The sequence below is a fragment of the Streptomyces sp. DSM 15324 genome (genome assembly GCF_001514285.1).
GTDB lineage: Bacteria > Actinomycetota > Actinomycetes > Streptomycetales > Streptomycetaceae > Streptomyces.
Genome location: NZ_KQ949025.1, coordinates 291,399 through 402,791 on the forward strand (window position 1 = coordinate 291,399; position 111,393 = coordinate 402,791).

General features: G+C 71.6%; 107 protein-coding genes and 4 pseudogenes (2 of these 111 running past the window's edge). 45 read left to right on the plus strand and 66 right to left on the minus strand.

All coding sequences use genetic code 11. From position 1 onward, the window contains the following. Window positions 1-1,460: the 3' portion of a fumarate hydratase gene (locus tag AQJ58_RS11605; protein ID WP_067248454.1), read on the plus strand. It extends 211 nt beyond the left edge of the window; only the last 1,460 of its 1,671 coding nucleotides appear in the window; its start codon lies off the left edge, out of view; the stop codon is at window positions 1,458-1,460. Window positions 1,461-1,534: 74 nt separating this feature from the next. Here AQJ58_RS11605 and AQJ58_RS11610 read toward each other — a convergent pair whose 3' ends face one another. Further along, complete coding sequence (locus tag AQJ58_RS11610) at window positions 1,535-2,845, minus strand: WD40 repeat domain-containing protein (RefSeq protein WP_159056234.1); 1,311 nt, start codon at window positions 2,843-2,845, stop codon at window positions 1,535-1,537. Window positions 2,846-3,294: 449 nt separating this feature from the next. Between AQJ58_RS11610 and AQJ58_RS11615 the strand changes: the two genes are divergently transcribed. From AQJ58_RS11615 to AQJ58_RS11630, 4 genes are all read left to right on the plus strand, one after another. Further along, window positions 3,295-3,522: a hypothetical protein gene (locus tag AQJ58_RS11615; protein ID WP_067248461.1), complete on the plus strand. Its 228-nt coding sequence runs from the start codon at window positions 3,295-3,297 to the stop codon at window positions 3,520-3,522. Window positions 3,523-3,621: 99 nt separating this feature from the next. Beyond that, a complete protein-coding gene (locus AQJ58_RS11620) occupies window positions 3,622-5,007 on the plus strand; it encodes a class II fumarate hydratase (protein ID WP_067248463.1) in 1,386 nt (461 codons plus the stop codon). A gap of 72 nt (window positions 5,008-5,079) precedes the next feature. Beyond that, on the plus strand, window positions 5,080-5,772 hold the full coding sequence (locus AQJ58_RS11625) for a cytidylyl-2-hydroxypropylphosphonate hydrolase (protein ID WP_067248465.1): 693 nt from the start codon (window positions 5,080-5,082) through the stop codon (window positions 5,770-5,772). 325 nt (window positions 5,773-6,097) lie between these two features. Further along, window positions 6,098-8,200 carry an ATP-binding SpoIIE family protein phosphatase gene (locus tag AQJ58_RS11630; RefSeq protein WP_067248468.1) on the plus strand — a complete coding sequence of 701 codons (2,103 nt, stop codon included), beginning with the start codon at window positions 6,098-6,100 and terminating at the stop codon, window positions 8,198-8,200. 54 nt (window positions 8,201-8,254) lie between these two features. On the opposite strand, the gene AQJ58_RS11635 is transcribed toward AQJ58_RS11630, so the two are convergent. Further along, the gene (locus AQJ58_RS11635; protein WP_067248470.1) at window positions 8,255-10,744 is read right to left on the minus strand and encodes a transglycosylase domain-containing protein; all 2,490 of its coding nucleotides are present in this window, start codon (window positions 10,742-10,744) and stop codon (window positions 8,255-8,257) included. Window positions 10,745-11,032: 288 nt separating this feature from the next. Between AQJ58_RS11635 and AQJ58_RS11640 the strand changes: the two genes are divergently transcribed. The 5 genes from AQJ58_RS11640 (at window position 11,033) to AQJ58_RS11660 (ending at window position 15,945) form a co-directional block, all read left to right on the plus strand. Further along, a complete protein-coding gene (locus AQJ58_RS11640) occupies window positions 11,033-11,977 on the plus strand; it encodes an SPFH domain-containing protein (RefSeq protein WP_067248472.1) in 945 nt (314 codons plus the stop codon). Next, window positions 11,974-12,228, plus strand: a complete 255-nt coding sequence (locus tag AQJ58_RS11645) for a type II toxin-antitoxin system antitoxin (RefSeq protein WP_067248475.1) — start codon at window positions 11,974-11,976, stop codon at window positions 12,226-12,228. The genes AQJ58_RS11640 and AQJ58_RS11645 overlap by 4 nt, the downstream gene beginning before the upstream one ends. Window positions 12,229-12,401: 173 nt before the next feature. After that, window positions 12,402-12,926, plus strand: coding sequence for a PadR family transcriptional regulator (locus AQJ58_RS11650; protein WP_055633843.1), 525 nt, complete (start codon window positions 12,402-12,404; stop codon window positions 12,924-12,926). After that, window positions 12,923-13,612: an ABC transporter ATP-binding protein gene (locus AQJ58_RS11655; protein WP_067248476.1), complete on the plus strand. Its 690-nt coding sequence runs from the start codon at window positions 12,923-12,925 to the stop codon at window positions 13,610-13,612. Before AQJ58_RS11650 ends, AQJ58_RS11655 begins: the two co-directional genes overlap by 4 nt. After that, window positions 13,609-15,945, plus strand: coding sequence for an FtsX-like permease family protein (locus tag AQJ58_RS11660; protein WP_067248479.1), 2,337 nt, complete (start codon window positions 13,609-13,611; stop codon window positions 15,943-15,945). The genes AQJ58_RS11655 and AQJ58_RS11660 overlap by 4 nt, the downstream gene beginning before the upstream one ends. 45 nt (window positions 15,946-15,990) lie before the next feature. Here AQJ58_RS11660 and AQJ58_RS11665 read toward each other — a convergent pair whose 3' ends face one another. The 3 genes from AQJ58_RS11665 to AQJ58_RS11675 all read right to left on the minus strand — a co-directional run bounded on the left by AQJ58_RS11665 (window position 15,991) and on the right by AQJ58_RS11675 (window position 17,840). Beyond that, window positions 15,991-16,419: a hypothetical protein gene (locus AQJ58_RS11665; protein WP_067248480.1), complete on the minus strand. Its 429-nt coding sequence runs from the start codon at window positions 16,417-16,419 to the stop codon at window positions 15,991-15,993. Window positions 16,420-16,423: 4 nt separating this feature from the next. Further along, window positions 16,424-16,810 carry a roadblock/LC7 domain-containing protein gene (locus tag AQJ58_RS11670; protein WP_067248484.1) on the minus strand — a complete coding sequence of 129 codons (387 nt, stop codon included), beginning with the start codon at window positions 16,808-16,810 and terminating at the stop codon, window positions 16,424-16,426. A gap of 106 nt (window positions 16,811-16,916) precedes the next feature. Next, window positions 16,917-17,840 carry a MarR family transcriptional regulator gene (locus AQJ58_RS11675; RefSeq protein ID WP_067248486.1) on the minus strand — a complete coding sequence of 308 codons (924 nt, stop codon included), beginning with the start codon at window positions 17,838-17,840 and terminating at the stop codon, window positions 16,917-16,919. A gap of 186 nt (window positions 17,841-18,026) precedes the next feature. On the opposite strand from AQJ58_RS11675, the gene AQJ58_RS11680 reads away from it, so the two are divergent. Then, entirely contained in the window at window positions 18,027-18,560 is a 534-nt protein-coding gene (locus AQJ58_RS11680) for an alkylhydroperoxidase, AhpD family (RefSeq protein WP_067248489.1), read from the plus strand. Window positions 18,561-18,615: 55 nt separating this feature from the next. Here AQJ58_RS11680 and AQJ58_RS11685 read toward each other — a convergent pair whose 3' ends face one another. The 7 genes from AQJ58_RS11685 to AQJ58_RS11720 all read right to left on the minus strand — a co-directional run bounded on the left by AQJ58_RS11685 (window position 18,616) and on the right by AQJ58_RS11720 (window position 26,992). After that, window positions 18,616-19,998, minus strand: a complete 1,383-nt coding sequence (locus AQJ58_RS11685) for an AI-2E family transporter (protein WP_067248496.1) — start codon at window positions 19,996-19,998, stop codon at window positions 18,616-18,618. Between the two features lie 122 nt (window positions 19,999-20,120). Further along, window positions 20,121-20,849: an aggregation-promoting factor C-terminal-like domain-containing protein gene (locus AQJ58_RS11690; protein ID WP_067248499.1), complete on the minus strand. Its 729-nt coding sequence runs from the start codon at window positions 20,847-20,849 to the stop codon at window positions 20,121-20,123. A 64-nt stretch (window positions 20,850-20,913) separates the two neighbouring features. Then, on the minus strand, window positions 20,914-21,591 hold the full coding sequence (locus AQJ58_RS11695; protein ID WP_067248502.1) for an aggregation-promoting factor C-terminal-like domain-containing protein: 678 nt from the start codon (window positions 21,589-21,591) through the stop codon (window positions 20,914-20,916). 420 nt (window positions 21,592-22,011) lie between these two features. Further along, window positions 22,012-23,337, minus strand: a complete 1,326-nt coding sequence (locus tag AQJ58_RS11700) for an RNA 5'-3' helicase PhoH2 (protein ID WP_067248504.1) — start codon at window positions 23,335-23,337, stop codon at window positions 22,012-22,014. Window positions 23,338-23,630: 293 nt separating this feature from the next. Beyond that, the gene (locus tag AQJ58_RS11705; RefSeq protein ID WP_067248507.1) at window positions 23,631-24,404 is read right to left on the minus strand and encodes an isoprenyl transferase; all 774 of its coding nucleotides are present in this window, start codon (window positions 24,402-24,404) and stop codon (window positions 23,631-23,633) included. A 1,110-nt stretch (window positions 24,405-25,514) separates the two neighbouring features. Further along, window positions 25,515-26,360: a methyltransferase domain-containing protein gene (locus AQJ58_RS11715; protein WP_067248511.1), complete on the minus strand. Its 846-nt coding sequence runs from the start codon at window positions 26,358-26,360 to the stop codon at window positions 25,515-25,517. A gap of 50 nt (window positions 26,361-26,410) precedes the next feature. Next, window positions 26,411-26,992, minus strand: a complete 582-nt coding sequence (locus AQJ58_RS11720; protein WP_067248514.1) for a dihydrofolate reductase family protein — start codon at window positions 26,990-26,992, stop codon at window positions 26,411-26,413. A 73-nt stretch (window positions 26,993-27,065) separates the two neighbouring features. Between AQJ58_RS11720 and AQJ58_RS11725 the strand changes: the two genes are divergently transcribed. Then, on the plus strand, window positions 27,066-27,452 hold the full coding sequence (locus AQJ58_RS11725; RefSeq protein ID WP_067248517.1) for a DUF192 domain-containing protein: 387 nt from the start codon (window positions 27,066-27,068) through the stop codon (window positions 27,450-27,452). Here AQJ58_RS11725 and AQJ58_RS11730 read toward each other — a convergent pair. The 14 genes and pseudogenes from AQJ58_RS11730 to AQJ58_RS11790 all read right to left on the minus strand — a co-directional run bounded on the left by AQJ58_RS11730 (window position 27,427) and on the right by AQJ58_RS11790 (window position 38,422). Then, complete coding sequence (locus tag AQJ58_RS11730) at window positions 27,427-28,044, minus strand: OmpA family protein (RefSeq protein WP_067248520.1); 618 nt, start codon at window positions 28,042-28,044, stop codon at window positions 27,427-27,429. The genes AQJ58_RS11725 and AQJ58_RS11730 overlap by 26 nt on opposite strands. 8 nt (window positions 28,045-28,052) lie before the next feature. After that, complete coding sequence (locus AQJ58_RS11735; protein WP_067248522.1) at window positions 28,053-28,640, minus strand: hypothetical protein; 588 nt, start codon at window positions 28,638-28,640, stop codon at window positions 28,053-28,055. Window positions 28,641-28,656: 16 nt separating this feature from the next. Then, window positions 28,657-29,259: a pilus assembly protein TadG-related protein gene (locus tag AQJ58_RS11740; protein ID WP_067249656.1), complete on the minus strand. Its 603-nt coding sequence runs from the start codon at window positions 29,257-29,259 to the stop codon at window positions 28,657-28,659. Then, window positions 29,256-29,471: a Flp family type IVb pilin gene (locus AQJ58_RS11745; protein ID WP_067249653.1), complete on the minus strand. Its 216-nt coding sequence runs from the start codon at window positions 29,469-29,471 to the stop codon at window positions 29,256-29,258. The genes AQJ58_RS11740 and AQJ58_RS11745 overlap by 4 nt, the downstream gene beginning before the upstream one ends. Window positions 29,472-29,535: 64 nt before the next feature. Then, window positions 29,536-30,237: pseudogene (locus tag AQJ58_RS40645) on the minus strand (response regulator transcription factor); the annotation flags it as partial. Beyond that, on the minus strand, window positions 30,210-31,538 hold the full coding sequence (locus tag AQJ58_RS11750; RefSeq protein WP_079078869.1) for a sensor histidine kinase: 1,329 nt from the start codon (window positions 31,536-31,538) through the stop codon (window positions 30,210-30,212). The gene AQJ58_RS11750 and the pseudogene AQJ58_RS40645, both read right to left, overlap by 28 nt. Window positions 31,539-31,548: 10 nt before the next feature. Next, the gene (locus AQJ58_RS11755; protein ID WP_107122023.1) at window positions 31,549-32,436 is read right to left on the minus strand and encodes a DUF5936 domain-containing protein; all 888 of its coding nucleotides are present in this window, start codon (window positions 32,434-32,436) and stop codon (window positions 31,549-31,551) included. Between the two features lie 16 nt (window positions 32,437-32,452). After that, window positions 32,453-33,397, minus strand: coding sequence for a type II secretion system F family protein (locus AQJ58_RS11760; protein WP_067248525.1), 945 nt, complete (start codon window positions 33,395-33,397; stop codon window positions 32,453-32,455). 5 nt (window positions 33,398-33,402) lie between these two features. Continuing rightward, on the minus strand, window positions 33,403-34,740 hold the full coding sequence (locus tag AQJ58_RS11765) for a TadA family conjugal transfer-associated ATPase (RefSeq protein WP_067248528.1): 1,338 nt from the start codon (window positions 34,738-34,740) through the stop codon (window positions 33,403-33,405). Between the two features lie 17 nt (window positions 34,741-34,757). Beyond that, window positions 34,758-35,114 (minus strand): TadE/TadG family type IV pilus assembly protein, encoded by a 357-nt coding sequence (locus AQJ58_RS11770; RefSeq protein ID WP_067248531.1) that lies wholly within the window; start codon window positions 35,112-35,114, stop codon window positions 34,758-34,760. 1 nt (window position 35,115) lies between these two features. Beyond that, on the minus strand, window positions 35,116-35,502 hold the full coding sequence (locus tag AQJ58_RS11775; protein ID WP_067248533.1) for a TadE/TadG family type IV pilus assembly protein: 387 nt from the start codon (window positions 35,500-35,502) through the stop codon (window positions 35,116-35,118). Between the two features lie 5 nt (window positions 35,503-35,507). After that, window positions 35,508-36,761 (minus strand): CpaE/TadZ family protein, encoded by a 1,254-nt coding sequence (locus AQJ58_RS11780; protein ID WP_067248536.1) that lies wholly within the window; start codon window positions 36,759-36,761, stop codon window positions 35,508-35,510. Between the two features lie 13 nt (window positions 36,762-36,774). Next, window positions 36,775-37,482 carry a Flp pilus assembly protein CpaB gene (cpaB, locus tag AQJ58_RS11785; protein WP_067248538.1) on the minus strand — a complete coding sequence of 236 codons (708 nt, stop codon included), beginning with the start codon at window positions 37,480-37,482 and terminating at the stop codon, window positions 36,775-36,777. 73 nt (window positions 37,483-37,555) lie between these two features. Continuing rightward, complete coding sequence (locus AQJ58_RS11790) at window positions 37,556-38,422, minus strand: hypothetical protein (RefSeq protein WP_079078870.1); 867 nt, start codon at window positions 38,420-38,422, stop codon at window positions 37,556-37,558. A gap of 205 nt (window positions 38,423-38,627) precedes the next feature. Here AQJ58_RS11790 and AQJ58_RS40650 point away from each other — a divergent pair. Then, window positions 38,628-38,825: pseudogene (locus AQJ58_RS40650) on the plus strand (chitinase); the annotation flags it as partial. Between the two features lie 33 nt (window positions 38,826-38,858). On the opposite strand, the gene AQJ58_RS11795 reads toward AQJ58_RS40650, so the two are convergent. From AQJ58_RS11795 to AQJ58_RS11810, 4 genes are all read right to left on the minus strand, one after another. Next, window positions 38,859-39,542: a response regulator gene (locus AQJ58_RS11795; protein WP_067248544.1), complete on the minus strand. Its 684-nt coding sequence runs from the start codon at window positions 39,540-39,542 to the stop codon at window positions 38,859-38,861. Further along, the gene (locus AQJ58_RS44355) at window positions 39,539-39,715 is read right to left on the minus strand and encodes a hypothetical protein (protein ID WP_234360023.1); all 177 of its coding nucleotides are present in this window, start codon (window positions 39,713-39,715) and stop codon (window positions 39,539-39,541) included. Before AQJ58_RS44355 ends, AQJ58_RS11795 begins: the two co-directional genes overlap by 4 nt. Window positions 39,716-40,029: 314 nt before the next feature. Continuing rightward, a complete protein-coding gene (locus AQJ58_RS11805) occupies window positions 40,030-40,347 on the minus strand; it encodes a hypothetical protein (protein WP_067248551.1) in 318 nt (105 codons plus the stop codon). A gap of 50 nt (window positions 40,348-40,397) precedes the next feature. Beyond that, entirely contained in the window at window positions 40,398-40,778 is a 381-nt protein-coding gene (locus tag AQJ58_RS11810; RefSeq protein WP_067248553.1) for a hypothetical protein, read from the minus strand. Window positions 40,779-40,934: 156 nt separating this feature from the next. On the opposite strand from AQJ58_RS11810, the gene AQJ58_RS11815 reads away from it, so the two are divergent. After that, window positions 40,935-41,444 carry a SigE family RNA polymerase sigma factor gene (locus tag AQJ58_RS11815; RefSeq protein ID WP_067248556.1) on the plus strand — a complete coding sequence of 170 codons (510 nt, stop codon included), beginning with the start codon at window positions 40,935-40,937 and terminating at the stop codon, window positions 41,442-41,444. Window positions 41,445-41,612: 168 nt separating this feature from the next. Further along, entirely contained in the window at window positions 41,613-42,878 is a 1,266-nt protein-coding gene (locus tag AQJ58_RS11820; RefSeq protein ID WP_067248558.1) for a hypothetical protein, read from the plus strand. A 42-nt stretch (window positions 42,879-42,920) separates the two neighbouring features. Here AQJ58_RS11820 and AQJ58_RS11825 read toward each other — a convergent pair whose 3' ends face one another. From AQJ58_RS11825 to AQJ58_RS11835, 3 genes are all read right to left on the minus strand, one after another. Further along, window positions 42,921-43,370 carry an ATP-binding protein gene (locus AQJ58_RS11825; protein ID WP_324613753.1) on the minus strand — a complete coding sequence of 150 codons (450 nt, stop codon included), beginning with the start codon at window positions 43,368-43,370 and terminating at the stop codon, window positions 42,921-42,923. An 83-nt stretch (window positions 43,371-43,453) separates the two neighbouring features. Then, on the minus strand, window positions 43,454-44,317 hold the full coding sequence (locus AQJ58_RS11830) for an MEDS domain-containing protein (protein ID WP_234360024.1): 864 nt from the start codon (window positions 44,315-44,317) through the stop codon (window positions 43,454-43,456). Window positions 44,318-44,474: 157 nt separating this feature from the next. Continuing rightward, window positions 44,475-46,928, minus strand: coding sequence for an ATP-binding protein (locus tag AQJ58_RS11835; RefSeq protein ID WP_067248564.1), 2,454 nt, complete (start codon window positions 46,926-46,928; stop codon window positions 44,475-44,477). A gap of 298 nt (window positions 46,929-47,226) precedes the next feature. On the opposite strand from AQJ58_RS11835, the gene AQJ58_RS11840 reads away from it, so the two are divergent. Beyond that, window positions 47,227-48,597, plus strand: a complete 1,371-nt coding sequence (locus AQJ58_RS11840) for a M14 family metallopeptidase (protein WP_067248566.1) — start codon at window positions 47,227-47,229, stop codon at window positions 48,595-48,597. On the opposite strand, the gene AQJ58_RS11845 is transcribed toward AQJ58_RS11840, so the two are convergent. The 4 genes and pseudogenes from AQJ58_RS11845 to AQJ58_RS11855 form a co-directional block, all read right to left on the minus strand. After that, complete coding sequence (locus AQJ58_RS11845) at window positions 48,594-49,142, minus strand: hypothetical protein (protein ID WP_067248569.1); 549 nt, start codon at window positions 49,140-49,142, stop codon at window positions 48,594-48,596. The genes AQJ58_RS11840 and AQJ58_RS11845 overlap by 4 nt on opposite strands. Before the next feature lie 113 nt (window positions 49,143-49,255). Beyond that, window positions 49,256-49,369, minus strand: a pseudogene (locus AQJ58_RS40660) (RidA family protein); the annotation flags it as partial. Continuing rightward, entirely contained in the window at window positions 49,369-50,130 is a 762-nt protein-coding gene (locus AQJ58_RS11850) for an IclR family transcriptional regulator (RefSeq protein ID WP_067248571.1), read from the minus strand. The pseudogene AQJ58_RS40660 and the gene AQJ58_RS11850, both read right to left, overlap by 1 nt. Then, window positions 50,127-51,134: a sugar kinase gene (locus AQJ58_RS11855; RefSeq protein ID WP_234360048.1), complete on the minus strand. Its 1,008-nt coding sequence runs from the start codon at window positions 51,132-51,134 to the stop codon at window positions 50,127-50,129. Before AQJ58_RS11855 ends, AQJ58_RS11850 begins: the two co-directional genes overlap by 4 nt. Before the next feature lie 197 nt (window positions 51,135-51,331). Between AQJ58_RS11855 and AQJ58_RS11860 the strand changes: the two genes are divergently transcribed. Then, window positions 51,332-52,636 (plus strand): amino acid deaminase, encoded by a 1,305-nt coding sequence (locus tag AQJ58_RS11860; RefSeq protein ID WP_199844570.1) that lies wholly within the window; start codon window positions 51,332-51,334, stop codon window positions 52,634-52,636. Window positions 52,637-52,671: 35 nt separating this feature from the next. After that, a complete protein-coding gene (locus AQJ58_RS11865; protein ID WP_067248575.1) occupies window positions 52,672-54,282 on the plus strand; it encodes an N-acyl-D-amino-acid deacylase family protein in 1,611 nt (536 codons plus the stop codon). A 70-nt stretch (window positions 54,283-54,352) separates the two neighbouring features. Here the strand turns inward: AQJ58_RS11865 and AQJ58_RS11870 are convergent, their stop codons facing one another. Next, the gene (locus tag AQJ58_RS11870) at window positions 54,353-55,216 is read right to left on the minus strand and encodes a S1 family peptidase (RefSeq protein ID WP_067248578.1); all 864 of its coding nucleotides are present in this window, start codon (window positions 55,214-55,216) and stop codon (window positions 54,353-54,355) included. 201 nt (window positions 55,217-55,417) lie between these two features. Here AQJ58_RS11870 and AQJ58_RS11875 point away from each other — a divergent pair, with 201 nt between their 5' ends. Then, window positions 55,418-56,362, plus strand: a complete 945-nt coding sequence (locus AQJ58_RS11875; protein ID WP_067248580.1) for an alpha/beta hydrolase family protein — start codon at window positions 55,418-55,420, stop codon at window positions 56,360-56,362. A gap of 288 nt (window positions 56,363-56,650) precedes the next feature. On the opposite strand, the gene AQJ58_RS11880 is transcribed toward AQJ58_RS11875, so the two are convergent. Then, window positions 56,651-57,304, minus strand: coding sequence for a hypothetical protein (locus tag AQJ58_RS11880; protein WP_067248583.1), 654 nt, complete (start codon window positions 57,302-57,304; stop codon window positions 56,651-56,653). A gap of 125 nt (window positions 57,305-57,429) precedes the next feature. On the opposite strand from AQJ58_RS11880, the gene AQJ58_RS11885 reads away from it, so the two are divergent. The 4 genes from AQJ58_RS11885 to AQJ58_RS11900 all read left to right on the plus strand — a co-directional run bounded on the left by AQJ58_RS11885 (window position 57,430) and on the right by AQJ58_RS11900 (window position 61,291). After that, entirely contained in the window at window positions 57,430-58,641 is a 1,212-nt protein-coding gene (locus AQJ58_RS11885; protein WP_067248586.1) for a pyridoxal phosphate-dependent aminotransferase, read from the plus strand. Window positions 58,642-58,753: 112 nt separating this feature from the next. Next, window positions 58,754-59,194, plus strand: a complete 441-nt coding sequence (locus AQJ58_RS11890; protein ID WP_067248588.1) for an SCO4983 family protein — start codon at window positions 58,754-58,756, stop codon at window positions 59,192-59,194. A 250-nt stretch (window positions 59,195-59,444) separates the two neighbouring features. Next, entirely contained in the window at window positions 59,445-60,065 is a 621-nt protein-coding gene (locus AQJ58_RS11895) for a tetratricopeptide repeat protein (RefSeq protein ID WP_159056235.1), read from the plus strand. Then, on the plus strand, window positions 60,062-61,291 hold the full coding sequence (locus AQJ58_RS11900; protein WP_067248594.1) for a glycosyltransferase 87 family protein: 1,230 nt from the start codon (window positions 60,062-60,064) through the stop codon (window positions 61,289-61,291). Before AQJ58_RS11895 ends, AQJ58_RS11900 begins: the two co-directional genes overlap by 4 nt. Here AQJ58_RS11900 and AQJ58_RS11905 read toward each other — a convergent pair. After that, complete coding sequence (locus AQJ58_RS11905; protein ID WP_067249668.1) at window positions 61,257-62,210, minus strand: glycosyltransferase family 2 protein; 954 nt, start codon at window positions 62,208-62,210, stop codon at window positions 61,257-61,259. The genes AQJ58_RS11900 and AQJ58_RS11905 overlap by 35 nt on opposite strands. Window positions 62,211-62,352: 142 nt before the next feature. On the opposite strand from AQJ58_RS11905, the gene AQJ58_RS11910 reads away from it, so the two are divergent. After that, window positions 62,353-62,781 carry a GtrA family protein gene (locus AQJ58_RS11910; RefSeq protein WP_234360025.1) on the plus strand — a complete coding sequence of 143 codons (429 nt, stop codon included), beginning with the start codon at window positions 62,353-62,355 and terminating at the stop codon, window positions 62,779-62,781. 180 nt (window positions 62,782-62,961) lie between these two features. Here AQJ58_RS11910 and AQJ58_RS11915 read toward each other — a convergent pair whose 3' ends face one another. Then, window positions 62,962-64,785, minus strand: a complete 1,824-nt coding sequence (locus AQJ58_RS11915) for a phosphoenolpyruvate carboxykinase (GTP) (RefSeq protein ID WP_067248600.1) — start codon at window positions 64,783-64,785, stop codon at window positions 62,962-62,964. A gap of 337 nt (window positions 64,786-65,122) precedes the next feature. Between AQJ58_RS11915 and trhA the strand changes: the two genes are divergently transcribed. The 4 genes from trhA to AQJ58_RS11935 all read left to right on the plus strand — a co-directional run bounded on the left by trhA (window position 65,123) and on the right by AQJ58_RS11935 (window position 68,918). Continuing rightward, a complete protein-coding gene (gene trhA / locus AQJ58_RS11920) occupies window positions 65,123-65,836 on the plus strand; it encodes a PAQR family membrane homeostasis protein TrhA (protein WP_067248603.1) in 714 nt (237 codons plus the stop codon). Window positions 65,837-65,952: 116 nt separating this feature from the next. Next, window positions 65,953-67,512, plus strand: a complete 1,560-nt coding sequence (locus tag AQJ58_RS11925) for a DHA2 family efflux MFS transporter permease subunit (RefSeq protein ID WP_067248607.1) — start codon at window positions 65,953-65,955, stop codon at window positions 67,510-67,512. A gap of 2 nt (window positions 67,513-67,514) precedes the next feature. Then, on the plus strand, window positions 67,515-68,153 hold the full coding sequence (locus tag AQJ58_RS11930; RefSeq protein WP_067248609.1) for a TetR/AcrR family transcriptional regulator: 639 nt from the start codon (window positions 67,515-67,517) through the stop codon (window positions 68,151-68,153). 33 nt (window positions 68,154-68,186) lie between these two features. Next, window positions 68,187-68,918 (plus strand): Mut7-C RNAse domain-containing protein, encoded by a 732-nt coding sequence (locus AQJ58_RS11935; protein ID WP_067248612.1) that lies wholly within the window; start codon window positions 68,187-68,189, stop codon window positions 68,916-68,918. Between the two features lie 63 nt (window positions 68,919-68,981). Here AQJ58_RS11935 and AQJ58_RS11940 read toward each other — a convergent pair whose 3' ends face one another. Beyond that, a complete protein-coding gene (locus AQJ58_RS11940) occupies window positions 68,982-71,015 on the minus strand; it encodes a thioredoxin domain-containing protein (protein WP_067249671.1) in 2,034 nt (677 codons plus the stop codon). 155 nt (window positions 71,016-71,170) lie between these two features. Here AQJ58_RS11940 and AQJ58_RS11945 point away from each other — a divergent pair, with 155 nt between their 5' ends. Beyond that, a complete protein-coding gene (locus tag AQJ58_RS11945; protein ID WP_067248615.1) occupies window positions 71,171-74,389 on the plus strand; it encodes a tetratricopeptide repeat protein in 3,219 nt (1,072 codons plus the stop codon). Between the two features lie 706 nt (window positions 74,390-75,095). Here AQJ58_RS11945 and AQJ58_RS11950 read toward each other — a convergent pair. Together AQJ58_RS11950 and mca are read right to left on the minus strand one after the other, a co-directional pair. Beyond that, window positions 75,096-75,347, minus strand: a complete 252-nt coding sequence (locus AQJ58_RS11950; RefSeq protein ID WP_079078877.1) for a hypothetical protein — start codon at window positions 75,345-75,347, stop codon at window positions 75,096-75,098. Then, window positions 75,340-76,200 carry a mycothiol conjugate amidase Mca gene (gene mca / locus AQJ58_RS11955; protein WP_067248618.1) on the minus strand — a complete coding sequence of 287 codons (861 nt, stop codon included), beginning with the start codon at window positions 76,198-76,200 and terminating at the stop codon, window positions 75,340-75,342. The genes AQJ58_RS11950 and mca overlap by 8 nt, the downstream gene beginning before the upstream one ends. Window positions 76,201-76,335: 135 nt before the next feature. Between mca and AQJ58_RS11960 the strand changes: the two genes are divergently transcribed. Both AQJ58_RS11960 and greA read left to right on the plus strand, forming a co-directional pair. Then, window positions 76,336-76,737: a DUF4307 domain-containing protein gene (locus AQJ58_RS11960; protein WP_067248621.1), complete on the plus strand. Its 402-nt coding sequence runs from the start codon at window positions 76,336-76,338 to the stop codon at window positions 76,735-76,737. A 177-nt stretch (window positions 76,738-76,914) separates the two neighbouring features. Further along, the gene (greA, locus tag AQJ58_RS11965) at window positions 76,915-77,415 is read left to right on the plus strand and encodes a transcription elongation factor GreA (RefSeq protein WP_067248623.1); all 501 of its coding nucleotides are present in this window, start codon (window positions 76,915-76,917) and stop codon (window positions 77,413-77,415) included. Window positions 77,416-77,499: 84 nt separating this feature from the next. On the opposite strand, the gene AQJ58_RS11970 is transcribed toward greA, so the two are convergent. The 3 genes from AQJ58_RS11970 to ilvA form a co-directional block, all read right to left on the minus strand. Continuing rightward, a complete protein-coding gene (locus AQJ58_RS11970; protein ID WP_067249674.1) occupies window positions 77,500-78,297 on the minus strand; it encodes an ABC transporter permease in 798 nt (265 codons plus the stop codon). A 142-nt stretch (window positions 78,298-78,439) separates the two neighbouring features. Continuing rightward, entirely contained in the window at window positions 78,440-79,402 is a 963-nt protein-coding gene (locus AQJ58_RS11975; RefSeq protein WP_067248626.1) for an ATP-binding cassette domain-containing protein, read from the minus strand. A gap of 148 nt (window positions 79,403-79,550) precedes the next feature. Further along, window positions 79,551-80,780: a threonine ammonia-lyase gene (gene ilvA / locus AQJ58_RS11980; protein ID WP_067248630.1), complete on the minus strand. Its 1,230-nt coding sequence runs from the start codon at window positions 80,778-80,780 to the stop codon at window positions 79,551-79,553. 167 nt (window positions 80,781-80,947) lie between these two features. Between ilvA and AQJ58_RS11985 the strand changes: the two genes are divergently transcribed. From AQJ58_RS11985 to AQJ58_RS11995, 3 genes are all read left to right on the plus strand, one after another. After that, on the plus strand, window positions 80,948-81,457 hold the full coding sequence (locus tag AQJ58_RS11985; RefSeq protein WP_067248632.1) for a MarR family winged helix-turn-helix transcriptional regulator: 510 nt from the start codon (window positions 80,948-80,950) through the stop codon (window positions 81,455-81,457). Window positions 81,458-81,644: 187 nt separating this feature from the next. Further along, complete coding sequence (locus tag AQJ58_RS11990) at window positions 81,645-82,154, plus strand: SigE family RNA polymerase sigma factor (protein ID WP_067248635.1); 510 nt, start codon at window positions 81,645-81,647, stop codon at window positions 82,152-82,154. Further along, window positions 82,151-82,399 (plus strand): hypothetical protein, encoded by a 249-nt coding sequence (locus tag AQJ58_RS11995; protein ID WP_067248636.1) that lies wholly within the window; start codon window positions 82,151-82,153, stop codon window positions 82,397-82,399. The genes AQJ58_RS11990 and AQJ58_RS11995 overlap by 4 nt, the downstream gene beginning before the upstream one ends. A 57-nt stretch (window positions 82,400-82,456) precedes the next feature. Here the strand turns inward: AQJ58_RS11995 and AQJ58_RS12000 are convergent, their stop codons facing one another. Next, window positions 82,457-83,611 (minus strand): cystathionine gamma-synthase, encoded by a 1,155-nt coding sequence (locus tag AQJ58_RS12000; protein ID WP_067248639.1) that lies wholly within the window; start codon window positions 83,609-83,611, stop codon window positions 82,457-82,459. 156 nt (window positions 83,612-83,767) lie between these two features. Here AQJ58_RS12000 and AQJ58_RS12005 point away from each other — a divergent pair, with 156 nt between their 5' ends. After that, on the plus strand, window positions 83,768-84,886 hold the full coding sequence (locus tag AQJ58_RS12005) for a hypothetical protein (RefSeq protein WP_067248641.1): 1,119 nt from the start codon (window positions 83,768-83,770) through the stop codon (window positions 84,884-84,886). Window positions 84,887-85,074: 188 nt separating this feature from the next. Continuing rightward, window positions 85,075-85,461, plus strand: coding sequence for an Imm32 family immunity protein (locus AQJ58_RS12010; protein ID WP_067248644.1), 387 nt, complete (start codon window positions 85,075-85,077; stop codon window positions 85,459-85,461). A gap of 192 nt (window positions 85,462-85,653) precedes the next feature. On the opposite strand, the gene AQJ58_RS12015 is transcribed toward AQJ58_RS12010, so the two are convergent. From AQJ58_RS12015 to AQJ58_RS12030, 4 genes are all read right to left on the minus strand, one after another. Beyond that, the gene (locus AQJ58_RS12015) at window positions 85,654-86,247 is read right to left on the minus strand and encodes a DUF4291 domain-containing protein (protein WP_067248646.1); all 594 of its coding nucleotides are present in this window, start codon (window positions 86,245-86,247) and stop codon (window positions 85,654-85,656) included. A 242-nt stretch (window positions 86,248-86,489) separates the two neighbouring features. Further along, on the minus strand, window positions 86,490-87,317 hold the full coding sequence (locus tag AQJ58_RS12020) for a DUF6585 family protein (RefSeq protein WP_067248648.1): 828 nt from the start codon (window positions 87,315-87,317) through the stop codon (window positions 86,490-86,492). A gap of 166 nt (window positions 87,318-87,483) precedes the next feature. Then, a complete protein-coding gene (locus AQJ58_RS12025; RefSeq protein ID WP_159056236.1) occupies window positions 87,484-88,185 on the minus strand; it encodes a hypothetical protein in 702 nt (233 codons plus the stop codon). A 134-nt stretch (window positions 88,186-88,319) separates the two neighbouring features. Then, complete coding sequence (locus tag AQJ58_RS12030) at window positions 88,320-90,380, minus strand: restriction endonuclease (protein WP_199844571.1); 2,061 nt, start codon at window positions 90,378-90,380, stop codon at window positions 88,320-88,322. Window positions 90,381-90,656: 276 nt separating this feature from the next. Between AQJ58_RS12030 and AQJ58_RS12035 the strand changes: the two genes are divergently transcribed. After that, on the plus strand, window positions 90,657-91,784 hold the full coding sequence (locus AQJ58_RS12035; RefSeq protein ID WP_234360026.1) for an HAD family hydrolase: 1,128 nt from the start codon (window positions 90,657-90,659) through the stop codon (window positions 91,782-91,784). An 87-nt stretch (window positions 91,785-91,871) separates the two neighbouring features. Here AQJ58_RS12035 and msrA read toward each other — a convergent pair whose 3' ends face one another. Together msrA and AQJ58_RS12045 are read right to left on the minus strand one after the other, a co-directional pair. Next, complete coding sequence (gene msrA, locus AQJ58_RS12040; protein ID WP_067248655.1) at window positions 91,872-92,393, minus strand: peptide-methionine (S)-S-oxide reductase MsrA; 522 nt, start codon at window positions 92,391-92,393, stop codon at window positions 91,872-91,874. A gap of 402 nt (window positions 92,394-92,795) precedes the next feature. Next, entirely contained in the window at window positions 92,796-93,836 is a 1,041-nt protein-coding gene (locus tag AQJ58_RS12045) for an NAD(P)-dependent alcohol dehydrogenase (RefSeq protein ID WP_067248657.1), read from the minus strand. A gap of 172 nt (window positions 93,837-94,008) precedes the next feature. Between AQJ58_RS12045 and AQJ58_RS12050 the strand changes: the two genes are divergently transcribed. Beyond that, window positions 94,009-94,911 (plus strand): helix-turn-helix domain-containing protein, encoded by a 903-nt coding sequence (locus AQJ58_RS12050; protein ID WP_067248660.1) that lies wholly within the window; start codon window positions 94,009-94,011, stop codon window positions 94,909-94,911. 8 nt (window positions 94,912-94,919) lie between these two features. On the opposite strand, the pseudogene AQJ58_RS12055 reads toward AQJ58_RS12050, so the two are convergent. From AQJ58_RS12055 to AQJ58_RS12065, 3 genes and pseudogenes are all read right to left on the minus strand, one after another. Then, window positions 94,920-95,249: pseudogene (locus AQJ58_RS12055) on the minus strand (putative quinol monooxygenase); the annotation flags it as partial. A 21-nt stretch (window positions 95,250-95,270) separates the two neighbouring features. Next, the gene (locus AQJ58_RS12060; RefSeq protein WP_067248663.1) at window positions 95,271-95,474 is read right to left on the minus strand and encodes a DUF397 domain-containing protein; all 204 of its coding nucleotides are present in this window, start codon (window positions 95,472-95,474) and stop codon (window positions 95,271-95,273) included. Then, complete coding sequence (locus AQJ58_RS12065; protein ID WP_234360027.1) at window positions 95,446-96,309, minus strand: helix-turn-helix domain-containing protein; 864 nt, start codon at window positions 96,307-96,309, stop codon at window positions 95,446-95,448. Before AQJ58_RS12065 ends, AQJ58_RS12060 begins: the two co-directional genes overlap by 29 nt. A 107-nt stretch (window positions 96,310-96,416) precedes the next feature. Between AQJ58_RS12065 and AQJ58_RS12070 the strand changes: the two genes are divergently transcribed. Together AQJ58_RS12070 and AQJ58_RS12075 are read left to right on the plus strand one after the other, a co-directional pair. Next, window positions 96,417-96,620 (plus strand): hypothetical protein, encoded by a 204-nt coding sequence (locus tag AQJ58_RS12070; protein ID WP_067248666.1) that lies wholly within the window; start codon window positions 96,417-96,419, stop codon window positions 96,618-96,620. Further along, a complete protein-coding gene (locus AQJ58_RS12075; RefSeq protein ID WP_067248669.1) occupies window positions 96,617-97,012 on the plus strand; it encodes an ATP-binding protein in 396 nt (131 codons plus the stop codon). Before AQJ58_RS12070 ends, AQJ58_RS12075 begins: the two co-directional genes overlap by 4 nt. Here the strand turns inward: AQJ58_RS12075 and AQJ58_RS12080 are convergent. From AQJ58_RS12080 to AQJ58_RS12095, 4 genes are all read right to left on the minus strand, one after another. Next, the gene (locus AQJ58_RS12080) at window positions 96,981-97,667 is read right to left on the minus strand and encodes an ABC transporter ATP-binding protein (RefSeq protein WP_067248672.1); all 687 of its coding nucleotides are present in this window, start codon (window positions 97,665-97,667) and stop codon (window positions 96,981-96,983) included. The two genes, AQJ58_RS12075 and AQJ58_RS12080, sit on opposite strands and share 32 nt — an antisense overlap. Before the next feature lie 45 nt (window positions 97,668-97,712). Further along, window positions 97,713-99,179 (minus strand): ABC transporter permease, encoded by a 1,467-nt coding sequence (locus AQJ58_RS12085; RefSeq protein WP_067248675.1) that lies wholly within the window; start codon window positions 99,177-99,179, stop codon window positions 97,713-97,715. Between the two features lie 136 nt (window positions 99,180-99,315). Then, a complete protein-coding gene (locus tag AQJ58_RS12090) occupies window positions 99,316-100,578 on the minus strand; it encodes a L,D-transpeptidase (RefSeq protein WP_199844572.1) in 1,263 nt (420 codons plus the stop codon). 163 nt (window positions 100,579-100,741) lie between these two features. Next, window positions 100,742-101,122: a hypothetical protein gene (locus AQJ58_RS12095; RefSeq protein WP_067248678.1), complete on the minus strand. Its 381-nt coding sequence runs from the start codon at window positions 101,120-101,122 to the stop codon at window positions 100,742-100,744. Between the two features lie 108 nt (window positions 101,123-101,230). Between AQJ58_RS12095 and AQJ58_RS12100 the strand changes: the two genes are divergently transcribed. Both AQJ58_RS12100 and AQJ58_RS12105 read left to right on the plus strand, forming a co-directional pair. Next, the gene (locus tag AQJ58_RS12100) at window positions 101,231-101,605 is read left to right on the plus strand and encodes an LPXTG cell wall anchor domain-containing protein (protein ID WP_199844573.1); all 375 of its coding nucleotides are present in this window, start codon (window positions 101,231-101,233) and stop codon (window positions 101,603-101,605) included. A gap of 42 nt (window positions 101,606-101,647) precedes the next feature. Next, window positions 101,648-102,460, plus strand: coding sequence for a hypothetical protein (locus AQJ58_RS12105; RefSeq protein ID WP_067248682.1), 813 nt, complete (start codon window positions 101,648-101,650; stop codon window positions 102,458-102,460). A 76-nt stretch (window positions 102,461-102,536) separates the two neighbouring features. On the opposite strand, the gene hutH is transcribed toward AQJ58_RS12105, so the two are convergent. From hutH to AQJ58_RS12120, 3 genes are all read right to left on the minus strand, one after another. Further along, window positions 102,537-104,075, minus strand: coding sequence for a histidine ammonia-lyase (hutH, locus tag AQJ58_RS12110; RefSeq protein WP_067248685.1), 1,539 nt, complete (start codon window positions 104,073-104,075; stop codon window positions 102,537-102,539). Window positions 104,076-104,217: 142 nt separating this feature from the next. Next, window positions 104,218-105,369 (minus strand): GGDEF domain-containing protein, encoded by a 1,152-nt coding sequence (locus AQJ58_RS12115; RefSeq protein ID WP_067248688.1) that lies wholly within the window; start codon window positions 105,367-105,369, stop codon window positions 104,218-104,220. Window positions 105,370-105,765: 396 nt separating this feature from the next. After that, on the minus strand, window positions 105,766-106,569 hold the full coding sequence (locus tag AQJ58_RS12120; protein ID WP_067248691.1) for an enoyl-CoA hydratase/isomerase family protein: 804 nt from the start codon (window positions 106,567-106,569) through the stop codon (window positions 105,766-105,768). A gap of 222 nt (window positions 106,570-106,791) precedes the next feature. On the opposite strand from AQJ58_RS12120, the gene AQJ58_RS12125 reads away from it, so the two are divergent. Then, window positions 106,792-107,433 carry a hypothetical protein gene (locus tag AQJ58_RS12125; RefSeq protein ID WP_234360028.1) on the plus strand — a complete coding sequence of 214 codons (642 nt, stop codon included), beginning with the start codon at window positions 106,792-106,794 and terminating at the stop codon, window positions 107,431-107,433. Between the two features lie 25 nt (window positions 107,434-107,458). On the opposite strand, the gene AQJ58_RS12130 is transcribed toward AQJ58_RS12125, so the two are convergent. Beyond that, complete coding sequence (locus tag AQJ58_RS12130) at window positions 107,459-108,553, minus strand: adenylate/guanylate cyclase domain-containing protein (RefSeq protein ID WP_067248693.1); 1,095 nt, start codon at window positions 108,551-108,553, stop codon at window positions 107,459-107,461. Between the two features lie 137 nt (window positions 108,554-108,690). After that, on the minus strand, window positions 108,691-109,566 hold the full coding sequence (locus AQJ58_RS12135) for a biotin--[acetyl-CoA-carboxylase] ligase (RefSeq protein ID WP_067248696.1): 876 nt from the start codon (window positions 109,564-109,566) through the stop codon (window positions 108,691-108,693). 110 nt (window positions 109,567-109,676) lie between these two features. On the opposite strand from AQJ58_RS12135, the gene AQJ58_RS12140 reads away from it, so the two are divergent. Beyond that, complete coding sequence (locus AQJ58_RS12140; RefSeq protein WP_067248698.1) at window positions 109,677-111,272, plus strand: acyl-CoA carboxylase subunit beta; 1,596 nt, start codon at window positions 109,677-109,679, stop codon at window positions 111,270-111,272. Window positions 111,273-111,281: 9 nt separating this feature from the next. Further along, window positions 111,282-111,393, plus strand: the 5' portion of a protein-coding gene (locus AQJ58_RS12145; RefSeq protein WP_067248700.1) for an acyl-CoA carboxylase epsilon subunit. It continues 95 nt past the right edge of the window; the window shows 112 of its 207 coding nt (coding positions 1-112); its start codon is at window positions 111,282-111,284; its stop codon lies off the right edge, out of view.

Here is a 111,393-nt window from a genome sequence, read left to right on the forward strand (position 1 = left end):
TCATCGACGACCCCGACGCGTCGGGCAACGACAAGTTCGTCGCGCTGGACCTGCTGAAGAACGCCAACATCGCGGCGGCGGGCGTCCTGCCGATGTGCCAGGACACGGGCACGGCGATCGTCATGGGCAAGCGCGGCCAGAACGTGCTGACCTCGGGCGGCGACGAGGAGGCCCTCAGCCGGGGTATCTACGACGCCTACACCAAGCTCAACCTGCGGTACTCGCAGATGGCCCCGCTCACCATGTGGGACGAGAAGAACACCGGCTCCAACCTGCCGGCGCAGATCGAGCTCTACGCCACCGACGGCGGCGCGTACAAGTTCCTGTTCATGGCCAAGGGCGGCGGCAGCGCCAACAAGAGCTTCCTCTACCAGGAGACGAAGGCCGTCCTCAACGAGGCGTCCATGATGAAGTTCCTGGAGGAGAAGATCCGCTCGCTGGGTACGGCCGCCTGCCCGCCGTACCACCTGGCGATCGTCGTCGGCGGCACGTCCGCGGAGTACGCGCTGAAGACGGCGAAGTACGCCTCCGCGCACTACCTCGACGAGATCCCGGCGGAGGGCTCGGAGCTCGGGCACGGATTCCGGGACAAGGAGCTGGAGGAGAAGGTCTTCGAGCTGACGCAGAAGATCGGCATCGGCGCGCAGTTCGGCGGCAAGTACTTCTGCCACGACGTGCGCGTGGTGCGGCTGCCCCGGCACGGCGCGTCCTGCCCGGTCGCGATCGCGGTGTCCTGCTCCGCCGACCGCCAGGCCGTCGCGAAGATCACCGCCGAGGGCGTCTTCCTGGAGCAGCTGGAGACCGACCCGGCGCGGTTCCTGCCGGAGACGACGGACGAGCACCTCGACTCCGCCGACGAGGACGTGGTCCGCATCGACCTCAACCAGCCGATGGACGACATCCTCGCCGAGCTGACGAAGTACCCGGTGAAGACCCGGCTCTCCCTGACCGGCCCGCTGGTCGTGGCGCGGGACATCGCGCACGCCAAGATCAAGGAGCGGCTGGACGCGGGCGAGGAGATGCCGCAGTACCTGAAGGACCACCCGGTGTACTACGCGGGTCCGGCCAAGACCCCCGAGGGGTACGCGTCCGGCTCCTTCGGCCCGACCACCGCCGGACGGATGGACTCCTACGTCGAGCAGTTCCAGGCGGCGGGCGGCTCCAAGGTGATGCTGGCCAAGGGCAACCGCTCCCAGCAGGTCACCGACGCGTGCGGGCGCCACGGCGGCTTCTACCTCGGCTCCATCGGCGGGCCGGCCGCCCGTCTCGCCCAGGACTGCATCAAGAAGGTCGAGGTCGTCGAGTACGAGGAGCTCGGCATGGAGGCGGTCTGGAAGATCGAGGTCGAGGACTTCCCCGCGTTCGTCGTCGTCGACGACAAGGGCAACGACTTCTTCAAGGACCCGGCCCCGGCCCCGACGTTCACGTCGATTCCGGTCCGGGGTCCCGGGCTCGTCTGACGGCAGACGTCCGGCACTGCCCCTCCGAGCACGGCGGGGCAGTGCCGTCCCGGGCGGGGCGTCGCCCGACTGCGTCATCCACGTGCCCACAACACGATCTCGCTTCGCCGCGTCCCGGCCAGCCAGCGCCCGTCGGGGCTGAACGACACGGCCATGGTGCCTTCCGCCTCCGCGGGCAGCCAGGTGCGCCGGTAGCCGGAGAGGTCCCAGACCGCGACCTCGGCGTGCTCCCCGATACTCGCGCAGAGCAGACCCGGCCGGCCACAGAAGGCGAGGGACCACACAGGCCCGGGGCGGTCGGGCGAGACGGCCTGGTACACGCGGCGCCCTGTCGCCCCGTTCCACAGCGCGACGCGCCCACCCACGGTGCCCGTGGCCAGAAGCCCTCCGTCGGCGGACACGGCCACGCAGTTGAGCGCGTCCTTGTCGTCGGCCACGGAGCAGCGGAGCCGTCTCGTGCCGAGCGCCCACAGTTTGGCCTCACCGTCGGCTCCGACGGCGGCCAGCGCGCTGCCGTCGACGCTCACGCTCAGCGCCGAGGCACCGCCGGGTGCCTGCGGGAGTGAGGCGACCTCGCGCTTCAGGGCCGTGTCCCAGACCGAGACGCTGCCGCCCGGTCCGGTCGTGGCGACGACGAGGGACTTGCCGTCCGCGCTGTAGGCGATGACGTAGCGGTCGAACATTCCGCGGTCGGACACGGCCAACCGTCGCCGGTCGTCGACCCCCCAGAAGGAGACGGTGCTTTCGGGACCGCCGGCAGCCGTGGCCAGCACCTTCCCGTCCGGGCTGAAGGCAGCCTGCCGCTCGAAGCGACTGCCCTCGTCCATGATCCCGAGCAGTCTGCCCGTCTCGGTGCGCCACAGGTAGATCTCGGCCTCCCCGGAGCTGTTGGTTCCAGTGGCCGCGAAAATCGATCCGTCCGGGCTGAAGACGGGACCGCTCAGTAGCTGGCTGCCCTCGGGCTGGGCGACGGTGCGTACGGCGGACCACGAGGGCTCGTGCCGCAGCGCGCGGGACGACCAGGTGGTGAGCGCGCCGAGCCCGGCGAAGGTGCCGAGGCAGACGGACTGCAGCAGGCGCCGACGCGCCGTCGGCCGATGCGGACCGCGCGGGGCGGACTCGCTCCGTGCGGCCACCCGCTCGGGGCCCGGGAGTCCCTCGGAGATGTCCGGTGGGGTCTGCGAGGTGCCGCCGTCGGCCACCGCCGTGCGGTTGGCCGCCCGGGCCGTACGGGCGACGCGTGCCTGGCGGACACGGGTGGGCTGGAGGGAGCGGCCGGCTTCCAGGTGTTCGGCCGCCCAGTCGACCAGGGCCAGTTCGTCGAGCAGCCCGCCGTCCACGTCGGCACCCTTCTTGCGTGCCTCGTCGATGATCAGCGCGGCCACGATGACAAGGTCTTCACTCTCATCGGGCCGGTGCCCCTGGGTGAGCCAGCCAGAGATCGTCGATCGTTTCGCGGTCGCGTCGGGCCGCGGAACGAGCAGCTCCCTCGCCAGGGCGTTCCATGACACGGCCGTGCCGACCTGTCTCCGCAGCCGACCCAGGTCCAGGAGATGACGCCGGAACCGGGAGTCCGGGTCCTCCGACTCGGGTTCTTCGGTTTTCCCGACCGCCATTCCGGCCGTCCCTTCCCCGCCCAGGACCAGTCCGAAAGACTGTCCGACTGGACGTCGGACAGCCGCGGCAGGCCCCGTGCCGTGCCACCGACCTGGGTCAATACCCGGTTCGCGGGTGGGCTATCCGAACCGCGTGCCGGATGCCGCGTCGTCCCGGTGCAGTTGCCGCACACGGCCGGCAGGTTGCCGCCGTGGCTGTCCCGAACCGGGGGTTGCACATGATCTCTTCCGCGCATGCCGCCACGCTGGTCGCCCTGGGTGTACTCGCGGTGCTGGTGAGCGTCCTCATCGCTGCTGCGGCTGGTGCCGCGGCGGCGTTCCTGGCCCGCAGGGCCGGTGAGGCGACACCCGCTGCGCTGCTGTCCGGCGGCAAGGCGTTCATCCGGATCCTGACTCTGGCCACGGCCGTACTCCTCGCCGTCGCCGGCTGGGTCGCCTCGCGCTGAACGCGTCAGGCCGGCAACCGACCGACGACCGTTGGTACGGACGGGTCATCAAACGGCGGGCGGGGGAACATCCCCGCCCGCCGCGGTGCTGACCGGATCATGAGCGAATACCGCATCGAGCACGACTCCATGGGCGAAGTACGCGTCCCCGCTGACGCAAAGTGGCGGGCGCAGACGCAGCGGGCCGTGGAGAACTTCCCCGTGTCCGGGCAGCGGATCGAGCGGGCGCACATCGAGGCGCTGGCGCGGATCAAGGGTGCCGCCGCGAAGGTGAACGCCGAGCTCGGGGTGCTCGACAAGGACGTGGCCGGGGCGATCCAGGAGGCGGCCGCCGAGGTGGCCGAGGGGACCTGGGACGCGCACTTCCCGGTGGACGTGTTCCAGACGGGGTCCGGCACGTCGTCGAACATGAACACCAACGAGGTCATCGCCACGCTGGCGAGCGAGCGGCTCGGCCGGGACGTCCACCCCAACGACCACGTCAACGCGTCGCAGTCGTCGAACGACGTCTTCCCCTCCTCGATCCACATCGCCGCCACCGCCGCCGTCACCCGGGACCTGATCCCCGCCCTGGAGCACCTCGCCGAGGCGCTCGGCCGCAAGGCCGAGGAGTTCGCGGACGTGGTGAAGTCCGGGCGGACCCACCTCATGGACGCCACTCCCGTGACGCTCGGACAGGAGTTCGGCGGGTACGCCGCCCAGGTGCGTCACGGCGTGGAGCGGCTGCGCGCCTCCCTCCCCCGGCTCGCCGAACTGCCCCTCGGCGGGACCGCCGTCGGGACCGGGATCAACACCCCGCCCGGTTTCTCCGCCGCCGTCATCGAGGAGGTGGCGCGGGCCACCGCTCTGCCGCTGACCGAGGCCCGGGACCACTTCGAGGCCCAGGGCGCCCGGGACGGGATCGTGGAGACCAGCGGGCAGCTGCGGACCGTCGCGGTCTCCCTGACGAAGATCGCCAACGATCTGCGCTGGATGGCCTCGGGGCCGCGGACGGGTCTGGCGGAGATCTCGCTGCCCGACCTCCAGCCCGGGTCCTCGATCATGCCCGGCAAGGTGAACCCGGTCGTCCCGGAGGCCGTGCTGATGGTCGCCGCCCAGGTCATGGGCAACGACGCCACCGTCGCCGCCGCCGGAGCGGCCGGCAACTTCGAGCTCAACGTCATGCTCCCGGTCATCGCCAAGAACGTGCTGGAGTCGATCCGGCTGCTGGCGAACGTCTCGCGGCTGCTCGCCGACCGGACCGTGGACGGGATCGTGGCGCACCGGGAGCGGGCCCGCGAGTACGCCGAGTCCTCCCCCTCCGTCGTCACCCCGCTCAACAAGTACATCGGCTACGAGGAGGCCGCCAAGGTCGCCAAGAAGGCCCTGGCGCAGCGTCGGACGATCCGCGACGTCGTCCTCGAAAGCGGGTATGTGGAGCGCGGCATGCTGACGGTCGAACAACTCGACGAAGCCCTGGATGTCCTGCGGATGACGCGCCCGTAACCTTTCGCCGCGGCGCGCAGAACCGTGACGCGCGCCGCAGCGTCGTATGCCCATGGCACCTAATATCTGTGCATGGCAGACGGTGGAGCGGTGAGACGCGTGGGAACAGGCGGTACGGCGGCGTTCTGGGCGCCCGGGAACCAGATCCTGTGGCGCTACCGGGAGAACGGCGGCCCGGGCTTCCACATCGCCCGCCCGGTCACCGTGGTCCGTGACGACGAGGAACTCCTCGCGGTCTGGCTGGCGCCCGGCACCCAGGTCGTCAAGCCCGTGCTCGCCGACGGCACCCCGCTGCACCAGGAGCCGTTGCCGACGCGCTACACCAAGCCCCGGACCGTCCAGCGCGACCGCTGGTTCGGCACCGGTGTGCTGAAGCTGGCCCGGCCCGGCGAGCCCTGGTCCGTGTGGCTGTTCTGGGAGCCGGGCTGGCAGTTCAAGAACTGGTACGTCAACCTGGAGGAGCCGCTGTCGCGTTGGGACGGCGGAGTGGACTCCGAGGATCACTTTCTGGACATCTGCGTGTACCCCGACCGCAGTTGGGGCTGGCGCGACGAGGACGAGTTCGCGCAGGCCCAGCAGGACGGACTGATGGACGCCGCCGTCGCCGAGCGGGCGCGCAAGGCGGGCCGAGCGGCGGTGGAGGTGATCGGCGCCTGGGAGGCTCCCTTCAACAAGGGCTGGCAGCACTGGCGCCCGGATCCCTCCTGGGCCGTACCGTTGCTTCCGGAGGACTGGGACCGAGTCCCGGCGCACGTGTCCACATGAGACCCTTGCTGCGCCCCCGGGCAGGAAACGTAGGATCGTCCTCCGCAAGACCATCGAACAGCAACTCCCGGGGCCGACACCGGGTCTGACCGAACGTCACCGAGGGGCGGCAGGACGTGAGCGAGGGGTACGAGGGCAACACCGGCGGGGCCGTGAGCACGGACGGCGCCCGCTGCCGGAGCCGCGCCCGGTCCTCCGGTGGCACAGGAACAGCCTCTGACCACGCGGGAATTCCGTTCCGGGGACAGGTATTCCGGGTATCGGGTTTTCTGCGGGACCAACTGTGTGCGCGCCGCGCAGCCCCGGACGGACGGATTCGACACGCGTGACGGAGCAGCCCACCAGCTACGAACGCCCCCAGGGCGTCGACCCCACGGAAGCCCGCGGGGCGCTCCTGCATACCCAGGCCCCGGACGCCTCGGACGCCTTACCTCCCGCCGCCTCCCAGGGCCGCGCGGAGGACGGCCCTGGCACCACCGCGTCATGTGCCACCAGCGGGAAGGGCAGCAAGGGAAACAAGAGTGCCCAGGGAACGCATCCGGCCGGTTCACAGGCCGAGCACTCACAGCCGGCGACCGGAGCCGAACCCGACAGCCACCGGCCGCGTCCGGCGCCCGAGTCGATCCCGGCCCAGCCGGGCGGTGACATGCGCTCCGAACGCCGTACGGGGCAAGGGGTGACGCCCGGACGTCCCACGCCGATGCGCCGGGACGGCGACCGGCTGCGCTTCGTCGGCGCCGCCACCCGGCGGATCGCCCGCGGTCTGGACCTCGACGAGATCGTGATGGGGCTGTGCCGGGCCACCGTGCCGACCTTCTCCGACGCGATCCTCGTCTACCTGCGCGATCCGCTGCCGGTCGGCGACGAGCGCCCGGTGGCCGACCGCGTCATGCTGCGGCTGCGGCGCACCGACCGCATCCCGGAGGAGCGCGACACCGAGACCGGCTTCGCCGCGCTCGCCCTGCCGCCTCCGGAACCCTCCGAGCTGAACGCCGAGTTGTCCTCCGCGATCGCCGAACTGTGCGAGGTACGGCCCGGCGGGGCGCTCGCGGAGGTGCTGCGCGGGGTGCGCCCGGTGTTCGCCGACAGCCCGGCCGCCCGTGCCGCGCTGCCGGAACTCCTCGGCGAGGACAGCACCTTGGTCGTCCCGGGCGGCCAGCGGGCCATCCTGGCCCCGCTGCGGGGCCGCCGCCGGGTGATCGGCGCGGCGGTCTTCCTGCGCCGCCCGGAGCGCTTCCCGTTCGAGAACGACGACCTGCTGGTCGCCGCCCAGCTGGCCACGCACAGCGCGCTCGGCATCGACAAGGCGGTGCTGTACGACCGCGAGGCGTACATCGCCGACGAACTCCAGCGCACGATGCTGCCGGAGCATCTGCCCCGGCCCACCGGCGTACGGCTCGCCTCGCGCTATCTGCCGGCGGCCGAGACCGCGCGGGTGGGCGGCGACTGGTACGACGCGATCCCGCTGCCCGGCAGCCGGGTGGCGCTGGTCGTCGGCGATGTCATGGGGCACTCGATGACCTCGGCCGCGATCATGGGCCAGCTGCGGACGACCGCCCAGACCCTCGCGGGGCTGGATCTGCCGCCGCAGGAGGTCCTGCACCACCTCGACGAACAGGCGCAGCGGCTCGGCTCCGACCGCATGGCGACCTGTCTGTACGCCGTCTACGACCCGGTCTCGCACCGCATCACCATCGCCAACGCCGGCCATCCGCCGCCGGTCCTGCTGCACCTGGGCGGCCGTGCCGAGGTGCTGCGGGTGCCGCCGGGGGCGCCGATCGGCGTGGGCGGGGTGGACTTCGAGGCGGTGGAGCTGGACGCACCGGCCGGGGCGACGCTGCTGCTGTACACCGACGGCCTGGTGGAGTCCCGGCTGCGGGACGTGGCGACCGGGATAGAGCAGTTGCGGGAGAAGCTGGCCGCGACCGCCCAGCTCACGGGACCCGATCACCCGCCGCCGCTGGAGGCGTTGTGCGACGAGGTGCTCGACATGCTCGGGCCGGGCGACCGGGACGACGACATCGCGCTGCTCGCCGCCCGCTTCGACGGGATCGCGCCGAGCGATGTGGCGTACTGGTTCCTGGAGCCCGAGGACGCGGCACCGGGCCGGGCCCGGCGGCTGGCCCGGCGGGCGCTGTCCCGGTGGGGCATGGAGGATCTGAGCGACTCCGTGGAGCTGCTGGTGAGCGAGGTGGTCACCAATGCGGTGCGGTATGCCTCCCGGCCGGTGACCCTGCGGCTGCTGCGGACCGATGTGCTGCGGTGCGAGGTCGGCGACGACGTGCCTCAGTTGCCGCGGCTGCGGCAGGCCCGGGCCACCGATGAGGGCGGTCGCGGGCTGTATCTGGTCAACCGGCTGGCCCGGCGGTGGGGGGCCACGCGGCTCAGCACCGGCAAGGTGGTGTGGTTCGAGCTGAACCGGTCGTAGGTGGAGTACGAGAGAGGGCGCCCGGCGTGTGCCGGGCGCCCTCTCTTCGTGTGCCTACTGGCCGCTGCCGCTCAAGGGGTCCGTCGGGTCCGTCGGGTCCGCTGTCGGTTCGTCCGAGGCCGGTGGCGTGGTGGCGCCGCCGGTCGGTTCGTTGGGCGACGGCGTGCTCGTGGGGGTGTTGTTCGGCGACGGTTGCGCGGTCGTGGGCTTGCTCGTCGGGGTGTTCGTGGCCGTGGGGGTGTCGGAGGGGCTCGGGCTCGACGAGGGGGACGCCGTCGGCGACGGGGAGGCCGTCTGGACCGCCGCGCCCTGCTTGGTCTCCAGGTCGAACTTGGTGACCTTGGTGGAGACGCCGAAGGTGTACGCCGCCCAGATCTGCGCCGGGAAGCCACCACCGTTGATACGGCCCTCGACCGTGGTCAGGCCCGTGGTCGCGCCGGTCAGGGTGACCTGGGCGCCCGTCTTGGCCTTCTCGCCGAACAGTCCGACCGAGGTCACCAGGTCGGGGGTGTAGCCGGTGAACCACGCCGACTTGTTGCTGTCGGAGGTACCCGTCTTGCCGGCCACCTTCTGGCCCTTGCGCAGCGGGTTGTCCCGTACGGACTTCTTGGCCGTACCGTCGTCGACCACACCGGTGAGGACCGAGGTGACCGAGTCGGCGGCCTCCCGGTCGATGACCTGCTCACCGATGGGATCGGTGTGCTTGAAGGACGGGTAGTCGCTGTTCGTCGCCGACTTGATCAGCGCCGGGGTGACCTTCTTGCCGTGGTTGTCGAGCGTGGCGTAGACGCCGGCCATCTGCAGGGGGCTCGCGCCCATGGTGCCGAGGGTCTGGGCCGGCACCGGCTTCAGGTCCTTGGTGTCCATGCCGAGGTCCTTCGCGACCTTCAGCACCTTGTCCATGCCGACGTCGACACCCATCTGTGCGAAGACGGAGTTGATGGACTTGTTCAGCGCCGTCTGCACGGTGACGTCGCCGTAGTCCTGGTCGTCCTCGTTCTCCGGGGCGAAGCCGATGTCGCTGCCGACGACCGGGCGCTTGCTGGTGCCGTCGTAGAGCGTGTTGGCGGTGATGTCGTCGCCGTCCTGCGTCTTGGCGTTCTCGTCGAAGGCCGCGGCGAGGATCACCGGCTTGAAGGTGGAGGCCGGCTGGTAGTCGGTGCGGGTGGCGTTGTTCACGTAGTGCTCGGTGTAGCCCTTGCCGCCGTACATCGCCACCACGGCGCCCGTCTTGGGGTCCACCGAGACCGCGCCGGCCTGGACGTCACCGTCGACCGGGCGCTTCTTCGGGTCGAGCTTGCTGGTCAGCTGTTCCTTGACCGCCGTCTCGAGCGCCTTCTGCTTCTTCTTGTCGATGTTCAGCTCGATGTTCCAGCCGCCCTTCTTGACCAGGGCGGCGGCGGACTCGAAATCGCTGGCGATCCCCGTGGCGACGAGCTGCTTGGCGAGTTCGACGTTGGCCGCGTACACCAGGTAGCCGGTCTGGCCCTCCTGGCCGGGTGCGGCCTTCGGCGCCAGGGGCTCCGGGAACGTCATCTTCTCGCGCTCGCTCTTGTCGAGCCACTTCTGCTTGACCATGTTGTCGAGGACGTAGTTCCAGCGGTTCTTGACCAGCCGCTTGCCGGTGTCGGTGGCGACGGCCCAGTCGTACTGGCTCGGGGCCTGGAGCAGCGCGGCGAGGTAGGCGCCCTGCTGGACGTTGAGCTCGTCGGCGTCGACGCGGTAGTAGGCCTGGGCCGCGGCCTGGATGCCGTAGGCGCCGCGGCCGTAGTAGCTGGTGTTGAGGTAGCCGGCCAGGATGTAGTCCTTGCCCTTTTCCCGGTCCAGCTTGAGCGAGATGATCAGTTCCTTCAGCTTGCGCGTGACGGTCTGTTCCTGGCTCAGGTAGTAGTTCTTGACGTACTGCTGGGTGATCGTCGAACCGCCCTGCGCGCCCTTGCCCATGAGGGTGTTGAGGATGCCTCGGGTGGTGCCCTTCAGGTCGACGCCGGAGTCGTTGTAGAAGGTCTTGTTCTCGGCGGCGACGAACGTGTGCTGGACGGCCTTGGGGACCTTGGCGAGGTCGACGTTCTCCCGGTTGACGTCACCGTCGCGGGTGGCTATCGAGCCGTCCGCGTACTTGTAGACGTTGCTCTGGAGCTTGGCGTCGGGGTTGCCTGCGGGGATGGGCGTGCTGACGTACAGCCAGACGAGGGCGCCGACGACGGCCGTGGTCATGAGGAGGAACGCGCCGAGGATCTTCTTCCAGGTGAAGATCCTGCGTATGAGGCTCTTGTCCTTCTTGCCGCCTCTGCCGCCCTTGGCGGCCTTGACGCCACGGCCGCCCTTCTTCCCGGCGGCGGCCCTGCGCGCGGCCGCGCGGCCGCCGGGTGCGGGAGCGCCGGCGGCGTCGGGGGTCTCGGTCGTCTCGGGGGCTTCGGGGGCCTCCACGGCCGATCGCGACGCGCCGTGCGACGGCGGGGCCTCCCTCCGCGGGGAGCGGTTCTTGGGCGCCGCGCGACGGCCACCGCTCTGCCGCGCTCGTCTCTCGTCCGCTCGTCCCATGAGTCCGCTCGCTCCGCTTCGTACTCGGTAGTCACACCCGTGACTGGAGGCAGGTCAGCTCAGAAAGCTAACACCGTCGACTGTGCCGACGAGGCCTCGGTCCGGCGTTCGGAGGGGGTGAGAATCAGCACCCCACCGGGAAACCGGCACACCACGTCACCTCGTTCGACGACTGGAACGCTCCGGGGGTTGCCAATCGCTCATAAAGTGATATCACTTAGCTAGACCGATGCTTACGCGTGGCCGGTGCGAACCTGGCCATGCCTGTACAAACGGGGGGAATCACCCATGACCACAGCTCCTCTCTCCACGGAGAGTTCCTCGGACCTCGCGCCCGCCCTGCCCGCGCCACACGTCAAGGAGTTCCCGGCCCACAGCGTGGGCGGCGGGTTCGCGCTGCTCGCCGGGCTGGTCGGACTGCTGGCGGGCGGCGGCATGATCGCCGCCGCGACCACGGTGACCGCGACCGGCGGCAAGGCCGCGCTGATCGTCGGCGGCATCCTCATAGGCCTCGCCGCGTTCCTGTCGATGTGCGGGCTGAACACGGTGGCGCCGGGCGAGGCCCGCGTGGTCCAGCTCTTCGGCCGCTACCGGGGCACCATCCGGGAGGACGGGCTGCGCTGGGTGAACCCCTTCACCTCGCGGGAGAAGATCTCCACCCGGGTGCGCAACCACGAGACGGCCGTCCTCAAGGTCAACGACGCCTACGGCAACCCGATCGAGCTCGCCGCGGTGGTGGTGTGGCGGGTGCAGGACACCGCGCAGGCCGTCTTCGAGGTGGACGACTTCCTGGAGTTCGTCTCCACCCAGACCGAGGCGGCGGTGCGGCACATCGCCATCGAGTACCCCTACGACTCCCACGACGAGGAAGGGCTCTCGCTGCGCGGCAACGCCGAGGAGATCACCGAGAAGCTCGCGGCGGAGCTGCACGCGCGCGTGGAGGCGGCCGGCGTACAGATCATCGAGTCCCGGTTCACGCATCTCGCGTACGCTCCGGAGATCGCCTCGGCGATGCTCCAGCGGCAGCAGGCGGGCGCGGTGGTCGCGGCGCGGCGGGAGATCGTGGACGGGGCCGTCGGGATGGTCGAGGCGGCGCTCACCCGGATCGCCGAGCAGGACATCGTGGAACTGGACGAGGAGCGCAAGGCGGCGATGGTGTCCAACCTGATGGTGGTGCTGTGCGGGGACCGGGCGCCGCAGCCCGTGCTCAACACGGGGACCCTGTACCAGTGACGGTTCCCTCCGGGGGTTCGACCCCACAGGGCCGGCCGCAGCGCAAGCAGGTGCTGCTGCGGCTGGACCCCACGGTGTACGACGCGCTGGCGCGGTGGGCCGGGGACGAGCTGCGGTCCGCCAACGCGCAGATCGAGTTCCTGCTGCGCAGGGCCCTCAAGGAGGCCGGGCGACTGCCGGGCGAGGCCGGACCGATTCCCCGTCGGGGCCGGCCCCCCGGCGGCTCCGGCCCCAGGCCCCCGTCGGCCTGAAGGGCCTCGCCCCGCCCGCCCTCGAACTTCCCCCGGGGCACCCCCCGGAGGGTGCCGGTCGGCTGTGGCAGAACGGTGACAATCAGCCCCCACCTGCGCTCTCCCACCCCGCGCGAGCACCTGCACACTCCGTGTATACACACCGGGTATACACCGCGTGTACAGTCCTTCCCATGTCCATCGGTCACACCCTCCTGGGACTCCTGGAGTCCGGGCCCCGTCACGGTTACGACCTGAAGCGGGCCTTCGACGAGAAGTTCGGTCACGACCGGCCGCTGCACTACGGCCAGGTCTACTCGACGATGTCGCGCCTGCTGAAGAACGGTCTCGTCGAGGTCGACGGCATCGAGGCCGGCGGCGGCCCCGAGCGCAAGCGGTACGCCATCACCGACGCCGGCGTCACCGACGTGGAACGCTGGCTCGCCACGCCCGAGAAGCCCGAGCCGTACCTTCAGTCGACCCTGTACACGAAGGTCGTCCTCGCCCTGCTGACCGCGCGCGACGCGGCCGACATCCTCGACACCCAGCGGGCCGAGCACCTGCGCAGCATGCGCATCCTGACCGACCGCAAACGCAAGGGCGATCTGGCGGACCAGCTGATCTGCGACCACGCCCTGTTCCACCTCGAGGCCGACCTGCGCTGGCTGGAACTCGCCGCCGCGCGCCTCGACAAACTGAAGGCCACGGTGACCGCGTGAACGCTCCCGGGGGATCCCTGCTCGTCGCCGAGGACCTGAAGAAGGCGTACGGGCCGACCATGGCGCTGGACGGCGCCGAGTTCTCCATCCACCCCGGCGAGGTCGTCGCGGTGATGGGCCCGTCCGGGTCCGGCAAGTCGACGCTGCTGCACTGCCTCGCCGGCATCGTCACGCCCGACTCCGGTTCGATCCGGTACGACGGCCAGGAGCTCGCGACGATGAACGACGCCCGGCGCAGTCTGCTGCGGCGCACGGAGTTCGGGTTCGTGTTCCAGTTCGGCCAGCTGGTGCCGGAGCTGACCTGTGTGGAGAACGTGGCGCTGCCGCTGCGGCTGAACGGCACCTCCCGCAAGCAGGCCGAGCGCACCGCCCTCGGGTGGATGGAGCGGCTGGAGGTCGACGACCTGGCCCGGAAGCGGCCCGGTGAGGTGTCCGGCGGGCAGGGCCAGCGGGTCGCGGTCGCGCGCTCCCTCGTCACGAGCCCGCGGCTGATCTTCGCCGACGAGCCGACCGGCGCCCTGGACTCGCTCAACGGCGAGCGGGTGATGGAGCTGCTCACCGAGGCGGCCCGGTCCGCCAACGCGGCCGTGGTGCTGGTGACGCACGAGGCACGGGTGGCCGCCTACTCCGACCGCGAGATCGTCGTACGGGACGGCAAGTCGCGGGACATGGAGCGGGTCGTATGAACGCGAGGCAGTGGGGCCGCGATCTGGGTCTGGGGGTGCGGTTCGCCTTCACGGGCGGCCGGGAGGGCTGGATCCGCGCCGCGCTGACCGCGGTCGGCGTGGGGCTCGGGGTGGCGGTGCTGCTGCTGACGACCGCGATCCCCAACGCGCTCGCCGTGCGGCACGCGCGCGAGGAGGCCCGGCTGGACTGGCAGTTCTCCGGGGAGGTGCCGCCCAGGGGCGACGACACGCTGCTGCTCGTCGAGACCGACACCACCTTCCGCGGCAAGGACGTACGCGGTCGGCTGGTGGAGCCCGAGGGGCCAGGGGCCCCGCGGCCGCCCGGGGTGGACGCGTACCCGGCCAAGGGCACGATGCTGGTCTCGCCGGCGCTCAAGAAGCTGCTGGCCGCCGACGGCTCGGCGCTGCTGCGGGAGCGGCTGCCGTACCGGATCGTGGGGACGATCGGGGAGAGCGGGCTGATCGGCTCGCAGGAACTCGCCTACTACGCGGGCGGCTCCGGGCTGGCCGCGTACCTCGACGGCAACGGGGCGACCCGGCTGACGGCGTTCGGGAATCCGAGACCGTCGCACCAGGACACGGACCCGGTGCTGGTCCTGCTGATCCTCGTCATGATCGTGGTGCTGCTGATGCCGGTCGCCGTGTTCATCGCCGCGGCCGTGCGGTTCGGCGGCGAGCGGCGCGACCGCAGGCTCGCGGCCCTGCGGCTGATCGGTTCCGACGGCTGGATGACCCGGCGCGTCGCGGCCGGCGAGGCGATGGCCGGCGCCCTGCTCGGCCTGGTCGCCGGCACCGGCTTCTTCCTGATCGGCCGCCAGGTGGCGGGATCCGTCGAGGTGCTGGGCATGAGCGCCTGGCCCAGCTACCTCGACCCCTCGCCCCTGCTCGCGGCGCTGGTCGCGCTGGCGGTCCCCGCCGCCGCCGTCCTGGTCACGCTGTTCGCCCTGCGCGGGGTGGTCATCGAACCGCTCGGCGTGGTCCGCACCGCCAGGCCCACCCGGCGCCGGCTGTGGTGGCGGCTGCTGCTGCCCGTGGGCGGTCTCGCGATGCTCTACCCGATGATCGGCCAGGGCCGCGACAACGGTGCCTTCAACCAGTACCTGGTGTCGGGCGGCGTGCTGCTGCTCCTGGTCGGGGTCACGGCCCTGCTGCCCTGGCTCGTGGAGACGGTCGTGGCCCGGCTCGGCTCCGGCGGTGTGGCCTGGCAACTGGCCGTACGGCGACTTCAGTTGAGCAGCGGTACGGCTGCGCGGATGGTGAACGGCATCGCGGTGGCGGTGGCCGGGGCCATCGCCCTGCAGATGCTGTTCGCCGGGGTCGACGCCGACTACACCGAGGCCACCGGACAGGATCTGCGCCGGGCACAGTTGCAGGTGAGCGTGCCGGAGGGCGTCCCGCTGGCGGACACCGCCCGGAAGTTCGCCGACACCAAGGGCGTCACGAAGGTCACCGCGCTGTGGGAGGGCTACTTCGGCAACTCCTCCTGGAACAGCGAGAACGGCCCGGAGATCAGCTCGGAGCTGACCGTGGGCGACTGTGACGCGCTGCGCGAGGTGGCGAAGCTGCCCTCCTGCAAGGACGGCGACATGTTCGTCCTGAACGGAGCCGACTACGACACCGACTCCGCGAAGCTGAACAAGCCCGGCACGAAGCTCTACATCGAGGGATGGGGCAAGAACGGCCCCGAGAGCGTCTGGACCGTCCCTGCGGGAATCCGGGAGGTTCCCTCGGTCGAGGACCCCCGCAACCTGCAGCGCGGTGGCTTCGCGCTGACGACGGGCGCGCTGCCGAAGGCGCTGGAGAAGTCGGTCAGAGGTGCGGTGTACCTCTCGGTCGACCAGTCCGTGCCCGACGCGGCCGAATACGTCCGCAACACCACCTTCCACGTGGACCCGCTGGCCTACATCATGACCTGGTCGGCCACCAAGAAGGACCAGAAGTACACCACCATCCGCAACGGTCTGATGGTCGGCTCGGCCTGTGTCCTGCTGCTGATCGGGGCGAGCCTGCTGGTGTCGCAGCTGGAGCAGCTGCGCGACCGCCGCAAGCTGCTGTCGTCCCTGGTCGCGTTCGGCACCCGGCGGCGCACCCTGGGGCTGTCGGTGCTGTGGCAGACGGCGATCCCGATCGCGCTGGGCCTGCTGCTGGCGCTGGGGGTGGGACTCACGCTGGGCGCGGTCCTGCTGCGGATGACGGACAACGCGATCAGCGTGGACTGGCCGAGCGTGCTGGCGATGACCGGCTGCGGAGCGGCGGTCGTGGTGCTGGTGACGCTGCTGAGCCTGCCACCGCTGATCCGGCTGATGCGGCCGGACGGCCTGCGCACGGAGTGAGCGGGAGGGCCCCTCGGACACATCGTCGAGGGGCCCTTCGGGCGTTCAGAGCTGGTACTCCCGCACCACCCTGCGCACCTGCGCGAACAGCATGCCCACGTTGACGGACTTGCGGCAGACGACCACCGCGACGACGTCCTGCTGCTCGGTCATCCGCACGAACAGGTGGGTGAGGTTGTCGCTGTTGACGAGGATCTCCTGGAAGAAGTGGTTGTCGCTCTGGATGCCGCGCCGCTCCTTGAAGACGTCCTCGATCATGACGACCGTGCGGCCCTGGAACAGGTCGAGCGTCGCGCCCGCCAGCAGGTCGAGGACCTCGGGCGGATGGTTGTCGACCGTCTCGTACGAGAGCAGCATGCCGGTGGACATGTCGACGACGCCGGAGGCGACGCAGTCGGGGGCATCGGTACGGAGTGACTTGACCAGGCCCATCACCTGATCGGAGAAACCGGGGGTCATACGCTTCGTCGCCATCCCTTCAGACTCCTTCGGCGGTTTTCTCGGTGAGGATCAGATCGATGCGGCGCAGCGTCGGCTGGGTCGCCCGGTGCAGGCGCTCCACATCCATCCCCTCGTCCCCGAGTACGACCATCAGCGCGGTGTCGCCGACGGCGTAGAACGCGGCGCAGCCATGGCTGCCGTAGGTCACCGTGCGGTGCAGGGCACCGCGGGCGGTCGCCTCGGAGGTACGGCGGGCGAGGCCGAGGCCGGCCGCGGCGAGGGCGGCGAGGCCCTCCGGGTCGATCGAGTCGGCCGTGTCGGCGGCGATGAGCAGCCCGTCGGCCGCGGCGAGGGCGGTGTCGGTGATTCCGGTCACCTGCTCGCGCAGACCGCGCATCTCCTGTGCGAGGGCTTTATGGTCCATGAGGGCAACTCCCCTGATTCTGATCGCATATGACCGTCGGTTTTCCGTCGGGTTTGGGCGTGGGGCGTGGGGTGTGGGGTTTTTCGGGTTGTCGAAAGGCAGGCCGCTATTTCGCCGTCGGATTGCGGAGCCGGAAGAACTCCTTCCAGCCGGTTCCTCCGCCGGGGTGGTCCTCGGGGTCCTCGGGGTAGCCGGGTTCCGGGGCGAGGGCCTCGTTGATGCCGCTGGCACCCGGGCGGCGGCGGGGCAGGGCGGCCGGCTCGGGGGGCGCCGCCTCCTGCGGCGGGACGGGGGCGGGTTCCCGGGGCCGTACGCCCTGGCCGCCGGGCGGCAGCCGCACCGGGATCGGCTGGGGCGTCTCCCCGCACTCCAGCAGCCCCTCTGCCAGCATCCGGGCCACCGCCACGGTGACGGTGTAGACCCCGCGGCCGGTGCGGAAGGCGAGGTCGCGGGCGGTGCGCCGGCCGTCGGCGTGGGCGAGCAGGTCACGCTGGACGGGGCCGAGGCGGTCGGCGTCGCAGGAGAGGGCACCGGGCACCGGACGCTCCCGCTCGGGGCGTACCGGATACGGCATCGCGAGCAGCGCCGAGAGCTTGCGGGCCGCCTCCTGGAGCAGCCGGGTGGGGGCCTCGCCGATGGCGACCGGGGCGGGCGGCGGCCCGGTGGCCGGACCGCGTTCGCAGCCGTCGACGCTGCCCGCGACGACCGCGAACGCGGCGTCCTGGAGGGCCATCGCGCAGACCACCCGGAGCTGGGCGGCGCCCGCGTAGCCGTGGGCGATCAGGCCGGCGGCGGGCCAGCGGGCGCCCCCGGACTCCCGCACCAGCGCGGCCCACTCCTCACCGGCGATCCGCCCGGAACGCAGCAGCAGCGCCTCCGCACCGGGCGCGCCGGGCGACTCGATCGCGGCGATCAGTCCGCCGTGCAGATGGAAGATGCCGCCGGGTGAACCCGCCACCCACAGCTCGCCCGTGAAACCGTCGCGCACGCACGCGGCCAGGTCGCGTGCCAGCAGCTCGTAGCCCGACATCACTCCCCTTGACGTGTCGCACATACGCCTGACGCGTACTGCTGAGGGGGGAATGTCTATCAGCCCGGGCGCCCGCCCCCGTGGGGGATTTGCTACCTGCCCCGACCTGACGGAAGTTGTCTTGTCGGATGATTTAAATATTCTTGTTCGGCGTTCATTTGACCGAACGCAGAGAAAGTGGGAGCCATGTCGCTGGACGCGTTGAAGTCCGCCCTGCCGGACTACGCCGAGGACCTGCGGCGCAATCTGGACTCGGTCACCGGCGGTACGGCCCTGTCGGAGCAGCAGCTCTGGGGCACGCTCCTCGCGACCGCGATCGCGGTCCGCTCCCCGGTCGTGCTGCGCACGCTGGGGCCGCTCGCCCGGGCGAACCTCTCACCGCAGGCGTACACCGCCGCGAGGTCGGCGGCCGCCGAGATGGCGATGACGAACGTCTTCCACCGCACCCGCCATCTGCTGTCCGACCCCGGGTACGGCCGGCTGCGGGCCGGGCTGCGGACGAACGTGCTCGGCGATCCCGGGGTTCCCCGGGTGGACCACGAGCTGTGGAAGGTCGCCGTGTCCGCGATCAACGCGTGCGGGCTCTGTCTGGACGCGCACGAGCGGGCGCTGCGCGCGGCGGGGGTCGGACGTGAGGTGGTCCAGGAGGCGTTCAGGATCGCGGCGGTCGTCCACGCGGTGGGGGTGACGCTGGAGGCGGAGGCCGTCCTGGGCGAGTAGCCCGGCCCCGGTCCTCGGGCCCCCGGTCCTCGGGCCCCCGGTCCTCGGGCCCCGGTCAGGGCGCCTTGTCCTCGGGTGTCGCCGGCCGGGTCGCGGGCCCCACGGGCGGGGCGACGGGCGCCACGTCCGCCGCTGTCGCCCCGCGGGGCCTCGGCGAGGTCCGCAGGGCCGGCTCCTGGGCGTACGCCCTCAGATAGCCCACCACGGTGTTCGTCACCGCCACCAGGGGTACGGCGACCACCGCGCCGCCGATCCCGGCGACCAGACCGCCGGAGGCCACCGCCAGGACCACCGCAAGCGGGTGGACGCGGACCGCCCGGCCGAGGATGAACGGTTGCAGGATGTGGCCCTCGATCTGCTGCACCGCGAGCACCACGACCAGGGTCATCACGGCGGTGAACACGCCCTGGGTCACCAGCGCCACGACCACCGCCAGCGCGCCGGAGGCGACCGCGCCGACCAGCGGGATGAACGAGAAGAGGAAGATGAACACGGCCAGCGGCACGGCCATCGGCACATCGAGGAAGTAGATGCCGAGGCCGATGAAGATGGCGTCGATGAGGGCCACCACGACCGTGCCCCGCACATACGCCGTCAGTGTCGCCCAGGCCCGCGGGCCCGCCCCCGCCACACCCGGGCGGGCGGCGGCCGGGACCAGCTTGAGGGTCCACTCCCAGATCCGCTTGCCGTCGTAGAGCAGGAAGAGCGTCGAGAAGAACGCCAGCAGGATGCCGGTGAGCGCCTCGACGACGACCGTGACGCCCTCCAGGCCCGCCGAGGTGATGGAGTCGGTGTTGGCGCCGATCGCCTCGCGCAGGTTCTCGGCGATGCCGTTGATCTGCTTGTCGGTGACGTGGAAGGGGCTGTTGAGCAGCCAGCGGCGCAGATCCTCGATGCCGCCCTGGACCTGGTCGGAGAGGTTGTCGATGTTCTCCATGACCTGCCAGGTCACGAACCAGCCCATCAGGCCGATGACGACGAACCCGAGGATCGCGGTGAGGGCGGTCGCGGGTCCCCCGGGCACCCCCATGCGCTTGAGCCGGGCCACGGTGGGCTCGAGCAGGGCGGTCAGCAGCAGCGCGACCACGAAGGCCAGGACGACCAGCTGGACCGCGCTGATGACCCTGATCAGGACCCAGACCGTCCCGGCGAGCACCAGCAGCCGCCAGCCCGCCTCGGCGGCGACCCGGACGCCCCACGGGACGGCCTCGGCGGGATCGGGGCGCACGAAGGGCGGGGAGGGCTCCTCCGGGGCCGCCACGGTGGTCTCGGGCACCGAGGGCGCCGAGGGCACCCGGGGCGCCGAGGCCTCCGGCACCAACGCCGGCTCCTCGGGCATGCTCTCGCGCTCCACCTCGGCACGCCGCTCGTCGAGCCGCTCACCCATCTCGGTCAGACCGGCGCCGAGCCGGCCGAGCCACCCTGGCACTCGCGACATGATCCGCCCTCTTCCCCCGTCTCTCCCCACCACTCCCCCTGGAGTCGTCGGCACGTCGACCGTACAGGGCGATGGCCCCTCACCTATGGACGGGGAGGGGCTGCGCGGGGTTGAGCGCCGGCTCAGTACGAGCCGTTGGCCTGCCAGTAGTCCCAGGCGTCGCAGGGGCTGCCGTACCGCTCGTTCATGTAGTTCAGGCCCCACTTGATCTGGGTCGCCGGGTTGGTGCGCCAGTCCGCGCCCGCGGACGACATCTTCGATGCCGGGTAGGCCTGGACGAGACCGTAGGCGCCGGATGCGGGGTTGACGGCCCGGTAGTTCCAGGTGGACTCGTGGTTCACGATGTTGCTGAAGCACTGGAACTGCCCGGCCGGAACGATCTGCCGTGCGATGGCCTGGACCTCGGCGACGGTGTACGACGCCTGCTGCGGGAAGCTCGCGGTGCTGCCGGAGGCCGTGGTGGACTTGGTCTCCGCCGCGGCGCGCTGCTTGGCCTGTTCGGCTTCCGCGGCTTCCTTCTCGGCCTTGGCCTTGGCCTTGGCGACGGCGGCCTTCTGCTTGGCCACGGCGTCCTTGGCCGCCTGCTGACGGGCGGATTGCTCCGCCTGCTTCTTGGCGGTGGTGTCCGCGGCGATGGCCTGCGTGGCGGCCTGCTGGTGCAGCGAGGCCGTCTGCACCTCGGCCTCTTGGCCTATCGGTAGATCGGCGAGCAGCGTCGTGCCGCTCGCCGTGGCCTGCGCCTCGTCGTCACCGGGTGCGGTGTTGGCCTGGGCCACGCCCATGACGGCACCGACGGTGGTGACCGCGGTGGCCGAGGCCACCGCGAATCCCCGGGCGGAGTTCCGGCTCACACGCATTCCTTCGTTCGAGGGGGAAGTCGAGCTGCAAGGAGGTGCGGCCGGGAGCCGCCCGGACTCAGTACCAGTGGTTGGCCTGCCAGAACGACCACGCCTGGCAGGGGCTGCCGTACCGGCTGTCCATGTAGTTCAGGCCCCACTTGATCTGCGTGGCCGGGTTGGTCTGCCAGTCGGCGCCCGCGGAGGCGTACTTGCCGGCGGGCAGCGCCTGGAAGAGGCCGTAGGCGCCGGAGGAGGCGTTGACGGCGTGGTAGTTCCAGCTGGACTCGTGGTTCACGATGTTGCTGAAGCACTGGAACTGGCCGCTCGGCACCATCTGCGCGGCCATGGCCTGGATCTGCGCGACCGTGTAGGAACTCTGGATCGGGAAGTCGGCCGAGCTGCGGCTGGCCTTGGCCTTCGCCTCCGCGCGCTCCTTGGCCGCCTTCTCGGCGGCCTCCTTCTTCGCGACGGCGGTCTCGGCGGCAGCCTTGCGGGCCGCTGCCTCCGCTTCCTTCTTCGCGCCCTCGTCGGCGGCGATGGCCTGGTAGTTGGCCTGCTGCGCCACGGTGGCGGTCTGCACCTGGGCCTGCTGGCCGGCAGGGATGTCAGCGAGGAGCGTCGCGTCGCTCGCGGTCGCCTCAGGGTCGTTGTTCGGTGCTGCGATGCTGCCCGAGGCAACGCCGACAACGCTTCCGACGGCGGTGACCGCCGTGGCCGAGGCCACTGCGAATCCCCGGACCGAGATCCGGCTCACACGGTTTCCTTCCAGCAGCGCCCGCTTCGGTGACCCTGGCGGACGCGAATCGTGCCCCTGACGCTGGCCTCCCCTCGATGGGTCACGGGAGACACGGGCCCGGTGGGCAACTCCCGTGCGGGGAGCGCCGTGTGGTGCTCGGGCGGCATACGGCGACGCTATGGAGTTGGAGGTGGTGCGCGTGTGTTCCCGTACCCCTGGGGGTACACGTGTGCCGTATGCGGGGCCTGACAGAATCGAGACTCTGCCGTAACCGGATGCCGCAAGGCAATTCCGAGTTACGTGTGAAAGCTCACACCCTCGCGATCCCTGGATATTTCGCCGAACCCCCACACACGCCGGTGCCGCCCGGCTACGCTCACGACCTTTGCCGGACGGCACCAACTGACGCTCACAGCTTATGAAGTTGTGCGGCCAGGGTCAGATGTGTCCGTCCTCCAGCATTTCGGTCACAAGCGCCGCGATCTGGGACCTCTCGGACCGGTTCAGCGTCACGTGCGCGAAGAGCGGGTGGCCCTTCAGCTTCTCCACGACGGCGACGACACCGTCGTAACGCCCGACCCTCAGATTGTCCCGCTGGGCCACGTCATGGGTGAGAACCACCCGCGAATTGGCACCGATCCGGGACAGAACGGTCAGCAGGACGTTCCGTTCGAGGGACTGGGCCTCGTCGACGATGACGAAGGCGTCGTGCAGGGAGCGGCCCCGGATGTGCGTCAGGGGCAGGACCTCCAGCATCCCGCGCGCGGTGACCTCCTCGATGACCTCGCGGGACGTGACGGCCGACAGGGTGTCGAAGACCGCCTGGGCCCAGGGGCTCATCTTCTCGGCCTCGGAACCCGGCAGGTAGCCGAGCTCCTGCCCGCCCACCGCGTACAGCGGACGGAAGACCATCACCTTCTGGTGCTGACGGCGCTCCAGGACCGCCTCCAGGCCGGCGCACAGCGCCAGCGCCGACTTGCCCGTGCCGGCCCGGCCGCCCATCGACACGATCCCGACGTCCGGGTCGAGCAGCAGGTCGAGCGCGATGCGCTGCTCGGCACTGCGGCCCTTGATGCCGAACGCCTCCCGGTCGCCGCGCACCAGCCGGATGTTGCCGTCCGGGGTGACCCGGCCCAGTGCCTTGCCGCGCTCCGACTGGATGGTCAGACCGGTGTGCACGGGCAGGTCGGCGACCTCCGGGACGTACACGTGTCCTTCCTCGAAGAGGATGTCCACCTGTTCACCCGACAGGCCCAGTTCGGACATTCCGGTCCAGCCGGAGGAGTCCGTGATGGCGAGCTCGGCGCGGTACTCCTCCGCCAGGAGACCGACCGACGACGCCTTGATCCTGAGCGGCAGGTCCTTCGACACGACGGTGACGTCGAACCCCTCGGCCTGCAGGTTGCGGGCGACCGCGAGGATGCGTGAGTCGTTGTCCCCCAGCCGGTAGCCGCTGGGCAGCACGCTGGGGTCCGAGTGGTTGAGCTCGACACGGATGGTGCCGCCCAGCTCCCCGATCGGGATGGGGGCGTCGAGGCGACCGTACTTCACCCGGTAGTCGTCGAGCAGGCGCAGCGCCTGCCGGGCGAAGTAGCCGAGTTCGGGATGGTGCCGCTTGGCCTCCAGTTCCGTGACCACGACGATGGGGAGCACGACCTCGTGCTCCTCGAAGCGGGTCATGGCGTTCGGGTCGGCCAGCAGGACGCTGGTGTCGAGAACATAGGTGCGCCGGTCAGGCATACGGCGCTTTGTGCTGGTCACCACGGAAGGACGTACCCCCTCGGATGAGGTCGGGGAGCGACGGAGTGGAGCTGGACCGGTCGACGGCCCCGATGCACGGGCCGGGGACCGGCCCCCCGCTGCTTCTTCCGTGCCGTGACCGCACGGTCGGGCTGGTGCAAAGGGCCTCCCGGGCGGACGGCCCCGTGCCGCCCGCTGAGGATCCGACACCCGTGGTTCGGGCGTCGACCTGCTTGGCTTATGCCCTCGAAGATGCGCCGCCATGCCACGGCATATGACGGCGCACCGGTGAACTCCTTGTTACTTCCGCCCCTCGGTCAGCCGCCGTAACGGCGATGACGTGCCGCGTAGTCGCGCAGGGCACGCAGGAAGTCGACCTTGCGGAAGGCCGGCCAGAAGACCTCGCAGAAGTAGTACTCCGAGTGGGCCGTCTGCCACAGCATGAAACCCGACAGCCGCTGTTCGCCGCTGGTGCGGATGACGAGGTCGGGGTCGGGCTGGGCGCCGGTGTAGAGGTGGCGGCCGATCAGGTCGACGCTGACGGACTCGGCGAGGTCCTCCATGGAGACGCCCCGGTCGGCCGCGTCGGTGATCATCGAGCGCACGGCGTCGGCGATCTCCTGGCGTCCGCCGTAGCCGATGGCGACGTTGACCAGTATGCCGTCGACGTGGGCGGTGGCCTGTTCGGCCTCCTTCAGGGCGGTCTGCACATGGGAGGGGAGGATGTCCGGCGTGCCGACGTGGTGGACGCGCCAGCGGCCGTCGGCGGCGAGGGTGCGGACCACGTCCTCGATGATGCCGAGGAGGGGGACGAGTTCCTCCTGGGGGCGGTCGAGGTTGTCCGTCGACAGCAGCCAGAGGGTGACGACCTCGACGTCCGTCTCGGTGCACCAGCCGAGGAACTCCTCGATCTTCTCGGCGCCTGCGCGGTGGCCGTGCTCGGTGGTGGACCCCGAGGCCTTCGCCCAGCGGCGGTTGCCGTCCATGATGACGCCGATGTGCTTGGGCACCTGAGCGTGGTCCAGGTGGCCTTCCACCCGGCGTGCGTACAGCCTGACCAGAAGGCCGCGCAGCTTGTCGCGCAGGTTCACGTGATGTCAGCCCCTCCGTGCGAGTGCGGTCCCCGCGGGCCAACAGGGTACCGGTGCGGGGCGGTGCGGTGGGTTGTCGGGTGCGGGCGCGGGGGGTTGGGGCGCGGCGCCGCTCTCTGGTGCAAAAAAACGGGCCGGTCCGTGGGGGGGAGACGGACCGGCCCGAGGGGGGGTTTCCACCATAACCCTTCGTAAGTGATGCTGCGTGCATCGGCGCGAGACAATTACTCTCCGCGGTCGCTCGGCGACACCCAGATGACCTAACGGGGCATGATTCATGGGGTTCACATGGCCGGAACGCGGCGGAATCCCAGGGGAATGGCAGCGTTTACCGATGGATGCCGTGGTTTTGGCGTGACTTGGGCGCCACTCGGGCAGTTGTCCACCCGTCCCCCCGACGGGCTACCCCGGCCGCTCACGCCCGCTTGACGCGGACGGCGCCGCACAGCCCCCTCCACTGCGCGGTGCCGCCCGCGCAGCTTTGCTCACGCGAATTACCTGCGCTTGAACTTACGTGAGGCCCACAGCGAATGCGAACCGTTCGCGATAACGATGTGGAAACCTCATGGAGATTGTGCGCCGGTCTGCGCCGGAGTGAACCGGAATGCCCCTTTCTGCTTGTCCGGCGCCTCTGAGCGGACCGGACACGACCGGGACCGGCAGGCGCATGGCGGACAGCTCCGGTCCTCTTTGCCCGCCGCCGTCGGCGCCATGACCCCGGGCATCGGTGGGTAAGAGGCGTCCGCACGACGGCTGGAACGGCAGTTCCTGGCCAATCCGCTCGCGGCCGGCCCCGAAGGCACCACGGAGATCGTCGCGACCGTGCTCGGCGCGGACGCCCAGGTTCCCCCGGCGGCCGAGCTGTCGGTCGGCACCCGCGCCGAGGGGACGACACGGACCGGCGAACGGGCCGCGCGGGCCGGTCCGGCGCGGCGTGCTTCGGGCCGAACCGGGGCCCAAGGTGACGTACACCCGCCCGCCGCCGACGGCGCCGTGGCCGTCGTACGACCGTCACGGTCGAACCGCTCGGCCGCCTGACGGCCCGCCAGACCTGTGAGCTGCACGAACGGGCCGACCGCGGCCGCCGCGGGCCCAGGGTCGGGCGGGCGGTCAGACGGGCGGTCTGCGGGCCTCGACGAGGTGGCGGGTGCTGTGGGCGACGAAGGGGCCCTGCGCGGTGATCTGTTCGTGCAGGGCACGCAGGCGGGGCTCGTAGGCCTCGACGGTGAAGTCCGGCACCATCCAGATCACCTTGCGCAGGAAGTGGACGACGGCGGCGATGTCGTGGAACTCGATCCGCAGACGTTCCGCGCGCAGGTCGACGACCTCCAGGCCCGCCGCCTCGGCCTCGGCGCGCTCACGGTCGGGGTGGCGGTCGTGGCTCGCCCCCTCGGGCTGCGGGCCGAGGAAGTACTCGACCAGTTCGTAGACGCTGCGTGGCCCGACGTGCTGGGCGAAGTACGTCCCGCCGGGCCGCAGCACGCGGGCGATCTCGCTCCACAGGGGCCGTACCGGATGCCTGCTGCTCACCAGGTCGAACGCGGCGTCGGCGAAGGGCAGCGGGCTCGTCTCCGGGACGGCGACGACGGCGATGCCGCGCGGCCGCAGGAGGGCGGTGGCCCTGGCGACGTTCGCCGGCCACCCCTCGGTCGCGACGGTGAGGACGGGGGCGGGGGCGGCGGCTGCGGCGGCCCGCGCGAGGGCGAAGTCCAGGACCTCCCCGCCGCCGGTCTGGAGGTCGAGCACGGCACCGGCACCGGCGAGGCGTCCGGCAAGGGACACCGCGTACCCCCAGGAGGGCCGTTCCTCGGTCGCCCGCCCCTCGAACCAGGAGAAGTCCCACCCCTCGGTGGGAACGGCGGCGCCCTCGGCGAGAAGCTCCTGGAAGGTCGTGCCCGCCGTGCCCGTCGAGCCCGCCGTGCCCGTCGTGCCCTGGTGGCGGTCGTCGTCACTCATGGGGCGATCGTGGCAGGTGACCCGCAGTGCCCGCCGCCGGTTATTTGCTCTCAGCCCCGCTCGACGTCGTAGCGCAGCAGGACGACGCCGTTGCCGAAGGTGCGGGATTCGGCGAGGTGCAGGCCCGTGATCGTGCCGGTGTCCGGGAAGAGCGGTTTGCCGCGGCCGATCAGGACGGGGTGGACGTAGAGCCGGATCTGGTCGACGAGCCCGAGGCGGAGGAACTCGGCGGCGAGATCGGCACCGCCGAGCCCCAGGTCGCCGGGGCCCAGGTCCGCGTGGCGCCCCTCCTTGAGGGCCCGGACCTCCTCCGGGACGACCTCGCGCACGACGGTGGTGTTCCAGTCGGCGTGCTCCAGCGTGCGGGAGTAGACGTACTTGGGGATCTCCCGCCACAGGGCGGCGAATTCGGCCGTCACCGCGGGGGCCTCGGGGTCGGCGTCGGCGGTGGGCCAGAAATCGGCCATGAGTTCGTGGGTGACGCGGCCGCTGAGCAGAGCGGCCATCCGGGCGACGAAGTCGTTGGCGTCCTGGTGGACCTCGTCGTCGACGCGGTGCCACGAGATGTCCCGGTCCGGTCCCTCCATGTATCCGTCCAGGGACACCGACATCATCAGGACGATCTTCCGCATACGACGGCCACCTCTTCGTGTCCCGGCTCGCTACCGTGCCGAGGGTAGCGAGGCGAGCGAGGGGATGAGGTCCATGGCGCGCTGGCACGACGGGTATGCCGAACTGCTCGTGGCGGCGGACGACGGGTCCCCGCTGCGCATCCCCCTGGAGATCGCCGCCTCCTACCGCGCCCGCACCCGGGGCCTCCTGGGCCGTGACTCTGTCGACGGCGCCCTGCTGCTGACCCCCGCCGGCAGCATCCACACCTTCGGTATGCGCATCTCCCTCGACGTCGCCTACCTCGACCGCCACCTGAGGGTCATCGCCGTCCGCACCATGCCCCCCACGCGCCTGGGCCTCCCCCGCCTCCGCTCCCGCCACGTCCTGGAGGCGGCGGCGGGGGCGATGCGGGGCTGGGGGCTCCGGCCGGGCGTACGCGTCGAGGTGACCGACGTCAGCCCGCCGTCCTCGGGAAGGTGATCTCCACGCGGCGGTTCTTCTTGCGGCCCTCTTCCGTGGAGTTGTCGGAGATGGGGTACTGCTCGCCGTAGCCGCGGACCTCGAAGGTGATGGCGGGGTCGTTGAGGTCGCCGGCGAGTTCCGCCTGGACGGCGTCGGCGCGTTGTTTGGAGAGGACGTCGCCGTGGGCGGAGGAGCCGAGGTTGTCGGTGAAGCCGAAGACACGGACCAGCTTGGTGTTCTGCTTCTTGATCTCGTCGGCGATCACCGCAATCCGGGCCTTCGCCTCCGGGCCGAGCTTCGCGCTGTCCTTGCCGAACAGGACCTCGGCCTGGAGGGCGAACGTGACGTCCGCGTTGGTGTCCTCGCGCCGTTCGTCGCCGGACTCGTCCTCCACGACCTGCTTGATGTCGAGGACCTTGGGCGCGGCGAGCGTGCCGCCCTCGGGGAGCTTGAGGTCGGGGTCGTTGGGGTCCACCTCGACCGGTGCGGAGGCGGTGGCTTCGGTGCCCGGGGGGACGCTGGGGGTGGTGTCGTCGGCCAGGGAGGCGGGCGCCGTGCCGAGGACGAGGAGGGTGGCGGCGGCCACCGCCAGGGGCAGACGTGGGGTCATGGCCGGCCTCACCCGGAGATCTTGACGACCGCGCTGGGGAACAGCGGAAGCTGGAAGGTGACCTCCGTGCTGCTCGCCGGCGGCGCGGGGAACTGCAGGAACACGTCGATCGTTTCCCCCGCCTTCAGCGTCGAGAACCCGGTGGTGGTGAGGGGGCGGCCCTCTGTGTCGCGGAGGACGTAGTAGCGCTTCTTGCTCTTGGAGTCGACGAGGGTGGCTCCGCCGAGGGACAGTCCGTTGTTGATGATCTCCGTCTCGTTGCCGCTCAGCGCCGAGGGGATCACGGCTTCCGTGCCGCTGTCGTTCTTCAGGTCACCGTTGACAGTGATGAAGCCGCCCGAGTCCCGCACGGCCGACGTGATCTGGAGGAGCAGCCCGCTCGGCCCCTTCAGTTCGGCGAGGGGCGCGGCCGACTGGCCTTCCTGGGTGTCCGGCTGCGATCCGCCGGGCGAGGAGGCGGACGACGAATGCGGCTTCTTGTCGTCGCCACCGCCACCGCCACCGCCACCACACGCGGTCGCGCCGAGGGAGAGCCCGGCCACGATCGCCAGCGCGGCCATCCCCCGGCGGGCTTTCGCCGTGCATCGCATCTTCATCACTCTGCTTCCTTCGTCAGCCGCTGACCAGGTGGACGTCGAACAGGTCCTCGGGCCCGGGCAGATCGGTCAGGTCTTCCGGGTCGAGCTCCCAATCGGTTCCGCCGTCGCATCTGAGTGTCGGCAGGACGTCGACTTCGGCGTCCTCGCCCGGCGGATCGAACGTGCACCGCGGCTCGATCACCGCGACCGCGTCGGCGTGCGCGTGACGGTCCGCCGTGCCGGGCACCACCGACTCCCCGACGGTCTTGTCGGTCCGAGCCCTGACCCGGTAGCGCAGGGGTCCGTCCGGGAAACACTGGACCGTCGCTTCGTTCATCTCGGCCAACTGCTCAGCTCTCGGGCAGTTGTTGCTCCCGCCGTTGCCGTGAAAGATGCCCAGCCATTTCGCGGGGTCGAGCACGTCGAGCACCCACTCGTCGGCGAGCTCTTTCCGGGTCTCCTGGGCCGCCGCCAGGGCCGCCGCGTCGGCCGCGGTCTGGGCGCCGTTCCTGTTCACCGCCGCCTGGCCCACCGCGAAGTACGCGAGCGCGAGAAAGAGCAGGCCCGCCACCACCGTGATGTAGATGGGGAAAGCCTGCCCGCCATCACCGAGAAGGCGTGTCCGACGAGCTGTCAGGGCGCCACCTTGGCGATCTGCGCCCTGAGCTTGTCCACGATCGTCTGGCCCAGATTCGTGTTCGCGATCAGCACCACGATCGCCACCACCACCGCGATGATCCCCAGGTACTCGACCGCGGTCTGCCCCCTGTCGTCGGCGGTGCGGCGCCGTACCGCCTCCGTCACCCGGACCATGGCCGCGACGACGGTCCTCAGCAGCAGGTCGCTCATGGTGTTCCTCTCGGTTTGAGGCACTGGCAGGAGGAACGTAGGGCGCCCGGGGTGTCCCCGGCGAGGGTCCCAGGGCCCAATTTCCCAGCCACTTGGCCGCCGCCTCGGCGCGGCTGCTGCTGTGCAGCTTGGCGAAGATGCGGTTGATGTGATTCTTGACCGTCTTCTCGCTGATGAAGCATGCGGCGGCGATCTGCTGGTTGTTCATGCCCGAGGCGATGAGGTCCATGATCTCCGCCTCCCTCGCGCTGAGCTGGAACCCGGCCCGGTGACCCGACTCGTCAGAGAGTCCCACAGATGGTTGCAGTCGCGAAAGCGGTTCGGGTGAAGTCGCAAGTGGCAAGGTACTTAAGGGCAGTTCCGCGTGTGCATTCGCACTCTTGCGCGCAGTCCTCGCAGTCCTCGCGGTCCTCACCGCCTCCCTCAGCTCCTCCACCGTGAACCGCCCGTGCACCAGGTAGCCGCTCGCCCCGCCGCTCAGCGCCGCCCGTACGGTCTGCGGGTCGTGGCTGTACGTCAGCATCAGGACCGTGGTGATCCGGGCCAGGTGGGGCAGCGCCGTGAGGCCGTCGACGCCGGGCATGCGGACGTCGAGGAGGACCACGTCGGGGCGGTGGCGCAGGGCGGCCTCGCAGGCCTCGCGGCCGTCCGCCGCCTCCGCCACGACCGTGACGTCCGCGCAGCTCGACAGGAGCGCGGTGAGGCCCGCGCGGACCACGGGGTTGTCGTCGGCCACCACTACGCGTACGGCGGGCCGGTCCGGCATGGTGCCTCCTCTCCGAAGGTCAGGGTGGCCAGGGGGAGTTCCAGCCGTACCTCGGTGCCGGGGCGGGCCCGGGCGTCGCTGGCGATGCGCAGGCGGGCGCCCACACAGGCGGCCCGTTCCGCCATGCCGAGGAGGCCGAAGCGGCCGGTGGCGCGGAGGTGTTCGAGGGTGGTGCCGGGAGGCAGGCCGCGGCCGTCGTCGTGGACGGTGAGGGTGAGGAGGTCGTCCTCGACGCCCGCGCGGACCTCGACCGCCGTGGGGTCGGCGTGGCGGTGCGCGTTCTCCATGGCTTCGGCGGTGATGGTGAGGAGCTGGCGCGCCACCGCCGGGGGCACGGGGAGGGTCGTACGGTCGCCGGTGGGACGGTAGGTGACCCGCAGGCCGGTGCGTTCGGCGAAGTCGTCCGCGTGGGCCGCCAGTTCGGGCAGGACGTCCACCCCACCGCCTTCACCGGCCCGTGGCGGCGCCTGGCGCAGGTCGGCGAGCAGGTCGCGGGACTCGGCGGCGGCGCGGCGGGCCGAGGTCGCGACCAGCTCGGCCTGCCGCCGTACGTGTGCGGGGTCCGCCGCGGCGGCCAGGGCGTCCGCCGCGAGGGCGACGCCGTGCAGGGTCTTGGCCACGGAGTCGTGCATCTCGCGGGCGAGGCGGGCGCGTTCGGCGGTCACCGCCTCGGCGGCGGCGAGCCGGGCGCGGACGGCGGCGAGGGCGTGGGTGGCCTCACCGAAGCGCAGGAGCAGCCCGCGCAGGGTGGAGCCGACCGCTCCGGTGATGACGCAGAAGCCGGGGAGCAGGAGGTGTTCGGCCAGGCCCGCGCCAGAGCCCGCGCCGGCGCCCGCGCCCCGGCCGACGGTCGCCTGGACCAGCAGCAGGATCAGCGACTGGAGCGAGGCGAAGCAGGCGGCGCCGCGCCAGCCGTAGACGATGCCGGCGAGGAGGGGGGTGCAGACACTGACGTACGCGAGGGTGGTGTCGGGGCCGGCGGAGATCAGCAGCAGCGTCCCGACGAGGGTGTCGGCGGCCAGCAGGGCGGGGTGGCGCAGGAGGAGGGGGCCGAAGCGTTCCCAGTCGCGGAAGAGGACGTAGGAGCCCATGAAGGTGACGACCACGGCCGCGCCGACGAGGCGGACGCCCAGGCCCGGGGAGGCGTGCAGCAGGGCGGACGGGGCGGCCACGGCGATCATCGCCAGGCGGAAGCCGAAGACCTGACGGCACATGGCCTGGACGGCGTTCGCCTGGAGGCGGACGCCGTCCGGGCCCGCGCTGCCCGCGCCTGCGCCTGCGCTGCCCAAGGTGTCCCTCATGACCGGCCGCCTACTCCCCCGTGATCGAGCTGAAGTCGGTGCCGGAGCCCAGCAGCATGCCCGCGCCGAGCAGGAGCATCGTCGCCGGGACCATGAACGTGGTGATCATCAGCGTGGCCTTGGGGACGGCGCGGGCGGCCTTGCGGCGGGCGTTCTGGGCGTCCGTGCGGCGCATGTCCTTGGCGATGGCGACGAGCGTGTCGACGATCGGCGCGCCCAGCTCCTCACCCTGCTGGAGGGCGGTGACGAACATGGCGACCTGCTCGGAGTCGTTGCGGCGGCGGAGCTCCTCGAAGGCCTCGCGGCGGCTGACGCCGAGGTCCATCTGGCGGAGCGTGATGCGGATCTCGTCCGCCCACGGGCCCTCGTACTTGGAGGCGACCCGGTCGAGGGCCTGGCGGAAGCCGAGGCCGGCGCTGACGACGACGGCGAGGACGTCGAGGAAGTCGGGCAGGGTGCGTTCGATGGCGTCCTTGCGGACCCGGATCGCCGACCAGATGCCGACCTCGGACCAGAAGGCGGCGAAGGCCAGCATGAGCAGGGCGACGAAGAAGCTGCCCTGGAGGAGGGCGGCCAGCGCGCCGACGCCGCCGATCGCGCCGTAGACCGCGCGGCGGGCCGCGTACCGGTCGATCGTCAGGCCCCCGGGGTTGCCCGCGAGGTCGATGCGGCGGCGGTAGCGGGCGACCTGCTTGGGGCCCATCAGACGCAGGACGGCGGGCGCGTACCGCATGCCCATGCGGTCGACGAGGGAGCCGACGGCGCTGGTGCGGGTGGCGCCGACCTCCAGGGCGAGGACGAGGTCGCTGGGGAGTTTCACCTCGGCCCGGTACATCCGGATCCCGGCGAAGATCCCCCAGACGGCGAGGCCCATGGCGAGGGCCAGCAGGAGTTCCACGGTGTACGTCCCCTCCTCAGACGTCGATGCGGGACATACGGCGGATGAGGACGAAGCCGACGGCGTAGAGGCCGAAGGCGACGATCACACAGGCCTGGCCGACGGCGGAGGACGTCATCCGGTCGAGGGTGCCGTCGTTGACGCCGTCCATGAGGAACAGGGCGCCGACGCCGAGCACCGGCACGGCGTACGAGGTCATGTTGACCTGGGAGAGCTGGGTGCGGACCTCGCGCCGGGTCTCCTTGCGTTCCTCCAGGGTCTCGGTGAGGTTGCGCAGGGCGCCGACGACCTGGCCGCCGGCCCGGTTGGAGAGGATCAGGGTGGTGACGAGGACGACGAGCTCGCGGGAGGGGAGGCGTTCGGCGAGTTCACCGAGGGCGTCGTCGATGGAGTGGCCGATGGCCAGCTGATCGGCGACCTTGGCGAGTTCCTCGCCGGCCGGCGCCTCCAGCTCCTCCGCGGCCATGCCGATCGCGGTGCGCAGGGCGAGACCGGCGTGGGTGGCGTTGGCCAGGATGCGGGCCAGCTCCGGGAGTTGGTTGATGAACCTCTCGATGCGTTTCTGGCGCTGCCAGTTGAGGAACTGCAGGGCCGCCCAGAGGCCGAGGAGTCCGGCGAGCGGGCCGAAGAAGGGGGCCAGGACGGCCTGGCCGACCAGCCAGAGGCCGGCCACGGTGGCGAGCATGGAGACGAAGAACTCGCCGGGGGTGACGTCCAGGCCGGTGGCGGCGAGTCTCCGTTCCAGTCCGCGGCCCGTCCTCGTCCGGCGCAGCCGGCGGTCCAGCTCGCGGAAGCGGCGCCGGCGCCCCTCCAGGGGGGCCTGGCCGGTGGCGGACAGGCGCTCGACGAGGGCGGCGCGCTGGGCGTGGCCCTTGGCGTAGACGTGCACGCCCACGACGGCCAGGGCGCAGGTCAGGAGCGTCACACCGGTGGTGAGGGTGATGAGGGTGTCGAGGGTCATCGCTGCTACCGGGCTTCCCTGGTCGTGAGTTCGAGTGCGTCGCGGGCGACCCCGAACGCCTGGGGGATCGGCTGGCCCGCCAGGTAGAGGCGGTCGGCGGTGCGGCGCGGGAGGGGGAAGTACCCGAAGGCGCCGTGGACGCGGCCGTCGGCGGTCATCGGGCGGGCGTCGAAGCGGGCGACGGTGGCCAGCCGGAAGGCCTCCGAGCCGTGGCTGTCGAGGAGGGCGATCTCGGTGATCCGGCGGGCGCCGTCGGCGAACCGGGTGAGCTGCACGATGACGTCCACCGCGCTGTTGATCTGGTCGTGGAGGGCGACGAAGGGGATCTCCACGTCGGACATGGAGGCGAGGGTCTGAAGCCGCATCAGCGCGTCCTCGGCGCTGTTGGCGTGGACGGTGGCGAGGGAGCCGTCGTGGCCGGTGGACATCGCCTGGAGCATGTCGAGGGACTCGCCGCCGCGGACCTCACCGACGACGATCCGGTCGGGGCGCATCCGCAGCGAGTTGCGCACCAGGTCGCGGATGGTGATCCGGCCGTTGCCCTCGACGTTCGGCGGCCGGGACTCCAGGCGGATGACGTGGGACTGCTGGAGCTGGAGTTCGGCGGAGTCCTCGATGGTGATGATCCGCTCGCCCTCGGGGATCAGCCCGGACAGGGCGTTGAGCAGCGTGGTCTTCCCGGTGCCGGTGGCGCCGGAGACGATCACGTTGAACTTGGCCTGCACCAGCCCGGCGAGCAGATACAGCATCGGTTCGTCGAGGGAGCCGAAGCCGATCAGCTCGTTGAGGGTGAAGGAGCGCGGGAAGCGGCGGATGGTGAGGATCGGGCCGGTCAGGGAGAGCGGCGGGATGATCACGTTGACGCGTTCGCCGGACGGGAGGCGGGCGTCGACCATCGGGTTCGTCTCGTCGACGCGGCGGTTGACGGTGGAGACGATGCGTTCGATGGTCTGCATGAGCTGGTCGTTCGAGGCGAACCGCAGCGGGAGCTGCTCCACCCGGCCGGCCCGCTCGACGAAGATCGCGTCGGGGCCGTTCACCATGATCTCGGTGACGGAGGCGTCCTCGAGGAGCGGCTCCAGGATGCCGAGGCCGAGGGCCTCGTCGACCACCCGCCGGATCAGCTGCGCGCGCTCGCCCGTCGACAGCACCGGGCCCTCGCGGCTGATGATGTGTCCGAGGACGCGCTCCAGCCGGGCCCGGCGTTCGGCCGCGGCGAGCGAGCTCATCTCGGCGAGGTCGATCTCCTCCAGGAGTTTGGCCCGGTACGAGGAGACCAGGTGGCCGTCCTCGCCGCGCCCGCCGCTCTCCTCGGGGGAGCTGATGCGTGCCCGCAGGCTCATGGCGGTGTCGCCTTCCTTCAGTGGTCGACCGGCATCGTGGCCGTCTTGCGGGCGGTGCCGAAGGTGTCGATGCCGGGGATGACGGAGGGGATGGTGACCGTCGCCGTGACCCGTACCTCGTCGCCCAGGTAGGCGGGTGAGCAGCTCACCGACAGCCGGCTGCTGACCGCGCGGGCGCAGTCCCCCTGGGGGTCCCGGTCGAGGGAGGCGCTGCGCGCCCCGGTGCGCGCCGCCGTGCCCGCCTGCTGGGCGGCATAGGCGAAGAGTCCGAGCTGGACGGCGCCCAGCGCGACGATCAGCAGCAGGGGCAGGAAGCCGAGGTACTCCAGCGCGACCTGCCCCCGGTCGCCGCGCCTGCGCGGTGGGTACGGCATCTCAGTCGCCGTCCTCTTCCTCGACGGCGCCCGCGTGTCCGTGCACCGTGACCGGGAAGTCGATCGTGCCCGGGAACAGCACGGGGACGGGCAGGGAGACGTCGGCGGTCACATAGCCGCCGCCGGTGCCGCAGTCCACGTCGGCGTTCCCCCTCCACGCGTCCCCCAGCTTGTCCAGGCCCGCCTCCTGACAGGCCCCCTCCCGGGCCCCCGGGTCCGCCGCCGTGCCCGCCCGGACCGCCTCGTCGGCAGCATTCCCCGCGAGCGTGAACGTGTACCCCACCAGCACGCACTGCCACACCACCACCAGGGTGACGATGATCAGCGGGGTCATGCCGAGGAACTCGATCGTGACCTGGCCCCGGTCGCGCGGGACACGTCTCACCATGGGGCTCACTCCTTCCGCCGCCGGAAGCCGCCCGTGCCCCGCTCGCCGCCCCGGGTGCGCCCGCCGCGGCGCACGAGGGCCGTCTCCGGCGCCTTGACGAGGCCCAGTTCGGCGGCGAGCGCCCACAGGGCCTGGCGGACGGTGCTCTTGCCGTCGAGGGCGTGGACGCGTCCGGCGTCGACCGCCGCCTGGAGTTCCCGGAAGTTGGCGGGGACCGCAGTGGCGGCGACGGCCGTGCCGGTGATCTTCTGGATGAGCGGGGGCTGGATCTCCGTACCGCGGGTGTGCCGGTTGACGACGACGGTCGTCTCCTCGGCCTTGCGGACCTGGAGCCGGTCCCACATGCGGACGGTGCGTTTGGCGCCGCGGACGGCGACCACGTCGGGGGTGGTGACGAGGAGCGCCCGGTCGGCCATCTCGACGGCGGCGGCTCCGGCGCCGCTGAGCTGGGCGCCGCAGTCGACGATCACCACCTCGTAGCGCGAGCGCAGGGCGCCGACGATCTGGCGGACGGCGCGGTCGGTGACCTCCTCGCCGCGTTCGCCCTCGGCGGGGGCGAGCAGGAGGGCCAGCCCGCTGTCGTGGCGGAAGACGGCCTCGGCGAGGACGCGGGGCGAGAGGTCGGTGATGGCGGCGAGGTCGACGACCGAGCGGCGGAACTGGACGTCCAGGTAGGAGGCGACGTCGCCGGTCTGCAGGTCGAGGTCGACGAGTGCGGTGGGCCGGCCGGAGGCCTGGGCGGCGAGGGCGAGTTGGACGGCGGTGAGCGTGACGCCCACTCCCCCCTTGGCGCCGCTGACCGTCACGACGGTGCCGCCGACGCCGGTGAACTCCTCGGCCCCGTGGCCGAGATGGCGTCGTACGCCCACGGACCACTGGGCGACGGACTGGACGCGGTGGGCCAGTTCCTCGTAGCCGAGGGGGAGCGTGACGACGCCTCGGGCGCCGGAGTCCATGGCGGCCTGGAAGAGGCCGGGGCCGGCGTCGGTGGTGACGAGGACGACGCCGACCGCGGGGAAGCGCAGGGCGACCTCGCGGACCAGCTCCAGCGCCGGGACGGGTCCGATGCGTTCGTGGACGATCACGACCTCGGGAAGTTCGTCGACCGACTCGGCGGCGAGCCGGGCGAGGGTGTCGACGAGCTGGGTGGAGTCGGCGACCGGGGGGACCGGTTCGGCGTCCGAGAGCTGGCTGAGCAGGGTGGTGAGGGAGCGGACCGCGTCCGCGTCGCCGACGGCCGGGAGGATCCTCGTGGGCATGGGCGGCGGCCTCTCACTTGTCCGTGACGAGTTCGTACGTACGGTCCCGGTCGGGGATCGTGGTGGCGCCACCGGGGGCCACGAGGGCGAGGCGGACGCGCTTGGCGAAGGACTCGGCGTACGTGATGCGCTGGGCGTCCAGGGTCGACAGCGCGAAGGTGATGGGGACGGCGTCGGTGACGGAGCCGGCGCGGTTGTCGCGGTCGGGTTCGAGGGCGGTGATCTCGCCGACGTCGAGGACGCGCGCGTTGGTGACGATGATCTTGGACTGGTCGGGGTCGGAGTCGCGGGCGCCCTCGAAGGTGGCGTACACGTTGACCGAGGAACCGGGGCTGATCTTGCCCGCGACGCCGGTGGCCGCGTCGACCATGATGGCGACCTCCTGCTGCCCCGGCTGCAGGGCGGGCTGGTCGACGATCATGTCGCTCTGCAGGAGCGAGCCCTTCTTCAGGGTCGTCACGGCGATCTTGCGGCGGATCGCGGCGAGATCGGTGACGGCGTTCTGCGACAGCCAGCGCTTGGGCATCTCGATCTTCTTGAACTGGCTCTCCTCCAGGGCCGTGTACGGCGCGATGTCGGACCGCAGCTCGTAGGCGGTGACCTCGGGGCCGACCTTGGAGTTCACGTCGTCGATGACGGAGAGGACGCCGGCGAAGGCACCGAGGGCGCACACCACCGACAGGAGCAGGAGAATGACGCCGCGGCGCTGACGGGAGTTCATGGAAACCGTGCAACCTCGTTGGGGGTCGGGTCGAGCGGGAAGGGTGGTCGGTGCGTCGGTGCTTTCCGGTGTCTCAGCCGGTGGTGAGGGCGCGGACGGGGCGGGCGGTGAGCTCGGCGGCGGGCGGCGGGCCGGCGGAGCAGAACACACAGCGGTCGCCGATGACGTCGATCCCGCACCAGTGACAGACGCCCTGCCGGACCGAGGCGACGAGCTGGTAGAGGACCGACAGGTCGGGCAGGTAGGCGCAGAACTCGATCAGCTTGGGGGTGCCCCACCAGGCGGCGGACTCGGCGGGCGCCTCGGTCTCCCTGAGACCCTGCGCCTTCCAGGCGGGGGCGAGGGTCCCGGTGACCCAGTCGGACTGGAGCTGACCGCGGCCGACGAGCATCCAGGTCCCGAACTCGGGTCCGGGGAGGGTGACGTCCGGTGCGGCCTTGACCAGCTGCGGCTGCGGATGGGCGAGTACGGCGAACTGGCTGCCCGGGACCCAGGACCGGGCGTGCGCCTTCAGCCCCACGACCGGGACCCGGTCGAGCCGGGCGACGGAGCCGAGGAGCGCGCCCGCGTGGATGTAGTGGGTGAGCAGCCGGCCCGCCGAGGCGAGCACGCCCGGCCCGAGGTCGCAGGAGGCGAGCTGGCGCAGCTGGCGGGCGAGGACGGCGACGCCGAGGGGCGGCAGGTCGGGCCGGTACAGCGCGATGCGGTCGCTCTCCAGGAGCGAGCGGATGGTGTGCAGCCGCTGTTCCACGGCGGGCGGGACGGCCCGTGAGTACACGACGACAAGGTGCCCGTGCTGCTCGACGAGGAGTTGTACGGCGTCCAGGGCCTGTTCCAGCGGCTGCCGGTCGAGGTCGGCGAGCACGACGGCGGGCAGGGTCCGCTCGTCCTGCGGCGGCAGCGCCAGGTCGGCGCCGGTCACGGCAACGGCAGTTGGCACGCGCAGCTCCCCGATTCCCGCGGTCCGGCCCGCCGGGAGTTACTCCGGCGCACCGGGGTGACTTCATTGCGTGACTACGTCAGCACTGTAACCACGCGCTTGTGGCCGGAGAACAGCTTTCCGTAGCCGGTAAGGAACTGTTCTTCGCGCAAGTCACGCCAAACCGGGGCAGGTTGCGCACACGGACCCTCCACAAGCGGATCCCTTGACCGCCTCCCCCAGCGGTGCGGGCAGCGGCTACGTCTGGCCGACGGTGGTGAACAACGCCCTGGACTGCCTCGCGAAGGGCACCGGCTGCGGCTCCTTCAAGCCCTCGAAGACGTACCCGGACCTCCGGGGCGCGATGACCTGGTGTGCACGCGCTGCCGTGAGCCGCGCAGCGCGCGGGAGCACCAGCCGATGACCGTCGCGTTGGGGGCTCTCCCCGGTCGGCGCGTCAGAGGTGCAGGCCGGGTGGGTTCGGGCGGGCCAGGCCCAGGTCGTAGGCGAGGATCGTCGCCTGGACGCGGTCCCGTAGCCCGAGTTTGCGCAGGAGGGCGTTGACGTGGGACTTCACCGTGCCCACCGTGATGCCCAACTCGGCGGCGATCTCGGCGTTGTTGAGGCCCGCCGCCACCAGCGTGAGCACGCCGCGCTGGCTGGCGGTGAGGCTGTCCAGTTCGGGGGCCGGGGTGCCGGGGGAGGTCCCGGCCCCGGCGCCCGAGGCGTAGTGCCCGATCAGCCGCCGGGTCGCCGACGGCGCGAGCACGCTCTCGCCCGCCGCCACCACCCGGATACCCTGGAGGAGTTCGGCGGGCTGGACGTCCTTGAGGAGGAAGCCCGAGGCTCCGGCACGCAGGGCGTCGAAGACGTACGCGTCGAGGTCGAAGGTGGTCAGGACGAGCACCTGGGGCGCGTCCTCGCGGCCGGTGATGATGCGGGTGGCGGCGATGCCGTCGAGTTCGGGCATGCGTACGTCCATGACGACCACGTCGGGCCGGAGTTCCTCCGCCAGCCGCACCGCGCTCGCGCCGTCACCGGCCTCCCCGACGACCGTCAGGTCCTCCTCGGCGTCGATCACCGCGGCGAACCCCGCCCGCACGATGCCCTGGTCGTCGACGACCAGCACCTTCAGACTCATCGTTCCCTCTTCTCCTCGCCGTGCTCCGCCACCGGCGCGAACGGCAGCCGGAGGCCGACCGGGCCGGGACCCTCGGTGGTCAGGGTGCCGCCGAGTGCCGCGATCCGCGCCGTGAGCCTCTCCCGCAGGACGGGGCGGGCGCCAAGCGGCACACCGATGGCGGTCAGCGTCAACGTACGTGCGTCCGCGTCGAGTTCGAGCCGCGCGGGCGCCTCGCCGAGGCGCGCATCGCCGCCAGGGCCTCCCGGGCGCGGCCGGCGGCGGAGTCGAGCCGCCCCGCCTCCGCCTCGGCGACCGTGCCGACGGTGCGGGCCGGCAGGTGGTCTCCAGCCCGGCGCCGATCCGACACCGCTCGGCCCACGCGTCCCGGACGGCCGCACCGGCCCAGGCGGCAAGCCGCTCCTCCCGCGCCCCCGCCGGGCCCCGGCCCACCCGGCCGCCGCGGCCGCCACCAGGACCCCCGCTTACCTGGGTTGCAGAAGGTCGATCACTGCTGCCCGCGCCCGCCGCCCTGCCCGGTGCGGCGAACTCGCACCGTCCCCGCTTCCAGGTCCACCTGGAAGGGGGGTTCCTCCGCCGGCCTCACGTTCTTGCGCGCACGTTCTTGTTCCAAGGCACGTTTACCTGCCTGTGCTCCAGGGGTGATGCCCTGGAGGAAGTCGACACCGATGGACGACAGACCCTTCTGTTTGCGCCAGTAGATCCAGCCCCGCGCTTCCATCCATAACAGGACGCGGTCCGCGAGGAACAGGACCGTGCCCAGTCCTCCGACTGCCCCGGCGATCTGCCACAGCGTGCTCACCATGTCCGGTGAACTCAGCAGGTGTGCCGAGCGTTCCCGCGCGCCGACGCCCCCTAGCCCATGGGCCGGTAGTGGCCCAGCACCCAGGCAAGTTGGGCGAACCAGGTCTGGAGGAGTTCGCGTGGTCTGGCGTTCACGGCGCATTCGTACACCCGGCCGTCCAGGTGGACCACGGCCACCATCAGCGCCTTGCCGTTGGGGCTCGCCTTGTAGTGGACGCTGCGGACCTCCGGCCAGGGGAAGTCGACCGTGATGCCGTACATCTCGAAGGCCACGCCGGAGACGTCGACGACGATCGAGTTGTGCTTGTCGACGGCGAGGAACTCGGGTCCGGGCGGGACGGGTTGCGGCGGCCCCGGCGCGTACGCGGGCGGAGGCGGTCCGAAGCCCGGCGGGACGGCCGGGGGTGGTGGCGGTGGCGGCTGGTCTGTCACCCGGGCAACCTACCCGGCACCCCCTGTGCACCCGCTTTCGGTCCCCCCTGAAACATTTCCCCCGCCCCACCGCATCAATGAGGTGAGGACGGCGCGGCGAACGGCTCCGCGACCGGCACCGCGGCCGAACAGAGCAGCTGACCCAGGGGGACGTGTATGAGGAAGGTCCGTGCGGACGAGTACGCCGAGTTCGCGGCGGCGCGCACCGGCCATCTGTACCGGTCCGCGTGTCTGCTCACCGCCGGGGACACCCACCTCGCCGAGGACCTGGTGCAGGAGACCCTCGGCAGGCTGTACGTCCGCTGGGGCCGGGTGTCCCGGGCGGACAACCCGGCGGCGTACGCGCAGACCGTCCTGACCCGCACCTACCTCGCCCACCAGCGCAGACGCAGCAGCGGGGAGCGGGCCGTGGAGGCGTTCCCCGACCTGCCGGACGGCGGCGGCACCGACACACCGCTGCGGCTCACCCTGCTCCAGGCCCTCGGCCGGCTGCCGGCGAAGGACCGGGCCGTGGTGGTGCTGCGGTACTGGGAGGACCGGTCGATCGAGGAGACCGCCGGTGCCCTCAACGCCAGCTCGGCGGCCGTACGGACCCGTTGCTCACGGGCGCTGGGACGGCTGCGGGAGCTGCTGGGCGGGGACATCGGCGAGTACGTACGACCCTGACCACACGCCCCGGACGGACCACACGCCCCGCACCACACGCCGCTGACCCCGCGGCCCCCGACCACCCGTCCCAGACCACACCCCCTCGCCTATCGCCTCCCGCGCCCCTCCCACCGGCGCCTCGCCCACCCCCGACGTCAACTCCAGCCCGTGAAACGGTGGTTCACCATGCCCGCAGACCAGCACACCGACCCCTTCGAGGACCGGCTCTCCGCCGCACTGCACGAGGTCGGCGGCACCTTCGACGCCCCGCGGTCCGAACTCGCCGCCGCGGGTGCCCGGCGCGGCCGACGGCTGCAGTTGCAGCGCCGGGCCGCGCTCGCGGGGAGCGTGGCGAGCCTCGCGCTCGTCGGGGTGGGCGGGGCGCTGCTCGTGCCCTGGCACGGCGGCCCCGCCTCCCGGCCCTCCTCGGTCGCCGGGAGCGGCACCCCCGACCGGTCGCGCACCTACTCCGCCGACGACGTCGTGCGCACCCTCCAGCAACTCCTCCCCCAGGGCACGTTCACCCGCACGGAGGCGCGCGGCACGGACGAGGGGTTGCCGCCGCTCGCGGTGGGGGTGTTCGACGACGGAAAGGGCGAGGGGTCCGTCTCCGTGGGACTGGAGCGGATCACCACCGGCGAGCGGAAGCTGAATCCCTCCGCCGAGGTGATGCCCTGCCCCGACAGCACGCAGTCGGGCTTCGACAGCTGCACGACCGAGAGCCTGCCCGACGGCTCCGCGATCACGGTCTACCAGGGGTACGAGTATCCCGACCGCCGGGTCGACACCAAGTCCTGGGGCGCCGATCTCGTCACCCCGGACGGTCATCGCGTCAGTGTCATCGAGTGGAACTCCCCGGCGGAGAAGGACAAGCCGATCACCCGGACGGATCCGCCCCTCACCCCCGCGCAGCTGAAGGCGCTGGCCTCGGCCGCCGAGTGGCGCGCGATCATCGACGCCCTGCCGCGGGAGAAGCCGCCGAGCAGGACGACCGCCGGCCCCACCCGGCCCGGGGAGCTGTCCGGAGTGTCGATCCTGCGCAAGCTCAAGCTGCTGCTGCCCAAGAAGGTCGACGTCGTCTCCCACGGCAGCGACGAGACGGGGTACGGCTCCTTCGTCGTCGACGACGGCAAGGGCCGCAGCCTGGTGCAGGTCAATGTGCAGCCCGGTATGTCGGACGTCGCCGGCGACCTCTTCGGCTCCGACGCGGAGACCCTCGCCGACGGCACCCTGGTCACGGTCCGCCGGGCGCCCGGTGAGAAGGGCGGGGCGGGGGTCGTGATGTGGACGGCGGACACCCTGCGCAAGAACGGGCTGCGGGTCGTGATCAGCGCCTTCAACACCGGCGACCAGAACAAGGCCGCGACCCGCAAGGCGCCCGCCCTCACCCTGGGCGATCTGCGGAGGATCGCGCTCAGCCCGGAGTGGCTGACGGACACGGTCACACCCTGAGGGGGAGTGGCCGCCGACGGCCCGGAAGCCGCCTGCAGCACCTCAGTGCCCGAAAGCGCCCGTCTCCAGCTCGAACCACGAGGTCCTCCCCGCGCCCTCCCGCCGGCACCCCCACCGCCGGGCCATCGCGTCCACCAGGAACAGCCCCCGCCCGCTCTGCGCCCCGCACCACCCCCGGTCCTCGACCTCGCACCGCAGCACCCCGTGCGCGGCCGTCAGCGTGAGCCGGAAACGGCTCCCCGACTGCAACAGCGCACGGGTGGCCAGCTCGCTGACGAGCAGTTCGGCCGTGTCGACCAGCTCGCCGCGCTCGGCGAGCCCCCAGCGCCGAAGCTGTCCGCGTACCTGCGCCCGCGCCTCCCGCACGGCGGCGGGCCGGGGTTCGTACTCGGCACTGAAGTGGGCGGCACCCGTCGACGGCTGGGGACGGACGGCGTAGCGGGGAGCGGGTTCCGGGCGGGGTCCTCCGCCGGAGAGTCGCGGCATGGCCATGGCCCCAGGATGTCCTCCCCGGGCCCTTTCCCGTACGGGGAGAACTACCCGATTCCGTACCCGCACCGCCTGGCCGGGTGGGCTCAGGCGTACTGCAACCGTACGGCCGTACCCCCGTCACCGGCGTCGCGGACGTCGACGTACGCACACACCTGGCGGGCGTACCAGAGCCCCTGCCCGGGTGCCGGACCGGCGGCGCGGGGCGGGACGAAACCGATGAGCGGGTCGTCGATCCGTTCGGCGAGCAGGAGTTCGCAGACACAGCCGGGCGCCTCGCCCCACAGGACCGCGCCGGTGACCCGGCCGAGGGTGGCGGCCTCGGTGACGGCCGTGGTGAACGCCTCCGCGTCGGCGCCGGTCAGCCCGCGCCCGGCGGCCCAGGCGCGCACGGCGTCGGGGGCAGGTTCGGAGAGCCGCCGCGCGTCGGACGGGGTCGGTGGCAGGGGTACGGCGTCCAGCTCGGCGGCGATGCGGACCGGGTCCTCGTACACGCCCGTACCGGGGTGGGCGCGACGGGCCGCCTCGACGAGGACCGCGCCCGCGGTACGGGTGTCGTAGACGCACATCGCGGTGGTCGCGGTGGAGGCGAACAGGAGGTTGGCGAGGGCCTCGTAGCGGATCCACTCGGCGCTCTCGCGCGGGGAGCGGCCGGCGCGGCCGTTCCACACCGCTTCCATGAGCAGGTGCATCCGGCCGCCGGGGCCGCCGTGTCCGGCGAGGTGGGCGGCGGCGCGGGCGACGGCGTTGGCGGCGGAGCCGGTGTACCAGTCGGTGTGCGGGAGGAAGCCGATGTGGCGGGCGTCGGCGCCGAGGGCGTCGCGCAGGAGGTCCAGCCGGTCGGGGGCGAGGATCGCCATCGGCGGCGGCTCGTCGGGGGCGGCGAGCCCCTCGGCGAGGAAGGGCAGGGCGTCGGCGAGGAAGCCCTCGTCGGTGGTGAAGACCGTCATGCGGTGGTCGAACGAGCCGCACGGGGACGGAGAGGGGGAGGAAGAGGAAGAGGGGGACGGGGAGGAGGGCGAGGACGGAGCGGTCATGGGTCCCTCGTGGATCGGTGAAGGGGATCGGTGCGGTGGGTCGGGCGGGTGCGGTGGTGCGGTGGGCCGGTCAGCGCTGGGCGGCCACCCAGGCGGCGATCTGGCTGCGGTTGCTGCACCCGAGCTTGCTGAGGATGCGTTCGACATGTCCTTCGGCGGTGCGGCGGGCGATCACCAGTCGGTCGGCGATCTGCTGGTTGGCGAGTCCCTCGGCGACGAGTGCGGCGACCTGGGCCTCGCGTCGGGTCAGGCGGACGGTGGCGGCGGGCGGCTCCTCGGGGTGTCCGTCGGGGCGGGCGGGCCCGGTGTCGGTCTCGCTGTCCTCCCCGGTGTCGTCCAGGACGCGGGCGGCGAGTTCGGGCAGGGCGAGCGCGGCGCCCCCGTCGTAGGACCGGCGGTAGGCGGCGGCCCCGATCGCCGCGCGGGCCCGGTCCTCGGCGGCGCGGCGGGTGGCGTTGAGACAGGCCGAGCCCCAGCGGTCGCGGTCCACGTCGGTCCAGACCCGGTCGGCGCCGCCGAGCACGAGGGCCGCCCGGTGGTGGGCGCCCCGGTCGGCGGCGATCCGGGCCAGCAGGTCGAGGGTGAGGCCGATGCCGACGACGTCGTGGACCGCGAGCTTGAGCCGCAGCGCCTCCCGGGCGTGCGCCTCCGCCCGCTCGCCGTCGCCCTTCACGGCGTGGGCCAGGGCGAGGATGCGTTCGCCGTACGACAGCACCCACTGCTCGCCGTGTTCCGCGCAGAGCCGGCGGATCTCCCCGCACACCTCGACGGCCTCGTCGGCCCGGCCCAGGAAGGCGAGGGCGCAGGCGAGTTCGACGTGGTCCAGGCCGAGCAGGCTGAGGTGCTGGCCGGGGGCGCGGCCGCGGGCCACGGCGGCGCGGAAGTGGGCGAGCGCGCCCGGGATGTCGTCGCTGAACAGCCGGATGACCCCGATGACGTAGTCGGCGTGGGCGGCCTCGGCCGGGTCGCCGAGGCGCTGGGCGAGGGCCCGGGCCTCCTCGGCGCGGCGGCGGCCCCGGGTGAGGTCCTCGGGGCAGCCGGCGAGCAGACCCGCCGTCCACAGGGCACGGGCCCGTTCGGGGCTGGGGTCGGGGTTGGCGTCGAGGGCGCGGTCGAGCCAGTACCGGCCTTCGCGGGGGGCGCCGCAGGCGTGCCAGTGGAACCACAGGGTGCCGGCCAGCCGCAGCCCGGCACGGGCCTCGCCGTGGGTGGTGAGGCTGAAGTCCAGGGCGGCGCGGATGTTGTCCCGGTCGGCGCGCAGCCGGGCGACGATCCCGGGCTGACCCGGCCCGAACCACTCCCGCTCGCAGGCGGCGGCCAGCTCCTGCGTCCAGTCCCGGTGCCGGACCCGGGCGGCCCGCTCCTCCCCGGGCGTCTCGCGCAGCCGCTCCAGCCCGTAGTGCCGCAGGCTGTCGAGCAGCCGGTAGCGCAGCCGGCCGTCGGCCGTGACCTCACGGCACAGGACGGACTTGTCGACGAGCCCGGCGACGGCTTCGAGCACGTCCGGGCAACCTGCCCGTCCGGGGCTGTCCCCTCCGGGGCTCTCCCCTCCGGGGGAGGTCGAGGACGAGGACCGTTCCGGGCCGAAACGGGGGGCCCGGGTGGCCGGGCCCCCCGCCGGCGCCCCGCCGCACACCGCTTCCGCGGCCTCCAGGTCGAAGCTTCCCGCCAGCACCGACAGCCGTGCCCAGACCGCCTGCTCCCGCGCGTCGCACAGCTCGTGGCTCCAGTCGACGGCCGCCCGCAGGGTCTGGTGGCGGGGCAGTGCGGCGGGGCTGCCGCCGGTGAGGAGGCGGTAGCGGTCGTCGAGGCGGGCGAGGAGCTGGTGGACGTCGAGGACGCGCATGCGGACGGCGGCGAGTTCGATGGCGAGCGGGAGTCCGTCGAGGCGGCGGCAGAGGCGGGCGACGGCGGAGCGGTTCGCGGGGGTGAGGCGGAAGCCGGGGACGACCGCGGCGGCGCGGTCGGCGAACAGGGCGAGGGAGGGGTAGCCGTCGGCGGCGGTGAGGTCGCCGTCGGGGTCGGGGACCGGCAGCGGCCGTACCTCCAGGAGGTGTTCCTCGGTGAGTCCGAGGCGGTGGCGGCTGGTGGCGAGGACCCGGATGCCGGTGGTGCCGCGCAGCAGGGCACCGGCGAGGGCGGCGCAGGCGGTCGGCAGATGCTCGCAGTTGTCGACGACGAGGAGCAGTCTGCGGTCCCGGACGCGCTCCACGAGGGAGTCCAGCGCCGGGCGTTCGGAGTGGTCGTGCAGGCCGAGCGCGTCGGCCACGGCGAGCGGCACCAGGGCCGGGTCGTGCAGGCCGGAGAGGTGCACGAAGCGGACGCCGTCGGGGAACGCACGGGCGACGCGGGCCGCGATCCGGCCGGCGAGCCGGGTCTTGCCCACTCCGCCCGGGCCCGTCAGCGTGACCAGCCTCGCCCTGGACAGGAGTTCGCGCCCTTCGGCCAGTTCGCTCCGCCGGTCGACGAAGCTGGTCGTCTCCACCGGCAGGTGACAGTCCCGGCGCGGCGCTGATCCGCCCATGATCGGCCAGTCCTCTGGGGGTGCGTTCGTGCGGACCCTCAGGCTTCCCCGGGTGGTACATATATGCACCTCCCCCTCACCCCCACGGGTGTACTTCAGCGAGGTCCGTTCGCGGCGACACGCCCACGCGTACACTGCGCCGCCGATCAGCTCGTCCCTTTCCGCATGATTCAGGCCAGCGGCGATATGCGCTGTCTTGACCTGACCATGCCAACACCGGACCATGTGCGACACCGCACCGCCGCACACAGCAAGCGCACAGCACGCCCCCCACGACCACTCCCCACAAGGAGAGTTCATGCGACTTCGCATCCGCGGCTCAGGCGCCGGCGCCCCGCGCGCCCGCAGCGGCAGACGCACCGCCGCCCTCGCCACCCTGCTCGCCCTGGCCCTCGCGGCCCCCATTTCGGCGACGGCCGGCCACGCCTCCGCCGACAGCGCCACCAAGGCCGCCCCCTCCGCCGACGACATCCGCCAGTACGAGATCCACGTCGACCACAACACGCCCGTCACGCGCACGGCGATCGCCCGGGCCGGGGTGAGCGTCGACGAGGCCGACGAGGAGACCGTGGTCGTCTCCGGCCGCGCCGACCAGATCGCCAAGCTCCGCTCCCAGGGGTACGAGATCACCCCGGTGGGCTCCGCACCCGACCGCCTCGCCGCCGACGAGGTACGCCTGTTCGACTTCCCGACGGCGGACGCCAAGTACCACAACTACGCCGAGATGAGCGCGGAGATCGACCAGCGCGTCGCGGCCTACCCGAGCATCATGAGCAAGCGGGTCATCGGCAAGTCGTACGGCGGCCGGGACATCGTCGCCATCAAGGTCAGCGACAACGTCGGCACCGACGAGGCCGAGCCGGAGGTGCTGTTCACCCACCACCAGCACGCCCGCGAGCACCTCACCGTCGAGATGGCCCTGTATCTGCTCCGCGAGCTGGGCGCCGGCTACGGCACCGACTCCCGGATCACCAACATGGTCAACGGGCGCGAGATCTGGATCATCCCCGACCTCAACCCGGACGGCGGCGAGTACGACATCGCCACCGGCTCCTACCGCTCCTGGCGCAAGAACCGGCAGCCCAACTCCGGTTCCTCGGCCGTCGGTACGGACCTCAACCGGAACTGGAACTACAAGTTCGGCTGCTGCGGCGGCTCCTCCGGCTCCACGTCCTCCGAGACCTACCGGGGCGCCTCGGCCGAGTCCGCGCCGGAGGTGAAGGTCGTCGCCGACTTCGTCCGCAGCCGGGTCGTGGGCGGCAAGCAGCAGATCACCGCCGGGATCGACTTCCACACCTACAGCGAGCTGGTGCTGTGGCCGTTCGGGTACACGTACTCGGACACCGCGACCGGGATGACGGCCGACGACAACGCCGCCTTCAAGGCGGTGGGCCAGAAGATGGCGGCCAGCAACGGCTACACCGCGGAGCAGTCGAGCGACCTGTACATCACCGACGGGACGATCGACGACTACCTCTGGGGCGTGTACAAGATCTTCTCGTACACGTTCGAGATGTATCCGACGTCCAGCTCCGGGGGTGGGTTCTACCCGCCCGACGAGGTCATCGAGCGGGAGACTTCCCGGAACCGGGACGCGGTGCTGCAGTTGCTGGAGAACGCCGACTGCATGTACCGGTCGATCGGTAAGGCCAGCCAGTACTGCGCTTAGTCGTCGCCGTCCTCGCCGTCCTCGCCGTCCTCGAAGTACGCGTCGAGGACCGCGTCCAATGACGTCTCCCACTCCGTGAAACGGGACCTGGCCGTCGCCTCGATCTCGATCGGGTACCAGCGGCGGTCAGGGGTATGGACCGTGACGGTGAACCGTTTGCCGAAGCGCGGGGCCTCCGTCTCGATGGCGCCGATCTCGTCCCAGCGGAACTCGCACGCCTCCTCGTCGAGGCGGAGCCGGACGCCCTTGGCGTCGGCGGTGATCCGCGCCCGGCGGTCGGCCGCCTCGAAGACCGGGCCGTCGGAGGCCTCCTCCTCGGCGGGGGCCTCCTTCTCGGCGCCCGGGGTCTTGTCGGCCTCGGCCGTCTCCGGTGCCTCCGAGGCCTGCGGAGTCCCCTCGGACTCCTCGGACTTCTCGGACTCTTCGACCGGATGCGCGTCCTCGGGCTCCGCCTTGAGGGGCGACGAGAGTCCGGGGATGAACGCCGGGTCGAAACCGGCGCCCTCCAGGGGCTTGCTGCTCGAACCTATCCGCTGCTGCTCCACAGCGCGAAGTATGGTCGAAGATCCTGTGCCGGACACAGCCAGCCCCTACTTCGTTACCGGAGACCTACAAGGGAGAGGCGCACCCGAACACGCTCAACCCGGCCGCGTCGGCCGAGGAAGCCGACCTGGCCGGCGACCTGGAGGATGTTGGCCTTGCGCACGCCGTGGGAGAACCTCGGGGGCGGGGTCGTGTGGGCCGTCGGGGTGAGCGCGGTCTTCTCGGTCATCAGGGGGCTTCCTTGATCGGGGTCCTGCCGGAGTACTCACCGCTGATCGCGTCCGCCGTACGGCGCACCAGCGGGCACAGGGCGAGCAGTTCGTCGGCGGTGACGACGACGTTCGGCGCGGAGACCGACATCGCGGCGACCACCCGGCCGTCCGCGCCGCGGACCGGGGCGGCCACACAGTTGATGGACTCCTCGTGGCCGCCGAGGTCACTGGCCCAGCCCTGTTCCCGCACCTTTGCCAGCTCCCGCAGGAAGGCGGGGGCGCCGGCGGTGGAACGGGCCGTGTACATCGGGTAGTCGAGCTTCTCGGCGACGGCGCGCCGCTCGGCCTCGGGGAGGTCGGCGAGGAGCAGCTTGGCGACGGCGGCGACCGTGATGGCCACCGGTCTGCCGATCCGCGAGTACATCCGCACCGGGTAGCGGCTCTCGACCTTGTCGATGTAGAGGACCTCGCCGTCCTCGTACACGGCGAGGTGCACGGTGTGCCCGCACTGCTCGTTGAGGCGGACGAGGTGGGGGTGGGCGATCTCGCGGATGTCGAGGCTCTCCATCGCCTCCTGGGCGAGGGCGAAGAGGCGGGCGCCGAGGCGGTAGCGCTGGTCGGACTGGCGGTAGACCATGCCGTGTTCGTGGAGGGTGCGCAGCAGCCGCAGGGCCGTCGACTTGTGCACGCCGAGGCGATCCGCGACCTGTCCGAGGTCGGCGGGGCCCTCGGCGAGCAGCGGCAGGATGCTCAGGGCCCGGTCGACGGTCTGGCTCATGGGGTGGGGACCTCCTCGGGGGTGGCCTCGGTCCGCGTCCACCCGGGGCCGAGTCGAAGTGTCCCCCATGCCCGGTCGTCGAGGGCGGCAAGCCGGTCGGCGTGGTCACGGGAGGGGGGCGCGGCGAGGTCACCGGGGACGGTGAGGGCGGCGGCAGCCCAGAGGTGGCCGTGCCGCAGCCGGTCCGGGAGGGGAAGCCCGCGAAGGGTCGCGGAGAGGAACCCGGCGGCGAAGGCGTCGCCGGCGCCGGTGGCCGCCGCCACGTCAACCGTGGGGGCGGGGACGAAGACCCCACGCGAGTCGGCCCCACCCCGCTGCCCCGGACCGGAGGCGAAAGCTGCGGCCCCCGTCCCGCCCCCCTTCACCACCAACACCTGCGGCTCGGGCAACGCCTCCCGTATCGCCACCGCCCCGCCCGTCATCCCCCACGCCTCCTCGGCCTCGTCCTCCCCGACGAACACGAGATCCGCCCGCCGGGCCAGCTCCAGCAGCACCCTCGGCCCCTCGGCCGTCGGCCACAGCCGGCTGCGGTGGTTGACGTCGAAGGAGACGAGGGGCCGGTCCGGTCCGGGCTCGGTCAGCTCCCACAGCAGCTCGCGGCATCCCGGGGACAACGCCGCCGTGATCCCCGACAGATGCAGGATCCGCCCCGCCCGCAAGGCCGCCCGGTCCACCGTGGCCGTGGACATCGCCGAGGCCGCCGAGCCCGCCCGGTAGTACGCCACCTCGTGGTCCGCGCCGGCCCGGTCCCCCGCCGTACGGAAGTACACGCCCGTCGGGCGGACGGGGTCACGGCCGACGGAGGCGACCTCGACGCCGTACCCCCGGATCGTCTCGACCAGGTGATCGCCGAACCCGTCCGTCCCGACCCGGCTGACCCACCTCACCGCGTGGCCGGCGGCCGCGAGCCCGCAGGCCACGTTGGACTCCGCACCGCCGATCGCCCGGTCGAAGGAGGGCACGTCGGCAAGCCGGCCGGGGCGGGTGGGCAGAAACGTGACCATGGACTCGCCGAGCGCGACGACGTCCACGACGTCATGGGCAGTCACGATGGTGGTGGCTCCTCGTCGAGGGCGGAGGGTCAGGGGCAGCGGGTCCTGATACCGGCATCGACCCGGCATTGGCCCGCCATTGACCCGGCATCGGCGTGGATGTTAGACAGCGATGAGCGACATACGCAACGCTCGTTGCAGAGAATGCAATGACACAGGACCCCGCACTCGACCAGGGAGGCCTCGTGCCCGGTAAGGAAGCGCTCGCCCGACTCGCGGAGGAGGCAGTCGACCACCGCTTCAAGGGCCTCCCGCCGGACGCCGACGGCCTCACCGTCGCCGAGCTGACCGCCCAGCACCGCAACCTCTTCACCGACGGCTTCACGACCCCGGTGCTCGCCCTCTCCGCCGAGCGCCTGGAACACAATCTGCGCCTGATGGAGACGTACGCGACCCGGCACGGTCTCGCGTTCGCCCCGCACGGCAAGACGACCATGGCCCCCCAGCTCTTCCGGCGCCAGCTCGACTACGGCGCGTGGGGCATCACGCTCGCCGTCCCGCACCAGGTGCGGGTGGCACGGGCGTACGGCGTCGAGCGGGTCTTCCTCGCGAACGAGCTGGTGGACCCGGCGGCCCTGCGCTGGATCTCCGGACAGCTCGACGCCGACCCGGACTTCCGTCTCGTCTGTTACGTCGACTCCGTGCGCGGGGTCGAGCTGATGGACGCGGCGCTGGCCGGGGCCGCCCGCCCGCTGGACGTCGTCGTCGAGCTCGCCGCCGGGGAGGGCGCCCGCACCGGGGTCCGTACGGAGGCGGAGTGCGCGGCCGTCGCGGACGCGGTGGGCGCCGCCGCGACCCTCAGACTGGTGGGGGTCGCGGGGTACGAGGCCGAGGTCCCGCGGGCCGACGAGGAGCGGGTGCGGGCCTGGCTGCGCCGACTGGTGGCGCTCGCCGCCGACTTCGACAAGGCGGGGCGGTTCGCGGGGGTGCCGGAGATCGTCGTCAGCGCGGGCGGGAGCGCCTGGTTCGACACGGTCGCCGAGGTGTTCGCCGAGATTCCCGAGCTGTCCTCCCCCGTGCTGAAGCTGCTGCGCTCCGGCGCGTACGTCTCGCACGACGACGGCCACTACCGCCGGCTCACCCCGTTCAACCGGGTGCCGGAGGAGGGTGCGCTGGAGCCCGCGTTCCGGCTGTGGACGCAGGTCGTCTCCCGGCCCTCCCCCGACCAGGCGTTCGTGAACGGCGGCAAGCGGGACGCCGCCCACGACCTGGACCTGCCGTTCGCCATGGTGGTCCGGCGCGACGGTACGGAGCGCCCCGCCACCGGGGTGTCGGTCACCGCCCTGTCCGACCAGCACGCCTGGCTGCGCACCACCGAGGAGGCGGACGTGGAGGTCGGCGACTGGGTCGGGCTCGGGCTGTCCCATCCGTGCACGTCGTTCGACAAGTGGCCGCTGATCCCGGTCGCGCGGGCGGACGGCACGGTCGTCGAGTACATCCGTACGTTCTTCTGATCCATCCGTACGTTCCCCCGAGCGGAGGGCCGGGCGTGGAAGACCTCGTCATCCGGGACGCGGACGTCGTCGACGGCAGCGGCGCGGACTCCTACCGCGCGGACGTGGTGGTCGACGACGGCAGGATCGTCGCGATCGTCCAGGAGGCCGCGGCCGCGGGCTGCCAACGGCCCAGGGCGGTACGGGAGCTGGACGCGGAGGGGCTGGTCCTCTCGCCCGGCTTCATCGACATGCACGCGCACAGCGACCTGGCCCTGCTGCGCGACCCCGACCACAGCGCCAAGGCCGCGCAGGGGGTGACGCTGGAGGTCCTCGGCCAGGACGGGCTGTCGTACGCCCCGGTCGACGACCGCACGCTGGGCGAGGTCCGCCGGGCCGTCGCCGGCTGGAACGGCACCGGCGACGACATCGACTTCGACTGGCGCTCGGTGGGCGGGTACCTGGACCGGCTCGACCGGGGCATCGCGGTGAACGCGGCCTACCTCGTCCCGCAGGGCACGGTCCGCGCCCTCGTCGTCGGCTGGGAGGACCGCCCGGCCACGCCCCGCGAGCTGGACCGGATGCGGCACCTGGTGGCGGAGGGGCTGGAACAGGGCGCGGTCGGACTGTCGTCGGGGCTGACGTACACCCCCGGCATGTACGCCGGGAACGCCGAACTGAGGGAGCTGTGCCGGGTGGCGGCCCGGCACGGCGGCTACTACTGCCCCCACCACCGCAGTTACGGGGCGGGCGCGCTGGAGGCGTACGCGGAGATGGTGACGCTGGCCGGCGAGGCGGGGTGCGCCCTGCACCTCGCCCACGCCACCATGAACTTCGGGGTGAACCGGGGGCGCGCGCCGGACCTCATGGAGCTCCTCGACCGGGCGCTCGACGCCGGCGCCGACATCACGCTCGACACCTATCCCTACACGCCCGGCTGCACGACGCTCGTGGCCCTGCTGCCGAGCTGGGCGAGCGAGGGCGGCCCCGGGGAGATCCTGCGCCGCCTCGCCGACGACGACACCGCCGAACGGATCCGCCACGACCTGGAGGTGACCGGCGCGGACGGCTGCCACGGGGTGCCGGTGGACTGGGACACCGTCGAGATCTCCGGGGTGACCGACCCGGCGCTGGGCGGCTTCGTCGGCCGTACCGTCCGTGAGTCGTCCGCCCTGCGCGGGGAGGCCCCCTGGGAGACGGCCCGCCGACTGCTCCTCGACGACGGCCTCGGCCCGACGATCCTTCAGCACGTGGGCCACGAGGAGAACGTCCGGACCATCATGCGCCACCGCGTCCACACGGGCGGCTCGGACGGTGTCCTGCACGGCGCCAAGCCCCACCCGCGCGCCTACGGCACCTTCCCGCACTACCTCGGCCACTATGTGCGGGAGTTGGGCATCCTGTCCCTGGAGGAGTGCGTGGCCCATCTGACCGGCCGTCCGGCGGCCCGCCTGCGCCTGCCCGACCGGGGCCTGGTGCGCGAGGGGTACCGCGCCGACCTGGTCCTGTTCGACCCGGCGACGGTGGCGGCGGGCGCGACGTACGCCGCCCCGCGCACCCTGCCGACGGGCATCCCGCACGTCCTGGTCGACGGCCGTTTCGTGATCGAGGACGGCCGCCGCACGGACGTACTGGCGGGCCGGGCCGTCAGACGCACCCCGCTGTGAGCCGCCCGCTGCCGGGGGCGCGGGGAACCGCTCGGCCGGCCCCCACGCACCCGCGGCCGACGTCAGGGCACTACGGCTTGGGAAGCACGCAGGCGGCGGCGCTCAGGTTGAGCTGGTTGCCCGTCGTGAAGCACGCGGGGATCTGGTAGATCTCCTGCGCGTAGTTGATGCCCTTGCGCACGGTGACGGTGCCGCTCTCACTGACCTCGCAGGGGTTGTTCTCCGTGCAGGTCGCGCCGTCCTCATTGCCCGTGTTGTTGACGGCGACGACCTTGCCGGTGGACTGGTCGATCACCGGCGAGCCGGAGGTGCCGCCGATGGTCTGGCAGGCCGAGGTGTAGCGGACGGAGTCCTTCCAGGTCCAGTCGCCCTCCTTGAGGCGGTAGACGAACCCGTCGACGTTGCAGGAGTAGAGCCTCTTCCAGTAGCCGGAGGCCACGGTGATGGCGGTGCCCGCGGTGGGGTGGGTGTCCTGCACGGTCAGCGCGGAGATCCCGTACGCATTCTTGATCGTCGCGTAGCTGCTGGTGAGCTGGTAGATCGACACGTCCGTGTCGGTCATCGTCGCGTAGGCGAGCTTGCCGGCGCGCAGGGTCGCGACCCGGGTGCCGGAGGAGTTGAGCAGGCCGAAGGTCCGGGTGGAGGTCTGGTTGGTGATGACCTCGCCCGGGTCCAGGAAGCCGGACGTCAGGCAGTGGCCGTTGCTGAGGACCAGCGCCGGGTCGGTGTCCAGGGAGTTCGGGAAGCGGATGACCGATCCGGAGCAGTTGCTGAGCGCGACGGTCCCGGCGAGGGAGACGGCCTGAAGCGTGGGTGCGGCCGCCTTGGTGTCCGCCTTGGTGTCCGCCGTCGCGGCGGGGGCCGCGACGGCCGGTGCCGCTCCGATCCCGGCGATGGCCAGGGCGGTGAGCGCGGCGACGAGAGGCTTTCTCATGTGGGGGTCCCCTCTTACGACGAGGCGACCGGAGATCTTCCGGCCGCCCGCTGTTTTGTCATGTGCATTCTTAGTACGGATGCACCGAGGGGCAAGCGGCTATTTCCGGCCGCGAGTTGGCGGGATCCCACGCCTTACTTAAACGGAACACGGTTCCGTATATTAAGCGGGACACCGTTCCGCTTCTGGAGGCACGCCCTCATGCGCGCATCGACCCGCCCCTCGCCCACCCCCGTCGTCTCGGTCGGCCCCCTCACCCTGTCCACCCCGGACCGGCCCGTGGATCTCCAGGTGCGCGTCTCGGCGCCCCTGACCGGGGACGACCTGCCGGTCGTCCTCCTGTCGCACGGCCAGGGCCACTCGCACCACCTCTCCTCCCTGAACGGCTACGCGCCGCTCGCCCACCACTGGGCGGCGCACGGCTTCGTGGTCGTCCAGCCCACGCATCTGAGCTCCCGGAGCCTGGCCCTGGCCCCCGACACCCCCGGGGCGCCCCTGTTCTGGCGTTCCCGCGCCGAGGACATGAGCCTGATCCTCGACCGGTTCGACGAGATCGAGGCCGCCGTTCCACAGCTCGCGGGGCGCCCCGACCGGGACAGGGTCGCCGTGGCCGGGCACTCGATGGGCGGTCACACCGCGAGCCTGCTGCTGGGCGCCCGGCTCACCGATCCGGACGACGGGACGGAGGTGGACCTGAGCGAGCCGCGCATCAGGGCGGGCGTCCTGATGGCCTCGGTCGGCCGGGGCGGCGACGCCCTCACCCCGTTCGTGACCGAGAACTGGCCCTTCTTCGCCACCACGGACTTCTCGAAGATGACCACGCCGGCGCTGGTGGTCGCCGGCGACCGGGACGACTCGGCGCACCTGACGGTCGCGGGCCCCGACTGGCACGCCGACCCCTACGTGCTCTCCCCTGGCCGCAAGTCCCTGCTCACCCTGTTCGGCGGGGAGCACGGGCTCGGCGGGGTCTCCGGATACGACGTCGCCGAGACCACGGACGAGAGCCCCGAGCGGGTGTCGGCGGTCCAGCACCTCACCTGGGCCTACCTGCGCAGCGAGCTCTACCCGGGAGATCCGTCCTGGCCCACGGCCTGCGAGCAGCTGACGACCGCCCCGAAGCCCGTCGGCCGCGTGGAGTCGAAGTAACCCACACCCCGAGGCAGCACCACAAAGCGACGAAGGCCCGCGGGAAACCACCCGCCCAAGCCCCCAAAGGGGCGCGGGGAACCGCACGACCAACCACAACGGCGCCGCGGCCGACCAACGACCCGCCCCACGACCCGCCCGACGACGCCGCGGCCGACCGAACGCCGCGAAGGGGCGACGGGCCGCGGGAAACCGCCGGCCCTAGCCCCCAAAGGGGCGCGGGGAACTGCGCGATCAACCACAACGGCGCCGCGGCCGACGAACAACCCACCCGCGGAGCGCCGACGGTCAGTGGGACTTGCCCCCGCCCTTCCCCCGCCCCCGCCCCTGGTTGCCCGCGCCGCCGGGGGTGCTCCAGGACCGGGTGACGGTCGCGGAGGGGGTGTCGGTCGCCGCCGGGGCGCTCGGCGTCGCGGCCGGGGCCGAGGAGGTGGCGGGGGGCGGGCCGGACGCCGTAGAGCCGGAGGACGGGGAGACGCCCGCGCCGGAGGAGGACGGCTCGCCGGCCGACGAGGGCGTACCGCTCGGGGCGTCCGACGGGCTCACCGGGTCGTCGGGCGCGGAGCGGGTGTCGCCGCGCTCCCCCTTGCCCCCGCTCGGCGCGGCGCCCGAGGTGAAGGACATCCCGGCCACCAGCGCGGCCAGCGACACCGCGCCGACGGCCCCCGCCGCCACCGCCACCCGGCGCGAGCGCCCGCCGCCCGTGCGGCGCGCGGCGCGGCGGCGGTCCGCCCGGCCGCCCGCCACCGGCTCCCCCGCGGGCCCGTCGGCCGGCGGGGCGGGCACCGCGGGAAGTCGCTGGGTCTCGTCGTACGCGTTCTGCCACCCGTGCGCGGTCGCCGGGTCGGCGTACCGCTCGTACGACGCCGGGGCGGACCCGGCGTCCGGGTGGAACACGATCGGCCGCACCCGGGGTGCGCCGCTCTCGCCTGGCCTGGACATGGCCGCGCATTGTAGGGAGAGGTGCGGCCCGTCGGACAGTGACCGGCGATAACGGACCAAATCACCCGTCTCGCGTGGTGGAAAACACGCCCCACGGGGCGTAACCGGGCCGTAAGCTCCCTGACATGCAGGTGATCCAGTCGACGAAGCTCGCCAACGTCTGTTACGAGATCCGGGGCCCGGTTCTCGAGGAGGCGATGCGCCTGGAGGCGGCGGGGCACCGCATCCTCAAGCTCAACACCGGCAACCCGGCCGCCTTCGGCTTCGAGGCCCCGCCGGAGATCCTGGAGGACGTCCTCCGCAACGTCTCCACGGCGCACGGCTACGGCGACGCCAAGGGCCTGCTCGCCGCGCGCCGCGCGGTCGTCATGCACAACCAGACCCTCGGCATCGAGACGGACGTCGAGCACGTCTTCATCGGCAACGGCGTCTCCGAGCTGATCGTGATGGCGATGCAGGGCCTGCTGGACGACGGTGACGAGGTGCTCGTGCCGTCGCCGGACTACCCGCTGTGGACCGCCGCCGTGTCGCTGTCCGGCGGTACGGCCGTGCACTACCGCTGTGACGAGCAGTCGGACTGGATGCCCGACCTCGCGGACATCGAGCGCAAGGTCACCGACCGCACCAAGGCGATCGTCATCATCAACCCCAACAACCCGACGGGCGCGGTGTACGACGAGGCGATGGTCCGGGGGCTGACCGACATCGCCCGGCGCCACAATCTGCTCGTCTGCTCCGACGAGATCTACGACAAGATCCTCTACGACGGCGCCACGCACACGCCGACCGCCTCGGTGGCCCCGGACCTGCTGACACTCACCTTCAACGGGATGTCGAAGGCCTACCGGGTGGCCGGCTACCGGGTCGGCTGGATGTCGATCTCGGGCCCGCGCGCCCACGCCGACTCCTACATCGAGGGCCTGACGATCCTGGCGAACATGCGGCTGTGCGCCAACATGCCGGGCCAGCACGGCGTGGTGGCCGCGCTCAGCGGACGGCAGTCCATCAACGACCTGGTACTTCCGGGCGGGCGGCTCAAGGAGCAGATGGACACGGCGTACGAGCTGCTGACCCGGATCCCGGGCGTGACCTGTGTCCGCCCGAAGGGCGCGCTGTACCTCTTCCCTCGCCTGGACCCGACCGTCTTCAAGATCAAGGACGACCGGCAGATGGTCCTGGACCTGCTGCGCCAGGAGAAGATCATGGTCGTCCAGGGCACCGGCTTCAACTGGCCGGAGCCGGACCACTTCCGGGTGGTGACCCTGCCGACGGCGACGGATCTGCGGGACGCGATGGGCCGGATCTCGCGCTTCCTGGACGGCTACGGCCAGCCCTGATCCCGGCGGGCTCACCCTGCGTAGGGGCCGTACCCCTGTTCTGTGAACAGCTCAACTTTAGACGAAATCTAAGCTAGGATGGCTTCCTGTCAGAGCACAGGAGGCCATCCTCATGTACGAGCCGAACCGCGCCCCTTCCTCTCCCAAGGGGTCCGCCCACAGCACGATGGCCGGCACCACGCCCGACTTCCCCCACCGCTCCCGCGAGGAGGAACTGGACATCCAGCTCGCCGGACACCTCTCGGCCCTGCTCGCCGTCACCGACGAGCTGCGCGGGCCGGCCCCCTCCGCCGACCTCGACGGCGCGGCCGCACGGCTCGCCCAGCAGGTCACCCGGCTGCGGGGCGGACGGACTCCGGCCCGCGCCGCGGCGTCCACGGCCCGCGAGCCCCGGCTCTCGGCACTGCACCAGCGGGCGCACTCCCTCGCGGGCCGCGCCCTGGTCGTCGCCGCGTCCCGCGCGGACACGACGGCGGCGATCCTCGCGGCGGAGCGCATGGAGGCCCATGCCGCCGCGCTGGCGGAGGAGCAGGAGCTGAGCACCGCCGGCTGACCCCACGGGGTCCCCCAGACGGCCCCGGTCCGCGTGCACCCGCAGCGACGCGCGGACCGGGCGCCATATTTTTTTTGCCGCCTTGTCCCCCTTTTTGTTGTCCCCTTGTTCGCTCCACCCGCATGCGGATTCTTCGCCCGCCTGCATTCGGGCATTCGGGCATTCGGGCATTCGGGCATTCGGGTGGACCGCGCGCTCCCCGTGCCCGCGCACACCTGTGCCACCGGCACCGCCTCGTAACGTCGATGCGGTGAAACGCAGGCAATTGTTGGTAGTGCTCTCCGGTGCGGCTGCAGTTGCCACCGGACTGCTGTCGTGGTCGGTCCTGGCGTGTGCGGCGGCCCTCCCGGACGCCGGGACGCCGTCGGCGAAACGGACTCCCCCGAGCGCCGATGCCCTGCTGCAGGCGGGCATCGCGGCGCAGCAGAACCACGATCCCCAAGGCGCTTCCCGGTTCTACGGCGTGGTCCTCGCCCTGGACCCGCGGAACAAGGCCGCCTGGTACAACCTGGGCGTCATCGCGCACCAGGACGGCCGGACCGCCGATGCCCGCAGGGCCTACGAGAAGGCCCTGAAAATCGATCCGGCATTTCCCTCGGCCCTCTACAACGAGGCACTCCTGCTGAAAGCCGGCGACCCCGATCTCGCGATGGGACTTCTGGAAAGGGCCGTCGGCGCGGATCCCTCGGCGGCCACGGCCCATCTGCATCTCGGGGACCTCTGGGTCCGCAAGAACCGGAAGCAGGAGGCCGCCGAGGAATACCGCAGCGCGGTGGCTGCCGACCCCGCACTCCTCTCCCAGGTACCGGAGCCGTTCCGGACATCCCTGCGCCCCGCACCCGCACCGAGCACGGCAGGGAGTCCCCGATGACGCCGAACGACCGCACGGTACGGACGCTGGCCGTGTACACCCTGCTGGCGACCGCCCTCGCCGCCCGGATCTTCCTGCTGCCCTACGAGTCGGGCGACTACGTCACCTTCCTCGACCCCTGGTACCGGCACCTGGTCAGCCACGGCGGCTTCGCCGCCCTCGCCGACCCCGGTTTCTCCGACTACAACGTGCCCTATCTCTATCTGCTCGCCGGACTGACCTATCTGCCCGTGCCGGCGCTGGCCGGCATCAAGGGGATCTCGGTCCTGGCCGATCTGGCGCTGGCGTACTACGCCTTCCGGATCGTCGCCCGGCTGCGCCCCGCCTCCCCCCGCGCGGCCTACGGCGCGGCGGCGGCGGTGCTCCTGCTGCCGACCGTCGTCACCAACAGCGGCTGGTGGGGTCAGTGCGACGGGCTCTACGCGGTGTTGCTCCTCGGCGGGATCCACCATCTGCTGGTTCGGCGGCCGTGGTGGGCGTGCGCCTTCTTCGGGATCGCGCTGGCGGTCAAGTTCCAGGCCGTGTTCCTCTTCCCGTTCCTGCTGGTCATGGTGGTACTGGGACGGGTGCCGTGGCGGAGCCTGCTGGCGGTTGTCGGGGTGTACCTCGCCCTCGACGTCCCGGCGCTGCTGCTGGGCGCCGATCCCTGGCGGCTGCTGACGGTCTATGCGCGGCAGACGGGGACGTACCAGATGCTGTCCCTGCACGCGCCGTCCGTCTACGAGTTCGTCTCGGTGCCCGGGGACACCGGTCCGGTCCGCACGGCGGGTGTGCTGGTCGCCGGGGTGGTGGTGACGGCCCTGGTCGCGCTCACGGCCTGGACCCTGCGGGGCGGCCGGCCCGGCACGGCGGATCCCGTGCCCGTGCTCACGGACACCCGGATCGTGCTGCTGGCCGCCTGCTCCTCGGTCCTGGTGCCGTTCCTGCTGCCCTCGATGCACGAGCGGTACTTCTACGTCGCGGACGTGCTCACGGTGGTGGCCGCGTTCGCCCTGCCCCGTCAGCTCTGGTACGTACCGGTGCTGGTGCAGCTCGCCTCGTTCGGCAGCTATCTGGTGGTCGTCAACGCGACCCTGGCCCCGTATCTGTCCATGGCCGCGCACGCCGCCCTGATGCTGCTGGCGGTGGTGGCCCTGGTGCGGACGACCGTCCTGGAACTGCGCCGCCCGCCCGGCGCGCCCGCCCCGCTGCTCAGCCCGACCGCGGCCGGGCCGGCCCGGACGTGACCGCCGCGGCCGGGGCGGTGGCGGCGGCGGTGTCGTCGGCGACGTAGTAGGTCGGCCGCCGCTGCACGGCGGTGTAGATGCGGCCGATGTACTCGCCGACCACCCCCAGGCAGATGAGCTGGACGGAGCCGACGAAGAGCACCGCGATGATCAGGGAGGTCCAGCCGCGGGTGGTGTCGCCCGCGGCGTACACGGCCAGGGTGTACGCGAGCATGCCGAGGCAGACGGCGAAGGCGAGCACGCCGAGCCAGACGGCGAGCCGCAGCGGGGCGACGGAGAAGCCGATGACGCTGTCGACCGCGAGCAGGACCATCTTGCGCAGCGGGTACTTGGTACGGCCGGCGACCCGGGGGTCCCGGCGGTAGGTGACCTCCCCGCTGGGGAATCCGAACCAGGGCATGAGCAGCCGGTACACCTGCGGCTGGTCGGGCAGGGCCTTCAGGGCGTCGAGGGCCTCGCGCGACAGCAGGCGGAAGTCTCCCGCCTGGGCCGAGACATGACCGCCGACCACCCGGCGCACGAGCCAGTAGTAGGCGCCGGCGCTGCGGCGTTTGAAGCCGGTGTCGCTGGAGCGGTTGCCGCGCACGCCGTAGACGATGTCGAGGTGCCGGGAGCGGGCCAGGGCGAGCATCTCGGGGATCTTCTCCGGGGGGTCCTGGAGGTCGGCGTCGAGGCTCGCCGTGTAGCGGCCGCGGGCGTGGTGCAGTCCCGCGGTCAGCGCGGCCTGGTGTCCGCTGTTGCGGCGCAGCCGCACCACCCGCAGCTGGGGCCAGTCGGCGCGCAGCCGGGTGAGTCGACCGACCGTCCCGTCCGTGGAACCGTCGTCGACGGCGACCACCTCGTACGTCTCTCCCGTCCCGTCGAGCACCGGCCGCAGCCGCGCCGCCAGGGCCGGAAGTGCCTCTTCCTCGTTGAACATCGGAATGACCACCGACAGCTCGACCGACCGCTCGGCCGATGACGCGATCGATGACGCACCTGATGACGCGACTGATGACATGCGGACCCCAGCCTCATGCTCACTTACGGTAGTATTTGCTTACTTACCGTACGATGCTGGAATGGCTCAGCGCGTAGAGACACACGCACCCCGCACCGCAGGGGTCGCCCGGCAGCTTCCCGTGTTCGCGGTGATCGGCGTGCTGTCCACGCTGGCCCACCTCGGGCTGTTCACGCTGCTGCGGCCGGTGCTGGACGCGCAGCTCGCCAATCTGGTCGCCCTCTTCACCACGGCCGTGGCGAACACCGCCGCCAACCGCCGGTTCACCTTCCGCGTCCGCGGCAGGGAAGGGGTCGCCCGGCACCAGCTCCAGGGGCTGGTGGCCTTCCTCGCCGGGCTCGCGCTCAGCAGCGGCGCCCTCGCCCTGGTGCACCGGACGGTGTCGGACGCGCCGCGCGTGGAGATCGCCGCGCTGGTCGTGGCCAACGGGACGGCGACGATACTGCGCTTCACCCTGCTGCGCTGGTGGGTGTTCGCGAAGGCCTCCTGAACGGGCGAGGGCCTGTCGCCTCCTCCCCGTCGGGGCGGACGGGGTGGTGACGACAGGCCCGGGACTCCCCACGCCGTTGTGCGGAGCCTCGCCGGTCTGTGGTGCTGTCACCGCGGCCGGCCGTGACGACATGCTGGTCAGGGCTCGATCGGCAGCCGACCGCGGCGTTCGTGGAGGGCGTCAGCCCAGGCGCTGCACCAGGGCGTGGTACTCGTCCCACAGTTCCTTCGGGGTGTGGTCGCCGAAGGTGTTGAGGTGCTCGGGGACCAGGGCGGCCTCCTCGCGCCAGACCTCCTTGTCGACCGTGAGGAGGAAGTCCAGGTCGGCGTCGGCCAGGTCGAGGCCCTTGGTGTCGAGGGAGCCCTTGGCCGGCAGGATGCCGATCGGGGTCTCGACCCCCTCGGCGGTGCCGTCCAGCCGCTCGACGATCCACTTCAGGACGCGGCTGTTCTCGCCGAAGCCGGGCCAGACGAACGTGCCCTGGTCGTTCTTGCGGAACCAGTTGACGTAGTAGATCTTCGGAAGTTTCGCCTGGTCCTTGCCCTTGGCGACGTCCACCCAGTGACCCATGTAGTCGCCCATGTTGTAGCCGCAGAACGGCAGCATGGCGAACGGGTCGCGGCGCAGCTCGCCGACCTTGCCCTCGGCGGCGGCGGTCTTCTCGGAGGCGACGTTCGCGCCGAGGAAGACGCCGTGGTTCCAGTCGAAGGACTCCGTCACCAGCGGGACCGCGCTCGCGCGCCGGCCGCCGAACAGGATCGCCGAGATCGGCACGCCCCGGGGGTCCTCCCACTCGGGCGCGATGATCGGGCACTGCGAGGCCGGGACGGTGAAGCGGGCGTTGGGGTGGGCGGCCGGGACGCCCGCGGACGGGGTCCAGTCGTTGCCCTTCCAGTCGGTGAGGTGGGCCGGGGTCTCCTCCGTCATGCCCTCCCACCAGATGTCGTTGTCGTCGGTGAGGGCGACGTTGGTGAAGACGGAGTTGCCCCACAGCGTCTTCATCGCGTTGGCGTTGGTGTGCTCGCCGGTGCCGGGCGCGACACCGAAGAAACCGGCCTCGGGGTTGATCGCGTACAGGCGGCCGTCCTCGCCGAAGCGCATCCAGGCGATGTCGTCGCCGATCGTCTCCACGGTCCAGCCGGAGATGGTGGGCTCCAGCATGGCGAGGTTGGTCTTGCCGCAGGCGGAGGGGAAGGCGGCCGCGACGTACTTGGACTCGCCCTGCGGCGGGGTGAGCTTGAGGATCAGCATGTGCTCGGCCAGCCAGCCCTCGTCACGGGCCATGACGGAGGCGATGCGCAGGGCGTAGCACTTCTTGCCCAGCAGGGCGTTCCCGCCGTAGCCGGAACCGAAGGACCAGATCTCGCGGCTCTCGGGGAAGTGCGAGATGTACTTGGTGGAGTTGCACGGCCACGGAACGTCCGCCTGGCCCTCCGCCAGGGGTGCGCCGAGGGTGTGCACGGCCTTGACGAAGAAGCCGTCGGAGCCGAGCTCGTCTAGGACGGGCTGCCCCATGCGGGTCATGGTGCGCATGGAGACCGCGACGTAGGCGGAGTCGGTGATCTCGACGCCGATCGCGGAGAGGTCCGAGCCGAGGGGGCCCATGCAGAAGGGGACGACGTACATCGTCCGGCCGCGCATGGAGCCGCGGAAGATGCCCTGCTCGCCCGAGAAGATCTCGCGCATCTCGGCGGGCGCCTTCCAGTGGTTCGTCGGGCCGGCGTCCTCCTCCTTCTCGGAGCAGATGAACGTCCGGTCCTCGACCCGCGCGACATCGGTCGGGTCGGACGCGGCGTAGTAGGAGTTGGGGCGCTTGATCGGGTCGAGCCGCTTGAACGTGCCCTTCTCGACGAGCTCCCCGCACAGGCGCTCGTACTCGGACTCGGATCCGTCGCACCAGACCACGCTGTCCGGCTGGGTCAGTTCGGCGATCTCGTTGACCCACGAGATCAGTTCCTGGTGGTTGGTCGGGATGACGGTGGGAGTCGCGATGTCGCGCGCCACGATCGCTCCTAGATGAGGGGTTTTTTGTTGGAGGCCCCGTGGGGGCTGCGGCCCGGATGCCCAGCGACTGGATCTTCAGCGCTCATCCGGTGCCGACCGCACTCATCTGATCATCCGCCGCTCGCGCCCATCTGTCCAGAAGGCGTCACAACTGAGCGGAGTGAGGATCGCCACGCATAACCGCGCCTTTTTGCGTCCACTTGACGTTCAACAGAACATTCTTTGGAGTGAACTTTTCCCGGCTTTCAGTGCGGCGCCATGAGACGATGGCCACTCTTCGCCCTCGAACCTCCGAGACCGGCCCGTAACTTACGGCCCCGTCGGTACGATGCGGCCCATGACTGCGCCCGCCTCCGACGCGCCCACAGACACGCCGGCCGACGGCCGCGGTCCGCTCGGGCTCTCCCTGCCGCACGAGATCAAGCCGAAGCTCCGCGGCTGGCTGCATCTCGGCATGTTTCCGGCCGCGCTGATCGCAGGCCTGGTCCTCACGGCCCTGGCGGACTCCACCCGGGGCCGCATCGCCTGCGGTATCTACGCCTTCACCGCCTGCCTGCTGTTCGGCGTGAGCGCGCTGTACCACCGGGGGAACTGGAACGCCCGCATGGACGGGATCCTGCGCCGCCTCGACCACGCGAACATCTTCCTGATCATCGCGGGCACCTACACCCCGCTCACCCTGCTGCTCCTGCCGGACTCCAAGGGACAGTGGCTGCTGTGGGGCATCTGGGGCGCGGCGCTCGCGGGCATCGCGTTCCGGGTCTTCTGGGTCGGCGCCCCGCGCTGGCTCTACACCCCCTGCTACATCGCGATGGGCTGGGCGGCCGTCTTCTTCCTGCCGGACTTCATGCGCACCGGCGGTATCGCGGTCCTGGTCCTCGTCGTCGTCGGCGGGGTGCTCTACAGCGCGGGCGGCGTGATCTACGGCATCAAGCGACCCAACCCCTCACCTCGGTGGTTCGGCTTCCACGAGGTCTTCCACTCGCTCACGCTCGCCGCGTTCGTCGTCCACTATGTCGGCATCTCGCTGGTGGCGTACCAGCACGCGTAGCGTCGTTTTTCAGCCTTCTCAGGGCCACGGCTTGCGAGCCGTGGCCCTTTTGCATGCCCGCCACCCACCCCAGGGAGGATTGACAGCAGGTACATTTTGAGAGCTACTCTCATTTCATGGCTACTGTCACGAACGCTTCCGGGGCGGGGCGCGACCCCCGCCGCTGGTGGGCCCTCGCGGCCCTGGTCGCCAGCATGCTGACGCTCGGCTTCGACATGACGATCCTCAACGTGGCGCTCCCCACGATGGCGCGCGACCTCGGCGCCACCACCGGCGAGCAGCAGTGGATGGCGGACGCGTACGTCGTCGTCTTCGCGGCGCTGATGCTCCCCGCCGGCCTCCTCGGCGACCGCTTCGGCCGCCGCCGGATGCTGATCACCGGGCTCGGGATCTTCCTGGCCGGCTCGCTGATGGGCGCGCTCGCCGACGACGTGGACTGGGTCGTCGCGGCCCGCGCCGTCATGGGCGTCGGCGGCGCGCTCATCACCCCGCTCGCCCTGTCCGTCCTGCCCTCGCTCTTCGGCGCCGACGAGCGCACCAAGGCCGTCGGCGTCATCTCCGCCGCCTCCGCGCTCGGCCTGCCCCTCGGCCCGATCATCGGCGGCTGGCTCCTCGACCACTTCTGGTGGGGCTCGGTCTTCCTGGTCAACGTGCCGATGGCCGCGATCGGCATCACGGCCTGCGTCCTGCTGCTCCCCGAGACCCGCGACCCCGCCTCCCCCCGGGTCGACACCCTGTCCACCGCGCTCACCGCCACCGGCCTCGGCGCGCTCATCTACGCGATCATCGAGGCGCCCACCCGCGGCTGGGGCGACCCGCTGGTGCTCGGCATGTCCGGCGCGGCCGTGGCCCTGATCGCCGGCCTGGTGCTGCGCGAGCGGCGCGTCGAGCGGCCGATGCTCGACATGGCGCTGCTCGCCGACCGCGGCTTCCTGTTCAACGCGCTCGCCGCGACCGTGGTCATGTTCGTCCTGTCCGGCCTGATGTTCGTCCTGCCCCCCTACCTCCAGGCCGTCCTCGGCAACGACGCCCTCGGCACCGGCGTACGGCTGCTGCCGCTGATGGGCGGCCTGCTGGTCGCCTCCCGGGCCGCCCAGCCCGTCGTCGCCCGGTTCGGACCGCGTGCCGTCGTCAGCACCGGGCTGATGGTGCTGGCCTTCGCCGCGCTCCTCGGCACCCGTACGACGGTCGACTCGGGCTACGGCTTCACCGCGCTGTGGCTGTCGATCACCGGCTTCGGCTTCGGCTTCGCGGTCGTGCCCGCGATGGACGGCGCCCTCGGCGCCCTGCCCGCCGACCGGGCCGGCAGCGGCTCCGGGCTGCTGATGACCCTGCGCCAGGTCGGCGCCGCGATCGGGATCGCCCTGCTCGGCTCCCTGCTCTCGGCCGCCTTCCGCGACCGCCTCGACGTCACCGGACTGCCCGCCGGCGCCGCCGGCACCGCACGGGACTCCGTCGTCGCCGCGCACCTCGTCGCCGAGAAGGCGGGCTCCGCCCACCTCGCCGCCTCCGCGAACGACGCGTACGTGCACGGGATGACCCTGGCCCTGCTGGTGTGCGGGATCGCCGCCCTGGTCTCGGCCCTCCTGGCGGCGGCCTTCCTGCCGGGCACGAAGGCGGCCCGGCGCACCGACGGCGAACGGGCCGACGTGGCAGCGCACACGGCGGATGCCTGAGAATGAACCCCATGACGGCCGCCCGCACCTCCACCCCCGCCGACCGCCCGCCCCTGGGTCTGCGTGAGCGCAAGAAGATCAAGACGCGCGAGGCGATCCGCACCGCGACGTACACGCTGATCAAGGAGCAGGGGTACGACGCCACGACGATCGACCAGATCGCCGAGCGCGCCGAGGTGTCGCCGTCGACCGTCTTCCGCTACTTCCCCACCAAGGAGGACATCGTCCTCACGGACGAGTACGACCCGATCCTCGTGGAGGAGCTGCGGGCCCGCCCGGCGGACGAGCTGTGGACGCAGTCCGTCCGGTACGTGATGAAGGAGGCCGTACGCACCGGCATCGAGGAGGACCCCGAGGTGGCGCGTATCCGCACCCGGCTGCTCGTCGACGTCCCCGCGGTGCGCTCGCGCATGATGGAGAGCATGTCGGTCACCGGCCGGATGTTCGCCACGGCCGTCGCCGAGCGCACCGGCCTCCCCGCCGACGGCCTGGAAGTGCGCGTGTACACGATGTCCCTCATCGGCGGCCTGATGGAGACCTCGATGTACTGGGCCGAGCAGGGTCACCAGGGCGATCTCGCCGCGCTGCTCGACCGCACCCTGGACATCCTGCAGAACGGCCTGCCCCTCGAAAAGCCCTGAGCCGGGCCCGGCCCACCATGCCATCCTGACCAGGTGAACCCACCCGAGATCCACGTCGAAGTCGCCCCCGAGCTGGCCCTGTTCGTCCCGCACGCCCGCCGGACCGGCACCCATCCGCTCGCCGTCGACGGCGTCTCCACCCTCGGCCACGTCGTCGAGTCCCTCGGCGTCCCGCTGACGGAGGTCGGCACCCTCGTGGTCGACGGCCGCGAGGTGCCGGTCGCGCACATCCCGGCGGACGGCGAGCGGGTGACGGTCCGCCCGGTCGACCGCCCCCAGCAGGTGCCCGGCGCCCCGCTGCGGTTCCTCCTCGACGTCCACCTCGGCACCCTCGCCCGCCGGCTGCGCCTGCTCGGCGTGGACACGGCCTACGAGTCCACCGACATCGGCGACCCGGCCCTCGCCGCCCGTTCCGCCGCCGAGCAGCGGGTCATGCTCAGCCGCGACCGGGGCCTGCTGCGCCGGCGCGAGCTGTGGGCCGGCGCCTACGTCTACAGCACCCGCCCCGAGGACCAGCTCCACGACATCCTCGACCGGTTCCACCCGGACCTCGCCCCCTGGACCCGCTGCACCGCCTGCAACGGCCTGCTGCGCGGGGCCACCAAGGACGAGGTCGCCGACCAGCTCGCACAGGGCACCCACCGCTCCTACGACGTGTTCGCCCAGTGCGCCTCCTGCGGCCGCGCCTACTGGAAGGGCGCCCACCACCAGCAGCTGGAGGCGATCGTCGAGGACGCCCTGAGCATGCGCGCGCAGGAGAACTGAGGACGACGGCCCCTCCCCGCCGCGCCGCCGCGCGACAGGAGGTCCGACCGGGCGCGAGCCCCCTCAGTCGCCCAGCGCCGCGCGCAGCCGTTCCGGGTCGGTCGTCGGGGCGTCGCACGTGAAGTTGCGGCAGACGTACGCCGTCGGTTCGCCGTCCCGCAGCGGCCGGTCGGCGAGCAACGGGAACTCCTCGCTGCCGACCGTGCCGTACGCCACCACCGCCCCCGGCGCCGCGCCGAGCAGCGCCGTACGGAGCAGCGACTGCGCGGCCGGGTCGTCGAACGCGGCCGCCACGACGGCCACCTCGCGCGGCCCGTCCAGCAGCGCCTCGGCCACGGCGAGCCCCCACCCGATGAACCGGGGCACCCGCGGTCCCAGCGCCTTCACGACCCCGAGGGCCTTCTCCGCGGCGGTGCGGTGCGGCACCGAACCGGTGTGCGCGGCATAGCCCAGCAGCGCGCCGGCGGCGGCGGTCCAGCCGGAGGGCACGGCGTTGTCGGTCGGATCCTGCGGCCTGCGGATCAGCTGCTCGGCGTCGGCGGCCGTGTCGTACAGCGCCCCCGACTCCGGGTCGGCGAACCGGACGAGGACGTGGTCGAGCAGGAACCCGGCGAACTCCAGCCAGACCCCCTCCCCGGTGACCGAGGCCAGCGCGAGGAACCCCTCGGCGACATCGCCGTAGTCCTCCAGCACCCCGGCGTTCGCCCCGGCCTGCCCGTCCTTGCTGGTCCGGGAGAGCCGCGCCTGCTCGTCGAGGTGCAGCCGGACGAGGAGATCGGCGGCGCCCACGGCCGCGGCCACCAGGTCGGGGCGGTCGAAGTAGGCGCCGGTCTCGGCGAGGGCGGCGATCGCGAGCCCGTTCCAGGCGGCGACGACCTTGTCGTCCCTGCCGGGCGCGGGACGCCCGGCCCGCTTCGCCAGCAGCCGTTCCCTGATGCCGGCGATCTTCTCCGCGTCGAACACGCTGTCCTGCTGGGGCAGCCGCAGCACGGAGGCGCCCTCCTCGAAGGTGCCCTCCTCCGTGACCCCGAAGTAGTGCATGGCGATCCGCGCGTCCTCGGCGCCGAGCACCTCGGTCAGCTGCTCGGGCGTCCACACGTAGTACGCGCCCTCGACGTGCCTGCCGGTCCCGTCGTCGCTGTCGGCGTCCAGCGCCGAGGCGAAACCGCCCTCCGCGGTCCGCAGCTCCCGCACCATGAAGTCGGCCGTCTCCACGGCGACCCGCCGGGCGAGCTCGGAACCGGTGGCCCGCCACAGATGCGCGTAGGCCCGGCAGAGCAGCGCGTTGTCGTACAACATCTTCTCGAAATGCGGCACGGTCCAGTCGCGGTCGACCGAGTACCGGGCGAACCCGCCGCCGAGCTGGTCGTAGATCCCGCCCCGCGCCATCCGCTCACAGGTGTCCCGGGCCATCTGGAGCGCGCCCTCGGCGCCGGTGCGGGCGTGGTGCCGCAGCAGGAACTCCACCACCATGGACGGCGGGAACTTCGGCGCCCCGCCGAACCCGCCGCGCTGCGGGTCGTACTCGCGGGTCAGCCCCAGCAGCGCCTGCGACAGCTCCTGCTCCCCGGGCGGTTCGGCGTCCCCGAAGGAGATCTCCCGCTCCGACAGGTCCCGCACGATCTTCCCGGCGACCTCCGCGACCTCGTCCCGCCGCTCCGTCCACGCCTGCCGCACACCCTCCAGCACCTGCCGGAACGACGGCATGCCGTGCCGGGGCGCCGGCGGGAAGTACGTACCGAAGTAGAACGGCTCCGCGTCCGGCGTCAGGAACACCGTCATCGGCCACCCGCCCTGCCCGGTGGCGGCCTGCACCGCCTCCATGTAGACGGCGTCCACGTCGGGCCGTTCCTCCCGGTCGACCTTGACACTCACGAACCCCGCGTTGAGCTGCTCCGCGGTCTCCGCGTCCTCGAAGGACTCGTGGGCCATGACGTGGCACCAGTGGCAACTGCTGTACCCGACACTGAGCAGCACCGGGACCCCGCGCCGCCGCGCCTCCTCGAAGGCCTCCTCGGACCAGGGCCACCAGTCCACCGGATTGTCGGCGTGCTGGAGCAGATACGGGGACGTCTCATGGGCCAGTCGGTTCGGCATGGGGTCCATCCTGCCGCAGTACCCGGCGACGGGCAGCGGCCGCATGGGCGGTGTCCGATCGGAAACCCTCCGTAACCCTTCGCCCTCTCGCGCCACGGGGGTGTCCGCCGCACACTTGACCGGACGAACGCCGTGCCGCCGGAGGGGGACGGGACATGCGGGACAGTCACAAGGCAGAGGCAGAGCGATTGTTGGCGCGGGCCGTGGAGGAAGAGGTACGGCGGTCGGGCGGACGGGCCGACCGGCAGGTGCTGATGACCCGGGCGCGCGGGGCGCTGGAGGCGATGGCGCAGACCGCCGCCACGGAGTACGAGGCCTACGCCCGCGCCCTCGACGAACGCGCCGCCGGACAGGTCAGCTTCGCCCAGCGGTACGCCAAGGAGGGCGGCGGGCGGACTCCCTTACTCGTCGCGGGCGTTGCCGCCCTGACGACCGCGGTCGCCGACCTCGCGCTCGGCACCGGGCCCGGCACCGCCCTCGGGGCCGGGGTCGCGGTCGGCGTGGTCGGGGCCGCGACGACCGTGGTGAAGGTGGCCGGCGCGCATCTGCCGGCCGCCCACCACCAGGCCGGCCGGGCCGGACAGCCCGGCGGCGCCGAACAGTTACGGTTGCAGTGGCTGACGGCGCTGGAGGTACGAGGGATCCGCCCCTTCCTGGACCAGCAGCGGGTGCTGGACGCGACGACCGGGCCGCGGCCGGTCCACCCCCCGAAGACGCCCGGCCCGCAGCTGAAGGGCGCCGACAAGAGTGCGGCGGCACGCGGCCGGACCGTGCTGGAGCAGTCGTTCGGCCAGCTCCCGGAGCCGGTGGGCCCCCTCGCGGGACGGCGGTCGGAGCTGGCGCAGATCCGCCAGTGGGTGCAGTCGGCCCGGGCGAGCACCGAGACCAGGCCCACCGTCGTCGTGCTGCACGGCCCGCCCGGCAGCGGCCGCAGCGCACTCGCGGTACGCGCCGCACACGAGCTGCGCGACCAGTTCCGCGGCGCCTGCGTCGTCGATCTGCGCGGCGACAGCGCCCAGGGCACCCCGCTGGCCACCCGGGACGCCCTGCTGCACCTGCTGAACCGCCTCGGCGCGCCCCGCGAACAGCTCCTCTTCCGCGAGCGTTCGTCCCCGGACCAGCAGGTCAAGCGCCTCGCCGACCTCTACTACCAGCACCTCACCGGCCTGCCGGTCGTCGTCCTCCTCGACGACGCCGGCGACCCCGAGCAGGTGCGCACCCTCGTCCCCGAACGCTCCGACAGCCTGGTCCTGGTCACCGCCCGCGACCCGCTCGACCTCCCCGCCGAGCTGTCCGCCTGGGTCCACCGGCTCGCCGTACGGCCCCTTCAGGCCGCGGGCGCGGAGGAACTGCTGCGCGCCGCCGCCCAGGACACCTCCGCGCCCTACGACGCCGAATCCGCCGAACGGATCAGGGAGCTGTGCGGCGGGCTGCCGCTGGCGCTGCGGATCGCGGGCTCCTCGCTCGGCCCGCGCTCACCGCGCGCACTGGCCGCGGACCTCGGGGCGTACGGCCCGGTCGGACCCGTCGAGCGCGCCCTGTGGCTGCGCTACACCGACCAGCCCGAAGGCGCCCGCCGTCTGCTGCGGCGGCTGGCGCTGGCCGGACGGGCCTCACTGGGCGCCGCCGCGGCCGCCGCCCTCCTGGCCACCGACCGCACGGAGGCGACCCGGCAGCTGACCGCCCTCGCGAACGCCGGCCTGGTCGACCGGGTGCGCGGCGACCGCTACCGGCTGCACGACCTGGTCCGCGCCTTCGCCCAGGCCCGGCTGCTCGACGAGGAGGAGCACACCGAGCTCACCGCCGCCCAGGAACGCCTGATCGTCAGCTACGCCGAGCTCGCCGACTCCGTGCTGCGCCTGGTCGACGGCAACATGTCGACCCGCTCGGACCGGTTCACCCCGCACGGCTTCACCTCCCTCGACGAGGCCCTGCGCTGGCTGGACGACGAGTCGAGCTTCATCACCGCGACCCTGCGCCAGGCGGAGGGCGTGCACGAGACGGCCGTACTGAGCCTGCTGGGCGCGCTGTGCGACTATTGCCTGCTGCGCGGCGACCTCTACCGCCTCGGGGAGATCAGCGAGCTGGCCCAGTCGCTCGGCCAGGACCTGCTGGTGCGGTCCGTGCAGTGGCGCACGGGCATCGCGGCCCGCCAGCTCGGCGAGCTGGACAAGGCCCGCGCCACCCTGGCCTCGGTCGTCGACCTCTACCTCCAGGCCCACCATGACGCGGGCGCGGCCCGGGCCCTGTGCTCCCTGGGCATCACCCTGCACCACCAGGGCAACCTCACCGAGGCGGCGGCCCGGCTGCGGGAGGCGATGGACCTCCAGGCCGCTCCCGAGCTGGCCACCGACCGCGCCTGGACCATGCACGCCCTGGCCGCGGTGGAACGGGACCGGGCCCGGCTCGGCGAGGCGCTGGACCTGCTGACCCGCTCCCTGGTGCTGCACCGGGAGGGCGGTTCCGTGCACGGGGAGGCCTGGGCCCACTTCCAGCTCGGCCAGCTCAACCTGCGGCGCGGCGACGTCCGCGCCGCCGAGTCCGACCTGCGCCGCGCCCTCGATCTCTACGGCCGTACGCGCGACGAACGCGGTGCGGCCTGGGCGCTGACCCAGCTGGCCCGGGCCCGCATGATCGCCGGGGAACCGTCCGCCGCGGTGGAGGGACTGCGCGCGGCGGCGGCCCGGCACCGCGCCAACGAGGACGCCCGCGGCGAGGCCTGGACCGTGTACTACCTCGGCCTCGCCCTGGAGGAGACCGGTGACCTGGACAGCTCGGTCCGCGAACTCGAACGCTCCCGCTCCCTCTTCTCCCGGATGCGCGACGTCTACGGCCTGGCCTGTGCCCGCCACCACTCGGCGCGCGTCACCCGCGACCAGCGGGCCGCCCAGACCGGCTCGCTGCGCAACTCCGGTTTCGCCCGGCAGCTCCTGGTCGACGCGCGCGCCGACTTCCAGCGCATCGGGGTCTCCCACGGCGAGGCGTGGACCTGCCTGGAACTCGCGATCATCGAGGCGGGCAACGCCCGCGCCCAGCAGGCCCTGGCCCTGTGCGACGAGGCGGCGGGCCTGTTCTCCTCCTACGGCGACCGCCGCGGGGAGGACTGGGCCCGCTTCCTGCGCTGCACCCTCCTGCCGTACGGCGCCCCGGGCGGCGTGGAGGTCGGCACGGCCGTGGCCCAGGAGGAACTGGCCCAGCTCAGCCGCACGGCCCACCCCCTGCGGGACACCAAACTGTCCGAGTCCCTCGCCACCTACGCCGTCCTCCTGGAGCGCGGCATACGCCCGGAAACCGGTTGGCAGGCCTGGCGCCTCGGCCTGGTCCCGGGCCGCCATGAACGCGAGGTCATGGGCGTGGCGGTGAACGAGACGTAGATGCTCCGCCGGGCGGCACAACCTCGGCAGCCGACACGGTTCAGCTTCTTCGCCAGGCCATGCGACCGGGGCCCGCAGGCCCAGCAGCGGCAGGCTCCGGGCTGGCAGCGACAGAAGGGGGCACTTGGGCCGGCGGCGGCAGGACCGGGCCGCCTGCCCGGGGCGGCACAAGCCCCGGCATGCGGCCGGGGCCTGGGGCTCAGCAGCACGGTCTGGCTTGCCGGCCCGAGCATGCGGCACCTGGCCGGGAGGCAAGCTAGGGCCATCTGCTCGGGGGCGGCGGGATAAGGCACCTGGCCGGGGGCAAGCCCGGGCATGGGGCCGGGATGGCGGGACCGGGCAGCCGGCAGTGTGCGGCAGAGCCGACCGCCCAGCAGGGCGCGGCAGAACCGATCGCCAGCCGGGCGTGGCAGGAGCGAGTGCTCGGCCGAGCACGGCAGGGTCGGCCGGCCGGTCAGGCGTGGAAGGGGCCGGCTGCCTGGCCGGGCGGGACGCGGCCGACCGGGCAGGTGGTGCCTGGTTCCGGCCGGTCCGGGCACCTGACCGGATGCGGCGGAGCCGACCGCCCAGCCGAGCGTGGCAGAGCCGGCCACCCGCACGGCAAGACGCGGTGCGTCCGACCGACCGCCCGGGCGCGGTGCCCGGGCCTACCGCCCAGGTGATGCCTGAGTCCGGCAGACCCAAAAACCCGGCCGTTACGGCAGGGTCAGCCCTTGGCCGGTGAGGTCCTGCCCGTCGGGCCCGGGGCCGGGGTCTCCTCGGCGTCGGGGGTCTCCTTGAAGTCGACCTTGCCCATGTGCTTGTTCATGGACTTCATCAGGGCCCACACCGCCACCGCCATCGCCGCGAAGACGATGAAGCCGAGGACACCGGGGGTGACCTTGTTCTCGTCGACCTCCTTGGCGAGGGGGACGAGGTGCGTCATTGCCAGGCTCACGCTTGCGCTCATGTCAGGCATTGTCCCGGACGCCCGCGAAGAGGTCGTCCTCGGGGATGGACGTAGCGACGAGAGCCTTCGCGAGCTCGTACTCCTCGGTCGGCCAGACCTCCTTCTGGATGTGCATCGGCACCCGGAACCAGCCGCCGTCGGGGTCGATCTGCGTGGCGTGGGCGATCAGCGCCTTGTCGCGGATCTCGAAGAACTCGGCGCACGGGACGTGCGTGGTGAGCGTGCGCTCCTTCGCCCCGAACTCCTGCCAGCGCTTGAGCCACTCCCCGTACGGCGACTCCAGGCCCCGGTCGAGCATCGCGTGGTGCAGCGCCTCCGTGCGGGGGCGGTTGAAGCCCTGGTTGTAGTACAGCTTCAGCGGCCGGTACGCGGGCCCGAACTCGTCCTCCGGGTACTTCGCGGTGTCGTCCGCGCCCTCGAACGCCACCATCGAGATCTTGTGGGTCATGATGTGGTCGGGGTGCGGGTAGCCGCCGTTCTCGTCGTAGGTGGTGATCACCTGGGGACGGAAGGAGCGGATCTGCCGCACCAGCTCGCCGGCCGCCTTGTCGACGTCCTCCAGGGCGAAGCAGCCCTCGGGCAGCGGGGGCAGCGGGTCGCCCTCGGGCAGGCCGGAGTCGACGAAGCCGAGCCACTCCTGCTTGATGCCGAGGATCTCGCGGGCCTCGTCCATCTCCCGCTTGCGTACCTCGTGGATGTGCTCCTCGATGTACTTGTCGCCCTGGAGCTTGGGGTTGAGGATGGAGCCGCGCTCCCCGCCCGTGCAGGTCACCACCAGCACGTCCACCCCCTCGGACACGTACTTCGCCATGGTGGCCGCGCCCTTGCTCGACTCGTCGTCGGGGTGCGCGTGCACGGCCATCAGTCGCAGCTGGTCAGTCAAGACTCAATCCTCGGTAAGTCGGCGCCCGTGTGAGCCGGCGCGATCGCAGGCTTCTATAGTGACCGAATCGGGGGGCGATTAATTCCAGGGCCTTGGCCTGCCGAGAGGACGATCATGAGTACGGCGAGCACCCGCGTGCCCGAGGGCCGCTACGGCCGCACCTCGGACGAACGGGCCGACCGCACCCTGAAGATCGTGGGCGCCGTGCTCGGCGGGGTCCTGCTGGTGATCGTCGGATACTTCGCCTACCACTACGTCGGCCAGAACAAGATCAGCGCCGAGGTGATCACCTTCAAGGCGACCTCGGACGACGCCGTCGAGGTGCACCTGGAGGTCCGCAAGGACGCGGGGGCGAGCGGCTACTGCACGGTGCGCTCCCAGTCGGCCGACGGCGACGAGGTGGGCCGCGCGGACTTCCGCTTCTCCGGGTCGGACACCCGGATCGACAAGGTGGTCACCCTCCGCACGACGGCCAAGGGCACCACCGCCGAGCTGCTCGGCTGTCACGCCGACTGAGGACCCCCTGTCCTCCGCATTACGTACATGCTGACCTGCGTTGACGTAATTCTGGTGGCTTATGTCCTCCCCCTTTGCCCGCGGAATTGTTAGGCTCGTGGTTTCGCCCATCCCCTGAGGAACATGCTTGAGGGTAGGGCGATGCTTTGTATTCCCAGTACCGACGAGGAGCACCCTGTGACCCAGACCAGCGAGTCCGTCACCTGGCTTACCCAGGAGGCGTACAACAAGCTCAAGGAAGAGCTTGAGCACCTTACTGGTCCTGCGCGCACGGAGATCGCCGCCAAGATCGCGGCCGCGCGCGAGGAGGGCGACCTGCGGGAGAACGGCGGGTACCACGCGGCCAAGGAGGAGCAGGGCAAGCAGGAGCTCCGTGTGCGCCAGCTGACCCAGCTCCTCGAGAACGCCAAGGTCGGCGAGGCCCCGGCCTCCGCGGACGGTGCCGTGGCGCCCGGCATGGTCGTGACGATCGCCTTCGACGGTGACGAGGACGACACCATGACGTTCCTGCTCGCGTCGCGCGAGTACGCGAGCTCCGACATCGAGACCTACTCGCCGCAGTCCCCGCTGGGCACCGGCGTGATCGGTCACAAGGTCGGCGAGGACGCGGAGTACGAGCTGCCGAACGGCAAGAAGGCCTCCGTGCGCATCCTCAAGGCCGAGCCCTACAGCGGCTGAGCCCCCTCTCCTGACGAGCCCCTGGCGCCCGAGCCGCCGGGGGCTTCGCCATGTTCTTTCCGCGTTCCTTCAGCGTGCCCTTGATCAACCGGCTGCCCGGCGGTACTTGCGGACCGCGAGGGTGCGGAAGACCGCGACGATCGCGATCGAGTAGAGGAGCGAGGCCCAGACGGGGTGGGCCATCGGCCAGGCGTCGGACGGTGAGACGCCCGGGTCGCCGAAGAGCTTGCGGCAGGCCTGGACAGTGGCGCTGAACGGGTTCCACTCGGCTATCGGCTGCAGCCAGGACGCCATCTGCGAGGAGTCCACGAACGCGTTGGATATGAAGGTCACCGGGAAGAGCCAGATCAGGCCGCCGGAGGTGGCCGCCTCGGGGGTGCGGACCGTCAGGCCGATCAGGGCGCCGATCCAGGTGAAGGCGTAGCCGAGGAACAGCAGGAGGGCGAAGCCGGCCATGATCCTGCCGAAGTTGGTGGGCTCCGCGAAACCGGGACGCCAGCCGACCAGGAGCGCGACGACCGCCAGGACCAGCAGGGTCAGCGCGGTCTGTACGAGATCGGCCATGGTCCGGCCGGTGAGCACCGCGCCGCGCGCCATGGGCAGCGAGCGGAAGCGGTCTATCAGGCCCTTGTGCATGTCGTCGGCGATGCCCGCGCCGGCGCCCGCGGTGGCGAAGGTGACGGTCTGCGCGAAGATCCCCGCCATCAGGAAGTTCTTGTAGACGTCCGGGTCGGTCGAGCCGCCGATGTTCATCGAGCCGCCGAAGACGTACGTGAAGAGAACCACGAACATAATCGGCTGGATGAGCCCGAAAATGACCATTTCAGGAATCCGGCTCATGCGGATCAGGTTCCTGCGGGCGATGACCAGGGAGTCGTTCATGGCGCTCACTTCCCCGGCTCCTTCCGTGAGGCGTGTCCCGATGCACACGCGTGAGCGGGATGCGAAATCTGTGACATTCGGATCAAGTTGCGTTTCGCAACGGCCGGTGGGGCGCCGAAGGGCCCGCCCGACGCGGCGGCGGTCATACCGTGGCCTCGGTCTTCTCCTCGGCGATGTGTCCGGTCAGGGACAGGAAGACGTCGTCGAGGGTCGGGCGGCGCAGGCCCACGTCGTCCATCTCCACGCCTCGGGTGTCCAGCTCACGGATGACCTCGGCGAGCAGCTTGGCACCGCCGGTGACGGGCACGGTGAGACAGCGGGTGTGCTCCTCGACCGTGGTCTCGCCCTTGCCGAAGGACGCGAGCACCTCGCGGGCGACGGGGATCTGTTCGCGTTCGTGGACCACGACCTCGATGCGCTCACCGCCGGTGCGGGCCTTGAGCTCGTCGGAGGTGCCGCGGGCGATGACCTTGCCGTGGTCGACGACCGCGATGTCGTGCGCGAGGTGGTCGGCCTCCTCCAGGTACTGGGTGGTGAGCAGCAGGGTCGTACCGCCGGAGACGAGGCGCTTGATCACGTCCCACAGGAGCTGGCGGTTGCGGGGGTCGAGGCCGGTCGTCGGCTCGTCCATGAACATGACCGGCGGTGAGACCACCAGTGCCGCGGCGAGGTCGAGCCGGCGGCGCATGCCGCCCGAGTAGGTCTTGGCCGTACGGTCGGCGGCCTCGGTGAGGTCGAACTGCTCCAGCAGTTCCTCGGCGCGCGCCTTCGCGGCCTTCGCTCTCATCTGGTAGAGCCTGCCGACCATCTGGAGGTTCTCGCGGCCGGTGAGGTATTCGTCGACCGCCGCGAACTGGCCGGACAGGCCGATCGAGCGGCGCACCTCGTTGGCGTGCTTGAGCACATCGAGTCCGGCGACCTCCAGCCGCCCGCGGTCGGGGCGAAGCAGGGTGGTCAGGCAGCGGACCGCGGTGGTCTTGCCCGCGCCGTTCGGCCCGAGGAGGCCGAGGACGGTGCCCTCCGGGACGTCCAGGTCGACGCCGTCCAGAGCCCTTACGTCACCGAAGGTCTTGACCAGGCCTTCGGCATAGATGGCGCCTGGCATAAGAGATCTCCCGTCTTCGGGGATTCCTTCGAAAAGCCTAGGTTTGCGTGGTTCGGGACGCCCCACGGGCGACCGCGCATCCACCATAACGCGATGTATCGCGACCCTCAATGCGTTTCACCCGTGCGGGTGAGAGAGAAGGCTGTGATCAGACGACGATCGTGTACCCCGCGTCGCGCAGGGCCTGGCCGACCTCGGCGCAGTGCGCCGGCCCCTTCGTCTCCAGGTGCAGTTCGACCTCCACCTCGCTCAGCCCGAGCCGCGGGTCGGTCCGCACATGGCTGACGTCGAGCACGTTCGCGTCGACCACGGACAACACCCCCAGCAGCGTCGCGAGCGCACCCGGCCGGTCCGTCAGCCGCACGCTGACCGCCAGGTAGCGGCCCTGCGCGGCCATGCCGTGCCGCAGCACCCGCTGCATCAGCACCGGGTCCACATTGCCGCCGGACACCACCGCGACCACCGGCCCCTCGAAGGCGCCCGGCTCGCTCAGCAGCGCCGCGACCGGACTCGCCCCGGCCGGTTCGGCCACCAGCTTGGCCCGCTCCAGGCACAGCAGCAGCGCGGCCGACAGCTCGCCCTCCGACACCGTGCGCACCTCGTCGACCAGCTCGCCGACGAGCCCGAACGGCACGTCACCGGGCCGGCCGACCTTGATCCCGTCGGCCATCGTCGCCGGCGCCTCGATCGACACCGGCCGCCCAGCCGCCAGCGAGGGCGGATACGCCGCCGCCCCCTCCGCCTGCACGCCCACGATCCGCACGTCCGGCCGCAGCGACTTCACCGCCACCGCGATGCCCGCCGCGAGCCCGCCGCCGCCGATCCCGACGACGACCGTGCGGACCTCCGGACACTGCTCCAGGATCTCCAGGCCGACCGTGCCCTGCCCCGCGATCACATCGGCGTGGTCGAAGGGATGGATGAACACCGCGCCCGTCCGCTCCGCGTACTCCTGCGCGGCGGCCAGCGTCTCGTCGACGACCTGCCCGTGCAGGCGCACCTCCGCCCCGTACTCCCGGGTGGCGCTGATCTTCGGCAGCGGGGCGCCCTTGGGCATGAACACGGTGGAGCGCACCCCCAGCAGCGACGACGCCAGGGCCACGCCCTGCGCGTGGTTGCCGGCGCTCGCCGCGACCACCCCGGCGGCCCGCTCCTCCGGCAGCAGCCCCGCGATCCGCACGTACGCGCCGCGCAGTTTGAACGATCCCGTCCGTTGCAGGTTCTCGCACTTGAGGAGCACCGGCGCCCCGACGAGCTGGGACAGATGCCGGCTGCCCTCCATCGCCGTCATGCGCGCCACGCCCGAGAGCATCTTCTGTGCGCCGCGCACATCGTCGAGGGTGACGGGCCGCAAGGAGTCAGCCGTGCCATAGCTCATGACATCAGCATCGCAGTTCACAGGCGGGAACGGCCGCTGTGACCAACCACCGAGACCGGTTTGCTCAGCGCCGGTACGGCCCGGCTTCCGGCCGCGTACTCTGTCCCCCAATTCCTGACAGCACCCCTTCATGAAGTGAGCCCCCGGCCATGCCCACAACACCTGAAATGTCGATGGACATGACGACCGTCGGTGACACCGGTCTTCTCGACACGCTGCAGCACGAGGTCGCGGTCTTCGCGCGCCGGGCCGAACAGACCCGCCTGGGCGGCGTCGGGCAGGTACGCAACTCCATGGACCGCGCCGCGTACCTGCTGCTCAACCGTCTCGACAAGGAAGGCCCCATGGGCGTCAAGGCGCTCGCGGCGAGCATGGGGATCGACTCCTCGACCGTCACCCGGCAGGTGGCCCCCCTCGTCGACACCGGCCTGGTCAAGCGGACCTCGCACCCCGAGGACGGACGGGCCGTGGTGCTCCAGCTCTCCCCGCGCGGGCAGTCGCGGCTGGAGGAAGTACGGTCCTCCCGGCGGCAGTTGATGGCCGAGCTGACCGAGGAGTGGGCCCCGGAGGAGCGGGAGGCGTTCTGCTCCCTCCTCACCCGCTTCAACGTCGCCCTGTCCTCCCGGATGGCCGCCCAGGGCGTGCCGGGCACGGAGCCGGCACCCGCCGCCTCCTGAGCACCGGCCCCGCACGCAGGCGTCCGTGGCCCTCGGACGCGGCATGCATACGGTGCGTGCGCGGCTCTTGACCGAAAGCCCGCCCCTGGCCTCATATGAGACCGGGTCCCCCGGGCCGTACGCGGTGCCCTACGCGTGCTCCGCCGGGAGCCGTTTCCAGGGGGCGCCGGCAGGCGGGAGGCTCGGGATGCGAGAGAGGCGTACGGTCCAGGAAGCCCGCCGGGTCCGGGAGTTCGAGGCGTTCTCGGCCGGGGCGGGCGGACGGCTGCTGCGGACCGCCACCCTGCTCACCGCGGAGACGGCGCAGGACAACCCGCGCGCGCGGCGCCTGCTGACCCACGCCCTGGCGCACACGTACGCGTACTGGGACAGGCTGCGCGGGGAGGACCCCTACAACCACGCGCGGGAGTGTCTGGCCGTCCGCTTCGCGCGCGGGACGTGGTACCGGTACGGCGGCCTGCCGTTCGGCCGCTCCCGCGCCCGGCCCGCCGGTCCGCTGGCCGTGCTCTCGGCCCAGCAGCGGCTCGTCCTGGTCCTGCGGCTGCACGAGGGGGTCGCCGAGGAGCAGGTGGCGGCGCTGCTCGGGCTGCCCCCGGACCGCATCGACCTGATCGTGGACCGGGCGACCACACTCCTGCTGCATCCGCCGCGCGGGCCGGCCCCCGCGCGCGTGGGCGCGAAGGCGGCCACCTCGTGAACCGGCCCGAACGGGAGGCCGCCGTACGGCAGATGATGGAGCGGACCACGCCTCGGGTGCCGGCCGGTCTCCCCGCGGACGCGCTCCGGCTGGGCGGCCGGATGCTGCGGCGCCGCACGATCGCCCTGCGGCTGCTGTGGCTGCTGCTGTTCGCGGCGACCGTGGCCTTCGTGGTCTGGGCGGCCACGGTCCGCCCCTGGGTGGAGCCGCCCTCGGAGACGACTCCACCGGTCACCGGCTGGTGACCACCGCGCGGGGGCCGCGCGAACGGCTGTCTATCTGCTGTCCCTGTTATCCCCGTGCTATCCCAGCGCCTGCTGGAGGTCCTCGAGCAGGTCGTCGACGTTCTCGATGCCCACGGACAGCCGGACCAGGTCGGCGGGCACCTCAAGGGCCGAGCCCGCCACCGAGGCGTGCGTCATCCGGCCGGGGTGCTCGATGAGGGACTCGACGCCGCCCAGGGACTCGCCCAGGGTGAACACCTTGGCGCGGTTGCAGACCTCGACAGCCGCCTCCTCGCCGCCGGTGACGCGGAAGGAGATCATGCCGCCGAAGGACCGCATCTGCTTGGCCGCGACCTCGTGACCGGGGTGCTCGGGCAGCCCCGGGTAGAGGACCTGCGTCACGCGCGCGTGGCGGGTCAGCATGTCGGCGACCTTGGTGGCGTTCTCGCTGTGCCGGTCCATGCGCACCGACAGCGTCTTGGTGCCGCGCAGCACCAGCCAGGAGTCGAAGGGCCCGGCGACCGCGCCCATCGCGTTCTGGTGGTAGGCCAGCTCCTCGCCGAGCGTGGCGTCGGCGGTGATCAGCGCGCCGCCGACGACGTCGGAGTGGCCGCCCATGTACTTGGTCAGGGAGTGCACGACGACGTCCGCGCCGAGCGCCAGCGGCTGCTGGAGGTAGGGCGTGGCGAAGGTGTTGTCGACGACGAGCCTCGCGCCCGCGTCCCGGGCGATCTGGGCGACGGCGGCGATGTCGGTGATGCCGAGCAGCGGGTTGGAGGGGGTCTCCACCCACACGGCCCTGGTCTTCGGGGTGATCGCGGCCCGTACGGCGGCGGGGTCGCTGGTGTCCGCGACCGACCACTCCACGCCCCAGCGGGCGACGACCTTGGCGAAGAGGCGGAAGGTGCCGCCGTACGCGTCGTTGGGGATGACCACGTGGTCACCTGGGCTGAGCAGCGTACGCAACAGGCAGTCCTCGGCCGCCAGTCCGGAAGCGAACGCAAGTCCTCGGCGGCCGCCTTCGAGGGCCGCGAGGTTCTCCTCCAGGGCGGTGCGGGTCGGGTTGGCGCTGCGGCTGTACTCGTAGCCGCCGCGCAGGCCGCCGACGCCGTCCTGCTTGTAGGTCGAGACCTGGTAGATCGGCGGGACGACCGCGCCGGTGAGGGGATCGGCGGTGTTGCCCGCGTGGATCGCGAGGGTCTCGAAGTGCTGACTGATGTTGCTGTCGCTCATGGGTACCGAGCGTAGTGCGCTCGCGGGACTGCTGCCGGACGGCCGCCCGGCGGCCGGGCCGCGGCCGGGCCGCGCGCGCGACCCGGCGAGACGTTTTTCCACAGGCTCCCGGGCCGGGGTTGGCCAATTGTCGGCGGCGTCTGGTTCGCTTGAGACATGGAGATTCTCTGGGTCCTGATGGCTCTGATCATGATCAGCTTCGTGCTGCTGCCGTTCCTGCGGCGTCGGCGCGGCATGATCGAGCAGGTCCCGGCGGGGCACCCGGACGCCGCGGACCCGGCCGACTACGGCTTCGTGCGCACGGAGGAGCTGGACATCCGCATGCCCGGCCCCGACCAGGACCTGCTGGACGTCCTGGACGTGGTGCAGCACACCCAGGACTACCGTGCGGCCCAGCAGCTGCTGGCCGGCACGGAGATCGAGGGCGAGCTGCGCTGGCAGCGGGTGCAGGCCTTCGCGGGCGCGGCGGCGCTGGAGTTGCAGCAGCGGCCGGGCGGGGTGAGCGAGGCGCCGGGCGGGCAGTGGCTGCGGGTGTGGCGGACGGAGGCGCCCAAGGACGCGGGTGGCGCCGCCGTGCACGCCGAGTTCCTGGTCCAGCAGGCCTGGCGGACCTCGACGCCGGGCACCGACGACTTCCGGATCATCATGGAGGAGGCGAAGGACGCCTGCGGCCAGGCGGCGCTGCTCTCCCCCGGTGACCCGGTCCCGTACATCGTCGAACTGTCGGTGGCCCGTGGCCTGCACTACTCGCAGGCCGAGTTCGAGCAGCTGTGGCTGAAGATCCTGGACCGCGCCCCCGCGCACATGGGCGCGCATCTGGCGGCCCTGCACTACTGGTGCGAGAAGTGGCACGGCTCGCGCGAGCTGGCGACCTCGTTCACGGAGGCGGCAGCGGCCCGCGCGCCCCGGGGTTCGCTGCTCGCGGCGATGCCGCTCTTCGGGGTCTTCGAGCACCTCCCCGAGGTCAACCTGGTCAGCAGCTTCTACCAGAGCGAGGTCGTGACCAAGGCGATCCACGGCGCCCTGTTCTCGGTGCAGGCGGCCCGCCCCGACGACCCGATGCTGGCGCACGTCCGCCATCTGCTGATCTTCTTCCTGGTCCGCAGCGAGCGCTGGGCCGAGGCCATGAACCAGCTGATACACGTCGACGGCCATGTCGGCGCCCTCCCGTGGACCCTCTCCCCGGACCCGGCGGGCGAGTTCGCGGTCTACCGGGCGCTGGCGGTGGCGGGCTACGAGGCGAACGGAGGCAGCCCGGCGACGCTCGCGCAGTGACGGGGACGGGGGTGGCAAGGACGGCGCTGCACGGCAGGGCGTGACCGCGATGCGGGACGGCGACGCCACGGTGTTCCGGGGCTGCCGCCCGCAGGGGTCGCCGTCGACGTCACCGGGTCGGCGCCGTCCGTAAGGCACCCGGAGGAGAGTAGCGTCAGCCGGGGGACTGCCATGAAGGAGCGAAGCCCATGAGACTGGTGTCCGACCCTGCGTTCGGCGAAGTGGATCTCTCCGCATCGGCGGAAGAACTGACGCTCTTGGCGAGTGCGGTGGCCCGAGGCGAGGGGCTGCTCGCCTCCACCTGTGGGGCGGAGACCGACGGCTTGGCAGGGGTCAAGGTCGACAAGACCGCCGGTCCCGGTGTCCTGATCCACCGGGACGCCGAGCGGCAGCTCCTCGTCATCAGTGGTGACTTTGCCGGCAGGGCGGTACTGGCGGAGAATCTGCGGGCCATGGCCACCGACGAGAGGGGCGGCCACCTCCACATCGACTACTTTCCCGGCCACTTCTACCTTGCCGAGGGATCCGTGTCGCTGGTGGTCAACAGTCCGCACGGAGGCATGCCGATCGGCTGAACACCTCAGTGGGTCGTGACGCCGGGCAGGTCCTGGCCGACACCTTCGGCTGACAGCCGGACACGGGTCCCTTCGAGGTCGACGTCGAGCACGCGCGCATCGGCTGATGATGGCACGGGACAGCTGCTACCCGGACGAGTTGCGAGGCCTTGGCCCCCGACAGGCCCGTCAGGGCGGAGAGCGCCTGCGAACCTACCGGCGCAGATGCGTCAGCACCCCCTCCGCCACCGGATAGGGCCGCTCCTGCGGCAACAGCGCGGCCGCCTGCTCCAGTTCACCCGCGCGCACCTGCCGGTGAACCTGCTTCGCCAGCGGCGTCACATCCTCGATGCCGACGATCCACTCCTGCGCGTACCGCGCGGTCGCCTCCCCCGCGAGGCCCAGCTGCAACGACCGGTACGGCAGGGGCCGCAACCGCAGATCCCGCTCCGGATCCCACTGCACCCGCGTCGGCGCCCGCCTCAACTTCCTCTTCCACTCGGCCTGGTCGGCATGCAGCCCGGGCACGAAGTGCGACAGACACGCGTGCCGCAGGGCCCACTCGAAGCCCTCCCGGCTGATCTCCACGGCCAGGACGGTCTGCTGGCCCTCCTTCGTACCCCACCCGCAGCGGTACATCATCCACAGGAAGCTGGGTTTGATCCACGTCATGCGGTCGGGCTTCCACGCGGCGGGAAAGCGACCGTCGCGGATGGCGGGCAGGCCGATCTCCGGGGAGTACGCCTGGTAGACGGTGATCGTGGAGGCGGTGTGGAGTGCACGGATCCTGCGGTGCGGTTCTTCCATGGCGTACAGCGTGGGTTCCGTCGGCTCAGGTGGCCACCGGATTTTTTCGTGGTCCACGGCCCGGCGTAGGGCGGTAGGTGAGCGCCGGGACGCCGGGACGCCCTTCGGGAGCGCTGCTTCTCCCCGTGCGACGCCGTCTACGCCAGGGGGTGCGCCCGCTGCCGCCCAGGAGGACGTGGACGGCGGTGCGCGATCCACCGGGTTCCCGGCGGGTGGCGGGGTGGGGCGGGCCGGCACCTGACTCACCCGGTCTGCCGCGAGGCCCTCCGCAAGGCGTCCGACGCGGTGAGGAACAGAACGGCGTCCGGCACGTCGGAGACCGGCACCCGGACGGGCTTGCGCTCACCGGTCACCACCACGCAGATGGTGGACCCCATCAGCTCCACCTCGCTGATCCTCTTCCAGTCCGTGACGGTGCCCCCGTGCTCGAGCCCGGCCAGGCTCACCGTGAACGGCCCGAACGCCACCCGCCCGCCGGTCTGCAGCACCTCTCCGAGTTCGGCCATGCGGGCCGTGGCGTCCTCCTCGGCGATCCGATTCCGGACCGTGGCCCAGCCGTTCGCGATCAGGGCGCCGATCTCTCGCGCGTCGGACGTGTCACCCGACACCGTGAAGTTGCCGGCCGGCGTCTGGACGTACACGGAATGCGTGGTGGCCATGGTGACCCCGTTACGCACGAGGTCCGTCGCGTGCCGCTGGCATCCGGTGATCTCGTCCCAGGCCCCGGCGATCGGGGACTGCGCACCGTACTGGTACACGACGCCATGCTCGAAGACGGCACACCATTCCACCGGTCTGAACCGTGCGGCCAGGGGGACGGCGATCGCCCCGAGGAAGGAGCACCCGCCGAGAATGATGAAGAGGATCGCGTTCGTCCACTCGCTCTCACCACTGATGACGAAGATCATCATCACGCAGAACGCGGTGACCAGTAGCAGCATGAAAGCGGCCCACCAGGACACCGCACGGGTCCGTGAGCGAAAGGCGTACAGGCCCGCGCCCAACTGCCGCTCCACCGCCGCGCCCGGCACGGTCGCCGGGATCTCGTCCCACAGGTTTCGGGCCGCCATCGTCGCTCCCCCCGCACACTGCTGTGACACAACAGGCCTGCTTACAGGCTCAGTTGACGGACCAAAACATCATCGCGATGCTACGGCGCCTGGCTGGAAAGCGGTAGACGGTCGCCGCCCTTCGGAAGGTGACCGTCCCCGGCCGTGGGCCCGCCGGGGACCACGATCACTTGGACGCCGTCGGCTTGCCCGGCTTGCCCGGCTTGTTCAGCGTGTTCAGTTTGTTCAGCTGTGTCCTGATGATGTCTTCCGGTACGGCGGCCGCGTCCGCGTCCCCTGCGCCTCGGGGGCGGTTGAACTCGTAGAACATCGCGACCGTCGCCCCTTGCCGGACGGCCACCACCGCGTAGGGAACCCGGACGGGCTCGTCGTCGGCGTCGGCCGCCGCGAGCTGCGTGAGCCTCAGGGACACGGATTCGTCGCCGTAGCCGGGGTCGGGCCGGAGGGCGACGTCGTCGTACCGGAAGCCGACCCCGACGTCCAGGAAGCTCTTGCAACGCTTGGCGGCGGAGCGCAGTGCGTCGATCACCTTCGCGGCGTCCCCGGCGTCATGGGACGCGAGGATCATGGACGTTCCGGAGCCGCCCTTCTTCGGGGACATCATCCGGCCGATGCGCGCGACGGCGGTGAAGCCGCTGCTGCCGCCCGTCGCCTGGACCACGGGCGCGCATGCGGCAGGATCGGCCGTCCTGCGGGACGCCGAGGGGGCGGCCAGGATCTGCTCGACCTCGTAGCCGTCGAGGTCCGCGTCCGTGATCGCCGCCCGCTCCAGCTCCGCCTTGACCAACGGCTTGCCCACCGGCTTACCCACCGGCTTGCCCTCGGAGCCCTGCTCCGACGCGCATGCGGAGAGCACCGAGAAGGTCATGAGCATGGCAATAGCTAGGCCGACGCCGGCCCGTGGCTGATGAAACACTGTCTTTCCCCACCCGTTCGACTGCATGAGCAGCAGCACCATAGATCGTCGGACGGGGAGAGCGAACGGGTTTTGGGCTACCGGGCCTACTCCACGTCGATGCCGAAGTCCTGGACGAGTTCCTCCAGGCCACCCGTGTAGCCCTTGCCGCCCAGGACGAAGTCCCAGTCGCCGTTCGACCTGCGGCGGAAGGAGCCGAGCACCAACGCGGTCTCACCCGGCCGGCCGTCGGAGACGTCGAGTCGTCCCAGCTCCGTCAGGCCGGGGTCGAGCAGGCGAATGCCGGCGTCCGTGAAACCGGAGAGGTCGGCGTCCGGGTTGGCCTCCGGGTCGACGGCCGCGACGAGGACGAACCGGTCGGCCTCGGCGGGCAGTCCGTCGAAGGAGACACAGATCGCGGCCTTGTCGGGGGCGGTGGCGGGCAGAGCGCGCACCGAGCCGTCCGGCGTCCGCGGGTTGTTGAAGAAGACGAAGTGGTCGTCACTGAGGACCCGGTTGCCGCGGCAGACGAGAGCACACACGTCCAGGGCGACGCTTCCGCTCCACGACATGCCGAGGACGTTGTAGTCGTCCGGCAATCGCGTGTCCGGCGCGGCGGGCGTCGGCTGCGCCGCGGCCCGCCGGCCGCCGTCACCGAGCCGCCCACGCAGCCCATGACGGTGGAGCAGGTCCACGAGTTCGGGGCCCGAGACGAGTTCCAGCGGCTTGCCATTGGCAAATGCGTGCGAGCCGGGGCCGAACCCCGACGTCGTCACGAGGACACCTTTGTTGGCGCCGGCGTCCTGCACGGTTCCGTACAGGTCACGCACGGCGGTGGGCGGCACCGTGTTGCGGTAGCGCTTCACCTGCACGACGATCGTTCCGCCTCGGATCGGCGCCGGATCCAGGGCGTCGACGTCCACGCCGCCGTCGTTGGAGCGCTGGGTGGTCACCGCCTGCATCCCCATGGCCCGGAAGAGATCGGCGACGAGATTCTCGAACGCGATCGGGTCCATGGCGAAGAGGTCGGGGTCCTCGTCGCCGCCGTGCGCGACGACCCGGTTGCCGACATCCTGCGGCCGTCTGCTCGGCCGTACCGGTAGGAGTTGGTCCGGTCGGGCCGAGAGCTGGCCGCGCAGGGCGTCGGCGAGGCAACTGCCCGCGTCCACCTGCGCCAGGTGCAGCTCACGGAACGACGAGCGCGAGGCCATGACGGTCGCGAGGAAGATGTGGCCCGGTCGGCCCGTCGTGGGGTCGTGCCCGTCGACGAACCCGTTCAAGGCCACGGACTCCAGCGCACCCAGCTCGTCCGCGGCGAACAGTTCATGCAGCACGAGCAGCATGCACTGCGCCAGAACCTCCCGGTACAGAGCACGGCGCTGGCTCACCGGGCGGGGGGTCTCCTTGTCCTGGTCGGCCCCGGACAGGTAGCGCACGGCCTTGACCTCCGGGACGACGTCGTACGCGGGCAGCTCCCAGTCCAGCACCAGTTCGCGGGCCGCGGGATCGTACGCCGCCGCCACCTGGCGCGGGAAGCCGTCCGGCCACGCCGTCGAGGAGTAGAGCGCGGCGGAGAAGTACTCGATCACGGAATCGGGATCCCGGCGCCTGACGCCCTCGGTGATCGCGACGACGCCGGCGTTGTGGCGCCGTACGTCGGCCAGCTGGGCATCGACGCCTTGCTGGTACTCCCGCTGGTACGCGGCCAGTTGGTGCTGCCGACGGGACTCCGCCGCCTGCGCCGCCTGCCAGTCCCGCTCGAAGCGTGCGCGTGCGTCGGCCTGTGCCTGGGCCCGGCGACCCGCGGTCCACCCGCTCTGCGTCTGGTAGTGCTGGAAGTCCGGCATGGGCACGGGTTGGGCCAGCGGTCCCGGAGCGAAGGGCCGGACCTCCTCGGGCCGCATCAGGGAGGCGGCCCGGAAGGCCGGCGCCCGGCAGCCCGAGGCCAGCAGACCCTGCAACGACGCGACCTGCGCGTCCAGTTCCTCGGTGCGCCGCAGGGCCTCCGCCTGCCGGTACTCGCGGTGGCTCTGCGCCGCTCGGCGCTGGTAGGCCCGCTCCTGCTGTTCCTGCTGTCTGCGCCGTCTGGCTTCGGCTTCCAGCTGGCGCTGCTGCTGCCGTTGCATCTCGGCCCAGACGCCGACGAGACCAGTAGAGCGACGACTCATGTGCTGCAGGCCCTCCCCAGGACGTTGGCAGCCGACGGGCACTCCGGTTGTCCCCACAACCAGGTGTAACCAGAAGACTCTAGCCAGCAATCAGCGTCTCGCCTATCCACTCGTCGAAGAACGCGATCAGCCATCCCCGCAGGTCAACATGACTGGCGGGTAACCAGAACCCCGCGCTCAATTTCGTATGGCGCAGCATGTTGCGTATCAAGCAATGGCGGGTTCATGATTGCCGCGCTTGACGCGGTGTTCGGACCCCGTTACCAGGGAGGCCAGATGGCAGCACGCAGGGGAAGACGGTTCGGTCTGTCGGCGGTGGGGAGCGCACTCGCGGCGCTGCTGGTCGCGAGCGTCGTCGGGCTGTGGCCGCCCCAGGAAGCGACGGCGGCGGGCCCGGACGGGGAGGCCGTGGCGGACCAGCTGCGGCACTGGCCCGCTCCGGTCGCCGAAAAGCTCGGCCAGGTCATCGCGGACCACGCCCACCAGGGCGAGTACGCGGTCTTCGACGCCGACAACACCACCTACCGCTACGACCTGGAGGAGTCCCTGCTCCCCTACCTGGAGATGCGGGGCAAGCTCAAGCGCTCGACGATGGACCCGTCCCTGAGGCTCATCCCCTTCAAGGACACGAAGCACCACAGGGAGAGCCTCTACAGCTACTACAACCGGCTCTGCGAGATCGACGACCAGGTCTGCTACCCCTGGGTCGCCCAGATCTTCTCCGGATTCACGCTGCAGCAGCTCAAGGGGTACGTCGACGACCTCCTCGCGTACGGCAAGCCCGTCCCGGCCGAGTACTACGACGGTGACCGGCTGACGACGACCCAGGTGCAGCCGCCGCAGTTCTACCGGGGCATGCAGGAGCTGTACCACGTCCTGCGGGACAACGGCATCGAGGTCTACGTCGTCAGCGCCGCCAGTGAGGAACTGGTCCGGGACGTGCTGTCCGACCCCGCACACGGTTACGGCGCCAAGCCGCAGAACGTGATCGGCGTCTCCATGCTGCTCAAGGACCCGGCCACGGGGAAGCTCACCACCGCCCGCAAGGAGATCGCCGAGGGCCACTACGACCCGAGCGAGCTGGCGAACGACAGGCTGACCCCGACCCTGTGGGCCCCGCTGACCTGGTTCCAGGGCAAGCCCGCCGCCATCAGCACGTACATCGACCAGTGGCGCAAGCCGATCCTGGTCGCGGGCGACACTCCGGTCAGCGACGGCCCCATGCTCTTCCAGTCCACCGACGTGGAACACGGCGGGGCCCGGATCTGGGTGAACCGCAAGGACAAGTACCTCACGCAGATCCAGAACATGCAGAAGGCGAACGCGGCCCGGCAGGAGGAGCTCGGCCAGACGGTGACGGCCGACAAGAACTGGCTCGTGGTCAAGCCGGACGAGATCCGCTGACCCACGGCCGCACCACGCGGCCCACGCCCACGCGGTCCACGCCCGCGCGGCCCACCCCGGCCGGCCGAGGCCGGCCGGGGCCCGTCGTCAGCTCTCCGAGCCCTCCGTGCGGCTCGGCAGCCGCCAGCCCGGGCGGGGGAAGTGGCAGGTGTAGCCGTCCGGGTAGCGCTGGAGGTAGTCCTGGTGCTCGGGCTCGGCCTCCCAGAAGGGGCCGACCGGCTCCACCTCGGTGACGACCTTGCCGGGCCACAGCCCGGAGGCGTCCACGTCCGCGATGGTGTCCTCGGCGATCCGCTTCTGCTCGTCGTCCACGTAGTAGATCGCCGAGCGGTAGCTCAGGCCGATGTCGTTGCCCTGGCGGTTCTTGGTGCTCGGGTCGTGGATCTGGAAGAAGAACTCCAGGAGCGCACGGTAGTCGGTCCGCTCGGGGTCGTAGAGGATCTCGATGGCCTCCGCGTGCGTGCCGTGGTTGCGGTAGGTCGCGTTCGGCACGTCACCCCCGGTGTAGCCGACCCTGGTCGCCGTCACGCCCGGGAGCCGGCGGATCAGTTCCTCCATGCCCCAGAAGCATCCGCCCGCCAGCACGGCCCTCTGCGTCTGCGCAGCCATCACGGCCCTCCAATGTCGTTCAACTCGGTCCCTCGGCCCGTCGGGCTGTCCGGCTCGTACCTCACCGGCACTTCCCCCGGCCACTGTCCTCAACGCGCGAGGGCGCCCGGCGATTCCGTCGTCAACGTCCACCGGGAAGAACCTGGGACCTGGGAACCTCATCGGCCCCGGTGCACATCCTGAGGGGCATGAGTACCGACACGCTCACGGACCTGGACTCCGGCCCTGTCACCGGGCCCGGCACCGGCGCGGCCGGCGAGGGGTGGCGGATCGCCTCCGCCTCCGTCGTGCTGCTCGCCGTCGGGGTGCTGATGGCGTACGGCTTCAACGTGACAGGGGCCCCGGGCGCACCCGCCCGGAGCCCCTCTCGTACGACCGTCAGATCGTCGTCTCGTACGACCGTCAGATCGTCGCCGTGTCGATCACGAACCGGTACCGCACATCGCTCGACAGCACGCGCTCGTAGGCGTCGTTGATCTCCTCCGCCGGGATGACCTCGATCTCGGCACCGAAGCCGTGCTCCGCGCAGAAGTCCAGCATCTCCTGCGTCTCCGCGATGCCGCCGATCATGGAACCGGCGAGGGTCTTGCCGCCGCCGATCACCGAGAACAGGTTGAGGGAGATCGGCTCCTCGGGGGCGCCCACGTTCACCAGCGCGCCCTGGGGCTTCAGCAGCGACAGGTAGGCGTTGAAGTCCAGCGGGGCCGAGACCGTGGAGAGGAGCAGGTCGAAGGTGCCGCGCAGGTTCTGGAAGGTCTGCTCGTCGCTGGTGGCGTAGTAGTGGTCGGCGCCCAGCTTCAGGCCGTCGTCCTTCTTGCGCAGCGACTGCGACAGCACGGTCACCTCGGCGCCGAGCGCGTGCGCGATCTTGACGCCCATGTGGCCGAGGCCGCCCATGCCGAGGATCGCGACCTTCTTGCCGGGCCCGGCGTTCCAGCGCTTCAGCGGGGAGTACGTGGTGATGCCGGCGCACAGCAGGGGGGCGGCGACATCGAGGGCGAGGCCGTCGGGGATGCGGACGGCGAAGTTCTCGTCGACGACGATCTTCTGGGCGTAGCCGCCGTAGGTGGGCTCGCCGTCCTTGCCTATGGCGTTGTACGTGCCGACGGAACCGCCGGTGCAGTACTGCTCCAGGCCGGCCTTGCAGTTGTCGCACTCGCGGCAGGAGTCGACGAGACAGCCGACGCCCACCCGGTCGCCGACGGCGTACTTGGTGACGCCGGGGCCGACCTCGGAGACGATGCCCGCGATCTCGTGGCCCGGGACCATCGGGAAGATCGCCTCGCCCCAGCCCTCGCGGGCCTGGTGGATGTCGGAGTGGCAGATGCCGGCGAACTTGATGTCGATCAGGACGTCGAACTCGCCGACCGGGCGGCGCTCGATCGTCGTGCGCTCCAGCGGAGCCTTGGCGGCGGGCGCGGCGTACGCGGCAACGGTGGTCATGCCGGGGATCTCCTAGCGGGGGGGTAGTCGTCCCGGCCTGCCTTCCGGCCGGTACGACGTCCAGCGTGCCGCACCCGCGGCACTCCACCCAGGTCACGCTTCTGCGTACGTCTGCCGTGCCTACCACTGGCGGGGTCAGGATGATGGTCGTACGACCGTGAATACTGGACGCATGGACGAACAGCCCGATTCCACCGGACCCGCCCTGGACCGGCGGGCCGAGCTGAGCGAGTTCCTGCGCACCCGGCGAGCCCGGCTCAAGCCGGAGGACGTGGGGCTGCCGGACTTCGGCCGCCACCGCCGGGTACCGGGACTGCGGCGCGAGGAGCTGGCGCAGCTGGCCGGTGTGTCGGTGGCGTACTACACCCGCCTCGAACAGGGCAACGGGCGGAACGTGTCGGCGGAGGTGCTGGACTCCATCGCCCGCGCGCTGCGGCTGACGGACGCCGAGCACGCCCACCTCACCCACCTCGCGAAGCCGAAGCACAAGAAGAAGCAGGCCGCACCCCAGCAGCAGGTACGGATGTCGTTGCGGCAGCTCCTCGACAGCATGGACGGCGTGCCCGCCTACGTCTTCGGGCGGCGCACGGACATCCTCGCCTGGAACCGGATGGCGGCCGCGCTCTTCGGCGACTGGGCGGAGCTGCCGGTGGCGGAGCGGAACTGGGCCCGGCTGGCGTTCCTGAGGCCCGACTACCGCGACCTGTTCGTGGACTGGGAGCAGAAGGCGATCGACATCGTCTGCGGTCTGCGCATGAACGCCGGCTGCTATCCCGACGACCCGCGCCTGTCCGCCCTCGTCGGTGAACTCTCCGTCAAGAGCGAGGAGTTCCGGCGGCTGTGGGCGACCCACGACGTGAAGGAGAAGAGCCACGGCGTGAAGCGGCTGCGCCACCCGCTCGTCGGCGAGTTCTCCCTCAACTTCGAGAGCTTCCCGCTCCCGGACGACGGAGACCTGGCGCTGGTGACGTACCACGCGGAGCCGGGCTCCGCCTCGGCGGAGGCGCTGCGCCTGCTGGCGGCCTGGGGGACGGACGCGACGCGGGCGGGCTCTCAGGCGTCGCCGTCGGCCTGATACGCCGGAGCCGAACCCGCTCCGCGTACGGCCGTGACCTTGTAGTGCCGCATCTCCTCTATGGCGGCGACGTACGGCCGGATCTCGGCGAGGAAGGCCGGGAACAGGTCCGACCTCCGGAACCCCTGGAGGTGGTCCTCGGTGGACGTCCAGGTGATCCGCAGGATGAAGTGCTCGAAGTCCTCCTCGCAGCGGGCCAGCTCGTAGTCGACGCAGTGCGGGGAGGCCGCGAGGTGGACCGCGGCGCGGGTGTAGGCGGCGAGGAACTCGGCCGAGCGTTCCTCGGAGATGCGGTAGCGGATGTATTCGAGGGTGGTGGCTGCTTCGGGTGCCGTCATGGAATTCCGGTGTGTGTGCGCTCAGCGCTCACCGATCGCCGCGAGGAAGGGTGCCCAGGCGGTGGGGGTGAGGAGGAGGACGGGGCCGTGGGGGGTCTTGGAGTCCCGGATGGGGACGAGGTGGGGGATGTTGACGGCGACTTCGACGCAGTTGCCGCCGCTTTCATTGCTGTAGCTGCTTCTCAGCCAGTGCGCGTCACTCAAGTCGATCCGGTTGCTTGCCATTTCGATAATCCTCTGCCGCAGCCTTGATCATGGCGAGGGACGTGTCTGGTGACAGCGCGACGGCCCTGAGCCGATCGTATGCCTTGCGGTACTCCTGCACGAGGCCAGGATCATCGATCGTATCCCCGCTGAAGGACGCCTCGGTGTAGACGAGTGGCGGGGCCTCCGGAAACGTCATGACCATGATGGAGGCGGCCATCAGGGGGTACGCCCCTCGTTTCCGCGGAACGATCTGCGGAGTGATCCGGCGCCGGTCCGCCAGCTCGACGATCCGGTCCAGCTGTTCCGCCATGTCAGGATCCGCCAGAAGCGGACTGCGGATCAGCGATTCACTCAGGACCACCCAGTACTCGGGAGTGTGATGGTCCGCCTCGAAAAGGCCGGCCCGCGCCATTCGGGCACTGACCTTCTCCTCCACCTCGGCGTCGAGGGACAAGGGGAGCCCGGCCAGAATCACGGCGCGTGCGTACGCCGGGGTCTGGAGCAGCCCCGGCAGCAGTGTCGGGCACCACTCCTCGATCGTCGCGGCGTGCTTCTCCGCTTCCAGAACCTTCTCGAAATACTCGGCGTGCCCCGCCCTGCGGGCCTTCCGCACGTCCTCACAATGCCGCTCGAAGAACCCGTCAGTCCCCAGCACCCGATCCGCGTGCCGCGCCAGATCGAGCGGCATCCTCCGCTCGCCGTGCTCGATGTCGCTGAGGTACGTCTTGCCGTAGAAGCTGCCTTCGAGGAACGCGTCCAACGACAGTCCCGCCGCCTCCCGCTTCCACCGCAACTCCTTGCCGTAGAAGGTCGGAACGCTCATCGAGCCGTCAATGTCCTTGCCGCGGGCCACCGCTCACCCTCCTCCGCCGAACGGATCGCGAACGCGAAACGTCTTTCACGGTAGCCAGCGGGGAAGTATTCTGTGAGCGTTTCGTCACAGTAAGCACAGGAGAGCCCGTGGCCACCCCCGACGACTCGATCGCCTGCGTGGAGGAACTCCGCGCCGCCCTCGCCCTGCACGGCATCACCCTGCCCTCCCTCCGGATCGACCTGCCGACGTTCACCTCCCCCTACCGCCAGACCCTGGTGGCACTCGGGAACTGCAACCCCGCCGTCGCCCGCGACCTCGCCGCCCTCCTCAGGAAGGCCGCCGAGCAGTGACCTTCGAACTCAGCCTCCTCGCCACCCCGAAGTCGGTCCCCGACCTCCGCGACCGGCTCCGCCGGCACAGTCACGACGTGCGCCTCTGCCTGAGCGAACTGCTGACGAACGTCATCGACCACCTCGGCGAGGGCACCCCGGTGACGGTCCGCGTCACCGGCCCGTCGTACGGCCGTACCCGTATCGAAGTCACGGACCCCGAACCCCGTGCCCTGCCCGTCCCCCTCCAGGCGGCGACCACCGCGGAGTCCGGCCGGGGGCTCGCCCTGCTCGACGCGCTCGCGGAGAGGTGGGGCGTCGAGCAGGGGGCGGACCGCAAGACCGTCTGGTGCGAGGTGGCGGAGTCGTCGGGTCACCGCGTCAGGAAGACGCCGCGTTCTCCTTCACCGTGATCCTGCCCTTGCGGATGGTCGCCAGACGCGGCGCCTTCTTCGCGATCGCCGAGTCGTGGGTGACCATGATGAAGGTCAGCCCCAGCTCCTTCCACATGCGCTCCAGGACCTCCATGATCTCGTCGCGCATGCTCTCGTCGAGGTTGCCGGTCGGCTCGTCGGCCAGGAGTACCTTCGGCTGCTTCACGAGCGCCCGCGCGATCGCGACGCGCTGCTGCTGGCCGCCGGACAGCTCCGAGGGGAGGTGGCCGAGGCGCTCGCCGAGGCCCACCGACGCCAGCGCCTCCGCCGCCCGTTCACGCCGGTCCTTGACCTTGACGCCCAGGGGGACGAGGGCCGTCTCGACGTTCTCCTGGGCCGTGAGCGTCGGGATGAGGTTGAACGACTGGAAGACGAAGCCGATGTTCTCGCTGCGGACCTTCGTCAGCTTGGCCTCGGAGAGTTTCGCGAGGTCGGTGCCGTCGAGGACGACCTCGCCCTCGGAGGGGCGGTCGAGGCCGCCGAGCATCTGGAGCAGCGTGGACTTGCCGCCGCCGGTGGGGCCCTGGATGACCAGGCGGTCGCCGTCGGCGATGGTCAGGTCGACGCCGTCGAGGGCGTGGACGGTGTCCTTGCCGCGGGTGTAGCGCTTGGTGACGCCTCTGAGTTCGTACATGGTGGAGTCAACTCCCGGAGTTCGTAAGGGGCCGGCTGGGCGGGACTACTCGACTCGGCGCAGGGCGTCCGCCGGGCGGAGTCGTGAGGCCCGCCAGCCGCCGAACGCGCCCGCGATCAGGCCGCCCGCCACCGCCAGGCCCACCGCGACGGCCACCGTCGTGACGCTGACCGGTGCCGTGAGGGCCACGTCGAGGGTCTTGGCGGCGGCGCGGCCGGGGCCGCCGAAGCCGCCGCCACCGCCACCGCCGAAGCCGCCCTGTCCCCTGGCACCACCGCCGCCGCCCAGGGAGGCTTCCAGGGTGGGGCTGACGGCCGTCACGGCGTACGCGCCGGCGAGGCCCAGGGCGATGCCGAGGGCGCCGCCGAGCAGGCCGTTGACCATGGCCTCGCCGACGACCTGGCCGGTGACCCGGCGGGACTTCCAGCCCAGGGCCTTGAGCGTGCCGAACTCGCGGACGCGCCGGGAGACCGCGGAGGAGGTCAGCAGGCCGGCGACCAGGAAGGCCGCGACGAGGACGGCGACGGACAGCCACTTGCCGACGCTGGTGGCGAGGGAGGAGGCCGTGGAGAGGGAGCCGGAGACGGTGTCCGCGAGGTCGGCGGAGGTCGTCACCGTCGTACCCGAGACGTTCTTCTGGATCGCGGACTTGACGCTGCCGATCTTCTGCGAGTCGGTCGCCTTGACGTAGATCGTGGTGACCTTGCTCTTCGAGTCGCTGATCGTCTGGGCCTGCGTCAGCGGGATGTAGACGTCGGCGGCGGAGTCGCCGCTGTCGGCCGTGGCGATGCCGATCACCTTGAACCCGACGCTCTTGATCGTGACGGTCGAGCCGACCTTGAGCTTCTTCTCCTTGGCGTACGCCGAGTCGACGACGGCGACCTCGGCGTCGGCCTCCGAGGTCGTGAAGGCACGACCGCTGGTGATCTTGGAGGAGGTCAGCGGGCCGAGGCCGGGCCGGGTGACGTCGGTGCCGAAGACGGAGTAGCTGTTGACGTCGAAGTCGGCGCCGCCGCCCCGCACTTCACCCTGCGGCCGGCCGCCGCCCTGACCACCGCCTGGACCACCCTGCTGCCCGCCGCCGTTCTGCTGGAACTGGCCGCGGGTGAACTGGCCGCTGACCTTGATCACCTGGAGGCTCAGTCCGCCGACCGCGTCCGCGACGCCGCTCTGCCCGCCGACCTCGGAGACGGTGGTGGTCGCGAGGGTCTGGAAGCCCTGGACCAGGACGCGGTCGGTGCTCTGCTCCTCGTCGGAGTCGCTGTCCCGCGCGTCGAACTGGAAGCGCGGGCGGTCCGAGGCGCTCGCGGTGGGCGAGGCGGCCTTGGTGACCGTCATGTCCGTACCCAGGCCGTAGAGGCTCTGCAGGACCTTGTCCTGGGCCTTGCCCATACCGGAGGACACGGAGGAGACCACGATGACCAGCGCGATGCCCAGCGCCAGTCCGGAGGCGACGACGAGGGCCGCCTTTCTGCGGCGGCGCAGCTCGCGCCTCAGGTAGGTGAAGAACATGCGCCGCAAGGTAGGTACGGCGCGTGATGACTCCATAAGGCAGCAATAAGAGGAGCATGAGAAGGCTGTGGTCGCCCTCGGAAACACCGATGCCGCCCCGAGGGGCGGCATCGGAAAGCTGGAGGCTGACCAGGGATCAGACGGCCGAACCGGCCTTCCACTGGGCCCAGTCCATGTTCCAGCCGTTGAGGCCGTTGTCGGGGGCCACCGTCTTGTCGCCGGTGTTCTTGACGACCACGACGTCACCGATGATCGAGTTGGTGTAGAACCACGCGGCCGGGGTGCTCGGGTCGTTGGCGCCCTTGGTGTCGGACAGGCCCACGCAGCCGTGGCTGGTGTTCACCGCGCCGAAGATCGACTTCGCGCCCCAGTAGTTGCCGTGCACGAAGGTGCCCGAGGTGGTCAGGCGCATGGCGTGCGGGACGTCCTTGATGTCGTACTCGCCCTTGCCGTCGTCGTCGGTGAAGCCGACCGTCGCGCCGTTCATCCGGGTCTCCTTGAACTTCTCGGAGATCACCATCTGGCCTTCGTACGTCTTGTTGTCGGGTGAACCGGCGGAGATCGGGATGGTCTTGACGACCTTGCCGTCCTGCGTGACCTTCATCTGCTTGGTCTGCGCGTCGACGGTGGTGACCTGGTTGCGGCCGATCTTGAAGGTGACCGTCTTCTGCTGGACGCCGACGACACCCTTGGCACCCTCGACACCGTCGAGCGCCAGCTTCAGCGTGACGGTGGAGTTCTCCTTCCAGTAGTCCTCGGGACGGCAGTCCATGCGGACGGTGGAGAACCAGTGGCAGACGACCTCCTGGCCGCTGCTGGAGGTGACGGTGATGCCCTTCTGCACGTCCGCCTTGTTGGTGATCTCCTTGTTGAAGTTGATCGAGACGGGCATGCCGACGCCGACGGTCGAGCCGTCCTCGGGCGTGAAGTTGGCTATGAAGCTGTTGTCCGGGGAGACCGTGGTGAAGGACGCGTTCTCGTGGGCCGCCAGGCCCTTGGAGTCCTTCGCGCTGGCGGCGACCTTGTAGGTGGTCGAGCGCTCCAGCTGGGCGTTCGGCTTCCAGCTGGTCTTGTCGGCGGAGAGCGTGCCCTCGACGGCGGTGCCCTCGGCGGTGGTCATCGTCACCGCGGTGAGCGTGCCCTTGCTCACCGTGACGGCCGCCGAGTTGTTGATGGAGGCGTTGTTCGAGCCGTCCGCGGGTGTGATCTTGATCTGCGCCTCGGAGGACTTCTTGGCCGCCGCCTCGTCGGCCTTCGCCTGCGAGGAGCTGTCCTTGCCGTCCGAGGCGCTGCTGTCGCCGCTGGAACACGCGGTCAGCATCAGCACACCGCCGAGCAGTGCGGACGCCGTCATCAGACCTCGGCGCCGCCTACTGTCCGTCATCACACGCTTCTCCATCGTTGCCGATTCCCTGAAACCCCGAGAGTCCCCGTCGAGAGTCCCCGCAGTCCCCCTTGAAAAACTTAAACGCTGCGACCGGTCGGCCCCGTTCCACGTTCTCGGAATGTGTGGGGCACGCCACGTCCACGGGGACGGGTGGTGCGGAGGTCGGTCCGTGCGTCTACCGAGACGGCGACATCCCGGGCGGCGGTTGCAGGTCGTCCTCACCGCCGTCGCCGTACTCGTCCTCGCCATCATCGTCGTACGGACCCCACTCAGGCGAGTCCGGGTCGAAATCGATCTGCTCCGCGGACCAGGAGGCCCGGTGGAGCTCCACCCCTGGCACCTCGCTGACCAGGTCGAACGGATCCACGAGATACGCGATCGCCTCGGCGGTGTCTTCCGTCACAGCGCTCCGGGCGTGGACGCGCTCGGCGTCCGGAAGTTCGGGATCGCCCTCGATCCGCCCGACCGCCGCCCCGGTCAGCTCGTCCGGGTCGCGCACCTCCACCACCAGGTCAACCCGAACCCGTACAAAACGTGACGTCTCCTCAGTGCTCATGCCCGGAGCGTACGGCTCACAGCTCCCGCAACTTTCCCGCGACCCGCGCCTTCACTAGCATCGGGGCCCAGGGCTAATTCGCCAGCGCCACAAGGGGATCGATATCCGGTGTCATCCGCTCGCCGTCCGTTGCTGACCGCCACCGCCGCGGGCACCCTGCTGGGCGCCCTGTGGTTCGTCCCGTCCGCCAACGCGACCCAGGACACCGCGGCCAGAACCGGGACGACGACGCAGGTCACAGCGCAGGCGCGGGCCGCGTCCAGGACGACGGCGACGGAGGCGATCACCGCGTCGGCCCACTCCTCCACCACCGCGTCGACCGAGGCGTCGACCGACGCGGCGACCACGTCCGACGACGGCACGCGGCTCGCCGACACCGGAAGCTTCGACACCACTCCCTATGTGGTCGGCGGAACCACCCTGCTCGCGCTGGGCGCCGGTTTCGTCGTGTATTCGGTTCGCCGCGAACGCCTCGGTTTTTGAAATCACTTGACTGTTCTTTGACAGGCGTTTCATAGTCCGCCCATGAAGAGATCATCGGGGGTGCGGCTGTGCTCCACAGCCGCGATCGGCGCACTGTCACTCGCCCTGCTCACGGGCTGCTCGTCGGACGAGGGGTCGAAGAAGGGCTCCGGGGACTCCAAGGGGTCCTCGTCCTCCTCGTCCTCGTCGTCCTCGTCGTCCGGTTCGGGCGCGAAGGCCCTGACCTCGGCGGAGCTGGAGAAGTTGCTGCTCGCGAAGGGTGACGTCAAGGGCTACAAGGTGGCGGACGGGGACGACACGCTCCCCAAGTCCAAGTCGGCCGTGAAGACCGACAAGGCCGCGTGCGACCCGCTGGCCTGGGCCACGGCCGGGCTCGCCCCGGGCGAGACGGACGCGAACGCGAGCAACACCGTCTCGACGGACAAGACCTCCGACGCCCCGACCGCGCCGGACGACGTGAGCGAGGCCGACATCCAGGGCGCGTTCGACATCACCCTGACGTTCGTGGGTCTGTCCTCGTACGACGGTGACGGCGCCCAGAAGGCCGTGAAGGCCGTGTCCGACGGGATCGTGGCCTGCGCCGGCGGGTACGGCCTGAAGGCCGAGGGCGAGACCTCCAAGGTCACCAAGGTGGCCGAGGAGAAGGGCGCCGGAGGCGGCGACGAGTCGGTGGCGTTCTCCGAGGACGTCGACATGGACGGCGAGGGCAAGGCCACCTTCCACGCCGAGGTGGTCCGCAAGGGCAACACCGTGGCCACGTTCTACACGGTCAACTTCGCCGCGTTCGCCGACGGCGGGGACATGGGCCCGGTCCCGGCGGCCGTGGTCACGGCCCAGCTCGGCAAGCTCAAGTAACCCACACACCGCATCGGGGCTCTGCCGTCACACCCGTACGGACGCCGTACGGGTGTGACGGCAGAGCCCCGTCGTGCTACTTCAGCGGCCCGGTGACGGTCTCCGCCGCCGCGAGGAGCCGTCCGTCGCGCACGAACGCGTCCGCCGCCGCGAGGTCGGGCGCCAGGAACCGGTCGGGACCGGGCCCCTCGACCCCGGCCTTGCGTACGGCGTCGAGGACCGCGCGGGTCGCGGGCGCCGGGGTGAGTCCCTCGCGCAGTTCGATGCCGCGGGTGGCCGCGTACAGCTCGACGGCGATGACACGGGTGAGGTTGTCGACGGCCGTGCGCAGCTTGCGCGCCGCCGACCAGCCCATCGACACGTGGTCCTCCTGCATCGCGGAGGACGGGATCGAGTCCGCCGAGGCCGGTACGGCGAGCCGCTTCAGCTCGGCGACCAGCGCGGCCTGGGTGTACTGGGCGATCATCAGCCCGGAGTCGACACCGGCGTCGTCGGCGAGGAACGGCGGCAGGCCGTGGCTGCGGTTCTTGTCCAGCAGCCGGTCGGTGCGCCGCTCGGCGATGGAGGCGAGGTCGGCGACGGCGATGGCGAGGAAGTCGAGAACGTAGGCCACCGGGGCGCCGTGGAAGTTGCCGTTGGACTCGACCCGGCCGTCGGGCAGGACCACGGGGTTGTCGACCGCCGACGCCAGCTCGCGCTCGGCGACCAGCCGGGCGTGGGCCATCGTGTCGCGTCCGGCACCGGCGACCTGTGGGGCGCAGCGCACCGAGTAGGCGTCCTGGACGCGGGGGGCGTCGTCCTGGTGGTGTCCGGTGAGCTCGGAGCCGGCGAGGACGGCGAGCATGTTGGCGGCGGAGTCGCCCTGGCCGGGGTGCGGGCGGATGGCGTGCAGCTCGGGCGCGAGGACCTTGTCGGTGCCGAGCAGCGCCTCCAGGCTGAGGGCGGCGGTGATGTCGGCGGACTTGTAGAGGCGGTCCAGGTCGGCGAGGGCCATGATCAGCATGCCGAGCATGCCGTCGGTGCCGTTGAGGAGGGCGAGGCCCTCCTTCTCGCGCAGCTCGACCGGGTCGATGCCGGCCTCGGCGAGCAGTTCGGCGGCGGGGCGCACGGTCCCGTCCGGGCCCTCCGCCTCGCCCTCGCCCATCAGCGTGAGGGCGCAGTGGGAGAGCGGGGCGAGGTCGCCGGAGCAGCCGAGGGAGCCGTACTCGTGGACGACGGGGGTGATGCCGGCGTTCAGGATGTCGGCCATGGTCTGCGCGACCTCGGGCCGGACGCCGGTGTGGCCGGAGCAGACGGTCTTCAGGCGCAGGAACATCAGGGCGCGGACCACCTCGCGCTCGACGCGCGGGCCCATGCCGGCGGCGTGCGAGCGGACGATGTTGCGCTGGAGCTGCGCGCGCAGTTCCTGGCTGATGTGCCGGCTGGCGAGAGCGCCGAACCCGGTGGAGACGCCGTAGACGGGATCGGGCTTGGCCGCGAGCGCGTCCACGATCCCGCGGGCCGCCGCGAGGGCCTCGACCGCTTCCCCGGAGAGTTCGACGCGGGCGCCGCCGCGCGCCACGGCGAGTACGTCGGACGCGGTGACCCCGGACGTCCCCACCACCACAGTGTGCATATCCATATTCAGGAGCGTACGCAGTGAAGACGAAGATGTCACCAGTGGGTGCGCGGTTCACCCCTTACGGAATGCGTCACATCCGGCCCGGCGGACGGCCCGGCGGACGGTCCTGCGGTCGGTCCGGCGGTCGGCCCGGCGGTCAGGGCCGGCCGCGGAAGCTGCGGCGCTCGGCCGCGGGCTGTTCCCGCGGCGGCTCGTCCGCCAGGCGGACGACGGGATCCTCGGGGCCCTCGCGGCCCGCGACCACCGGCCGCGCGGCCCGTACGGCCTTGGCACGGTACTGGGCGGCGTCCGCCAACCGGAAGAGGCGGCGGGCCGTGCGCACCGGCCCGATGGGATCGCCGGTGGAGGCGACCCCGCAGGCCACCCCCTCGCCCAGCTCCAGCTCTCCGGCCCGCCGGCACAGCTCGCCCGCCACCCGCACCACGTCGTCGGCGCCCGGTCCGGCGGCGAGCAGACAGAACTCGTCCCCGCCGAGCCGGGCGGCCAGCGCCCCCGGCAGCATGGCCCCGCACAGCGACAGCACCGATCCGAACCGCTCCAGCAGCCGGTCCCCCACGGCGTGCCCCAGGGTGTCGTTGACCCGCTTGAGCCCGTTGAGGTCGCAGACCACCAGACTCACCACGGTCCCCCGCTCCCGGTGCTGTTCGACCGCCTCCTCCAGGCGTACGTCGACGGCGCGACGGTTGGCGAGGCCGGTGAGGGCGTCGGTGAAGGCGAGTCGGCGGGCCTCCTCCAGCCGCTCGGTCTGGGCGAGCCCGGCGGCGACGACGGCCGCGAGGACCGTCGCGAAGTCGGCGTCGGCGCGGTCGAAGACCGGGGTGCCGGCCGAGCGGGCGACGTACAGCTCGCCCCAGGCGCGGCCGTGCAGCACGATCGGCGCGACGACGCAGGAGCCGCGCCCCCGCCGGCGCAGGGCGGCGACCCGCTGGTGGCAGTAGCCGGGCCGCCGGCCCTCGGCCGGCCCCTCCGCGGTCTCCACCCAGGCGTTGGGCTCGCCGCCCCCGGACACCCAGCGCTCGTGCAGGAACTCGGTGATCTCGGGGAACTGGTGCACCGGGTAGGCCTCGGCCTCGGGGAACTCCTCCTCGTCGGCCGCCCGGTCCCCCACGTTCACCAGGACCCGCAGCCGCCCCAGGTCGCGCTCCCACACCGACAGCGCGGCGAACCCCCCGGCCAGCGCGCGGCACGCCCCGAGCGCCGCCGCCCGCCACGACTCCCGGGGCGTGTGCGCGGCGGCCATCCCCTGCGCGAGCGCCACGACGGCCGCGAGGCGTCTGTCCTCACCCATTGCCCCAGGTTAGGGATATTTACTACAAAAGGGGATGCGGGAGAGCACTTGGAGTGACGGGTGCGCGACCCGGGACGCGAGCGCCGCTCCCCACACGGCGTTCTCTTCCGACTCGACGTCCCCTTACGGCACGGCACTCGCTCCGGACTCGGCATCCCCTCCAGGTTCAGCGCTCGCCCTGCGGCGCGGCACTCGCTCCGGGCTCGGCGTTCCTTTCCCCGGCTCGGCGCCCCCCTCCAGGCTCGGCGCCCCCTCCCGGCTCGACGTCCCCACCGGCCCGGCACTTGCTCCAGGCGCGGCGTCCCCTCCCGGCGCGGCGCTCGCCCGGCGGTGCGGCGCCGGCTCCCCGGCACGGCGCCCGCTCCCCGGCGCGGCGCTAGCTCGGCGGGGCCGAGTTCACTCCCCCGGCCACCGGGCCGCTCGCTTCTCGTTGAATGCGGCGACCCCCTCCGCCCGGTCCCCCGAGAACGCCGTGGTCCGCCAGGCCGCGTCCTCGACCTCCAGTCCCGCCCGCAGGTCCAGCCCCTGCCCGAGGCGCATCGCCCGCTTCGCCGCCCTCAGCCCCACCGGTGAGTTCGCCGCGATCCCGGCGGCCATGGCCAGCGCCTCCTCCCGGTCCCGCCCCTCCTCCACCAGCACGTCCACCAGGCCCAGCTCCCGCGCCTCCGCGGCCGCCACCCGGCGCGCCGTGAAGATCAGCTCGGCCGCGCGCGCCGCTCCCACCCGGCGGGGCAGCAGCTGCGTACCGCCGCCGCCCGGGATCACCCCCACCGACACCTCCGGCAGACCCACCACGGCCGTGCGGTCGGCGACGATCACATCGCAGGCGAGCGCCAGCTCGTACCCGCCGCCGAGGGCGAACCCGTGCACCGCGGCGACCGCCGGGACCGGCAGCTCCAGCACGCCGGTGTACGCCCCGCGTGTGACCGGCCGCTGACGGCGCAGGTCGTCGTCGGTGAAGGAGTTGCGCTCCTTGAGGTCGGCGCCGACACAGAACGCCCGCTCGTGCGTCGAGCTGAGCACGACGGCCCGTACGTCCCGGTCCTGCCCGAGCGCCGCGCACGCCTCGCCGAGGGAGCGGGCCAGCTCGGTGGAGACGGCGTTCATCGCCTTGGGCCGGTCGAGCACCAGCTCGGCGACATGGCCCCCGTCCCCGTGCCGCCGCACCCGTACGAACTCCCCGAACCGCTCCTCGCCCATGTCGCCCTCCAAGGCCCTTGAGTTAACGACGGTTAACACCGCGCACCGCCCGATCATCGCAGGCCCGCCCGCCGGAGGAAAGGGCGGCCCCGGGCCAGGACCGAGGGGCGTCCACCCGTTCGAGTGACATCTCGCCCAAGTCGTCTCCGACCGCCCAGGGGAGCGCATAACGTGCGTCCGCCCCGGCGCAGTGGGGGCGTGACCGCAGCGGGAGGGAACGCGATGGCCGGCACAGCCGTGGACGACACGCAGGTGGAGACCAGTCGGCTCTGGGCGGCGGCGCCCCGGGGCCGGCACCGTCGGCCCCGGCCGCGCAAGATGCTGTTCGCCGCGGGCGGCCTGGCCCTGGCCGCCGGGGTGCTGAGCCTGGTGAGGCTGTCGTCCGGCCCCGGCGGGGTCACCGGCATCGGCACGGCGGAGGCGGAACCCCACGCGCAACCCCCCGCCGAGCCGCCGGTGGCCGGCACCGGCACTGGCACCGGCCGTACCGCCGGCACCGGGGCCGCCGTCGCGCCCTCCCCGGCCGCGCCCACCCCGACCGCCCCGTCCCCGATGGGCGGGGCGAGCGCCGAGCCTGCGCCCGTGGTCGGCCTGGTCCCCGGCACCCCGGGCGCGCCCACGTCGGTCGCCCTCACCCCGGGCGCCTCCTACACCCCCGCCCCCGCACGCACCCCGGCACCCGCGCCGACCCGCGTCACCACGCCCCGGTCCGCCCCGACACCGCCCCGGGCGGCGGCCACGCCCACGGCCACCGTGCAACCGGCTCCCGCTCCGCCGCGGCCCGCACCGACCCGGCAGCCGGGCGTGTGCGTCCCCGTCGTGGGCCTGTGCGTGGACACGCTGAACGTGCCGCCCGGGCTGTGAGTCGGGTGTGCTCGTCGCCCCGGATTCAGTCCACCGGGTCCGGGCGGCGGCTGAGCAGCCAGGGCTCGACCACGCCCAGACCGCGGACCGGGCGCTGCCACATCGGCTGGAGGGCGAAGCGGTACTTCGGCGGCTCCTCGCCCTCCTTCTCGGCCGCCACGGCGGCCTCGGCCGCCTCCGCCTCCGAGGCCGGCGCGTCCCCGGTGCGGATCAGCTCCTCGGCGAACGCACTGTCCACCAGCACGGCGTCGCGCGGGGCTATCGACGTCAGCCGGGAGGCCAGGTTCACCGTCGTACCGAAGACGTCGCCCATCCGGGTCGTGACCGTGCCGAACGCCATGCCGACGCGCAGCTCGGGCATCGTCTCGTCGTTGCTCATCGTCTCGACCAGCAGCAGCGCGATGTCGGCGGCGGTGGCCGCGTCGTCCGCCGCGTACAGCACCTCGTCGCCGAGAGTCTTGATCAGCCGTCCGCCGCGGGCGGCCACCAGGTCGGCGGAGGTGGTCTCGAAGGCCTCGACCAGCTCGCCGAGCTCCTCCTCCTCCATCCGGCGGGTCAGCCGGGTGAAGCCGACCAGGTCGGCGAAGCAGACGGCGAGCCGCCGGTCCACCATCTCCTCGTCGTCCGCGGCCTGCACGACCCGCCCGGCCGACGCGGCGAGCTGGCGCCGCCAGACGTAGACGAGGAACTCCTCCAGCTCGGGCAGGAGCAGCTCGACGATGGGATACGTGACCTCGGTGCGGGTCATCCCGGGCTCGGGCGGCTCCGTCAGGCCCTCCAGGAAGGAGTCGATCTGCCATTCCGCCAGCCGGGCGGTGGTCTGGCCGGTGGACCGCGCCACCTGCACCGCCATGGCCTCGCTCAGCAGCCCCGCCTCGACCAGACCGGCCAGCCGGCGCAGCGCCAGGACGTCGGCCTCGGTGAGCGCCTTGGCCTGCCCGATGTCGGCGAAGCCCATGGCCCGCCAGAAACGGGACGCCAGCTCCATGGAGACCCCCGCGCTGCGGGCCGCCTGGAACGGGGTGTAGCGCCGCTCGGCGCCCACGATGAGCTGTTCGAGGCGCAGCGCGAGCGGGTTGCCCTCGTCGGGATCGTCGGAGCCCGTGTCGTCGACGGTCACGCCTGCTGCCCTTCCGATCTTCCGCGGTCAGGTATCGACCGGCCTCAACTCTACGGCAGTGTGCGGTAGCTCACGCCCGGGGAGCCGACGGTAAGTCCCCTTGACGCGAGCGGCACCCGGCGTCCGGGACTTTTCCCTCACGCGGGCCTCAGATGCACGATGTCCCCCGCCCCCACCGGCTCCTGCACCCCTTGGCCCGTGGCGATCACCAGGCGGCCGTCGCCGTCCACGGCCACCGCCTCCCCCACCACCGAGCGGTCCCCCGGCAGCTCCGCCCGCACCTCGCGCCCCAGGGTCGCGCAGCCCGCCGCGTACGCCTCCTGGAGACCGCTCGCCGCCGGGTCGCCGCCGGCCTCGCGCCAGCGGCCGTACCACTCCTCCAGCGACCGCAGGACGGCCCGCAGCAGCGGGTCGCGGTCCGTGTTCACCGCCCCGGCCAGCGCCAGCGAGCCCGCCTGCGGGACCGGCAGTTCGTCGGCGCGCAGGGTGACGTTGACGCCGACCCCGACGACCACGCCGTCCTGGCCGGCCCGCTCGGCGAGGATCCCGCCCGCCTTGCGCTCCTCGCCCGCCACGGTGACCAGCAGGTCGTTGGGCCACTTGAGTGCCGTGTCCACGCCCGCCGCGCGCGCCAGGCCGGTGGCGACGGCCACGCCGGTGAGCAGCGGCAGCCAGCCCCAGCGGGCGACGGGTACGTCGGCCGGCCGCAGCAGCACGGAGAGGAACAGGCCGGAGCGCGCGGGAGCCGTCCACTGCCGGTCCAGGCGGCCGCGACCGGAGGTCTGCTCCTCGGCCACGAGCACGGCCCCCTCGTCCGCCTCCCCCGCCACGGCCCGGGCCACGAGGTCGGCATTGGTGGACCCGGTGCGCTGGACGACCTCCAGGTCGCGGTACAGGCCGCCGTGGCCGCCGTCCCGCACCAGTGCGCGGCGCAGGGCGGCGCCGTTGAGGGGCGGCCGGTCGAGGTCGGACCAGCGGCTGCCGTTCGGGTCTGAGGCATCTCGGGGCGTCATGCAAGCCACCCTAGGTGTGTGAAACGCCGCACTGCTGATCGGTAGGCCCAGCACTACTCTACGGATGAGTAACCGTCCCCCCTTTTGAGCAGGCAGGGAGCCGTATCCCGATGTCCGAGCCGGAAGAGATCGACATTCACACCACTGCGGGCAAGCTCGCGGATCTTCAGCGCCGGATCGAGGAGGCGACGCACGCCGGCTCCGCACGCGCTGTGGAGAAGCAGCACGCCAAGGGCAAACTGACGGCCCGCGAACGCATCGAACTCCTCCTCGACGAGGGGTCGTTCGTCGAGCTCGACGAGTTCACCCGGCACCGCTCGACCAACTTCGGCCTGGACGCCAACCGCCCGTACGGCGACGGGGTCGTGACCGGTTACGGCACAGTCGACGGCCGTCCCGTGGCCGTGTTCTCGCAGGACTTCACCGTCTTCGGCGGTGCGCTGGGCGAGGTGTACGGCCAGAAGATCGTCAAGGTGATGGACTTCGCGCTGAAGACGGGCTGCCCGGTCATCGGCATCAACGACTCCGGCGGCGCCCGTATCCAGGAGGGGGTGGCCTCCCTCGGCGCGTACGGCGAGATCTTCCGCCGTAACACCCACGCGTCCGGTGTCATCCCGCAGATCAGCCTGGTCGTCGGCCCCTGTGCCGGCGGGGCGGTGTACTCGCCGGCGATCACCGACTTCACCGTGATGGTCGACCAGACGTCCCACATGTTCATCACCGGCCCGGACGTCATCAAGACGGTCACCGGCGAGGACGTGGGCTTCGAGGAGCTGGGCGGGGCCAGGACGCACAACTCCGTGTCCGGCGTGGCCCACCACATGGCGGGGGACGAGAAGGACGCGATCGAGTACATCAAGCAGCTGCTGTCGTACCTGCCGTCCAACAACCTCTCCGAGGCTCCGGTCTTCCCCGAGGAGGCGGACCTCGCGGTCACCGCCGAGGACCTGGAGCTGGACACCCTCGTCCCGGACAGCGCCAACCAGCCGTACGACATGCACACGGTGATCGAACACGTCCTGGACGACGCCGAGTTCTTCGAGACGCAGCCGCTGTTCGCGCCGAACATCCTCACCGGCTACGGCCGCGTCGAGGGGTATCCGGTCGGGATCGTCGCCAACCAGCCGATGCAGTTCGCCGGCTGTCTCGACATCAAGGCGTCCGAGAAGGCCGCCCGCTTCGTGCGCACCTGCGACGCGTTCAACATCCCGGTGCTCACCTTCGTCGACGTCCCCGGCTTCCTGCCCGGCGTCGACCAGGAGCACGACGGCATCATCCGGCGCGGCGCCAAGCTGATCTACGCCTACGCCGAGGCCACCGTCCCCCTCATCACGGTCATCACCCGCAAGGCCTTCGGCGGCGCGTACGACGTCATGGGCTCCAAGCACCTGGGCGCCGACCTCAACCTCGCCTGGCCGACCGCGCAGATCGCCGTCATGGGCGCCCAGGGCGCGGTCAACATCCTGCACCGCCGCACCATCGCCGAGGCGGCGGCGGCCGGTGAGGATCTGGACGCGGTGCGCGCCCGGCTGATCCAGGAGTACGAGGACACCCTCCTCAACCCCTACATCGCGGCCGAGCGCGGGTACGTCGACTCCGTGATCATGCCGTCCGACACCCGTCGTCACATCGTCCGCGGCCTGCGTCAACTGCGCACCAAGCGGGAATCCCTGCCTCCGAAGAAGCACGGCAACATCCCTCTGTAAGGAGCCGCTGTGACGATCAAGGTCGTACGGGGCAACCCGACCCCCGAGGAGCTCGCCGCCGCCCTGGCGGTGGTCAGGGCCCGCGCCGCGGCGGCGGCCACGCCGCCCGGCGTGGAGGGCC

Bases quoted from the DNA above. Each gene is read 5' to 3' on its own strand.
- AQJ58_RS11635 (WP_067248470.1), bottom strand. From the start codon at position 10,744: ATGGGACGAGCGGACGAGAGACGAGCGCGGCAGAGCGGTGGCCGTCGC.
- AQJ58_RS11805 (WP_067248551.1), bottom strand. From the start codon at position 40,347: ATGGTGAGCACGCTGTGGCAGATCGCCGGGGCAGTCGGAGGACTGGGC.
- AQJ58_RS12000 (WP_067248639.1), bottom strand. From the start codon at position 83,611: ATGAGCGACAGCAACATCAGTCAGCACTTCGAGACCCTCGCGATCCAC.
- AQJ58_RS12090 (WP_199844572.1), bottom strand. From the start codon at position 100,578: ATGGAGAAGCGTGTGATGACGGACAGTAGGCGGCGCCGAGGTCTGATG.
- AQJ58_RS11940 (WP_067249671.1), bottom strand. From the start codon at position 71,015: ATGCCGAACCGACTGGCCCATGAGACGTCCCCGTATCTGCTCCAGCAC.
- AQJ58_RS11750 (WP_079078869.1), bottom strand. From the start codon at position 31,538: ATGAGGGACACCTTGGGCAGCGCAGGCGCAGGCGCGGGCAGCGCGGGC.
- AQJ58_RS11905 (WP_067249668.1), bottom strand. From the start codon at position 62,210: ATGTTCAACGAGGAAGAGGCACTTCCGGCCCTGGCGGCGCGGCTGCGG.
- AQJ58_RS11625 (WP_067248465.1), top strand. From the start codon at position 5,080: ATGGCAGACGGTGGAGCGGTGAGACGCGTGGGAACAGGCGGTACGGCG.
- AQJ58_RS11975 (WP_067248626.1), bottom strand. From the start codon at position 79,402: ATGCCAGGCGCCATCTATGCCGAAGGCCTGGTCAAGACCTTCGGTGAC.
- AQJ58_RS11860 (WP_199844570.1), top strand. From the start codon at position 51,332: ATGACACAGGACCCCGCACTCGACCAGGGAGGCCTCGTGCCCGGTAAG.
- AQJ58_RS11880 (WP_067248583.1), bottom strand. From the start codon at position 57,304: ATGTCCAGGCCAGGCGAGAGCGGCGCACCCCGGGTGCGGCCGATCGTG.
- AQJ58_RS12085 (WP_067248675.1), bottom strand. From the start codon at position 99,179: ATGTTCTTCACCTACCTGAGGCGCGAGCTGCGCCGCCGCAGAAAGGCG.
- AQJ58_RS12010 (WP_067248644.1), top strand. From the start codon at position 85,075: ATGAGACTGGTGTCCGACCCTGCGTTCGGCGAAGTGGATCTCTCCGCA.
- AQJ58_RS11725 (WP_067248517.1), top strand. From the start codon at position 27,066: ATGGCGCGCTGGCACGACGGGTATGCCGAACTGCTCGTGGCGGCGGAC.
- AQJ58_RS12115 (WP_067248688.1), bottom strand. From the start codon at position 105,369: ATGGGTGAGGACAGACGCCTCGCGGCCGTCGTGGCGCTCGCGCAGGGG.
- AQJ58_RS11885 (WP_067248586.1), top strand. From the start codon at position 57,430: ATGCAGGTGATCCAGTCGACGAAGCTCGCCAACGTCTGTTACGAGATC.
- AQJ58_RS11775 (WP_067248533.1), bottom strand. From the start codon at position 35,502: ATGGTGAGACGTGTCCCGCGCGACCGGGGCCAGGTCACGATCGAGTTC.
- AQJ58_RS11760 (WP_067248525.1), bottom strand. From the start codon at position 33,397: ATGACCCTCGACACCCTCATCACCCTCACCACCGGTGTGACGCTCCTG.
- AQJ58_RS11970 (WP_067249674.1), bottom strand. From the start codon at position 78,297: ATGAACGACTCCCTGGTCATCGCCCGCAGGAACCTGATCCGCATGAGC.
- AQJ58_RS11840 (WP_067248566.1), top strand. From the start codon at position 47,227: ATGCGACTTCGCATCCGCGGCTCAGGCGCCGGCGCCCCGCGCGCCCGC.
- AQJ58_RS12005 (WP_067248641.1), top strand. From the start codon at position 83,768: ATGGAGATTCTCTGGGTCCTGATGGCTCTGATCATGATCAGCTTCGTG.
- AQJ58_RS11815 (WP_067248556.1), top strand. From the start codon at position 40,935: ATGAGGAAGGTCCGTGCGGACGAGTACGCCGAGTTCGCGGCGGCGCGC.
- AQJ58_RS11640 (WP_067248472.1), top strand. From the start codon at position 11,033: ATGACCACAGCTCCTCTCTCCACGGAGAGTTCCTCGGACCTCGCGCCC.
- trhA (WP_067248603.1), top strand. From the start codon at position 65,123: ATGACTGCGCCCGCCTCCGACGCGCCCACAGACACGCCGGCCGACGGC.
- AQJ58_RS11825 (WP_324613753.1), bottom strand. From the start codon at position 43,370: ATGGCCATGCCGCGACTCTCCGGCGGAGGACCCCGCCCGGAACCCGCT.
- hutH (WP_067248685.1), bottom strand. From the start codon at position 104,075: ATGCACACTGTGGTGGTGGGGACGTCCGGGGTCACCGCGTCCGACGTA.
- AQJ58_RS11730 (WP_067248520.1), bottom strand. From the start codon at position 28,044: ATGACCCCACGTCTGCCCCTGGCGGTGGCCGCCGCCACCCTCCTCGTC.
- AQJ58_RS11615 (WP_067248461.1), top strand. From the start codon at position 3,295: ATGATCTCTTCCGCGCATGCCGCCACGCTGGTCGCCCTGGGTGTACTC.
- AQJ58_RS11620 (WP_067248463.1), top strand. From the start codon at position 3,622: ATGAGCGAATACCGCATCGAGCACGACTCCATGGGCGAAGTACGCGTC.
- AQJ58_RS11675 (WP_067248486.1), bottom strand. From the start codon at position 17,840: ATGTCGGGCTACGAGCTGCTGGCACGCGACCTGGCCGCGTGCGTGCGC.
- msrA (WP_067248655.1), bottom strand. From the start codon at position 92,393: ATGGCTGCGCAGACGCAGAGGGCCGTGCTGGCGGGCGGATGCTTCTGG.
- AQJ58_RS12120 (WP_067248691.1), bottom strand. From the start codon at position 106,569: ATGGGCGAGGAGCGGTTCGGGGAGTTCGTACGGGTGCGGCGGCACGGG.
- AQJ58_RS11780 (WP_067248536.1), bottom strand. From the start codon at position 36,761: ATGCCCACGAGGATCCTCCCGGCCGTCGGCGACGCGGACGCGGTCCGC.
- AQJ58_RS11685 (WP_067248496.1), bottom strand. From the start codon at position 19,998: ATGTCGCGAGTGCCAGGGTGGCTCGGCCGGCTCGGCGCCGGTCTGACC.
- AQJ58_RS11650 (WP_055633843.1), top strand. From the start codon at position 12,402: ATGTCCATCGGTCACACCCTCCTGGGACTCCTGGAGTCCGGGCCCCGT.
- AQJ58_RS11990 (WP_067248635.1), top strand. From the start codon at position 81,645: ATGCGAGAGAGGCGTACGGTCCAGGAAGCCCGCCGGGTCCGGGAGTTC.
- AQJ58_RS12050 (WP_067248660.1), top strand. From the start codon at position 94,009: ATGGACGAACAGCCCGATTCCACCGGACCCGCCCTGGACCGGCGGGCC.
- AQJ58_RS11670 (WP_067248484.1), bottom strand. From the start codon at position 16,810: ATGGACCATAAAGCCCTCGCACAGGAGATGCGCGGTCTGCGCGAGCAG.
- mca (WP_067248618.1), bottom strand. From the start codon at position 76,200: ATGGCCGTGCACGCGCACCCCGACGACGAGTCGAGCAAGGGCGCGGCC.
- AQJ58_RS11660 (WP_067248479.1), top strand. From the start codon at position 13,609: ATGAACGCGAGGCAGTGGGGCCGCGATCTGGGTCTGGGGGTGCGGTTC.
- AQJ58_RS11850 (WP_067248571.1), bottom strand. From the start codon at position 50,130: ATGAGCCAGACCGTCGACCGGGCCCTGAGCATCCTGCCGCTGCTCGCC.
- AQJ58_RS11715 (WP_067248511.1), bottom strand. From the start codon at position 26,360: ATGAGTGACGACGACCGCCACCAGGGCACGACGGGCACGGCGGGCTCG.
- AQJ58_RS12080 (WP_067248672.1), bottom strand. From the start codon at position 97,667: ATGTACGAACTCAGAGGCGTCACCAAGCGCTACACCCGCGGCAAGGAC.
- AQJ58_RS11900 (WP_067248594.1), top strand. From the start codon at position 60,062: ATGACGCCGAACGACCGCACGGTACGGACGCTGGCCGTGTACACCCTG.
- AQJ58_RS11830 (WP_234360024.1), bottom strand. From the start codon at position 44,317: ATGACGGTCTTCACCACCGACGAGGGCTTCCTCGCCGACGCCCTGCCC.
- AQJ58_RS12140 (WP_067248698.1), top strand. From the start codon at position 109,677: ATGTCCGAGCCGGAAGAGATCGACATTCACACCACTGCGGGCAAGCTC.
- AQJ58_RS11870 (WP_067248578.1), bottom strand. From the start codon at position 55,216: ATGAGAAAGCCTCTCGTCGCCGCGCTCACCGCCCTGGCCATCGCCGGG.
- AQJ58_RS12015 (WP_067248646.1), bottom strand. From the start codon at position 86,247: ATGGAAGAACCGCACCGCAGGATCCGTGCACTCCACACCGCCTCCACG.
- AQJ58_RS11770 (WP_067248531.1), bottom strand. From the start codon at position 35,114: ATGCCGTACCCACCGCGCAGGCGCGGCGACCGGGGGCAGGTCGCGCTG.
- AQJ58_RS11820 (WP_067248558.1), top strand. From the start codon at position 41,613: ATGCCCGCAGACCAGCACACCGACCCCTTCGAGGACCGGCTCTCCGCC.
- AQJ58_RS11945 (WP_067248615.1), top strand. From the start codon at position 71,171: ATGCGGGACAGTCACAAGGCAGAGGCAGAGCGATTGTTGGCGCGGGCC.
- AQJ58_RS11930 (WP_067248609.1), top strand. From the start codon at position 67,515: ATGAACCCCATGACGGCCGCCCGCACCTCCACCCCCGCCGACCGCCCG.
- AQJ58_RS11745 (WP_067249653.1), bottom strand. From the start codon at position 29,471: ATGAGCGACCTGCTGCTGAGGACCGTCGTCGCGGCCATGGTCCGGGTG.
- AQJ58_RS11720 (WP_067248514.1), bottom strand. From the start codon at position 26,992: ATGCGGAAGATCGTCCTGATGATGTCGGTGTCCCTGGACGGATACATG.
- AQJ58_RS11835 (WP_067248564.1), bottom strand. From the start codon at position 46,928: ATGGGCGGATCAGCGCCGCGCCGGGACTGTCACCTGCCGGTGGAGACG.
- AQJ58_RS12030 (WP_199844571.1), bottom strand. From the start codon at position 90,380: ATGAGTCGTCGCTCTACTGGTCTCGTCGGCGTCTGGGCCGAGATGCAA.
- AQJ58_RS11665 (WP_067248480.1), bottom strand. From the start codon at position 16,419: ATGGCGACGAAGCGTATGACCCCCGGTTTCTCCGATCAGGTGATGGGC.
- AQJ58_RS11925 (WP_067248607.1), top strand. From the start codon at position 65,953: ATGGCTACTGTCACGAACGCTTCCGGGGCGGGGCGCGACCCCCGCCGC.
- AQJ58_RS11795 (WP_067248544.1), bottom strand. From the start codon at position 39,542: ATGAGTCTGAAGGTGCTGGTCGTCGACGACCAGGGCATCGTGCGGGCG.
- AQJ58_RS12035 (WP_234360026.1), top strand. From the start codon at position 90,657: ATGGCAGCACGCAGGGGAAGACGGTTCGGTCTGTCGGCGGTGGGGAGC.
- AQJ58_RS11890 (WP_067248588.1), top strand. From the start codon at position 58,754: ATGTACGAGCCGAACCGCGCCCCTTCCTCTCCCAAGGGGTCCGCCCAC.
- ilvA (WP_067248630.1), bottom strand. From the start codon at position 80,780: ATGAGCTATGGCACGGCTGACTCCTTGCGGCCCGTCACCCTCGACGAT.
- AQJ58_RS11875 (WP_067248580.1), top strand. From the start codon at position 55,418: ATGCGCGCATCGACCCGCCCCTCGCCCACCCCCGTCGTCTCGGTCGGC.
- AQJ58_RS11960 (WP_067248621.1), top strand. From the start codon at position 76,336: ATGAGTACGGCGAGCACCCGCGTGCCCGAGGGCCGCTACGGCCGCACC.
- AQJ58_RS12105 (WP_067248682.1), top strand. From the start codon at position 101,648: ATGAAGAGATCATCGGGGGTGCGGCTGTGCTCCACAGCCGCGATCGGC.
- AQJ58_RS11950 (WP_079078877.1), bottom strand. From the start codon at position 75,347: ATGCCTGACATGAGCGCAAGCGTGAGCCTGGCAATGACGCACCTCGTC.
- AQJ58_RS12060 (WP_067248663.1), bottom strand. From the start codon at position 95,474: ATGGCAAGCAACCGGATCGACTTGAGTGACGCGCACTGGCTGAGAAGC.
- cpaB (WP_067248538.1), bottom strand. From the start codon at position 37,482: ATGAACTCCCGTCAGCGCCGCGGCGTCATTCTCCTGCTCCTGTCGGTG.
- AQJ58_RS12025 (WP_159056236.1), bottom strand. From the start codon at position 88,185: ATGACCTTCTCGGTGCTCTCCGCATGCGCGTCGGAGCAGGGCTCCGAG.
- AQJ58_RS11680 (WP_067248489.1), top strand. From the start codon at position 18,027: ATGTCGCTGGACGCGTTGAAGTCCGCCCTGCCGGACTACGCCGAGGAC.
- AQJ58_RS11855 (WP_234360048.1), bottom strand. From the start codon at position 51,134: ATGGTCACGTTTCTGCCCACCCGCCCCGGCCGGCTTGCCGACGTGCCC.
- AQJ58_RS11910 (WP_234360025.1), top strand. From the start codon at position 62,353: ATGGCTCAGCGCGTAGAGACACACGCACCCCGCACCGCAGGGGTCGCC.
- AQJ58_RS12125 (WP_234360028.1), top strand. From the start codon at position 106,792: ATGGCCGGCACAGCCGTGGACGACACGCAGGTGGAGACCAGTCGGCTC.
- AQJ58_RS11765 (WP_067248528.1), bottom strand. From the start codon at position 34,740: ATGAGCCTGCGGGCACGCATCAGCTCCCCCGAGGAGAGCGGCGGGCGC.
- AQJ58_RS12020 (WP_067248648.1), bottom strand. From the start codon at position 87,317: ATGGCGGCCCGAAACCTGTGGGACGAGATCCCGGCGACCGTGCCGGGC.
- AQJ58_RS11985 (WP_067248632.1), top strand. From the start codon at position 80,948: ATGTCGATGGACATGACGACCGTCGGTGACACCGGTCTTCTCGACACG.
- AQJ58_RS11735 (WP_067248522.1), bottom strand. From the start codon at position 28,640: ATGAAGATGCGATGCACGGCGAAAGCCCGCCGGGGGATGGCCGCGCTG.
- AQJ58_RS12135 (WP_067248696.1), bottom strand. From the start codon at position 109,566: ATGACGCCCCGAGATGCCTCAGACCCGAACGGCAGCCGCTGGTCCGAC.
- AQJ58_RS12045 (WP_067248657.1), bottom strand. From the start codon at position 93,836: ATGACCACCGTTGCCGCGTACGCCGCGCCCGCCGCCAAGGCTCCGCTG.
- AQJ58_RS12095 (WP_067248678.1), bottom strand. From the start codon at position 101,122: ATGAGCACTGAGGAGACGTCACGTTTTGTACGGGTTCGGGTTGACCTG.